At 59.4% G+C, this 114,395-nt stretch carries 106 protein-coding genes, 3 tRNA genes and 1 riboswitch (2 of these 110 cut by a window edge); of the genes, 51 read left to right on the top strand and 58 right to left on the bottom strand.

The annotated features are described in order from the left end of the window. From ahbB (ACR0AZ_RS15055) to ACR0AZ_RS14990, 14 genes are all read left to right on the top strand, one after another. On the top strand, positions 1-34 hold the end of the coding sequence (gene ahbB / locus ACR0AZ_RS15055) for a siroheme decarboxylase subunit beta (RefSeq protein ID WP_480667778.1). It extends 956 nt beyond the left edge of the window; only the last 34 of its 990 coding nucleotides appear in the window; its start codon lies beyond the left edge, outside the window; its stop codon occupies positions 32-34. Continuing rightward, a complete protein-coding gene (locus tag ACR0AZ_RS15050; protein WP_480660762.1) occupies positions 31-480 on the top strand; it encodes an Lrp/AsnC family transcriptional regulator in 450 nt (149 codons plus the stop codon). The genes ahbB (ACR0AZ_RS15055) and ACR0AZ_RS15050 overlap by 4 nt, the downstream gene beginning before the upstream one ends. Further along, positions 477-959 (top strand): siroheme decarboxylase subunit beta, encoded by a 483-nt coding sequence (ahbB, locus tag ACR0AZ_RS15045; protein WP_480471443.1) that lies wholly within the window; start codon positions 477-479, stop codon positions 957-959. Before ACR0AZ_RS15050 ends, ahbB (ACR0AZ_RS15045) begins: the two co-directional genes overlap by 4 nt. Before the next feature lie 3 nt (positions 960-962). Further along, positions 963-2,177: a heme d1 biosynthesis radical SAM protein NirJ gene (gene nirJ / locus ACR0AZ_RS15040; RefSeq protein WP_480667777.1), complete on the top strand. Its 1,215-nt coding sequence runs from the start codon at positions 963-965 to the stop codon at positions 2,175-2,177. Further along, on the top strand, positions 2,152-3,705 hold the full coding sequence (locus tag ACR0AZ_RS15035) for a cytochrome D1 domain-containing protein (protein WP_480667776.1): 1,554 nt from the start codon (positions 2,152-2,154) through the stop codon (positions 3,703-3,705). Before nirJ ends, ACR0AZ_RS15035 begins: the two co-directional genes overlap by 26 nt. Further along, on the top strand, positions 3,662-3,925 hold the full coding sequence (locus ACR0AZ_RS15030; protein WP_480471440.1) for a hypothetical protein: 264 nt from the start codon (positions 3,662-3,664) through the stop codon (positions 3,923-3,925). The genes ACR0AZ_RS15035 and ACR0AZ_RS15030 overlap by 44 nt, the downstream gene beginning before the upstream one ends. Before the next feature lie 104 nt (positions 3,926-4,029). Then, complete coding sequence (locus ACR0AZ_RS15025; RefSeq protein WP_480667775.1) at positions 4,030-4,494, top strand: DUF2946 family protein; 465 nt, start codon at positions 4,030-4,032, stop codon at positions 4,492-4,494. A 44-nt stretch (positions 4,495-4,538) separates the two neighbouring features. Next, positions 4,539-6,662 (top strand): 4Fe-4S binding protein, encoded by a 2,124-nt coding sequence (locus ACR0AZ_RS15020; RefSeq protein ID WP_480667809.1) that lies wholly within the window; start codon positions 4,539-4,541, stop codon positions 6,660-6,662. A gap of 15 nt (positions 6,663-6,677) precedes the next feature. Then, positions 6,678-8,585 (top strand): TAT-dependent nitrous-oxide reductase, encoded by a 1,908-nt coding sequence (nosZ, locus tag ACR0AZ_RS15015; protein WP_480667774.1) that lies wholly within the window; start codon positions 6,678-6,680, stop codon positions 8,583-8,585. A 3-nt stretch (positions 8,586-8,588) separates the two neighbouring features. Beyond that, positions 8,589-9,845, top strand: coding sequence for a nitrous oxide reductase family maturation protein NosD (locus ACR0AZ_RS15010; RefSeq protein ID WP_480667773.1), 1,257 nt, complete (start codon positions 8,589-8,591; stop codon positions 9,843-9,845). Then, positions 9,835-10,728 carry an ABC transporter ATP-binding protein gene (locus ACR0AZ_RS15005; RefSeq protein WP_480667772.1) on the top strand — a complete coding sequence of 298 codons (894 nt, stop codon included), beginning with the start codon at positions 9,835-9,837 and terminating at the stop codon, positions 10,726-10,728. Before ACR0AZ_RS15010 ends, ACR0AZ_RS15005 begins: the two co-directional genes overlap by 11 nt. Further along, a complete protein-coding gene (locus tag ACR0AZ_RS15000) occupies positions 10,725-11,546 on the top strand; it encodes an ABC transporter permease (RefSeq protein ID WP_480667771.1) in 822 nt (273 codons plus the stop codon). The genes ACR0AZ_RS15005 and ACR0AZ_RS15000 overlap by 4 nt, the downstream gene beginning before the upstream one ends. Beyond that, the gene (locus ACR0AZ_RS14995; RefSeq protein ID WP_480471434.1) at positions 11,543-12,058 is read left to right on the top strand and encodes a nitrous oxide reductase accessory protein NosL; all 516 of its coding nucleotides are present in this window, start codon (positions 11,543-11,545) and stop codon (positions 12,056-12,058) included. Before ACR0AZ_RS15000 ends, ACR0AZ_RS14995 begins: the two co-directional genes overlap by 4 nt. Continuing rightward, positions 12,055-12,951 carry an FAD:protein FMN transferase gene (locus ACR0AZ_RS14990; protein ID WP_480667770.1) on the top strand — a complete coding sequence of 299 codons (897 nt, stop codon included), beginning with the start codon at positions 12,055-12,057 and terminating at the stop codon, positions 12,949-12,951. The genes ACR0AZ_RS14995 and ACR0AZ_RS14990 overlap by 4 nt, the downstream gene beginning before the upstream one ends. Before the next feature lie 62 nt (positions 12,952-13,013). Here ACR0AZ_RS14990 and ACR0AZ_RS14985 read toward each other — a convergent pair whose 3' ends face one another. The 8 genes from ACR0AZ_RS14985 to ACR0AZ_RS14950 form a co-directional block, all read right to left on the bottom strand. Further along, entirely contained in the window at positions 13,014-14,234 is a 1,221-nt protein-coding gene (locus ACR0AZ_RS14985) for an aminopeptidase P family protein (RefSeq protein WP_480667769.1), read from the bottom strand. 160 nt (positions 14,235-14,394) lie between these two features. After that, positions 14,395-15,606: an ABC transporter permease gene (locus ACR0AZ_RS14980; protein WP_480471432.1), complete on the bottom strand. Its 1,212-nt coding sequence runs from the start codon at positions 15,604-15,606 to the stop codon at positions 14,395-14,397. A 5-nt stretch (positions 15,607-15,611) separates the two neighbouring features. Continuing rightward, positions 15,612-16,889, bottom strand: a complete 1,278-nt coding sequence (locus ACR0AZ_RS14975) for an ABC transporter permease (protein WP_480471431.1) — start codon at positions 16,887-16,889, stop codon at positions 15,612-15,614. 70 nt (positions 16,890-16,959) lie between these two features. Beyond that, on the bottom strand, positions 16,960-18,051 hold the full coding sequence (locus ACR0AZ_RS14970) for an extracellular solute-binding protein (protein ID WP_480471430.1): 1,092 nt from the start codon (positions 18,049-18,051) through the stop codon (positions 16,960-16,962). A gap of 102 nt (positions 18,052-18,153) precedes the next feature. After that, positions 18,154-19,254, bottom strand: a complete 1,101-nt coding sequence (locus ACR0AZ_RS14965) for an ABC transporter ATP-binding protein (protein ID WP_480667768.1) — start codon at positions 19,252-19,254, stop codon at positions 18,154-18,156. A gap of 132 nt (positions 19,255-19,386) precedes the next feature. Then, positions 19,387-20,100 (bottom strand): maleate cis-trans isomerase family protein, encoded by a 714-nt coding sequence (locus tag ACR0AZ_RS14960; RefSeq protein ID WP_480667767.1) that lies wholly within the window; start codon positions 20,098-20,100, stop codon positions 19,387-19,389. After that, the gene (locus ACR0AZ_RS14955) at positions 20,097-21,242 is read right to left on the bottom strand and encodes a M24 family metallopeptidase (RefSeq protein WP_480667766.1); all 1,146 of its coding nucleotides are present in this window, start codon (positions 21,240-21,242) and stop codon (positions 20,097-20,099) included. The genes ACR0AZ_RS14960 and ACR0AZ_RS14955 overlap by 4 nt, the downstream gene beginning before the upstream one ends. Further along, the gene (locus ACR0AZ_RS14950; RefSeq protein ID WP_480667765.1) at positions 21,239-22,270 is read right to left on the bottom strand and encodes a pyridoxal-phosphate dependent enzyme; all 1,032 of its coding nucleotides are present in this window, start codon (positions 22,268-22,270) and stop codon (positions 21,239-21,241) included. Before ACR0AZ_RS14950 ends, ACR0AZ_RS14955 begins: the two co-directional genes overlap by 4 nt. Positions 22,271-22,448: 178 nt before the next feature. Between ACR0AZ_RS14950 and ACR0AZ_RS14945 the strand changes: the two genes are divergently transcribed. Continuing rightward, a tRNA-Leu gene (locus ACR0AZ_RS14945) sits at positions 22,449-22,534 on the top strand. A gap of 76 nt (positions 22,535-22,610) precedes the next feature. Here the strand turns inward: ACR0AZ_RS14945 and ACR0AZ_RS14940 are convergent. Next, positions 22,611-22,686: transfer RNA gene (locus tag ACR0AZ_RS14940), tRNA-Thr, on the bottom strand. A 158-nt stretch (positions 22,687-22,844) separates the two neighbouring features. Between ACR0AZ_RS14940 and ACR0AZ_RS14935 the strand changes: the two genes are divergently transcribed. The 4 genes from ACR0AZ_RS14935 (at position 22,845) to ACR0AZ_RS14920 (ending at position 27,768) form a co-directional block, all read left to right on the top strand. Further along, complete coding sequence (locus ACR0AZ_RS14935; protein WP_480667764.1) at positions 22,845-24,038, top strand: YcaO-like family protein; 1,194 nt, start codon at positions 22,845-22,847, stop codon at positions 24,036-24,038. Beyond that, on the top strand, positions 24,035-25,372 hold the full coding sequence (locus tag ACR0AZ_RS14930) for a TfuA-like protein (RefSeq protein ID WP_480667763.1): 1,338 nt from the start codon (positions 24,035-24,037) through the stop codon (positions 25,370-25,372). Before ACR0AZ_RS14935 ends, ACR0AZ_RS14930 begins: the two co-directional genes overlap by 4 nt. Positions 25,373-25,402: 30 nt before the next feature. After that, a complete protein-coding gene (locus ACR0AZ_RS14925; RefSeq protein WP_480471423.1) occupies positions 25,403-26,713 on the top strand; it encodes a gluzincin family metallopeptidase in 1,311 nt (436 codons plus the stop codon). 137 nt (positions 26,714-26,850) lie between these two features. Further along, positions 26,851-27,768, top strand: a complete 918-nt coding sequence (locus ACR0AZ_RS14920) for a pentapeptide repeat-containing protein (protein WP_480471422.1) — start codon at positions 26,851-26,853, stop codon at positions 27,766-27,768. A gap of 52 nt (positions 27,769-27,820) precedes the next feature. Here ACR0AZ_RS14920 and ACR0AZ_RS14915 read toward each other — a convergent pair whose 3' ends face one another. From ACR0AZ_RS14915 to ACR0AZ_RS14900, 4 genes are all read right to left on the bottom strand, one after another. Next, entirely contained in the window at positions 27,821-29,542 is a 1,722-nt protein-coding gene (locus ACR0AZ_RS14915; protein WP_480667762.1) for an adenylate/guanylate cyclase domain-containing protein, read from the bottom strand. A 126-nt stretch (positions 29,543-29,668) separates the two neighbouring features. Continuing rightward, positions 29,669-30,331, bottom strand: a complete 663-nt coding sequence (locus tag ACR0AZ_RS14910; RefSeq protein ID WP_480667761.1) for a GNAT family N-acetyltransferase — start codon at positions 30,329-30,331, stop codon at positions 29,669-29,671. 122 nt (positions 30,332-30,453) lie between these two features. Continuing rightward, positions 30,454-30,753 carry a lipid-A-disaccharide synthase N-terminal domain-containing protein gene (locus ACR0AZ_RS14905; protein WP_480471419.1) on the bottom strand — a complete coding sequence of 100 codons (300 nt, stop codon included), beginning with the start codon at positions 30,751-30,753 and terminating at the stop codon, positions 30,454-30,456. Further along, positions 30,750-31,511 carry a glycosyltransferase family 2 protein gene (locus ACR0AZ_RS14900; RefSeq protein WP_480471418.1) on the bottom strand — a complete coding sequence of 254 codons (762 nt, stop codon included), beginning with the start codon at positions 31,509-31,511 and terminating at the stop codon, positions 30,750-30,752. Before ACR0AZ_RS14900 ends, ACR0AZ_RS14905 begins: the two co-directional genes overlap by 4 nt. Positions 31,512-31,628: 117 nt before the next feature. Between ACR0AZ_RS14900 and ACR0AZ_RS14895 the strand changes: the two genes are divergently transcribed. The 7 genes from ACR0AZ_RS14895 to ACR0AZ_RS14865 all read left to right on the top strand — a co-directional run bounded on the left by ACR0AZ_RS14895 (position 31,629) and on the right by ACR0AZ_RS14865 (position 40,589). After that, positions 31,629-33,116 (top strand): ArnT family glycosyltransferase, encoded by a 1,488-nt coding sequence (locus ACR0AZ_RS14895; RefSeq protein ID WP_480667760.1) that lies wholly within the window; start codon positions 31,629-31,631, stop codon positions 33,114-33,116. A gap of 154 nt (positions 33,117-33,270) precedes the next feature. Then, positions 33,271-34,398: a LacI family DNA-binding transcriptional regulator gene (locus tag ACR0AZ_RS14890; protein ID WP_480667759.1), complete on the top strand. Its 1,128-nt coding sequence runs from the start codon at positions 33,271-33,273 to the stop codon at positions 34,396-34,398. A 29-nt stretch (positions 34,399-34,427) separates the two neighbouring features. Further along, positions 34,428-35,783 (top strand): ABC transporter substrate-binding protein, encoded by a 1,356-nt coding sequence (locus tag ACR0AZ_RS14885; protein ID WP_480667758.1) that lies wholly within the window; start codon positions 34,428-34,430, stop codon positions 35,781-35,783. 57 nt (positions 35,784-35,840) lie between these two features. Next, positions 35,841-37,073 (top strand): carbohydrate ABC transporter permease, encoded by a 1,233-nt coding sequence (locus ACR0AZ_RS14880; protein WP_480660189.1) that lies wholly within the window; start codon positions 35,841-35,843, stop codon positions 37,071-37,073. Beyond that, positions 37,073-38,281, top strand: coding sequence for a carbohydrate ABC transporter permease (locus tag ACR0AZ_RS14875; RefSeq protein ID WP_480660188.1), 1,209 nt, complete (start codon positions 37,073-37,075; stop codon positions 38,279-38,281). The genes ACR0AZ_RS14880 and ACR0AZ_RS14875 overlap by 1 nt, the downstream gene beginning before the upstream one ends. A 5-nt stretch (positions 38,282-38,286) precedes the next feature. Next, positions 38,287-39,534, top strand: a complete 1,248-nt coding sequence (locus ACR0AZ_RS14870) for an MGH1-like glycoside hydrolase domain-containing protein (RefSeq protein ID WP_480667757.1) — start codon at positions 38,287-38,289, stop codon at positions 39,532-39,534. Further along, entirely contained in the window at positions 39,534-40,589 is a 1,056-nt protein-coding gene (locus tag ACR0AZ_RS14865) for an ABC transporter ATP-binding protein (protein ID WP_480667756.1), read from the top strand. The genes ACR0AZ_RS14870 and ACR0AZ_RS14865 overlap by 1 nt, the downstream gene beginning before the upstream one ends. 1,051 nt (positions 40,590-41,640) lie before the next feature. Here the strand turns inward: ACR0AZ_RS14865 and ACR0AZ_RS14860 are convergent. Next, positions 41,641-41,717, bottom strand: a tRNA-Arg gene (locus tag ACR0AZ_RS14860). A gap of 38 nt (positions 41,718-41,755) precedes the next feature. On the opposite strand from ACR0AZ_RS14860, the gene ACR0AZ_RS14855 reads away from it, so the two are divergent. Both ACR0AZ_RS14855 and ACR0AZ_RS14850 read left to right on the top strand, forming a co-directional pair. Then, positions 41,756-42,856 (top strand): LacI family DNA-binding transcriptional regulator, encoded by a 1,101-nt coding sequence (locus ACR0AZ_RS14855; protein WP_480471410.1) that lies wholly within the window; start codon positions 41,756-41,758, stop codon positions 42,854-42,856. 6 nt (positions 42,857-42,862) lie between these two features. Further along, entirely contained in the window at positions 42,863-44,074 is a 1,212-nt protein-coding gene (locus tag ACR0AZ_RS14850) for a winged helix-turn-helix domain-containing protein (protein WP_480667755.1), read from the top strand. Positions 44,075-44,081: 7 nt separating this feature from the next. Here ACR0AZ_RS14850 and ACR0AZ_RS14845 read toward each other — a convergent pair whose 3' ends face one another. Continuing rightward, on the bottom strand, positions 44,082-44,972 hold the full coding sequence (locus tag ACR0AZ_RS14845; RefSeq protein ID WP_480471408.1) for a helix-turn-helix transcriptional regulator: 891 nt from the start codon (positions 44,970-44,972) through the stop codon (positions 44,082-44,084). Between the two features lie 163 nt (positions 44,973-45,135). After that, entirely contained in the window at positions 45,136-45,570 is a 435-nt protein-coding gene (gene hpaR, locus ACR0AZ_RS14840; protein ID WP_480471407.1) for a homoprotocatechuate degradation operon regulator HpaR, read from the bottom strand. A gap of 136 nt (positions 45,571-45,706) precedes the next feature. Between hpaR and ACR0AZ_RS14835 the strand changes: the two genes are divergently transcribed. After that, positions 45,707-47,116, top strand: coding sequence for a pyridoxal phosphate-dependent decarboxylase family protein (locus tag ACR0AZ_RS14835; protein ID WP_480667754.1), 1,410 nt, complete (start codon positions 45,707-45,709; stop codon positions 47,114-47,116). Here ACR0AZ_RS14835 and ACR0AZ_RS14830 read toward each other — a convergent pair. After that, a complete protein-coding gene (locus ACR0AZ_RS14830; RefSeq protein ID WP_480660182.1) occupies positions 47,113-48,255 on the bottom strand; it encodes a DUF3095 domain-containing protein in 1,143 nt (380 codons plus the stop codon). The genes ACR0AZ_RS14835 and ACR0AZ_RS14830 overlap by 4 nt on opposite strands. A 145-nt stretch (positions 48,256-48,400) precedes the next feature. On the opposite strand from ACR0AZ_RS14830, the gene ACR0AZ_RS14825 reads away from it, so the two are divergent. The 4 genes from ACR0AZ_RS14825 (at position 48,401) to ACR0AZ_RS14810 (ending at position 53,520) form a co-directional block, all read left to right on the top strand. After that, positions 48,401-49,573 (top strand): MFS transporter, encoded by a 1,173-nt coding sequence (locus ACR0AZ_RS14825; protein ID WP_480667808.1) that lies wholly within the window; start codon positions 48,401-48,403, stop codon positions 49,571-49,573. A 15-nt stretch (positions 49,574-49,588) separates the two neighbouring features. After that, on the top strand, positions 49,589-50,623 hold the full coding sequence (locus ACR0AZ_RS14820; RefSeq protein WP_480471403.1) for a glycosyltransferase family 4 protein: 1,035 nt from the start codon (positions 49,589-49,591) through the stop codon (positions 50,621-50,623). A 113-nt stretch (positions 50,624-50,736) separates the two neighbouring features. Beyond that, on the top strand, positions 50,737-51,759 hold the full coding sequence (locus tag ACR0AZ_RS14815) for an aspartate-semialdehyde dehydrogenase (protein WP_480667753.1): 1,023 nt from the start codon (positions 50,737-50,739) through the stop codon (positions 51,757-51,759). A gap of 132 nt (positions 51,760-51,891) precedes the next feature. Next, a complete protein-coding gene (locus ACR0AZ_RS14810) occupies positions 51,892-53,520 on the top strand; it encodes a DUF4139 domain-containing protein (RefSeq protein WP_480667752.1) in 1,629 nt (542 codons plus the stop codon). A gap of 62 nt (positions 53,521-53,582) precedes the next feature. Here ACR0AZ_RS14810 and ACR0AZ_RS14805 read toward each other — a convergent pair whose 3' ends face one another. The 3 genes from ACR0AZ_RS14805 to ACR0AZ_RS14795 form a co-directional block, all read right to left on the bottom strand. After that, the gene (locus ACR0AZ_RS14805; RefSeq protein ID WP_480667751.1) at positions 53,583-54,701 is read right to left on the bottom strand and encodes a DUF1996 domain-containing protein; all 1,119 of its coding nucleotides are present in this window, start codon (positions 54,699-54,701) and stop codon (positions 53,583-53,585) included. Positions 54,702-54,914: 213 nt separating this feature from the next. Next, positions 54,915-55,451, bottom strand: coding sequence for an SRPBCC family protein (locus ACR0AZ_RS14800; protein WP_480471399.1), 537 nt, complete (start codon positions 55,449-55,451; stop codon positions 54,915-54,917). A gap of 93 nt (positions 55,452-55,544) precedes the next feature. Beyond that, positions 55,545-56,195, bottom strand: a complete 651-nt coding sequence (locus ACR0AZ_RS14795) for a carbonic anhydrase (RefSeq protein ID WP_480471398.1) — start codon at positions 56,193-56,195, stop codon at positions 55,545-55,547. Between the two features lie 142 nt (positions 56,196-56,337). On the opposite strand from ACR0AZ_RS14795, the gene ACR0AZ_RS14790 reads away from it, so the two are divergent. The 3 genes from ACR0AZ_RS14790 (at position 56,338) to ACR0AZ_RS14780 (ending at position 58,907) form a co-directional block, all read left to right on the top strand. Next, the gene (locus ACR0AZ_RS14790) at positions 56,338-56,727 is read left to right on the top strand and encodes a hypothetical protein (protein WP_480667807.1); all 390 of its coding nucleotides are present in this window, start codon (positions 56,338-56,340) and stop codon (positions 56,725-56,727) included. Positions 56,728-56,790: 63 nt separating this feature from the next. Further along, positions 56,791-58,173, top strand: a complete 1,383-nt coding sequence (locus tag ACR0AZ_RS14785) for a leucyl aminopeptidase family protein (RefSeq protein WP_480667750.1) — start codon at positions 56,791-56,793, stop codon at positions 58,171-58,173. Continuing rightward, positions 58,170-58,907: a C40 family peptidase gene (locus ACR0AZ_RS14780; protein WP_480471395.1), complete on the top strand. Its 738-nt coding sequence runs from the start codon at positions 58,170-58,172 to the stop codon at positions 58,905-58,907. The genes ACR0AZ_RS14785 and ACR0AZ_RS14780 overlap by 4 nt, the downstream gene beginning before the upstream one ends. Here ACR0AZ_RS14780 and ACR0AZ_RS14775 read toward each other — a convergent pair. The 10 genes from ACR0AZ_RS14775 to ACR0AZ_RS14730 form a co-directional block, all read right to left on the bottom strand. Beyond that, a complete protein-coding gene (locus ACR0AZ_RS14775; RefSeq protein WP_480471394.1) occupies positions 58,904-59,254 on the bottom strand; it encodes a DUF2794 domain-containing protein in 351 nt (116 codons plus the stop codon). The two genes, ACR0AZ_RS14780 and ACR0AZ_RS14775, sit on opposite strands and share 4 nt — an antisense overlap. Before the next feature lie 80 nt (positions 59,255-59,334). Then, positions 59,335-60,999 (bottom strand): ABC transporter permease, encoded by a 1,665-nt coding sequence (locus ACR0AZ_RS14770; RefSeq protein WP_480667749.1) that lies wholly within the window; start codon positions 60,997-60,999, stop codon positions 59,335-59,337. A 93-nt stretch (positions 61,000-61,092) separates the two neighbouring features. Continuing rightward, the gene (locus ACR0AZ_RS14765; protein ID WP_480471392.1) at positions 61,093-62,310 is read right to left on the bottom strand and encodes a phenylacetate--CoA ligase family protein; all 1,218 of its coding nucleotides are present in this window, start codon (positions 62,308-62,310) and stop codon (positions 61,093-61,095) included. A 19-nt stretch (positions 62,311-62,329) separates the two neighbouring features. Then, positions 62,330-63,163, bottom strand: a complete 834-nt coding sequence (locus ACR0AZ_RS14760; RefSeq protein ID WP_480471391.1) for an ABC transporter ATP-binding protein — start codon at positions 63,161-63,163, stop codon at positions 62,330-62,332. Positions 63,164-63,271: 108 nt separating this feature from the next. Beyond that, positions 63,272-64,555, bottom strand: coding sequence for an ABC transporter substrate-binding protein (locus tag ACR0AZ_RS14755; protein WP_480471390.1), 1,284 nt, complete (start codon positions 64,553-64,555; stop codon positions 63,272-63,274). A gap of 74 nt (positions 64,556-64,629) precedes the next feature. Continuing rightward, positions 64,630-65,706, bottom strand: a complete 1,077-nt coding sequence (locus ACR0AZ_RS14750) for a branched-chain amino acid ABC transporter permease (RefSeq protein ID WP_480471389.1) — start codon at positions 65,704-65,706, stop codon at positions 64,630-64,632. A gap of 3 nt (positions 65,707-65,709) precedes the next feature. Beyond that, complete coding sequence (locus ACR0AZ_RS14745; RefSeq protein ID WP_480667748.1) at positions 65,710-65,967, bottom strand: hypothetical protein; 258 nt, start codon at positions 65,965-65,967, stop codon at positions 65,710-65,712. Between the two features lie 2 nt (positions 65,968-65,969). Beyond that, the gene (locus tag ACR0AZ_RS14740; protein WP_480471387.1) at positions 65,970-66,956 is read right to left on the bottom strand and encodes a branched-chain amino acid ABC transporter permease; all 987 of its coding nucleotides are present in this window, start codon (positions 66,954-66,956) and stop codon (positions 65,970-65,972) included. Positions 66,957-67,034: 78 nt separating this feature from the next. Further along, positions 67,035-67,853 (bottom strand): ABC transporter ATP-binding protein, encoded by an 819-nt coding sequence (locus tag ACR0AZ_RS14735; RefSeq protein ID WP_170694891.1) that lies wholly within the window; start codon positions 67,851-67,853, stop codon positions 67,035-67,037. A gap of 79 nt (positions 67,854-67,932) precedes the next feature. Next, positions 67,933-69,876, bottom strand: a complete 1,944-nt coding sequence (locus ACR0AZ_RS14730; RefSeq protein WP_480667806.1) for an AMP-binding protein — start codon at positions 69,874-69,876, stop codon at positions 67,933-67,935. Positions 69,877-70,319: 443 nt separating this feature from the next. On the opposite strand from ACR0AZ_RS14730, the gene ACR0AZ_RS14725 reads away from it, so the two are divergent. Then, positions 70,320-70,988, top strand: coding sequence for a class I SAM-dependent methyltransferase (locus tag ACR0AZ_RS14725; RefSeq protein WP_480660172.1), 669 nt, complete (start codon positions 70,320-70,322; stop codon positions 70,986-70,988). Positions 70,989-71,224: 236 nt separating this feature from the next. Continuing rightward, a complete protein-coding gene (locus tag ACR0AZ_RS14720; protein WP_480667747.1) occupies positions 71,225-71,905 on the top strand; it encodes a hypothetical protein in 681 nt (226 codons plus the stop codon). A 135-nt stretch (positions 71,906-72,040) separates the two neighbouring features. On the opposite strand, the gene mutT is transcribed toward ACR0AZ_RS14720, so the two are convergent. Genes mutT through ACR0AZ_RS14705 form a run of 3 tightly spaced genes read right to left on the bottom strand, consistent with a single transcriptional unit; the run spans position 72,041 to position 74,518 of the window. Then, positions 72,041-72,439: an 8-oxo-dGTP diphosphatase MutT gene (gene mutT, locus ACR0AZ_RS14715; RefSeq protein ID WP_170334201.1), complete on the bottom strand. Its 399-nt coding sequence runs from the start codon at positions 72,437-72,439 to the stop codon at positions 72,041-72,043. Then, a complete protein-coding gene (argJ, locus tag ACR0AZ_RS14710) occupies positions 72,436-73,662 on the bottom strand; it encodes a bifunctional glutamate N-acetyltransferase/amino-acid acetyltransferase ArgJ (protein ID WP_480471384.1) in 1,227 nt (408 codons plus the stop codon). The genes mutT and argJ overlap by 4 nt, the downstream gene beginning before the upstream one ends. Before the next feature lie 7 nt (positions 73,663-73,669). After that, positions 73,670-74,518, bottom strand: coding sequence for a peptidylprolyl isomerase (locus ACR0AZ_RS14705; RefSeq protein ID WP_480667746.1), 849 nt, complete (start codon positions 74,516-74,518; stop codon positions 73,670-73,672). A 176-nt stretch (positions 74,519-74,694) separates the two neighbouring features. On the opposite strand from ACR0AZ_RS14705, the gene secA reads away from it, so the two are divergent. The 3 genes from secA (at position 74,695) to ACR0AZ_RS14690 (ending at position 80,006) form a co-directional block, all read left to right on the top strand. After that, a complete protein-coding gene (gene secA, locus ACR0AZ_RS14700) occupies positions 74,695-77,412 on the top strand; it encodes a preprotein translocase subunit SecA (RefSeq protein WP_480667745.1) in 2,718 nt (905 codons plus the stop codon). A 100-nt stretch (positions 77,413-77,512) separates the two neighbouring features. Next, complete coding sequence (locus tag ACR0AZ_RS14695) at positions 77,513-78,433, top strand: hypothetical protein (protein ID WP_480667744.1); 921 nt, start codon at positions 77,513-77,515, stop codon at positions 78,431-78,433. 25 nt (positions 78,434-78,458) lie between these two features. Beyond that, positions 78,459-80,006 carry a phosphate ABC transporter substrate-binding/OmpA family protein gene (locus ACR0AZ_RS14690; RefSeq protein WP_480667743.1) on the top strand — a complete coding sequence of 516 codons (1,548 nt, stop codon included), beginning with the start codon at positions 78,459-78,461 and terminating at the stop codon, positions 80,004-80,006. Between the two features lie 3 nt (positions 80,007-80,009). Here the strand turns inward: ACR0AZ_RS14690 and radC are convergent, their stop codons facing one another. From radC to dnaK, 13 genes are all read right to left on the bottom strand, one after another. Further along, on the bottom strand, positions 80,010-80,765 hold the full coding sequence (gene radC, locus ACR0AZ_RS14685) for a RadC family protein (protein WP_480471379.1): 756 nt from the start codon (positions 80,763-80,765) through the stop codon (positions 80,010-80,012). A gap of 35 nt (positions 80,766-80,800) precedes the next feature. Continuing rightward, the gene (locus ACR0AZ_RS14680; protein WP_480471378.1) at positions 80,801-81,535 is read right to left on the bottom strand and encodes an ABC transporter permease; all 735 of its coding nucleotides are present in this window, start codon (positions 81,533-81,535) and stop codon (positions 80,801-80,803) included. Then, the gene (locus ACR0AZ_RS14675; RefSeq protein ID WP_480471377.1) at positions 81,532-82,260 is read right to left on the bottom strand and encodes an ABC transporter ATP-binding protein; all 729 of its coding nucleotides are present in this window, start codon (positions 82,258-82,260) and stop codon (positions 81,532-81,534) included. The genes ACR0AZ_RS14680 and ACR0AZ_RS14675 overlap by 4 nt, the downstream gene beginning before the upstream one ends. Then, positions 82,257-82,931 carry a thiaminase II gene (gene tenA, locus ACR0AZ_RS14670; protein ID WP_480667742.1) on the bottom strand — a complete coding sequence of 225 codons (675 nt, stop codon included), beginning with the start codon at positions 82,929-82,931 and terminating at the stop codon, positions 82,257-82,259. The genes ACR0AZ_RS14675 and tenA overlap by 4 nt, the downstream gene beginning before the upstream one ends. Beyond that, positions 82,928-83,863, bottom strand: a complete 936-nt coding sequence (locus ACR0AZ_RS14665) for an ABC transporter substrate-binding protein (protein WP_480471375.1) — start codon at positions 83,861-83,863, stop codon at positions 82,928-82,930. Before ACR0AZ_RS14665 ends, tenA begins: the two co-directional genes overlap by 4 nt. 20 nt (positions 83,864-83,883) lie before the next feature. Beyond that, complete coding sequence (locus ACR0AZ_RS14660; protein ID WP_480471374.1) at positions 83,884-84,849, bottom strand: ThiF family adenylyltransferase; 966 nt, start codon at positions 84,847-84,849, stop codon at positions 83,884-83,886. Continuing rightward, positions 84,846-85,442 (bottom strand): thiamine phosphate synthase, encoded by a 597-nt coding sequence (locus ACR0AZ_RS14655; RefSeq protein WP_480471373.1) that lies wholly within the window; start codon positions 85,440-85,442, stop codon positions 84,846-84,848. The genes ACR0AZ_RS14660 and ACR0AZ_RS14655 overlap by 4 nt, the downstream gene beginning before the upstream one ends. After that, positions 85,439-86,203, bottom strand: coding sequence for a thiazole synthase (locus tag ACR0AZ_RS14650; protein WP_480471372.1), 765 nt, complete (start codon positions 86,201-86,203; stop codon positions 85,439-85,441). Before ACR0AZ_RS14650 ends, ACR0AZ_RS14655 begins: the two co-directional genes overlap by 4 nt. A 2-nt stretch (positions 86,204-86,205) precedes the next feature. Continuing rightward, a complete protein-coding gene (thiS, locus tag ACR0AZ_RS14645) occupies positions 86,206-86,400 on the bottom strand; it encodes a sulfur carrier protein ThiS (RefSeq protein ID WP_480471371.1) in 195 nt (64 codons plus the stop codon). Next, the gene (locus tag ACR0AZ_RS14640; RefSeq protein ID WP_480471370.1) at positions 86,384-87,361 is read right to left on the bottom strand and encodes an FAD-dependent oxidoreductase; all 978 of its coding nucleotides are present in this window, start codon (positions 87,359-87,361) and stop codon (positions 86,384-86,386) included. The genes thiS and ACR0AZ_RS14640 overlap by 17 nt, the downstream gene beginning before the upstream one ends. Beyond that, positions 87,358-88,161, bottom strand: a complete 804-nt coding sequence (gene thiD, locus ACR0AZ_RS14635) for a bifunctional hydroxymethylpyrimidine kinase/phosphomethylpyrimidine kinase (protein ID WP_480471938.1) — start codon at positions 88,159-88,161, stop codon at positions 87,358-87,360. The genes ACR0AZ_RS14640 and thiD overlap by 4 nt, the downstream gene beginning before the upstream one ends. Positions 88,162-88,208: 47 nt before the next feature. Next, positions 88,209-88,314, bottom strand: a riboswitch (TPP riboswitch). Positions 88,315-88,488: 174 nt separating this feature from the next. After that, positions 88,489-89,637 (bottom strand): molecular chaperone DnaJ, encoded by a 1,149-nt coding sequence (gene dnaJ, locus ACR0AZ_RS14630; RefSeq protein WP_480471369.1) that lies wholly within the window; start codon positions 89,635-89,637, stop codon positions 88,489-88,491. A gap of 74 nt (positions 89,638-89,711) precedes the next feature. After that, the gene (gene dnaK, locus ACR0AZ_RS14625; protein ID WP_480471368.1) at positions 89,712-91,619 is read right to left on the bottom strand and encodes a molecular chaperone DnaK; all 1,908 of its coding nucleotides are present in this window, start codon (positions 91,617-91,619) and stop codon (positions 89,712-89,714) included. Positions 91,620-91,832: 213 nt separating this feature from the next. On the opposite strand from dnaK, the gene ACR0AZ_RS14620 reads away from it, so the two are divergent. Continuing rightward, entirely contained in the window at positions 91,833-92,435 is a 603-nt protein-coding gene (locus tag ACR0AZ_RS14620; RefSeq protein WP_480660157.1) for an alpha-ketoglutarate-dependent dioxygenase AlkB family protein, read from the top strand. A gap of 57 nt (positions 92,436-92,492) precedes the next feature. Here ACR0AZ_RS14620 and ACR0AZ_RS14615 read toward each other — a convergent pair whose 3' ends face one another. Next, positions 92,493-93,314, bottom strand: a complete 822-nt coding sequence (locus tag ACR0AZ_RS14615) for an ABC transporter permease (RefSeq protein ID WP_480471366.1) — start codon at positions 93,312-93,314, stop codon at positions 92,493-92,495. 123 nt (positions 93,315-93,437) lie between these two features. On the opposite strand from ACR0AZ_RS14615, the gene cysQ reads away from it, so the two are divergent. From cysQ to ACR0AZ_RS14580, 7 genes are all read left to right on the top strand, one after another. Continuing rightward, complete coding sequence (gene cysQ, locus ACR0AZ_RS14610; RefSeq protein ID WP_480667741.1) at positions 93,438-94,235, top strand: 3'(2'),5'-bisphosphate nucleotidase CysQ; 798 nt, start codon at positions 93,438-93,440, stop codon at positions 94,233-94,235. Further along, complete coding sequence (locus tag ACR0AZ_RS14605; RefSeq protein ID WP_480667740.1) at positions 94,235-95,035, top strand: 3-deoxy-manno-octulosonate cytidylyltransferase family protein; 801 nt, start codon at positions 94,235-94,237, stop codon at positions 95,033-95,035. Before cysQ ends, ACR0AZ_RS14605 begins: the two co-directional genes overlap by 1 nt. Next, complete coding sequence (gene galE / locus ACR0AZ_RS14600) at positions 95,032-96,015, top strand: UDP-glucose 4-epimerase GalE (protein ID WP_480667739.1); 984 nt, start codon at positions 95,032-95,034, stop codon at positions 96,013-96,015. The genes ACR0AZ_RS14605 and galE overlap by 4 nt, the downstream gene beginning before the upstream one ends. Then, positions 96,012-97,058 carry a glycosyltransferase family 2 protein gene (locus tag ACR0AZ_RS14595; protein ID WP_480667738.1) on the top strand — a complete coding sequence of 349 codons (1,047 nt, stop codon included), beginning with the start codon at positions 96,012-96,014 and terminating at the stop codon, positions 97,056-97,058. Before galE ends, ACR0AZ_RS14595 begins: the two co-directional genes overlap by 4 nt. Positions 97,059-97,205: 147 nt before the next feature. Next, a complete protein-coding gene (locus ACR0AZ_RS14590; protein WP_480667805.1) occupies positions 97,206-98,192 on the top strand; it encodes a glycosyltransferase family 2 protein in 987 nt (328 codons plus the stop codon). Continuing rightward, positions 98,189-99,886 carry a DUF5927 domain-containing protein gene (locus ACR0AZ_RS14585; protein WP_480667737.1) on the top strand — a complete coding sequence of 566 codons (1,698 nt, stop codon included), beginning with the start codon at positions 98,189-98,191 and terminating at the stop codon, positions 99,884-99,886. Before ACR0AZ_RS14590 ends, ACR0AZ_RS14585 begins: the two co-directional genes overlap by 4 nt. Positions 99,887-99,892: 6 nt before the next feature. Next, complete coding sequence (locus ACR0AZ_RS14580) at positions 99,893-101,344, top strand: nodulation protein NodH (RefSeq protein WP_480667736.1); 1,452 nt, start codon at positions 99,893-99,895, stop codon at positions 101,342-101,344. On the opposite strand, the gene ACR0AZ_RS14575 is transcribed toward ACR0AZ_RS14580, so the two are convergent. The 8 genes from ACR0AZ_RS14575 to hslO all read right to left on the bottom strand — a co-directional run bounded on the left by ACR0AZ_RS14575 (position 101,328) and on the right by hslO (position 110,568). Then, complete coding sequence (locus tag ACR0AZ_RS14575) at positions 101,328-101,846, bottom strand: L,D-transpeptidase family protein (RefSeq protein WP_480471358.1); 519 nt, start codon at positions 101,844-101,846, stop codon at positions 101,328-101,330. The genes ACR0AZ_RS14580 and ACR0AZ_RS14575 overlap by 17 nt on opposite strands. Before the next feature lie 62 nt (positions 101,847-101,908). Next, positions 101,909-102,694 (bottom strand): ion transporter, encoded by a 786-nt coding sequence (locus ACR0AZ_RS14570; protein ID WP_480660150.1) that lies wholly within the window; start codon positions 102,692-102,694, stop codon positions 101,909-101,911. Between the two features lie 22 nt (positions 102,695-102,716). After that, positions 102,717-103,940, bottom strand: coding sequence for a class I SAM-dependent RNA methyltransferase (locus ACR0AZ_RS14565; RefSeq protein WP_480667735.1), 1,224 nt, complete (start codon positions 103,938-103,940; stop codon positions 102,717-102,719). A gap of 39 nt (positions 103,941-103,979) precedes the next feature. After that, positions 103,980-105,812, bottom strand: a complete 1,833-nt coding sequence (locus ACR0AZ_RS14560) for an ABC transporter ATP-binding protein (RefSeq protein ID WP_480667734.1) — start codon at positions 105,810-105,812, stop codon at positions 103,980-103,982. Continuing rightward, complete coding sequence (locus ACR0AZ_RS14555; RefSeq protein WP_480667733.1) at positions 105,809-107,647, bottom strand: ABC transporter ATP-binding protein; 1,839 nt, start codon at positions 107,645-107,647, stop codon at positions 105,809-105,811. Before ACR0AZ_RS14555 ends, ACR0AZ_RS14560 begins: the two co-directional genes overlap by 4 nt. 194 nt (positions 107,648-107,841) lie before the next feature. Beyond that, on the bottom strand, positions 107,842-108,996 hold the full coding sequence (locus ACR0AZ_RS14550) for a CCA tRNA nucleotidyltransferase (RefSeq protein ID WP_480667732.1): 1,155 nt from the start codon (positions 108,994-108,996) through the stop codon (positions 107,842-107,844). Continuing rightward, a complete protein-coding gene (locus tag ACR0AZ_RS14545; protein ID WP_480667731.1) occupies positions 108,993-109,592 on the bottom strand; it encodes a CoA pyrophosphatase in 600 nt (199 codons plus the stop codon). The genes ACR0AZ_RS14550 and ACR0AZ_RS14545 overlap by 4 nt, the downstream gene beginning before the upstream one ends. Beyond that, positions 109,582-110,568, bottom strand: coding sequence for an Hsp33 family molecular chaperone HslO (gene hslO / locus ACR0AZ_RS14540; protein ID WP_480471351.1), 987 nt, complete (start codon positions 110,566-110,568; stop codon positions 109,582-109,584). Before hslO ends, ACR0AZ_RS14545 begins: the two co-directional genes overlap by 11 nt. A 77-nt stretch (positions 110,569-110,645) precedes the next feature. Between hslO and ACR0AZ_RS14535 the strand changes: the two genes are divergently transcribed. Further along, complete coding sequence (locus ACR0AZ_RS14535) at positions 110,646-111,092, top strand: NUDIX hydrolase (RefSeq protein WP_480667730.1); 447 nt, start codon at positions 110,646-110,648, stop codon at positions 111,090-111,092. On the opposite strand, the gene ACR0AZ_RS14530 is transcribed toward ACR0AZ_RS14535, so the two are convergent. Next, complete coding sequence (locus ACR0AZ_RS14530) at positions 111,089-112,363, bottom strand: PP2C family protein-serine/threonine phosphatase (RefSeq protein WP_480471349.1); 1,275 nt, start codon at positions 112,361-112,363, stop codon at positions 111,089-111,091. The genes ACR0AZ_RS14535 and ACR0AZ_RS14530 overlap by 4 nt on opposite strands. Positions 112,364-112,506: 143 nt before the next feature. On the opposite strand from ACR0AZ_RS14530, the gene ACR0AZ_RS14525 reads away from it, so the two are divergent. Continuing rightward, a complete protein-coding gene (locus tag ACR0AZ_RS14525) occupies positions 112,507-112,836 on the top strand; it encodes an Hpt domain-containing protein (protein ID WP_480471348.1) in 330 nt (109 codons plus the stop codon). Here the strand turns inward: ACR0AZ_RS14525 and ilvA are convergent. Together ilvA and ACR0AZ_RS14515 are read right to left on the bottom strand one after the other, a co-directional pair. Beyond that, a complete protein-coding gene (gene ilvA, locus ACR0AZ_RS14520) occupies positions 112,833-114,059 on the bottom strand; it encodes a threonine ammonia-lyase IlvA (RefSeq protein WP_480471347.1) in 1,227 nt (408 codons plus the stop codon). The genes ACR0AZ_RS14525 and ilvA overlap by 4 nt on opposite strands. Positions 114,060-114,117: 58 nt before the next feature. Next, a protein-coding gene (locus tag ACR0AZ_RS14515; RefSeq protein ID WP_480667729.1) for a hypothetical protein crosses the window boundary here: on the bottom strand, positions 114,118-114,395 show its final stretch. The gene runs 412 nt beyond the window's last position; 278 of the gene's 690 nt are visible here — the last part of the coding sequence; its start codon lies beyond the right edge, outside the window — the gene reads right to left on this strand; it ends in the stop codon at positions 114,118-114,120.

Genomic DNA, 114,395 nt, shown 5'->3' with positions numbered 1-114,395 from the left:
TGCATTGATCCAACCGAAGGAGGCCGCCGCATGACGCTGGACGACACCGACCGCGCGATCCTGAACCGGATGCAGGATGATCTGCCTTTGAACTCGCACCCCTACGCGGCGATTGCCGAGGACTTGGGGATCACGGAATCCGACCTGTTGAGCCGTCTGGCACGGATGAAGGACGCACGCGTCATCACCCGCTTTGGCCCCTTCTTCGACGCAGCTGCAATGGGGGGTGCCTTCTGCCTGTGTGCCATGGCCGTGCCGCCCGAGGATTTTGAAACCGTCCTGACCAAAGTCAATGCGCATCCAGAGGTCGCGCATAATTATGAACGCACGCATCGACTGAACATGTGGTTCGTTCTGGCAACCGAAACGCCCGAGGGCATCGCAACCACAGCCGAGGCGATCGAACGGGAAACCGGGATCGCGGTCCTGCAGTTTCCCAAACTTCAGGAATTCTTCATCGGCTTCCGGGTAGCGGCATGATCGACGCAAAGGACAGAGAGATTATCGAGGCGTTGCAAGGCGGCCTGCCGCTGGTGCCCGCCCCTTATGCGCAGGTTGCTAACGAACTGGGCCTGGATGAAGAGACCCTGCTGTTCCGTCTGGCCGACATGAAATCGCGTGGTGTCATCCGGCGCATTGCTGCGGCCCCCAACCACTACAAACTGGGGATGACCTCGAACGGCATGACCGTCTGGGATGTCGCCGACAACCGCGTGGCCGAGCTGGGGGCTCGGATAGGTGCTCTGCCCTTCGTCACCCACTGCTACGAGCGTCCGCGCGCCCTGCCCGACTGGCCTTACAACCTGTTCGCCATGGTTCATGGTGCAGATCGCGAGGAGGTCGAGGAGAAACGCGCCGAGATCGCGGCCATTCTGGGTGAGGCCTGCGGGGCCAAAGACATCCTCTATTCAACACGCATCCTGAAAAAGACCGGGCTGCGCCTGAAAAAGAAAGGCTGAGATATGTTCCGCCTGACTGAATACATGCACCAACTGGTCAAACCGACCCCGATGCGCAAGCGTCGACCCGGACCGGTGAAACCTGTGGTGATCTGGAACCTGACGCGACGCTGCAATCTGAAATGCCGCCATTGTTATACCGTATCGGCGGATGTCGCGTTCCCCGGTGAGCTCAGCCACGAGCAAGCCATGGTAACCCTCGAGGATCTGGGCCAATTTCGCGTCCCGGCCCTGATCCTCTCGGGTGGGGAACCATTGGACCGGTTCGATTTCTTCGACATCGCCAAACGTGCGCGCGATCTGGTGCCGATGCTGGCACTGTCGACCAACGGCACGCGGATTTACGACGAAACCGCCGATATGATTGCAGACGTGGGCTTCAACTATGTCGGCATCTCGCTGGACGGAATCGGGGCCACGAATGACTGGTTCCGAGGTGTCGAAGGCGCCTTTGCCGACGCCCTGCGCGGTGTGCGCGAATGCAAGAAACGCGGCATCAAGGTCGGCTTGCGGTTCTGCCTGACCGAAGGCACGCAACATCACCTGCCTGATCTGTTACAGCTATGTGATGATGAGGGGGTCGACAAGTTCTACCTGTCTCACCTTGTTTACGCCGGGCGCGGCGATAAAAACCGGGGCGAGGATGCCGAGCATCTGCGCACCCGTAACGGTCTGGATCTGTTGCTGGAACGCGCTTGGGAGGCTGCGTCTGGCGGTCGCCCTCTGGACATCGTGACCGGCAATAACGACGCTGATGCGGGGTACTTCCTGAACTGGGTCCGGGCACATTTCGACGATGCCAAAGCCGCGCACGTGCGGGAGCATCTGGCTGCCTGGGGTGGCAACTCCAGCGGGTTGGGTGTGGCCAATATCGACAATCTGGGGCGGGTGCATCCCGACACCTATTGGTCCGACTACACGGTCGGCAACGTGAAGACCAAATCGTTCTCGGACCTCTGGACCGGCGACGACCCAATGCTCGCCATGCTGCGCACTCGTCCACGCCCGTTGAAAGGGCGTTGCGGTGCCTGTCAGTTAAAGGATGTCTGCGGTGGCAACACCCGCATTCGTGCTCTGCAGCTTACCGGAGATCCGTGGGCCGAAGACCCGGCCTGCTACCTGTCAAACCAAGAAATCGGCGTGCAGGACGCAGGTGAGCGTCTGCAGGTCACACCGTTCCGAGGGAAAAGCCATGATCCGGCGCATCAGTTCTTTTGACACCCTGAGAATCGGAACCCTCTGTTCGCTGCTACTGGCCAGCGCCGCTTGGGCGGACGCCCCTTCGGATTATGCCGAGCACTGCGCCTCATGTCATGGCGAGAACCGTCTGGGCGGGGTTGGTCCGGCCCTGATCCCCGAGACCCTGAAACGGATGCGTGGGCCACGCGTTGCGGCGGTGATTGCCGAGGGGCGCACGGCCACACAGATGCCCGCTTTTTCGCATGAGCTCGATGCGTTGCAGATCGAGGAACTGGCAGGTTGGCTGAAATCTCCGCTGGAGACCAACCCCAAATGGGGCGAGGCCGATATCATGGCCAGCCGTACTCTGGACGAGGATTACGCGCCTGTGGACGCGCCTGTCTGGGACAGCGACCCGATGAACATCACGCTGGTGGTGGAAACCGGAGATCATCATGTGAGCGTTCTGGATGGCGATACGTTCGAGGTTCTGGACCGGTTCGAGACGCCCTTTGCCGTGCATGGCGGGCCGAAATTCAGCCCCGATGGGCGCTATGTCTTCATCATGTCGCGTGATGGTTGGGTGCAGAAATACGATATCTGGGCGCTGAAACAGGTGGGTCGCGTGCGTGCGGGGCTGAACAGCCGTAACATCGCCATGTCAGGGGATGGCAAATGGGTGGCGGTGGCGAACTACCTGCCGAACTCTTTAACGTTGCTTTCGACCGAGGACCTGTCGGTGGCGAAAGTCATTGAAGTCAAAAGTAAAAAAGGCGTTCCCAGCCGCGTCTCAGCAGTATATCAGGCGCCGCCGCGCGAAAGCTTCGTGCTGGCGCTGAAAGACGTTCCCGAGATTTGGGAGGTCTTCTACGGGGCCAACCCGCCGCAATTCGGGCTGGGGCATGATTTCCGCATTGAGGGCCAGTTCAAGAACCCTGATCCTTTCCCGGTGCGCAAGATCACAACACCCGACTATCTGGACGATTTCTTTTTCGACCAGAGCTATGAATACGTCATGGGAGCCTCGCGCGATGGCAAGGGCGGACAGGTGATCGATCTGGTGATCGGCCATAAGGTCGCCGATCTGGACCTTCCGGGGATGCCTCACTTAGGTTCGGGCATCACGTGGAAACGCGGCGATACAACCGTGATGGCGACGCCGCATCTGACCGATGGTACCGTGTCGGTGATCGACATGGAAAGCTGGGAAACCGTCAAGCGGATCAAGACCGAAGGACCTGGCTTTTTCATGCGCAGCCATGAGAATTCACCTTACGTCTGGGCCGATGTGTTCTTTGGACCGAACAAGGATGCGATGCATGTGATTGACAAGCAAAGCCTTGAAATCGTGAAGACTTTGCGCCCTGCACCGGGCAAGACCGTGGCCCATGTGGAGTTCACCAAGGATGGCAGCCACGCGTTGGTTTCGATCTGGGAGGATGACGGCGCGGTGATCGTCTATGACGCGCAAACGCTGGAAGAGGTCCGCCGCCTGCCGATGCGCAAACCGTCTGGAAAGTACAATGTCTGGAACAAAATCACCTTCTCGGAAGGCACCAGCCACTGAGGGCAAATGGCCGGTCTGGAAACTGGCCATCCTGCTTTATCCGGCCACGGCTTTGACCGTGGCCATCAACCTGTTTCTGGCCGGATTGATCCTGCACAGCGCAGGATTCAGCGCCATTGCACCGGTGCCTGCGATCCTTTGGTCGATCCCTCTGGGCATACCGGCGGCGTGGCTGGCCGGACGTTGGGTGCGCGGTCTGATGGATGAGGCAGACAGTTGATTTTTATAGTGAAAATCAGAAATTCACTACACCTAACCTAAGTCAAGTATCGCCCAAACCGAATCCCCTAGAAATCAGGCTCAGCTTCCCGAGTCGGAGTCTCCATGCCTGCCCTGACCCCATTGCACAATCTCCCTGCCCGCGCGGTTCGCGCGGCGGTTGGGTTGGCGGGCATATTCCTTCTGTTGTTGCAGACCTTTGCGCCGGCGCTGGCGAGTCCCGGTGAAAGTGTCTGGGTGGAGATCTGCTCGGAAGGCGGCGCGGTCTGGGTCGAGGTTGATCTTGAGGAGGACACCGAAGACCCGACCGCGTACTGCCCGAAATGCGCCGATTGCGCGCTGTGCGCCGTCACCGGCTCTGCACCTGTGCCTGAGCTGCCGGAGCTGCGGCAAACCGGTTTTGTTCGTGTTGTACGTTGCGAACAGGGCCCATCTTTCGAGTTGTACAACTCGAATTGGCTCTGGCCCGAAACCCGCGGACCCCCGCGCCCGGCCCAAGAAATAATCGAACGCGCCCCGCGCGCGTCCATGGCGTTTACCCTAAGTATCGGAGGTGCGCCGTGGTCGTAAGTCGCGCATTCCACTTTATGCTGGCCCTTGCTCTGTCCTGCCTGATGGCGATCAGTGCCCATGCCGACAGCCTTGCCAGCTTCCTGCCTGAAATTGAGCCCGCCGATCTGGCCCCCGGTGCCGATGCCTTTGGCCCGGTGCGCGAGGACGTGCCCGTTGCGCCCGTCCTGAAGGGGGGCGAAACCGTCGCCTGGGCTTTTCTGACCTCCGACTTTGTCGGCACGACCGGTTATTCCGGCAAGCCGATCCATGTGGTCGCCGCGATTGATGGTGATGCGGTGCTGACCGGTGTGCAGCTGGTCAAACACTCGGAACCCATCGTGCTGATCGGCATCCCCAATTCGCGCATGGTCGAGTTGACCGAAGGCTACACAGGTCTGGACCTGAAAGTTGAGGCCGAGACCGGGGGTGAGGGGCATGACCTCGACATCATCTCAGGGGCCACTGTCACGATCATGGTGATTGACGACAGCCTTGTGCGCGGCGGCATCAAAGTGGCGCGGGCATTGGGGCTGGGGGGGTTGTCTCCGCTGCAGGCCGATGGACCAAAGCGCGAAGTCGATATGGCGCAGGTTGCGGTCTATGACTGGACCACCTTGTCGGGCGACGGATCGATTCGGCGGCTGACGCTGGACGTCGGACAGGTCAACGCCGCGTTTGAGGCCACCGGCGATCAGCGCGCGATCAAGCGGCCAGAGCCGGGTGAGCCCGATGACACCTTCATTGACATGCACATGGCGCTGGTCTCGGTGCCGTCCATCGGCAAGTCACTGCTGGGTGAGGCCGAATACCAGAATCTGGTCAACTGGCTGGATGAGGGCGAACAGGCCATTCTTGTGCTGGGTCGTGGCGCTTACAGTTTCAAGGGCTCGGGCTATGTCCGTGGTGGCATCTTTGACCGGATACAGCTGATCCAGGGCGACAGTTCGGTGCGGTTCTTTGATAAGCAGCAGCGCCGTCTGGGCACGGTTGCCGCGTCAGATGCGCCAAGCTTCACCGAGCTGGATATCTTCAAAATCCCCGCTGATGCCGAGTTCGACCCGGCCGAACCCTTCCGCCTGCAGCTGCTGGTGCAGCGTGCGGTGGGCGCGGTTGAGAAGACCTTCCTGACCTTCGATCTGGGCTACAAACTGCCCGAGCGCTATTTGCTGCCGATTGCCGCCCCTGTGGTGGTCGATGACGCAACCGGCGAGGCCGCGGCAAAGGCCGCCCTGTGGCAGCGCATCTGGAAAGACCGTGTGGTCGAGATCGCGGTTCTGGGTGCCATGCTGCTGGTGCTGACAGCCACCTTCTTCTTCCAGTTCCACGCCACGATGAACGCGCGCGTCTTCTACTGGTTCCGCATCGGGTTCCTGACCATGACGCTGTTCTTCATTGGCTGGTACGCCAATGCACAGCTGAGCGTGGTGAACCTGATGGCGCTGGCCGGCAGCCTGCGCACAGGTTTTTCATGGGATGCGTTCCTGCTGGATCCGCTGGTGTTCATCCAGTGGTTCGCCGTCGCCGCCGCGCTGCTGTTCTGGGGCCGGGGTGCCTATTGCGGCTGGCTGTGCCCGTTTGGCGCGCTGCAGGAACTGACAAACAAGATCGCACGGGCGTTCAAGGTGCCGCAATGGACCTTGCCCTGGGGTCTGAACGAGCGCCTCTGGCCTGCGAAATACATGATCTTCCTCGTGCTGTTCGGGATCAGCTTTGTCTCGATCCCGCTGGCCGAGAAATATGCCGAGGTCGAGCCGTTCAAGACCGCGATCATCCTGAAATTCATGCGCGACTGGCCCTTCGTGGTCTTTGCGCTGGCCCTGCTGGGGATCGGGCTGTTCGTCGAACGGTTCTACTGCCGCTATCTCTGCCCGCTGGGCGGGGCGCTGGCGATCCCGGCCCGAATTCGCATGTTCGACTGGCTGCGTCGCTACAAGGATTGCGGCACGCCGTGTCAGACCTGCGCCAACGAATGCCCCGTTCAGGCGATCCACCCCACCGGTGAGATCAATCCGAACGAGTGCGTCACCTGCCTGCATTGTCAGGTGCTCTACCAGTCCGAGGACAAATGTCCCGTCGTTATCCGCCAGCTGAAGCGGCGGGCCAAGACAGGGTCGGTCAATCCCAAGACCCCCCTCGGGCAACCACCGGCGAACCATCCGAACGCCAAACCGCAAACCGTTTCCTAAAAAGGAGGAACGATCATGTCGGAACATGACAAGAAACTGAACGTCACACGCCGCGGCATGCTGGGTGCAACCGCAACCGGCGCCGTGCTGGCCGGGACCGGTCTGGGCTCGACCCTGATGACCGCGAAAGAAGCCAGCGCTGCGGCCAATGCCAACCTGCAGCCCGGTGAGCTGGACGAATACTACGGCTTCTGGTCCTCGGGTCAGACCGGCGAGCTGCGCATTCTGGGCTTCCCGTCCATGCGCGAGCTGATGCGGGTGCCGGTGTTCAACCGCTGCTCGGCCACCGGTTGGGGCCAGACCAACGAGTCGCTGAAGATCATGACCGACGGCCTACTGCCGGAGACCAAAGAGTTTCTCGCCAAGCGCGGCATGAAAACCTATGACAACGGCGACCTTCACCACCCGCATATGTCGTTCACTGACGGCACCTATGACGGCCGTTACCTGTTCATGAACGACAAGGCCAACACCCGCGTTGCTCGTGTGCGCTGCGATGTGATGAAATGCGACAAGATCACCGAGATCCCGAATGCCAAGGCGATCCACGGCCTGCGTCCGCAGAAATTCCCGCGCACTGGCTATGTCTTTGCCAACGGCGAAGATGAAACTCCGCTGGTCAATGACGGCTCCGTGCTGGACGATCCGTCGCAATACGTGAACATCTTCACCGCGCTGGACGGCGACACCATGGAAGTGGCATGGCAGGTGATCGTGTCGGGTAACCTCGACAACACCGACTGCGACTATCAGGGCAAATACGCCTATTCGACCTCGTACAACTCGGAAATGGGTATGAACCTGGCCGAGATGACCGAGAACGAGCTGGACCACGTTGTTGTCTTCAACCTCGCGGAAATCGAAAAGGGCATCGAGGCTGGCGACTATCAGGAACTGAAAGGCGTCAAAGTTCTGGACGGACGTAAGGGTCAGAACAAGAAATACACCCGCTACATCCCGATCCCGAACTCGCCGCACGGCATCAACACCGCGCCTGACGGCAAGCACGTCTGCATCAACGGTAAGCTGTCGCCCACCGTATCGATCATGGATGTGACCAAGCTGGACGCGCTGTTCGAAAGCGATGCCGATCCGCGATCCTGCATCGTGGGTGAGCCGCAGCTGGGTCTTGGCCCGCTTCACACCGCGTATGACGGTCAGGGCAACGCGTTCACCACTCTGTTCCTCGACAGTCAGATCGTGAAGTGGAACATGGACAAGGCGATCCGCGCCTATGCGGGTGAGGATGTCGATCCGATCATCTCGAAGGTCGATGTGCATTATCAGCCGGGCCACAACTCGACTTCGATGGGTGAGACCAAGGATGCCGATGGCAAGTGGCTGATTTCGATGAACAAGTTCTCGAAAGACCGGTTCCTGAATGTGGGTCCGCTGAAGCCTGAAAACGAACAGCTGATCGATATCTCGTCGGATGAGATGAAGGTGGTTCACGACGGGCCGACCTTTGCCGAGCCGCATGACTCGATCATCGTTCGCAGTGACATCGTCAACCCGGTCAACGTGTGGGACCGCAACGACGTCACTTGGGAAGACGCCCGCAAACAGGCCGAAGCCGATGGCATCGATCTGGAAGAAGGCGCAGAAGAGCCCATCCGGGATGGCAACAAGGTGCGGGTCTACATGACCTCGCAGGCGCCGACATTCAGCCTTGAGAAGTTCACCGTCAAACAGGGTGACGAGGTGACAATCTTCGTCACCAACCTGGATGACGTGGATGACGTGACCCACGGCTTCTGCCTGGGCAACTACGGCATCGCCTTCGAGATCGGACCGATGGCAACCGCGTCGATCACCTTCACTGCCGACCGTCCGGGCGTCCATTGGTTCTATTGCCAGTGGTTCTGCCACGCGCTGCACATGGAAATGCGCGGCCGGATGCTGGTCGAGCCGCAGGGAGCATAACCCATGCGTTGGCCCCTGCTCATACCGCTCCTGCTCGGCTCGCCCCTTTGGGCGGCGGACTGGGATGTGCCCAACCGGGCGGGGGCCATCAATGAAACATTGGCGCAGGCGGCGGATGGGGACACCCTCCGCCTGAGCCCCGGTGTTTATACCGAAACACTTGTGCTGGACCGGCCCGTCACTATCGACGGGCTGGGACAGGCCACGATTGACGGACAAGGGGCGGGCAGTGTCATCACCGTAACTGGGCCCGGCGTGACCGTGCGCGGGCTGACGGTGATCGGATCAGGTTCCAGCCATGACGGGATCGACAGCGGTATCCAGCTGACCAAAACGGCCAAAGCGCCGGTGGTCGAGGATAATGTGCTGCTGGGCAACCTCTACGGCGTCGACATTCACGGTGCGAAGGACAGCATCGTGCGTGGCAACCGGATCGAAGGGCGGCAGGATCGGCGGATGAACGACCGCGGCAATGGCGTCTATGTCTGGAACGCGCCGGGTGCGGTGGTTGAGGACAATGATATCCGCTTTGGCCGCGACGGGATCTTTGTGAACTCGTCGAAGAAGAACACCTTCACCGGCAACCTGTTCCGTGATCTGCGCTTTGCGGTGCATTACATGTATGCCGACAATTCGGTGGTCAGTAATAACGTCTCGATCGGTAACGATCTGGGCTATGCAGTGATGTTCACGAGTAATGTCAAAGTCACCGACAATGTGTCGATTGATGACCGCGAACATGGCGTGATGCTGAACTATGCCAACAAGAGCGTTATCACCGGCAATGTGGTGAAGGGTGCCAAGGAAAAATGCACCTTCCTCTATAACTCGAACAAGAACGAGTTCACCGACAACTGGTTCCAGGGATGCGGCATCGGCATCCACTTTACGGCCGGGTCCGAGCGTAACCGGATCGTCGGCAACTCTTTCATCGGCAACCGGACGCAGGTGAAATACGTCTCGACCAAATGGGTCGAGTGGTCTGAAGACGGGCGCGGAAACTACTGGTCCGATTTTGCCGCTTATGATGTGGATGGCAACGGCATTGCCGATGCGCCCTATCGCCCCAACGACTCGATGGACCATGTGCTGTGGACCCAACCCGCAGCCAAATTGCTGCTCGGCTCTCCTGCCGTGCAGCTCGTGCGCTGGTCGCAATCGGCCTTCCCGGCACTGCTACCGGGCGGCGTGATGGACAGCAACCCATTGATGCAAGCCCCTGAACCCCCAGCTATGAAAAAGGTGCCTCATGACGGATAAGGCCCTGTCAATCGACCATGTTCTCAAGGACCGAGGGAAAACCCGCGTTCTTGACGATATCACCCTGTCCCTTGCCCCCGGTCAGCGCGTTGCGCTGCTGGGCCATAACGGCGCAGGCAAGTCGACCCTGATCAAATCCATCCTCGGCCTGACGCCGATCCATAGCGGAGCCATTCGGATCGGAGACGCCACCCCCGGCAGCGCGCTGGCGCGGCGCGAGACGGCCTATCTGCCCGAAGCGGTGTCATTTCATCCCGCATTGACCGGGCGCGAGCAGTTGACCCTGTTCGCGCAGCTTTCAGGCGCAAAAGCCGATGTGTCCGGTTTGCTGGATCGTGTCGGCCTGAGCGATGCTCTGGACCGTCGGATCGGCACCTATTCCAAAGGCATGCGGCAACGTCTTGGTCTGGCGCAGGTTCTGCTGGGTCAGCCGAAGGTGGCTCTGCTGGATGAACCGACATCGGGCTTAGACCCAATCTCGCGCCAAGACCTCTATGCCATCATTGATGAGCTGGCAGCACAGGGAACAGCGGTTCTGATCGCATCCCATGCTCTGACCGAGGTTGAGGCGCGCACCGACCGGATCGCTATCATGCGCAAGGGCCGGATGGTGGCTGATGACACCCTGAACAATCTGTCGGCTCTGGCCGGTCTGCCGATCCGCTTGAAGGTACGAGCCAGCGCCAATCCAGATGTGCTGGCCGCTGAACTGGGCGGCAGCCGGATCAATGGGGCATCCGTCGAATTGCTCTGCTCACCCGAAGACAAGATGGAGGCCCTGCGCCGGATCGCTGGACTGGGCGATGCGGTCGCGGATGTGGAAATGACCCCGCCCAAGCTGGAAGATCTGTATCGCCACTACGCACAGGAGGATTTGCAATGACCCGCTTCCTCGCCATCACCCGCACTGAAATGCTGATCCTGCGCCGCAACCGCTGGCTGCTGGTCGCCACGTTGATCATGGTTCTGTTCGCGCTGGCGCTGACCTTTGCAGGCAGCGCGCCTACCGGCACGCTGGGGGTCGACATGCTGACCGTCTCGGTGGCGTCGATGACCACGCTGTCGGTTTACCTCGCGCCGCTGCTGGCGTTGATGATTTCTTTCGACGCCATCGCGGGCGACGTGGACCGGGGCAGCCTGTCGCTGCTGCTGTCCTATCCGGCGGGGCGCGGAGAAATCCTGCTGGGCAAGTTCACCGCCCATCTGGCAGCTTTGGCTTTCGCCATGACCATCGGTTTCGGCACTGCAGGCGCGGTGGCCGCTTTCTTTGGCGGCGCGGGGCCGGAGAGTCTGATGGCGCTGGCGCGTCTCATCCTCACATCCATCCTGCTGGGCGCTGTTTTTCTGGCGCTGGGATACCTGCTGTCCGCCCTGGCAAAGGGGGCCACGGCGGCGGCGGGTCTGTCGGCCGGGCTCTGGCTGGTTTTTGTCGTCCTTTATGATCTGGGCCTGTTGGGGGCCGTTGTCATGGATAAGGGCGGCAGCTTCACCCAATCCGTCTTTCCATGGGTGATGGTGGCCAACCCGGCCGACGCGTTCCGTCTGTGGAACATCGCGGCGACTGAAGGCGTTGCCATGGCATCCGGCATGACCGGAGCCGCGCAGGCGCTGCCGGTCTGGGCCGCGCCTGCCTCGCTGCTGATCTGGCCGGTGCTGAGCTTCGCTCTCGCCCGCCTCGCATTCCGGAGGGTCGAGCCATGAAACGCCTCGCCCTGATCGCACTGGTCGCGTTGGCGGCCTGCAAGGAGGAGGTGGCCGAAGCCCCCGACCCGGTGGACCTGACCCCGGATGCGCTGAGCTTTTTCTGCCAGATGAACATCGCCGAACATGGCGGGCCCAAGGGGCAGATCCATCTGGAAGGCTACCCTGCGCCGCTGTTCTTTGCACAGGTGCGCGACATGGTGGCCTATCTGAAAAGCCCCGAGCGCGATGCCAAGATTACGGCCGTTTATGTCAGCGACATGAGCGTCGCGCCCAGCTGGCAGCAACCGGGGGTTTCCAACTGGATCGACGCAGATGGCGCCAGCTTTGTCGTCGGGGCCAATGTCGCTGGCGGCATGGGCGCGCGCGAAGTCGTGCCCTTTGGCGACCCCACCGCGGCAGAGGCGTTCATCGCCGAATATGGCGGCGCGGCTCTGCCTCTGTCCGACATACCCGATACCGAGGTTCTGGGCCCTGTCGATCTGGACCTCGCGCTGGAGACACCCGCATGACCATTCTAACCCGCCGCCGTTTCCTGACCATCTCGGCCGCCTGCGCCGCCCTGCCCGCAGCCGCCGGGAGCTTTGCCCAATGGCGCGGCATCGCGCTGGGTGCACCGGCCAGCCTGCGGCTTGATGGCCTGACGGATACGCAAGCTGCACCGATCTTTGCCGCGGTTGAGGCTGAACTGAACCGGCTTGAGGATATATTCAGCCTCTATCGAACCCACTCGCAGATCAGCCAGTTGAACCGCACGGGTCATCTGAACGCCCCTGCGCCCGAGCTGCTAGAGGTGCTGAGCTTGTGTTCGGCGCTTCACGACGCCTCGGGCGGTGTGTTTGATCCGACGATTCAGCCTTTGTGGCTGGCGCTTGCCAGCGGTGCGGCACAGCCGAAGCTGGAGCGCGCGCGGCAGGTGATTGGCTGGGACAAGGTTCATGTCGGCGCGGATGAGATCCGGCTACCACATCCCGGACGCTCGGCGATCACCTTGAACGGAATTGCGCAAGGGGCGATTACGGACCGGATTGCAGTGTTGTTGCGGTCATTCGACCTGCGCGATGTGCTGGTGGATATGGGCGAGGTTGCTGCCTTGGGTCGGCACAGGACAGGCGAGCCTTGGCGCGTCGGGCTGGCCGGGCCGAATGGAACGGTCGCCAAACGGATCACCCTGCAAGACCGAGCCGTTGCCACCTCGGCCCCGGACGGCACGCGGCTGAACGCTGAATTGGGCCATATCCTGAACCCATTGGGCGCGGGACCGACGCATCAGACGGTATCCGTCTCGGCCCCGAAGGCGGTCCTTGCGGACGGGCTGTCGACGGCGCTGTGCGTGATGCCTACAAGTGACATCCCGCAAGCTCTGGCCCGTTTCCCGGACGCGCGGGTTGAAATGGTGATCTGAGCCGGGTCTTAGGGATGAGCCCACGGCAGTAGAAGGTGGGGCCATCAGCCCCACCCGTTTTCTTACGCCCCGATGATGTTGTGGCCGGGACCATAGGGGAAGCCGGTGATATTTTCGGCCCCATCTTCGCCCACCACGAGGATATCGTGCTCGCGATAGCCGCCCGCGCCGGGCTGGCCTTCGGGGATCCACAGCATCGGCTCGATCGAGACGACCATGCCGGGTTCCAGCACCGTGTCGATATCTTCGCGCAGTTCCAGACCGGCCTCGCGCCCGTAGTAGTGGCTGAGGATGCCGAAGGAGTGGCCATACCCGAACGAGCGGTATTGCAGCAGGCCCTCATCCGCGAAGAAGCGGTTGATCTCAGCCGTGATGCCCGAGCAGGTCGCGCCGGGTTTGATCAGGCTCAGGCCCAGTTCGTGTGCGGCCACGTTGGCCTTCCAGAGGCGCAGGCTGTCTGCGTCGGGCTCTCCCAGGAACAGGGTGCGTTCCAGCGCGGTGTAATAGCCCGAGATCATCGGGAAGGTGTTCAGCGACAGGATATCGCCCTTTTGCAGCGCGCGTTTGGTGACCGGGTTATGGGCGCCGTCGGTGTTGAGCGCCGACTGGAACCAGACCCATGTGTCGCGATATTCGGCATCCGGGTAGGCGCGGGCGATTTCCTCTTCCATCGCGTCGCGGCCGGCCATGGCGATCTCGATCTCGGTTGCGCCTTCGCGGATGGCGGCGTGGATGGCGGCCCCACCCACGTCAGCGGTGTGCGCGCCGCCTTTGATCAATTCGATCTCTTCTGCGGATTTCACCATGCGAGCGAACATCGTGTCAGGTGCGATATCGATCAGCTCCGGTCCGCCCAGCATGTCCAGCGCCGTGTTGCGCGCCGCCAGGGTCATGTGGTCGCCTTCGATCCCGATCCGCTTGGCCCCGCCGATCAGGCTGGCCACGGCGCGCCAGTAATTGTCGCGCTTCCAGTCGGTGTAGATGACGTTATCCTCGATCGAGCGGCGCCAGGGCTGGCCCGCGTCGATATTGGCCGAGACGGTGGTGCAGGCGTCCTGCGTGACGACGCAGCCATAGGGCCGACCGAAGGAGCAGTACAGAAAGCCGGAATAATAGGCGATGTTCTGCATCGAGGTCAGCAGGACGGCGGGGATGTCATGCTTGGCCATGATAGCGCGCAGGGCGCCAAGGCGGCGGTCGTATTCACCCTTGCTGAACGGCAGGGGCGCTTTGTCGCCATTGTGGCAGGTGAAGAATTCCGGGCGTTTTGTTGTGTCTGTCATGACTAGGTCTCTCATCTTTGCCGGGCGGCAAACCCGGCCACTTGTCCCGGCGTTCAGGACAGGCGGTCTCGGGGTCCGAGAGCCGATCATCCCAGTGCGTCCGCGACGCCATCGCGGCTGGGATGAACGGATAGATCGTTAGATCAGACCTGCGCTTGCGTCAAGCGGGGGAGAGACCCCGCAGACGCTCGGACCGGCGGCGCAGCAACTCGACCGTGGTCAGCAGCGCGATGGAGATCACCACGAGGATCGTGGCCACCGCCAGAATGGTCGGGCTGATCTGTTCGCGCAGGCCGGTGAACATCTGCCATGGCAGGGTCTTCTGGCTGGCCGAGCCGACGAACAGCACCACAACCACCTCGTCAAACGAGGTGATGAAGGCAAACAGGCCACCCGAGATCACGCCCGGCAGGATCAGAGGCATCTGGATCTTGAAGAACGTCCGCACCGGACCCGCGCCCATATTCGCCGCCGCCCGCGTCAGCGAGCGGTCAAAGCCCACCAGCGTCGCGGTCACGGTGATGATGACGAAGGGAATGCCCAGAACCGCGTGCGCCAGGATGACTTTCACATAGCCCACGAAATTCTTGTTCATGCCCAGCGTGCCTTCCATGAAGCGACCAATGTCGCTGTAGAAGAAGAACATGCCGGTGGCCGAGATGATCAGCGGCACGATCATGGGCGAGATCAGGATGCCCATGATGGCGCGGCGGCCGGGAACGTGACTCTGGCTGAGGCCGATGGCCGCCAGCGTGCCCAGCGAGACCGAGATGATCGTCGCAATCGGCGCGATGATCAGCGAGTTCTTGAAGCTGCGCTGCCATTCATTGTTGGTGAAGAAGTCGCGGTAGTGCTTCAGCGAGTACCCTTCCGGATCGAGCCGCAGCATTTCCGGCGTGAAGGTAAAGAAGTCCTGCGCGTTGAACGAGAGCGGCAGAACCACGAGGATCGGGGTGATCAGGAACACGAAGATCGCGCCGCAGATCACCCGGAACAGGTAGTGATAAAACACCTGCTTTGCGGTCAGATAGGGCAGCAGTTTCCGGCGATAGCGGCCTTCATAAAGCCAGTAGATGAACCAGACAAAGAACCACCCGCCCAGCAGGCCCAGCACGCCGCCCATCGGGCCGGCGACCAGAAAGCCCACGACGCCGAAGCCTGCGATGTTGATCCAGCGGGCCAGTTTCTCGTTCTTGACGACCGTGATGTAGACCCAGGCCAGAGCGGCGATCAGGGCAGCCCCGGCAATGATGCCAAGAAAGACCGAGCCGTTGCCCGCGCCGACAAAGATACCGGCGAAGGCACCTGCCAGCGCGACGCTGGGCAGGACCATGGACAGGGGTTTGCGGGATATCGGAGTAAGTGCGGCCATTTCTATTATCCCAGCTTCACGTTATCAATGCCCACGATCTTGTCGTAGACCCAGTAGAGCAACAGAACGACGCCCAGCAGGATCGTCCCCAGTGCCGCGGCCAGTCCCCAGTTCAGCGAGGACGAGATGTGATAGGCGATCCGGTTCGAGATGAAGACACCCTTGGTGCCACCGACGATCTCGGGCGTGATGTAGTAACCGATCGCCAGAATGAACACGAGGATCGAGCCTGCACCGATGCCCGGAATGGATTGCGGGAAGTAGATGCGCCAGAAGGTCGTCCAGTTGGTCGCACCCATGGATTTCGCGGCGCGGGTGTAGGACGGCGGGATCGTCTGCATCACCGAATACATCGGCAGGATCATGAACGGCAGCAGGATATGCGTCATCGCAACGATGGTACCGATCTGGTTGTTGATGATCACCAGCCTTGCGTCATCGGCCACCAGCCCCAGCCAGACCAGCGTTTCGTTGATCACCCCTTGCTGCTGCAGCATCACCTTCCATGCCGAGGTGCGCACCAGAAGCGAGGTCCAGAAGGGTAACAAAACAAGGATCATCAGCAGGTTTGAAACCCGCATCGGCAAGGTCGCCAGCAGATAGCTGACAGGATAAGCCAGCAGAATACAGGCCCCGGTGATGACCAGCGACATGAACAGGGTGCGCCCGAACAGCTTGATCAGGATTTGCTTGTCTTCGGGTTGAGACTGCGCCCCTTCGGGCGTGCGGCGCATGTCGATCGCGTTCAGGAAGTAACCGTTGGTGACGGCGGGCGCGTGGGTTTTGATGACCGCCCATGTCTTGGGGTCGCCCCAGCCATCGTGAATCTCGATGACCTGGTCCTTGAACGGACCGTCTGTTTCGGGATCCAGCTTTTTGATCTGACGGCCGGACCGGCGGAACATCGAAGACATACCGGTTTCTTCGTAGTTCAAACGCGAGCCCAGACGGGTATGGGTCTTGTTGTCGATGGCGACAATCATGTCGCGGACAAAGGCGTCATAGACGGCCTCATCCGGCAATTCACCGCTCGCCTCGTCCCAGCTTTGCAGGGCTTGCACCGTCTGAGGCAGCGTGTCTTGCACGATGCTATTTTCCACCGACCGGAATAGCATCGCGGCAATGGGCACGATGAAAGAGAACATCACGAACAGCAGCAACGGGGCCACCAGCATCAGCGCCCGCAGCTTTTGCCGTCGCAGTGACCGCGCCAGTGATTGCTTGAGCGGCGTTCCGTCAGCGGCCAGCATCGGGCCGGAATTTTGTTGGGTGGCGTCAGTCATCGGTGCCCCTTGGGTACTTTTGGGGCCGGGGGCGAGTGGCCGCCCCCGACGATCTCAGGAAATCAGACGCTTATTGCGCCAGCCACGCCTGGAATTTGGCGTCGATGTCGTCGCGGTAGTCCGCCCAGAACTCGTAGTTATACAGGAACGTGTTCTTGGCGTTTTCCGGATCGGTCGGCATGTGCGGTGCCATGTCGATGCCCAGATCGGCGTGCTGACCCACCAGCGGAGCCGACGAGGCACGGGCCGGACCGTAGGAGATGTACTTGGCCTGATCCGCCAGACGCTGCGTGTCGGTTGCGAACATGATGTAGTCCAGCGCGCGCTGCTTACGCTCTTCGCTCAGACCGGCGGGAATGATCCAACCGTCCAGGTCGAACACCTGCGCGTCCCACAGCATGCCAACGGGCTGGTTCTGCTCTTCGATCAGGCTGAACAGTCGACCGTTATAGGTCGAACCCATGACAACTTCGCCATCAGCCAGTAGCTGCGGCGTGTCGGCACCTGCGGACCACCAGACAACGCTGTCCTTGATGGTGCCCAGCTTGGCCAACGCCTGATCCTGACCTTCTGCGGTGGCCAGAACGTCATAGACGTCATCCTTGGCAACGCCGTCACAGATCAGCGCCCATTCCATGTTGTTGATCGGGCGTTTTTCCAGCGAACGCTTGCCAGGATAGGCTTCCAGATCGAACACGGCGCAGACATCGCTGGGCGGTGTGTCTCCGACCAGATCAGTGCGATAGCCAAAGGTGGTCGAATACACGATCTGCGGGATGAAGCAATCGCTGACCAGCAGATCGCCGAAGTCATCCGCTGCCGATGTGCCATCCGGCGCCGGAGCCAGCATGGTGTCAGGGTCGATTTCCATCGCCAGACCTTCGTCGCACAGACGAATCGCGTCCGAGGCAACAACGTCGACCACATCCCATGTGATGTTGCCCGCTTCGTTCATCGCGCGCAGCTTTGCAACCGCTTCGGCCGAGCTGTCGTCGTTCAGGATGGTGATGCCGGTCTTCTCCGAATAGGGCTCGTGATACGCTTTCAATTGCGATTTGGAATAGGCGCCGCCCCACGAGACGATGGTCATCTCTTGCGCGGACACGCCACCAGCCGCGGTCGCCAGAGCAGCAGCGGTCAGTAGTGTTTTGGTTGGTTTCATGTGTTACTCCCAGTACTTCCCGTTTGTTGTATGGTCAGCTGGCGCACGGGTTTTCACCAGCCGGTCCCTCAATAAAGCCGCACTTGTACCGCGCAGCTTGGTCTATGCGTCGAGCGCACGACAATCTTTTGCCAGCCAGCCAATATCGATCTCTTGGCCGGGTTGCAGACGGATGGCATCGGGGGCGTTACGTGTCTTGACGATGAATTCGTCATTGCCCGCGACCGACATGCGGAAGCGGAACACATCGCCCATATAGATGAACTCCTTGACCGCGGCCTTCAGCGTATGCGCATCGGCATGCAGGCGGTCCTTGTTGAACTCGACCCGCTCGGGCCGGATCGAAACCTTGGTGCGTTCGCCCGGATTGTGCACGTTGATCGGCACCGCGTCGATTTCCGAACCGTCATCCAGCTGCACCAGGCAGGTGTCGCCGTCGATGGATTTCACCACACCTTCGAGCGTGTTGTTCTCGCCGATGAATTGCGCGACGAAGCTGTTCTCGGGCTCTTCATACAGCTGATCCGGCGGTGCAAGCTGCTGGATGCGGCCATCGTCGAACACCGCAACACGGTCGGACATGGTCAATGCCTCGGTCTGGTCGTGGGTCACGTAGACAGTGGTAATGCCCAGCTCATGCGCCAGTCGGGTGATTTCGAACTGCATGTGTTCGCGCAGCTGCTTGTCGAGCGCGCCCAGCGGTTCGTCCATCAGCACCAGCTCGGGCTCGAACACCAGCGCGCGGGCCAGCGCGATCCGCTGCTGCTGACCGCCCGAAAGCTGCGCCGGGCGGCGATTGCCGAAGGCTCCCATCTGAACCATATCCAGCGCGCGTTTGACTTTCTCCTCGCGCTCTGACTTGCCCAGCTTGCGGACTTCCAGCGGGAACGACAGGTTCTCGGCCACAGTCATATGCGGGAACAGGGCGTAGTTCTGGAACACCATCCCGATGCCACGTTTATGCGGAGGGATGTTGTTGATGGGTTTCCCATCCAACAAAATTTCACCGTGGGTGGCTGTTTCGAATCCGGCGAGCATCATCAGACAGGTTGTCTTGCCTGATCCGGACGGCCCGAGCATGGTCAGGAATTCGCCCTTTGGCATCGCCAAGTTGAGATCTTTGACAACGAGATTCTCGCCATCATAAGATTTTTGAACGCGTTCAAATTCGACAAACGCGGCGTCAGTATTTGTGTCGGTCACAAGACCCCCTGTTGCGTCAAATGATTACCCGGTTGGTCCGGATTTCATTGATCTTCTCGTGCAATGAAGCCGAGGCTAACAAATGGTCGCAAGCCCGTAAAGCAAATGAACCCGCTATTACGTCACTTTTGCCTAAATTTGCGACACATTCAGGTGATTCATATGCCAAGCCAGGCTTTGATTGCTTGACAGAACCGGCTTTCCGATCTGCGCCTCGATCCGGGGGATGGCGGCCAGTGTGCGCAGGTTCGTACAGCTGAGAAACACCGCTTCAACAGCCCTGTCAGCGCCCAGGCGAAGGGCCGCATCAACCACGGAATCGGTCGAAATACGTACAACCTTGGCCTCTTCCGCCTCGCCAAAGGTGCCGAACACATCCATCGAAATACCTTGTTCCGCAAAGGCCCGGCGCAGCGGTGTGTTCACCTCTTCGATATAGGGCGAAAGCAGCGCGAATTTCGACACGCCCCGATCTGCGGCGCAGGCTGCGGCGGCGCGCAGCGGGTTGGTCACGGTCTGAACATCGCAGGTCCGTTTCACCATCTGTTCAACCCGATCCGAACCGATCACCGAGCTGGCCGAGGTGCAGCCATAGCCCACCACCTTATAGGGCCGCGCCTTGGGCAGCAGGTCGGCGGCGGCGGGCAGATCGGTTTCCATCTGCGCCAGCGTATCAGTGTTCACTTCGGCCCCGCTGGGGATGCGGCTGATATAGAGAGGGCTGGGATCATCGGCAAAAAGGCGACGGAACTCGGGCTCGATGGTCTCATCGGTTTGCAGGACGATCAGACCCATCGGCACGGCGGCGGGATCATCGGGGTCGAGCGAATAGGGCAGTGTCGTCATAGCGTCGGTATCTCCGGTCCGATACGCGGGCTCAGGAATTCGGCCGCGCCCTCGGTGATCAGGATGTTTTCCTCATGCACAAGGATCTTGCCATCGACGGCGATACCCGGTTCCAGCGTCAGCACCATGCCGGGCTGCAGTTCGGTATGATCACCGGGGATGAGCGAGGGCCATTCGGTCAGCGACATCCCCAGCCCGTGGCCCAGCCGCCCGGCATCCGTGCCTTCACCACCATCCGTCAGCACCGCGTTCATGGTGTGAAACAGCTGCGCTGCGGTGGTGCCGGGCCGGGCCTGCTCAAAGGCGGCATCCGAGGCCTCGATCAGCCGCGCATGGGCGGCGCGGACCGGAGCGCTGGCGGGGCCAACCGACCAGTTGCGGTCATAGTCACAGAAATACCCGTCGCGAACGAGGCCGGTATCCAGCATCAGAACATCGCCCTGCGCAAGAGGGGTCTGCGTTGCCGGTGAGATCACATCCGTGTACCCGCCCTGCTCGGCCGCTCCGGCCAGATAGGGCACCCAATCGGCCCCTTCCTCAAGGCAGAGCATCTGGAACCGTCGGAAGACCTGATCGAGCGGCGTTCCGGCTGCGGCGATTTCCGGCACACGCGCAAAGGCGCGGGCACCGATCTGACAGGCGGTGCGAATCTTGGCGACCTCGGCCTCGGACTTCACCATGCGCAGGGCGCGCAGGATGCCGTGATCACCGGTCAGTCGACGAGCGCCGAGCCCGTCCTGAAGGCGTCTGAAATCGGCCAGAGGCATCCTGATATGTGTCTCATGCCCATCCGGACAACCGATCGCGGACCCGTCCGACGTCAGCTCGGTCAACGTATCGGCCAACAGCGAAACGCCGTCATCTTCCAGATCCGGTGCGCTCCAAGTGCGAATGTCGTCGATCCATGTCTGCGCCATCAGGGCCGCCCCGATCGAGGGGATCACGGCCACCGGCTTGCCCGAGGCGGGCACGATCAGGAACCAGGGGCGCGTCGGGCTTTCCCAGAACCGGGTCAGATAGCCGGTGAAATAACGCAGCTCAGGTTCGGTGGTCAGCAGCAGGGCTGAAAGACCTGTTTCGGCCATTCGCGCTTGTGCGCGGGAAACCCGTGCCTCGAATTCCTGTGGCGCAAAGCCGGTCATGCGGGCTGCTCGCTCAACATGCAGAGGACACGGGATTGCGGCCCGATTCCCATGGCCTGACGTGCCGCCTCATTCATCACCGCCGCAATGCCTGCCCCGCCCGAAGCGCTGGTCTCTAACCCGGCTTCGGCCATCGCGGGCAATTGCGCGGCAACCTCATCATCGCTGATCGTCAGAAACAGATCCGCATCCCGCGCCAATCCATTCAGGGCGATCAGTGAAGGCTCCTTACAATCGAGCCGCCCCATGATGCTGTCCGGGCCATCTGCGAAAACGCAGTGGCCAGCCTCGATACTTGCTTGCAAGGCCGGGGCCGCGTCAGGCTCGACCACGACGATCTGCGGCGCGTCCCCCCAGACCTCGCGCGCATAGGCAGCCACCGCTCCCGCCATACCGCCAACACCAGCCTGCAGCAGGATGTGTGTCGGCGTTTCGGGGCATTGCTCCGCCGCCTCCAACGCCATTTGCAGGTAGCCTTCCATCAGCAAATGGGGCAGGTCGGTATACCCGTCCCACGAACTGTCTGACAGCAAGGTCCAGCCATTTTGCTGCGCCGCCTGCGCGGCGGCCTCCATGCTGGCAGCATAGTCGACCCCTTCTCGCACCACTCGCGCATCTTGCGCCCGCAGACGGTCGGCAAAGCTTTCAGGCACAGTCTCGGCGATATAGACAACCGCATCGGCCCCGAAGACGCGCGCGCCTGCAGCCATGCTCATCCCGTGATTGCCCGCACTGGCGGTGACAAATGTACGTCCCTTGAGGTTCGCATCGGGCGCTTCATCGGCCTGACAGGCAATGACATAGGCCGCGCCCAGCGCCTTGAAGGACCCAAGCCCCATCCGGGGCCGTTCATCCTTGATCCAGAGCTTTGCAACCGGCGCCAGAGTCGTTGCATCCACCAGCGGAGTTTCCTTGAAATCAGGGCAAAACAGACGATGCCGCCCAAGGCCAGATATATCGACCGACGGATATGGCGCCTGATCCGCGAGCTTTGCCCCATTCCGATACGGGTTTCTGACCGTCTTCATCGCACGCTCCCTTTCTTGATGCGCCGACGTGACCGAAACCGGAAAGCACTGTCAAGCGTGTCCTGCTTTCCCTTTCGCTGCAGCTCATCTGAATGAGCGTCTTTTCAATCCAAATGGTTGGCTGTAAGTGTGTGGCGATCCTGTTGGTTTCGGCCTTACCTGCCGCGCAAACAGGTCTGCGGGCGTGATGGAATGGTAGACATATCGGACTTAAAATCCGAAGGCCTTAGTGCCGTGTGGGTTCGAGTCCCACCGCCCGTACCATTTCCTGACAGTTACAATAGAATACCGGGCATCTGTACCCGACGAATCCGGCGATACTTGGTTGGATTGAGAAGAGTGGTGCCTCAAGAGGGACTCGAACCCCCGACCTTGTCCTTACGAAGGACCTGCTCTACCAGCTGAGCTATTGAGGCATGCGACAGATCGTTTAGCCGCAGGTCGCGACCCTTGCAAGAGGCAGTTCACACACCCCTGCGGTTGACCGGTTCGCATTCCTCGCCCATCCTGCGCGCGGGCGGACCGGAGCCTGCGGGTTCGGGTGGATTATCAGATATTTGGCAAGGTCATTTGAATGTCCGGGATTTCACAGAAGACTTATGTGCTGGACACGCATCGCCTGCGGGACCCTGAGCAGACACTTGCCATCGTCAAACCGTTCCTCAAACAGATGGGGATCACGCGCATTGCCAATCTGACCGGGCTCGACCGGGTCGGGCTGCCGACGGTGATGGTGACGCGACCCAATTCGCGTTCGGTCGCGGTGTCACTGGGCAAGGGATTGTCGCTGAGCGCGGCGCAGGCCTCGGGCGTGATGGAAGCGATCGAGTCGTGGCATGCGGAACGGATCGAATTGCCGCTGCGGCTGTGCAGCCATGCCGATCTGGCACAGGATCACGTGGTGGATGTCTATCGTCTGCCGCGCGTGACCGGCGGGCAGTTTGACCCGCATGGCGCGATGCTGTGGGTGCAGGGGCGTAATCTGAACGCCGATGCCGCCTGTTGGGTGCCCTATGAGATGGTGGATACGGATTACACGACCTCTCCGGTCGCCGGGCAAAGGGCGTTTCCGCGCACAACGAATGGTCTGGCATCGGGCAACGACGTGACTGAGGCCAGTTGCCACGCGATTTGCGAGTTGATCGAACGGGACGCCACGACGTTGTGGCATCACCGGGGTGCGACGCCGCGCGTTGATCCGGACACGGTGGACGATCCGCGTTGCCGTCAAGCGATGGACCAGATTGCAGCGGCGGGGCTGGATCTGGGGATTTGGGACACCACTTCGGATATCGGCATTGCCAGCTTTCGCTGTGTGATCTGCGAGGCCGGAGAGGCCACGGGCCATATCGGCATCGGCGATGGCTGTCACCCCGACCGCGCCATTGCGCTGCTGCGGGCGCTGACCGAGGCGGCGCAGACGCGGCTGACCTATATCTCGGGCGCGCGCGATGATCTGGACCCCGAAGAGTTCTCGGACGAGGCCCGCACGTGGCGCAGCCGATATATCCGTGAGTTGATTGATGGCGCAGCGGCGACCGGGCGTTTCACCGATTGCCCGTCGCATGTCACGGGGTCGTTTACGGAAGACCTTGAGCTGCTGCTGAGTTGTCTGTCGGTGGTCGGTATGGGTCAGGTGGTGACGGTCGATCTGTCCCGGCCTGAATTCGATATCGCTGTGGTCCGCGCGGTTATTCCGGGGCTGGAAGCGCCGCATGACGATCCCGATTACATTACAGGTCCACGTGCACGGGCGGTGACGGCATGAGCGTGGTGGTGTTCGTCGGCCCCACCCTGCGGTCCGAGGCGGTGCAGGAGCATCTGGACGCGACCATTCTGCCCCCGGTCCGGCAGGGGGATGTGTATCGCGTTGCGCGGGACGGGCCGCGCGCCATTGGCATCATCGATGGGTATTTCGATGGCGTGCCCTCGGTCTGGCACAAGGAAATCCTGTGGGCGCTGGAACAAGGCATCCCGGTTTTCGGCAGCGCCAGCATGGGCGCGTTGCGGGCAGCGGAACTTTCCGATTTCGGGATGATCGGCGTCGGACGGGTGTTCGAGGATTACCTCAGCGGCGCGATCATGGATGACGACGAGGTGGCGGTGCTGCATGGCCCTGCCGAGCTTGGGTTTCCCGCATTGAGCGAGCCGATGGTGTCGATCCGCGCCACGCTGGACATGGCGCAGACGGCCGGGGTGCTGTCGCCACAGGATGCCCGGACCTTGTTGGACGCTGCCAAGGCTCTGCACTATCGCGACCGGGTTTGGTACAAGGTGATTGCAGCGGCGGGCACAACCTCCGGTCTGGAAAGCTTTCAGAACTGGCTGCCCGAGGGGCAGGTCGATGCCAAGGGCGAAGATGCCCGTGAGATGCTGGAGCATATGGCACGGTATCTGGAGGCGGACACCGACACCCCCGCCGCGCCGCGCGTCGAACGTACCCTGGCCTGGCGCGAGTTGCGGGCGCGGGTCGATGCCGAGACCGCCTCGCAAGACACCGATGCGCGGGCATTGGTGGATGAGCTACGGCTGGACCCTGCCCTCTATGCCGAGCTGCGTGATCGCGCCGCGCTGAACCTGCTGGCGCGGGACGAGGCGCATCGGGTCGATCACCAGCCGGACCGTGAGATATTACGAAAGCACATGACCGCGCACAGGCGCGCGGCGCGCCTGCCCCGTCAGGCCGATCTGATGGAATGGCTGCAGGACAATGACCTGACCCCCGCGCAATACGAGGCGATGCTGGCTGACCGCGCCCGCAAGGATGCGGCCATCGCAGCGCGGGCGGATGATCTGGATGCCGCCGTGCTGGCCGAGCTGCGCCACGATGGCCATTATGCAGCGTTGCGTGACCGGGCGCGGCGCAAGGCTGACCGTATCGAGGCGCTGGATCGGGTGAATGGCCGCACGAACCGAACGCAGTCGCTGATCTGGTATTTTGAAACACGTCTTGACCAAGCGGTACCGGATGATCTTGAATCCTATGCAATCGCGCTGGGCCTTGAAGGGCGCGAGGCGTTTCTTGATCTGATTGAAGCCGAATTCATCTTTTGCCACGCCGGTGGCGACCCCGAGGATCAGCAGCCCGATACGCGGGCCTAAGGTTAGCCGGGACGATAACGGGAGGGGACATTGACGATCTGGCCCGATTACTCGGAAAACGAAACTCCGGGCACGCGGTTCCTGTTGTATCCGCAATCGCCCTATTTAGAGCCGAATTCGAAACCTGAACTGGTCGAGATCTCGGCCCCGCAGGGCTCGATCGGGCCCGGCCCTTCTGGGCCGCGCATGTATGCGATGTACCCGGTCGACAAGACGACCCCTTATGGTGCGATGATTGAAGGCGAGGACGGCCCCGAGATGTATCTGCCCGCCTGGGACGGCTATATCCTGCCACCGCCTGAACCCGATGAGTTCGGCAATTTCATCCATATCGATCCCGACGATCCGGCCTTTGAAGCCGCCCACCTGTTTGGCGCAGCCCATTTCACCATGGATGTCTGGGAGGGTTATTTCGGCCGCCCGATCCCCTGGCATTTCGAGCGTGATTTCGAGCGGCTGGAACTGTCGCTGCTGCCCAGCCTTGATAACGCGCATATCGGTTGGGGGTTTCTGGAGACCGGCGGCACCCGCGAACATGGGGACGAATACCGCCCCTACAGCCTGAACTTCGACGTGGTGGCGCATGAAATCGGCCATGCCATCATCTACAGCGTCATCGGTCTGCCCTCGGAAGACGACGCAACGGGCGAGTATTACGGGTTCCACGAATCGGCGGCGGATATGGTGGCGCTGCTGGCGTCTCTGCATTTCGGCTCGGTCGTGGATGAGGTGCTGAAGAACACGCGCGGTAATCTCTATACCTATAACCGGCTCAGCCGCTTTGCCGAGCTGTCGCAGAACGCGCAGATCCGCATTGCGGCCAATGACCGGACGCTGTCCGAGTTCTCGCATGGGTGGTCCAGTGAACACGCGCTGTCGGAGCCGCTGACCGGTGCGATGTTCGATATTCTGGTCGATATCTATCACGAACGGCTGGTCGCCCATGACGTGATCGATCCGGAAATGGAGGAGCTTTCGGACGAGCTGGAGGGCACCGATGAATACAACGCGATCATGCAGGACCTGTTCGACGAACATTACGCTGCCGATCCCGAAGGCTTCCGCGTCGCTCTGATCGAGGCGCGGGATTTGCTGGGGTCCTACCTTGCCGACGCCTGGGAAATGCTGGATGCCGATATGCTGAGCTATTTCGGGGTCGAGCGCGCGCTGGTCGTTGTCGATCAGGAGATTACCGGCGGCGCTTTCCGCCAGATTATCGAGGGCAATTTCCGCATGCGTGACATCGGGCTGACACGGCCCGGCCCACGTCTGACCAAGCCGGATGGGTCCAGCCACGCCGCGTCCGTTCGCACGTTGTCACCCGAGATTAAAGAACCTTAAAGTCTTTGTTTTTGCCCCGGTTTTATGGCAGGTTGTGCGCACGGGGTGATAATTTGACAATCGACGTGCAGTGAAATGCGCAAACTGGGACAGGCGCGGCCCGAGGCCCCGTCGACCCCCGATAGGGAGAAAGTGATATGTCTGAGTCGTTACTCAGTTTTTCCGAGGTATTACTGTTCGGACGAGAATTAAGTGATCTTAAACTGAGACAGAAGTCAGTCCGGCTCGCAATTGAGGTGGCGACGGGTTACGATTTTACACAGGAGATCACCAAAATTGATGGTGTGGCTGTGCGGGAAGATGACCGGATCCTTGTGCAGGCTGGAGACAGTGCAAACGACGAGTCAGGGATCTACAAGATCTACAAGGACAAGAACGACGGGAACAAACTGAAGCTGGGTAAGCGCAAGAAAGTCCCGTTTGAATCATTTGTCTACATTCGCCGGGGTCGCGTTTTCAAACACACGTTCTGGCAGCAGACGGCTGACAGGCATAGCGAGCAGCTATTCATCGAACAAGATGATCGCAGAAGGGGTCGTGGCGTCAACAACTTCATCGGGGACCAGTTCGGAGGCGATGCCCGGCTGGCCCGGATCTATGGCTTCGCATATGATGGCACCTACTACGAGATGCCCGAACCGACGATCTTCCTGGTCCATGGCGAAGGCGACAGCGCCACCGGCGGCAACTTGCCTTACGGCTTCAAGCTTGAAGACCCCGGGAAAGACACGACGCGGCAGGCCGCACGTGCGCCGCTTGATCCATCCAAATCCGGCGTTGCAGCGGCGGATTACCAGATGGCGAATGATATCCGCGTCTGGAACTATGATCAGGCCGATTACACCATCCGTATGGATATCGCAGCCGGTCAGATCGAAGAGGTCCTGCTGGACGTCTATTTCGAATACGACGCCCCGATGATGGCCGGAGCCAAGGTGAGTGGCGCGAAGGTCAGCGGTGCCAAGGTCTCTGGCGCCAAAGTCAGTGGCGCCAAGGTGAGCGGTGCCAAAGTCAGCGGTGCCAAGGTCAGCGGCGCGAAGGCACGCGGCGAATAACAGCTGATATATCCGAGAATGGGGCGCGTCGATCACGCGCCCTTTTTCTTGCTCAGAACCCGGCCTTCTTGAGGCCTTCGAGGAAGTGCTGCGTGTCGTCTTCCAGCAGGTCCGGCTGAACCTTGGCCCAGCGCGCCAGGGAAAAGTTGGGATGCGCCGCCCGGTGCTTGTCAGCAATCTGGCGCGCCATATCCATATCGCCCTTATGCGCATAACTCGCAGCCAGAACCCGTTGCCCTTCGGTCGGGTTGTTCATCTTGTTGACCGCAGAAATCACATCGTCATAGCGCTTTAGATTGTAATACGCGCCGCCCAGATGCCAGAGGTACTGATCCGGGAAATAGGGGTTCAGGCGCATCGCTTGCTGAAGGTGTTCGATTGCCGTCTCGTTATCCCCTGAATGCGCCAACGCATCGGCATAATCCGAATGCATGTCGGCATCATTGGGGTTCAGCGACAGCGCGCGTTTGTAGGATTCAAGCGCGGTCGCATGTTCCTTGCGATAAAGCTGCACATAGCCCAGTTCGCCAAAGCCTCGCGCATCGGTCGGGTCCAGTTCGACCGCACGCAGAGCCAGAGACAGGGCTTTGTCGAGCGCGCCGCCCGGGTCTTCGGTCCAGGAATAGCGCCAGTCGATATTGAGCGTCCGCGACAGGGCGGCTGCCGCGCGGGCATACCCTCCGTCCCGTTCGAGTGCCGATTCATAACAATGCTGCGCCTTGCGGTTATCGTTGCGCGTGTATTTGAAGATGTGATGCTGGCCCTGCAGAACCGAGCCATAGGCCCGAAGGTCTGACGGAATGGCCTGCACCATGCGCTGCTTTTCATGCGATTCAATCATCACCGCCATGGCCGCGACGATGCATTCCGTGACGTCGTCCAGAATGTCGAAAATATCGTCGAGCTTGCGGTCGAACCGTTCGCCCCAGATGGTCCGTTCGGTATTGGCGTCCAGCAACTCGGCAGTGACGCGGATGCGGCTGGAGGAACGGCGGACGCTGCCGCGTGCCACATAGCGCACGTTCAGTCGGCGCGCGGCCTCATGCGGTGACATCGACTGCGTCTTGAAGAAGAAGGATGAGTTGCGCGCAATGACGAACAGGTTCCGGAACTTCGACAGGTTCATGATGATGTCATCGGTCAGCCCTTCGGCGACCCAGCTGTCATCCTCATCCCCACCCTGGCTGGCAAAGGGCAGTACAGCAACCGAAGGGATATCGGGCCGCTCCAGCACTTCAAGATGCATATCGGGCCGCAGGGTCGCGGCCATAGTGGCGCCCTCGACTTCGCTGCGGACGCAATAGGTCGCCACCGGCGACATGATGTTCTTGAGCTGCTTGGGTCCAAGAAATTCATAGCCATAGCGCAGGCGATTGCGGATCTGCTCATAGACCGCGGCGCTGACATAGACCCGTTCCGGTTCCGCAATTTCCTGCAGGCGGGCGGCGATGTTGACGTTGTCGCCATGGATGCCGCGATCATCCTGCAGCACCTCGCCCATATGGACACCGGCGCGGAACTTGATCTGTTCATGTGCCATCCGCGCCTGATTGTGCTGCGCAGCAATCCGATGCAGTTCGATGCTGAACTCAACCGCGCTGGTGGCGGTTTCAAACAACGCCAGAATGCCATCGCCGCGTACTTCGATCACCCGGCCCTGATACTGCTGGCAAATCGTCTCAAGCTGAGACAGCAAAGATTTCAACGCGTTATACGTATCCATCTCGTTCTCGCTCATCAGACGGGAATAGCCCACAACGTCGGCAAAAAGCACCGCGCCGAGCTTCTGTCTGAGTGAGGGGTCTGAACCGGTTGTATTCACTGGCAATACTCGAATGTCGTGTCGCGTCGAATCCGACGAGTGTACTCTAGCAAAATCTGCCTCGATACAGGCGTTATTTCAGTCATCGCAATCCGCCCGGGGCGGCCAGCTCCAATCGGCCGAGCCGAAACTGACCACAGTATCGGAATGCAATTCCTGCGCCAGAACCTGTCGCCGTGCGGTCCAGTCCTGCTGCAACATGCCAACAACCACCATGTCGTGGAACTGTCCGTCTGCGAACCACGCCTGTCGCATGGTGCCCTCGATCTGGCAGCCGACCTGACTGATCAGATCGCGGCTGCTGTGATTATCGGCCCGGTAATACGACGTGATCCGGTTGAGCCCCAACTGCCGGAACGCAAAATCCAGCAGCAGCGCAATCGCCCGGACAGCGACGCCATGGCGGCGCACGGATTTGTCGATGAAGATCGGGATCACGGCGTCGCGGTTGACCTGTGAAATCGCTTCGAGCCCGATCATACCCACCGCGTCACCGCCTTCGGATTCGATGATGAACCAGCACTTCCTGCAATCGGGCGCGGAGCTGAGCGCCTCTTCCCACATCTGTTCAGTTTGCATCAGATTCAGCGGAACGCGTGACGTCCGGTCAAACAGTGCAAGGTCATGCACATCCTGAAACCAGCGCGCAGCCGTTTCCATGTCCGACTTCTCGAGCGGACGCAGCCGGAACAACCGGGGTGTAGCATTGGGCAAAGGCAAAGCCTCCGAATACAAATACAAAAATCTATCCGCGCGATACTAGCACAGATGATTCAAAAACGAGAAATAACTTGTTCACACAAGGATTCAGATAAGCCGAGACCCGCTGAGTGGGCCGGTTTCTCAACAACGTGCGCGAGGTCCTAGCGGTTTTCAGCCCGGATCAGGAAAATGTTGCGCAGATAGATCGACAGGCCCATCGACTGACCGAGAATGAAGACGGGATCACGGCGATAGATCGCATAGCTGAGCAGGATCAGCCCGCCGCCGATGGACAGATACCAGAACGCCATCGGGATGACCGACTTCTTGGCCCGTTCCGAGGTGATCCACTGAACGATGAACCGGGCGCTGAACATCAGCTGCCCGGCAAGGCCGATAAAGACCCAAAGCGCCTCCGTCGGACTGTCGACACGCAGGATTTCGAGAATGGCTTCTTTCACGACCGTCCCGCCTCTTTTGCCGAGACCGATTTGGCGCGGCGCATCAGCCAGACGACGCCGAACAGATCCCAGATGCCGACCATCGCACGGCCGAAATTGGTATATTTGGATTGCCCCGACAGACGCTGCTGATGTGCGACATCAACCAGCGCGACCTGCCAGCCATAGGCTTTGAACAGCGCGGGCAGATAGCGGTGCATGTGATCGAAATAGGGCAGGTTCAGAAAGGCCTGCCTTCGGAAGGCCTTGAACCCGCATCCGGTATCGCGGGTGCCGTCCTTCAGCATCCATCCCCGCAGCGCATTCGCCGCGCGCGAGGCCAGTTTTTTCGAAACGGTGTCCTTCCGCCCCAGCCGCTGCCCGGCCACAAGACCGATCTGCCCGCTGTCATCCGCCAACAGCGGAGACCAGATCTTTGGCAGCTCCTCGGGCGGGTTCTGGCCGTCACCGTCAAGCGTACAGCAAATCTCGGCCCGCGCGGCCTGGACGCCCGAATGAACAGCGGCGCTTTGCCCTCCGGCAGGTTTGTGCTGCAGGATACGCAGTTGCGGGCAGGATTGTTGGAACGTCTTCAGCGCCTCATAGGTGCCGTCTGTCGAGCCGTCATCGACAGCGATGATCTCGAACGCCGGCAAATCCGCAGCGGCAGCACAGATGCCTTGCAGCAGATCAGCCGCGGCGCCTTGCTCATTATGCATGGGGATGACAACAGACACGGTGGGTCGGCTATCGGACTGAGGCTGAGTATCGCTGGGCATGACGAATTTGTGTTCTTGATTCAGACACCATGGCTTGTGATTGATCAGGAGCGTAAATTCAAGTAGCCAGCCAGCCGAAAAGCGGGTTTCAGCACAACTGATCGAAAGGTGGGCGTGGTGAACGTCAAATCGACCGAACGCCTTCTGGCGCATGACTGGGCGCCTTACATCGTGACGGGCATCGTCATCGCGATTCTGTGGTGCTGGTACACGATCGGGCTGGGACAGGACGGGCTGTCGAAGATCGATGAGTTCTTCACCTATGACCGCAGCCTCGGCTTTGCCCGCAACGGCGATTGGTTCACGGTCTTTTCACAGAACGAACCCAGCCTGAAGAAACCTCCGCTGCAATATTGGATGACGGCGGCGATGATCGAGATGGGCCTGTCACATATGACAGCCCTGCACCTGCCTTCGATGCTGTTTGCGCTGGGCACGTTGATCGCGACCGCTTGGCTCGCACGGGTCATGGTGCCGGATCATCCCTGGCTGATGCTGCCTGCGGTACTGCTGGTCTCAAGCTCTCAGAATTTCTGGGGTCACGCCACTTCGGCAATGCTGGACAATGGCGCGATGTTCTTCTCGACCCTTGGCGTCGCCATCATGCTGGCCGCTTTTGAGCGTCCGCGCCTGTGGCCCTGGTTCGCCGTTACGGTGTTTCTGTCCGGGATGCAGAAAAGCCCGACACCGCTGGCCTTTCTGGCGATCGCTTTGCTGACCTTGATCCTGACGCAGCGTTGGCAGGACCGTCCCACAAGTGAGATCTGGAAAAACCGGACATTCCTGTGGAGCATGGCGGCCTGTCTGCTGCTAGCTTTCTTCTGGCCACTGTTTCAATATCTGCGCTTTGGCTTTGGGGCCGAGTTTCAAGGCAGTGTGCGTACCGAGATGCTGGATCGTTTTGCACCCAGCGTTTCCGACCGAAGTCTGAAGAAACTCTCGGAGATCATTCTGGGCAACGCGCCGGGATTGCGGCTGGTGGGGTTGATCGGGCTGTTCTTCCTGCCCTTCAAGTTTGGACGCCCCCGCCTGCTGGCCGTAACCGGGATAGCCGTGGTTTTCTTCCTGGGCATGTGGATGGCATCGGGAAAGGTCTATGACCGCTATACGCTGCTGATCCTGCCAATGCTGATGGTTGGCGCTGCGGGCGGTATCATGTTGATCTCGAAACGGCTTTGGGTGCGCGTGCTGCTGATCGCAGTGCTCTGCCTGTCCGAAAAAGGTCCGCTGAAACGATCCGTCGACTATAGCCACCCCACCACGGCCGAACAGTTCGGCATTGACCTGCAGGACCTGCTTGAGCCGCTGCAATCCATGGTTCAGCCCGGCGAAACACTGGTGGTATGCGGCTTTGACAACCGGCACCGTCTGCCGCTGGGGGCAGCCTCGGTCTATGCGTCACCCGATCAGCGTTTCGTTTATATCAGGCGCCCTGATCTGCGCGGTTATCTGGATCGGTTTGGCTATGTTTCCGGCCCGTTGCGCGGTGTTTGCCGCGCGAAAGAGCTTGATCAAATTGCCGATGACCTAGACGGTCTCGCCCGGCAGCCTGTTGACGGGACAAAATTTGTCTATTGGACAGCGGACAGCTTGATCAACCAATAGGACCTTGACCGTAATGGCTGTATCGCCTCGGGGCTTTGCAACCCTAGACTGGGCCTTCGATTCTTCCAGGCATTCCTGAACATCGCCTCTGGCAGCGTTGAGCATGTTTTATTTTTTCGTTGCCGAAACCGGTTTCGGTACGAATTAATAGGGAATGATAACGAATCCAACACTGCAAAGGCGTCAGTCTTCACCGCATCGCCTCTCGTCCCCCAAAAGGGTAAAGCTGGACGAGTTGGCAAAGCATCTCGGGCTTTCCAAAAGCACCGTGTCGCGCGCCTTGAACGGGTATCCGGATATTTCTGAGGGCACGCGAAAGCGCGTTGAAGTCACAGCGCGTAAGATGGGGTATCGTCCGCTCAGCCATGCGCAGGCCATCCGAACCGGGCGGGTGCGCGCCATTGCAATGGTGATCAACAGCGAAGAACCAGACCGGCATAATCCTTTTCTTCAAGACTTTCTGGCAGGCGCGTGCGAAGCGGCGAGCGCGTCAGATTGGACAATGACAATCTCCACGGCGAAGTCCGAGAAAGACATGCTTGAAGTACTGGGGCGGCTTGTCGAAGAACGCAAGGCCGATGGGTTCATCCTGCCCCGGACCGAGGTCGACGACCCGCGCGTGAAATACCTCAGAGAGCTGGGAGTTCCGTTTATCCTTTATGGACGTACCGGATACGGGCAAGCGGGCGCGCAGCATGACACATCCTGGTTCGATATCTCCGGCGAAACGGCGATACGGGATGCGGTTGATCGACTCGTCCGTTTTGGCCATACGCGCATTGGCTATGTCGGCAGCGATCCGAAATTCAACTACAGCCATCTGCGCCGCGACGGGTATCTCGAAGGTCTCAAGGCCGCAGGTCTGCCCGCCGATCCTGAGCTGATCCGGGAAGGCGCGCGCACGCGCGAAGAAGGTGCTGTTGAGGCGCGCGCGCTTTTGACATTAGGTCGCCCGCCAACAGCGATCGTGTTTGCAACGGATCTGGCCGCGCTGGGGTGTTATCCGGTCTGCACAGAACTGGGCCTTGAGATCGGGCGCGACGTTTCAATCCTGGGATATGACGGCATACCCGAATGCCAATATGTCAGTCCCGGGCTGACTACCTTCAGCGTGGACTCTCAGCGTGCCGGTGAACGCCTTGCAACCATGTTGATCCGCCAGACTCGCGGTGAAGCACCCGCTGATCTGCGCGAGCTGAGCGAGGCTGTGCTGATCGAGCGCGAATCCGACGGGCCACCGCGGCTGACCCCCGAGGAGCTGGCCCGGAAAATCCAACTTTAGAACGTTCATAACCGGGGAGGAGACCGACTATGAAAATTGCACCTACAGCATCGCGAATGATGCTTGGAACATCGCTTGCGCTGATACTGACGGCGGTGTCGGCGCAGGCGGATACGATCCGCTTTTGGACCACCGAAGAACAGCCCGAGCGGTTGGCCAAGCAACAGGAAATGGCGGATCAGTTCAAGGCTGAAACGGGCACGACTGTCGAGGTTATCCCGGTCACAGAAACCGATCTGGGCACCCGCGCGACAGCCGCCTTTGCCGCAGGTGATCTGCCCGATGTGGTTTATCACCCGCTGCAATACGCGCTGCCCTGGGCCGAGGCCGGCATTCTGGACACCGAAGCCGCGACCGAGGTGATCGAAGAACTGGGCGTCGACACGTTTGCCCCCGGTGCGCTTGGCATGGCGGCGTTCAATGACGAAACCGCATCAGTCCCGGTTGATGGCTGGACCCAGATGGTCGTCTATCGCAAGGACCTGTTCGATGAGGCCGGTCTTGAGGCCCCTAATTCCTTTGATAACGTTGTCGCCGCTTTGGAGCAGCTGCACAACCCGCCCGAGATGTATGGTTTTGTCGCCGCCACCAAGGTGGACGAGAACTTCATGAGTCAGGTTCTTGAGCATGTGTTCCTTGCCAATGGCGTGACCCCGGTCGGTCCCGATGGGTTCCAGCCGCTGGATGAGGCAAAAACCACCGAGGTGCTGGATTTCTACAAAGCGATCTCGAAAGCCTCGCCCCCGGGTGAGCTGTTCTGGAAGCAATCGCGCGAGCTGTATTTTGATGGCAAAGCCGCGATGATCATCTGGTCTCCGTTCATTCTGGATGAACTGGCCGGTCTGCGTGACAGCGCCCCGCCCACCATCAACGATGATCCGACCTCGCGCGATCTTGCGTCGAAAACCGGTATCGTGACCAACTTCGCTGGCCCGTCCAATCCGGATGGCGCGGCTTGGGGTGACGTTCGTTACTTTGGCATCACCAACGACGCGGATACCGACGCGGCGATGGAGTTTGTGAAATACGCCATGGATCAGGGCTATACCCAGACGCTGGCCATCGCGCCCGAGGGTAAGTTCCCGGTCCGTCGCGGCAATGCTGACAACCCAACCGCCTTCTCCGAAGCCTGGGCCGAATTGCCCGTCGGTGTCGATCGCAAGGCGCCGTTGGGCGAGCTGTACGATCAGGCGATGATCGACGAGATCGTTGGTGGTCTGGACGTGGCGCAGCGCTGGGGCGTCGCCGAGGGTCAGCTGGCGTTGGCGTCCAAAATGATCAATAGCCAGGCCATCAACCGGGTCGTGCGTCAGTATATCGATGACGAAATTGATGCAGCCGCTGCGGTGGCCGCGATGAACGACGAACTCGCCAAGGTTCAGTAACCTTGTGACATCTGCAGCGGCGAATGCGCCGCTGCACCCAACCCTTCGAGGTATCCCATGACTTCGGCCACCCCACCGACAGGAACCGGGGCGTTAGCCAAACGCGAGGCGCGTCTGGCCTGGACGCTGCTGGCTCCGACCGTGATCAGTGTATCGCTTGTGGTGATCCTGCCCTTGCTGGCGATCATCTGGATCAGCTTCAAACCGTTCACCCTGTCCGACCTGCGCCCGCCTGCACCGGTCGTTCGTGAAAGTCTGCGCGGATCCGGCGACGATCTGCGGATCGAATACCGTCTGCGCAACTCAAGCCAGGAGATCGCCGTTGGCGGCGTCACCCTGACCGATGTTCTGCCAGACGGCGTAACGGCGCGCGAGGTGACAAGCCCCTGCGTTCTGGACGGGCAAAACCTGTTCTGTGATTTTGGAACTCTGGAAGGCGGGCAGCGCGAACGTATCCGCATCCCCGTTACAGTGGACGGTGATCCAGACGCGTTTGAGGACCTGATCGAAGGCTCCGAACCCGACCTGACCGGCAGCGGGCCCAGCGTGCTTACCAACTTTGAATTCAGCCTGGAAAACTTCGCCCGTGTCTTTGACGGTGACGAGTTCTGGGGCGTTCTATGGGTCACGTTGTTCTACACCGTTGTCGGCACCATCGGGGCTTTGGTGATGGGCCTGTTTGCAGCCTTGTTGCTGAACAAAAGCTTCAAAGGACAAGGGTTCATACGCGGCCTCTATCTGTTCCCCTATGTGGCGCCAGTCATCGCTGTGGCCTTCACATGGGTCACCTTGTTCGACCCGTTCTCAGGTTCTGCCAACGCATTGTTGGTGCAGATGGGACTAAGCAGTGAACCGATCAACTTCTTCGGGGAACGCCCTTTGGCGCTGATCATGGTGACAGTGTTCGAGATCTGGCGCTATTTCCCGCTGTCCTTCCTGTTCATTCTGGCGCGGATGCAATCCATCGACTCTAGCATGTATGAAGCAGCGGATATGGATGGAGCCTCACCATTCCAGAAGTTCTGGCTGCTGAGCATCCCGCAACTGCTGGGCATCCTGTCGGTACTATTCCTGCTGCGCTTCATCTGGACGTTCAACAAGTTCGACGACATCTTCCTGCTGACCGGCGGCAACGCGGGTACCCGCACGCTGACGGTGAATGTCTATGAACAGGCCTTTGCGATTTCAAACATCGGCGCAGGCGCGGCGGTGGCTGTAGTAATCCTGCTCTGCCTGATCGCATTCAGCTTCGTCTTCTTCCGCTTCATCAGCCGTGAGGAGGGTTTGTGATGCGCAAAGGGTATATAACCGCGCCGTTGTTGGGCGCGCTCTGGCTGGTGGTGATCGCCACAACTGTCGCCATCACCATGTCATTTTCAACCGGGGCAGCGTTCCGACCTCAGGTCCTGCTCTGCCTGATCTGGGGGGCTCTGGCCGGTCTGATCTATGTCCGCTTCCCGGCGCAGCGCGCACCGGCTCGTCTGGGTATATCCGCACTGTTGGGCCTGTCTTGCCTGACCGGGTTCGGGCCGGTTCTGATCGGCTCGGACACCTCGTTGCAGGCGGTTTTGGTCACTGTGGTGGCGATGGCGGTTGTGATGCACCTGTCCATGGCAGCAATCCTGCAAGAGACGCCGTTCGGAGAACTCACGCGTCATGAATACGAAGCGGCGGTGATCCGGTTCTGCACGGGTTTCGGCTATATCTTCTTCACCGCGATTGTGATCATCCCGTTCTATGTGATGGTAATGACCAGCCTGAAATCGCAGCAGGCCCTGTTGCAGAACCCGCTGGATTTCTCGGTCGATCTATCGCAAGGCACCGCGCTGTTTCGCAGCTATACCGAGCTGTTTCGGGATTTCAACTTCGGCACCTATCTGTGGACCTCGCTTTATGTCTCAGTCTTGACGGTGTTCATCACCTTGCTGTTCAGCGTCCCCGGTGCCTATGCGGTGGCACGGTTCCGGTTCAAAGGGCAAAAGGCGTTCTCACGCTCGATCCTGCTGATCTACATGGTGCCAATGATTGTTCTGGCACTGCCGATCTATATCGCATTCTCACTGACCGGGCTGCGCAACTCAATCCTTGGCATCGTCATGATCTACCCGGTCACCACGATCCCGGTCGCGCTGTATATGCTGCAAGGTTATTTCCGTGGCCTGCCGACGGAGGTGGAAGAGGCCGGTCTGATGGATGGGCTGTCGCGGCTGGCGGTGATCTGGAAAATTACCCTGCCACTTAGCCTACCTGCGCTGGCGTCGGTCTCGCTCTACGTCTTCATGATCGCATGGAATGAGTTCCTGCTGGCCTTCATGCTGCTGGACGACCCGTCGAAATTCACCCTGACCCGAGGCGTCACGATGCTGAATTCCTCGGAAATTCCCCGACAGCATCTGATGGCCGGTGCGGTGATCGCCACCGTTCCGATCATGGCGCTGTTCCTGGGACTTGAACGTTTCATGACCAAGGGCCTGACTGCGGGGTCCGTCAAAGGATGACTGAGATGAACCAACATACAAACCCCGACCGCGAGGCGCGCAACATACTGGTTGCCAATGATCGCGGCGGCTACACCATCCCGACCGAGGGGCTGTACCCCTATCAATGGAACTGGGACAGCGCGATTGCGGCGCTTGGCTTTGCCGAGTTCGACATAGACCGGGCATGGGTCGAACTGGAAACGCTGTTCTCAGGCCAGTGGGACGATGGAATGGTGCCCCACATCCTGTTCCACAAACAGGATGATGGATATTACCCCGGTCCGGATGTCTGGGGTGGCCATGGGCCGATCCCGTCCTCTGGCATCATTCAGCCCCCGGTGGCTGCAACTGTGGCGCGGAAAATCTGGGAAAAAGACGGCGATGCGGGCGCGGACCGCGTTCGCGCGCTCTTCCCATCTCTGCTGGCGTGGCATCGCTGGATCATGAGATGGCGACTCGACGAACACGGCGCGGTTTGCACCACACATCCGTGGGAAGCTGGCCGGGATAACGCGCCCGACTGGGACAAGGCGATGAAAGGCGTCGACCCCACAGGCGTTGGAGACTATCAGCGGCGTGACACAAGCCACGTCAACAGCGCCGATCGACCAACAAAGTACGACTATGATCGGTATATCAAACTGGTTCAGATCGGGTGCCAGGTCGGCTGGGATCAGCAGAAACTGCTGGGCCTGAACCCATTCCGGGTCGCCGATCCCACTATGACGTTCATCACCCTGCGCGCCGCGCGCGATCTGCTCGTGATCAGCGAAAGGCTTGGTATTGCGGCAGATGGGCTAAGCGATGACATTCAGAAGCTCAACGCCGGCGCTCGGTCATTGTGGAACGAAACGCTGAACTCGTTCGACTCGCGCGATGCGCTGACTGGTGAATGGGCAGGAAGCGTCTCTAACGCGTCGTATCTTTGCTGGTATGCGGGCCTTGATTCACTGCAAATGCTGGAACGGTTGCAGGCGGTGCTTGCGAATGTGCCATATCCAGTTCCCAGCTATGACCCGGCGATGCCCAACTTCGACCAGCGCAGGTATTGGAGAGGCCCCACATGGGGTTTCATGAACATGCTGATTGGGTTCGGACTGGCTGACATGGGGCACCTGTCAGAAGCCGAAGCACTACGTCTGAAAACCGCGCAGCTGATCGCAACGAACGGCTTTGCGGAATATTACGATCCACTCACCGGCAGCCCCGCCGGAGGAAATTCATTCACCTGGACTGCGGCTGTCTGGCTGCACTGGGCAGGGAGGAACTAATGGGCAGCATCGAACTAAAATCAGTCGAAAAATGGTTCGGCACGGCTCAGGTCATCAAAGGTGTCGACCTTAAGATCGAAGAGGGTGAGTTCATTGTCTTCGTGGGCCCATCCGGCTGCGGAAAATCCACGCTGCTGCGCATGATTGGCGGGCTTGAAGACATCTCGCGTGGCTCGCTTTTGATCAATGACCGCGACGTCACGGACCATCCGCCGTCCAAGCGGGGGCTGACAATGGTCTTTCAATCCTACGCGCTTTATCCGCACCTTACGGTCGCTGAAAACATGGGCTTCTCGCTCAAGGTGGCCGGGGTCTCGAAGGCTGAGATCGCCGAGCAGGTCAACAAAGCCGCCGAAGTACTGAAGCTGGGGCCCTTCCTGGAACGTCGGCCCAAGGACTTGTCCGGCGGTCAGCGTCAACGCGTCGCCATTGGCCGGTCCATCGTACGTGATCCGACGGCGTTTCTGTTCGACGAGCCTCTCTCAAACCTCGACGCAGCCCTTCGGGTCGAAATGCGGTATGAGATTGCAAAGCTTCACCAAAACCTGAAGCGAACGATGATCTATGTGACGCATGATCAGGTCGAGGCGATGACCTTGGCTGATCGCATCGTGGTGCTGGAATACGGTAAAATCGCGCAAGTCGGCACCCCGCGAGAGCTTTATGAACGCCCGGCCAATCTATTTGTGGCGCAGTTCATCGGCAGTCCGAAAATGAATATATTACCCTGCACTGCTCAAGATGGCAGCTACACTCTGGAACGTGGCAGAGGTGGCAGTTTTTCTGGGTCTGGAATTGCCAACAGGCTTGGCATCCGACCCGAACACATCGAAGTGGTCGCGGCAGGAGACGGCCAAAGCGATGGCGTCATAGAAGTGATCGAATACCTCGGGGCAGACACGTTCCTGATCGTGGATTGCGGTACGGAAGAGAAAGTGACCGTTCGCCTGAACGGGGACACAGACCTCAAACCGGGGGCAAATATTGGCCTGCAATTCCCGACTGATATGTTGCACTTCTTCGACGAAAACGGCGACGCGCTGAGTCTGGAATAAATTCGGCTGACCTTCTGCTTGAAGCTGTTCAGTCAGTTCAAATGAATGGGTCACACCTCGACCGTAATGAAAAGCCGAGATGCCCCTGAACCACAACAATTGCTGGCCCACACCCTGTGCGGCCAGCACCCTCGCAACATTTTCCTAATGATATCAGTCAGGCTGGCGACCCCGGCAGGATTGGTTACCGCATTGCGAAGCTAAGTTTTTATTTTTATCAATAACTTATGTCAACGGTGAAAGCTCATGTGTCACCCTTTGTGTCACCTTGCGGAAAATCGGTAACTTTGGGTTCCATAGTTAACAGCTTCTAAAAATACAGGTACTTCCTAGACTCCTCACCGCTTCAATACACAACATCAACGTAGGTTGTGTATGTTACACTCAGATCAAACCGATACTGGCATAGGTGGACGAACCAACGTTCTTATTTTTGGTTCGCTGAAGAAGGGGTGGGGGATTTGAAAACCGACTTCAAAAAACGGGGGGTTTATTGTTGTTGTTATTATTGTTCTTTTTTCTGGCCGGTCATGACTTGAAGCTGTATCGGGCCACCAAGCCGACTTTCGCGGCAAATGCAGCGCATAGAACTAGCAACGGCAGCAATGCGGGCGTTTGCTCGTGCAGAAGGTTCTGAACCGCACATTTCGGAAGTTCAATATCAGGTGTCAGATGGCTGGAAAGCGGACAGAGCACCTTTTGGCTGCGGTTGCGCCAATGACTGCTTTTGAAAACACCGACAATAATTTGAGGTTTTCGTCATTGGCTGAAATGCAATAGTTCTGAGAAGACGATGCTAACGCAGTGAAGACCCGGTTAGGATATCCTCGAGTTAAGCCGAGGTTACTCTTAAAGAACCGCTAAGAATTCCTTATGATGGCCGTAGGAGTTTTCTTGCTAGGATGATCGATAATGCATGACGCACGAGAAGATGAAGCACCTTTTGACTTGAAGTCTTCCCCACCACCCAACGGTCAGTTTGAACGAACCAATCATTCGAAGCGAAAGAACAATCTAAGGTATGGAAAATAAATACTTTTTTAGAGAAGTCTGGCGACCCCGGCAGGATTCGAACCTGCAACCTGCCCCTTAGGAGGGGGCTGCTCTATCCAGTTGAGCCACGGGGCCGCGCGACGTTTTCTGTAGCGGGGTTTTTTTGGATTGTCATGGGCTTTGCACAAGTGTTGAACAGATTGCCCTGTTCACGCTACCATCGGCGAAACAACAATGCAGGTATCCCGGTGACAACAGAAACTAAACGCCCGCTTACCCTTCGTGATGTGTCAGAAGCGTCCGGAGTGTCTGAAATGACGGTCAGCCGGGTGCTGCGCAATCGAGGGGATGTCTCGGACGCCACCAGAACCCGTGTTCTGGCCGCCGCGAAAGAGCTTGGGTATGTGCCCAACAAGATCGCAGGCGCGCTGGCGTCCAGCCGGGTGAATCTGGTGGCGGTGATCATCCCGTCTCTGTCCAACATGGTCTTCCCAGAGGTGCTGACTGGTATAAATCAAGTGCTGGAGGATACCGAGCTGCAGCCAGTGGTCGGCGTCACCGACTATCTGCCCGAGAAGGAAGAGAAAGTACTGTACGAGATGCTCTCGTGGCGGCCTTCGGGCGTGATCATTGCCGGGCTGGAGCACACCGAAGCCGCGCGCGCCATGCTGGATTCGGCCGGCATTCCGGTGGTCGAGATCATGGACACCGATGGCAAGCCCGTAGACGCGATGGTGGGGATTTCGCATCGACGCGCCGGGCGCGAAATGGCGCAGGCGATCCTGAAGGCCGGATATGAGCATATCGGCTTTATGGGCACCAAGATGCCTCTGGACCACCGCGCCCGGAAACGGTTCGAGGGTTTCACCGAGGTTCTGGGCAAGCACGGGGTCGAGATCGAAGATCGCGAGTTCTACTCGGGTGGCTCGGCGTTGGCCAAGGGGCGCGAGATGACGCAAGCCATGCTGGAACGCTCACCCGAATTGGATTTTCTGTATTATTCCAACGACATGATCGGCGCAGGCGGGCTGCTGTATCTGCTGGATCAGGGGATAGATGTTCCTGGTCAGATCGGCCTTGCCGGTTTCAACAATGTGGAGCTGTTGCAGGGTCTGCCGCGCAAGCTGGCCACTATGGATGCCTGCCGGACCGAGATCGGGCGTACCGCTGCCCAGATCATCGCGGCAAAGCTGGCTGATCCGGAGGCAGAGGTCGAAACCCGCGTCACCCTGACCCCCAAGATCAGCTATGGTGATACGCTGAAACGGCGCTAAGACGTCATGGCGCTGCAACGACTGGACAATCGGGCGGCGCGTGCCCTGTTCATGGACCGCCATGCGCTGCTGGAGCAACCCGCAGGCGGCTCCAAGGGCGAGGATTTGTTGCAACTGATCCATCGGTTAGGGTTCGTTCAGTTGGATAGCATCAACACCGTCGCCCGCGCCCATGACATGATCCTATATGCGCGCAGACCCAGCTATCGCGCGCGTCACCTCAAGCGGCTTTATGAACGCGACCGGGCGTTGTTCGAGCATTGGACACATGACGCCGCGGTGATTCCGATGGAGTTTTATCGTCATTGGCATCTGAGATTTCTGCGCGATGCCGACATGCTGAAAGCGCGTTGGAAGAACTGGCGGCGCGACGGGTTTGAGCAGAAGTTCGAAACGGTCCTGCAACATATCCGCGATCATGGCCCGGTTGGGTCCTCTGATGTTGGAAAGGACGAGAAAAAGGGCTCGGGCGGTTGGTGGGACTGGCATCCGTCCAAGACCGCGCTGGAATATCTTTGGCGGTCGGGCGCACTGACGGTTGTGGGCCGGGACGGGTTTCAGAAACGCTATGACCTGACCGAGCGCGTGATCGACACTCATCTCTGCCCCGGAGGCTCATGCGATGCCGAAGCCACGGTGGATTGGTTGTGCAACGCAGCACTCGACCGATTGGGATTCGCGACATCCGGTGAGCTGGCAGCCTTTTGGGATACGGTCAGCGCCGCCGAGGCCAAAACATGGTGTGAACAGGCTCTAACACAGGGTCATATCGAGGAAATAGCTATCACTTGCGCAGACGGGAATGCGCGGAAGGTTTTTGCACGCCCCGGCCTTTGCGATGAAGCCGCTGCTTTGGAGCCTGCCCCTGGTCGGATCCGGGTGCTCAGCCCGTTTGATCCAATGTTGCGCGACCGGAACCGCGCCGAGCGGCTATTCGGTTTTCATTACCGGATCGAGGTTTTCGTACCCGAGCCCAAACGCGTCTACGGTTATTACGTATTTCCGTTGCTGGAGGGCGACCGGCTGATTGGGCGGGTCGACATGAAGGCGCAGCGGGATCGGGACCTGCTGCATGTCCGGGCAGTGTGGCCCGAGCGCAAGCTGCGCTGGTCAGATGCGCGCACCCGACGGCTGCAGGCCGAGCTGGACCGGGTACGCCGATTTGCAGCGCTCGGGGATGTGGAATTTGCGGAGAACTGGCTGAAAGACCCTAAATAGGGTCTATTTAGTCCAGAAAACCCTGCTGCTTGATCAATTGTTGAAGTTCCGACAGCGAAACCTCAACCGATCGGCCCGAGGTATCCATCTGAGCATCCGCACGACCATAAAGCGCCTCACGGCTGGCCAGGATACACTTCAACTGTTCCATCGCTTCCGGGTTTCCTGCCATGGGGCGTTCATCGCCCTGCGCACGTACCCGATCCATATGCTCGGACGGTGAGGTGCGCAGCCAGACCGTATGAAACCGATTGAGCAGGTTCGTATAGGTCGCGGGTTCGGACACGATCCCTCCGGCCACTGCCAGAACCAGCCTGTCATATGAGTTGATCACCCTGTCCAGCGCCTGCGCTTCGAGGTTGCGATACCCATCCTGACCGAAAAAGGCCATGACCTCGGGCAAAGGCATGCCTGCCATCTCTTCGATCCTGGTCGTCAACTCGACAAAGGGCAGGTCGAGTTCAGCCCCCAACAACGCACCCAAAGTCGACTTTCCAGCCCCTCGCAACCCGATCAGGCAGATCCGTTGCGCCTGTGCGTTCCAGTCTGGTTGCGGGCGCAAGGCCTTCATTACGACTTCTTTGACGTCGTCGCTGGCTTCGCGATACAGCTCGGTCATCTGCAACGCGTCCGAATCCCAAGGATCATCCTCTCCGACCAGCCATTCGACCTTGTAGTCCAGGGCCTTGGCAACGCGCTGCAACAATCCGATTGAGATATTGCCCTCGCCCGCTTCAAGCTGCGCAAGATAGCGGGGCGAAACTTCGGAGCTTTCGGACAGAACCCGGCGCGGAATGCCACGCATCTGCCGCGCGCGCCTGACACGAGCGCCGACGCGGGCGCTCAGATCCTGGGGGTCGGTCTCATTTTCCGCATTTGGCGGCGTGGAGGCATCCATTCCGGTCAAACCGTTTGTGTAATATAATGCACAGGCTACGACGCGATATCCAAACGGGCAACGATTTTGGTAAATTCACCGGCCCTTGAGCAAATTTTATCAGAGAACTGTATCCGAGGTTTATTCCGAAAACCCTTGAATAGAGCCTATTTACATGCCTTGGCTACGGGTCCAGATCATACAACTCGCCCAGCAGGTCCAGCAGCATCTCGTGCCGGTCTTCACCCAAAAGCTTGCGCATATGTGCCGCCTGTTCGAGGATTGCGGTCAGATTGGCCTGGATAATCGCCAGCCCTTCATCGCTGATTTCAACAATCTGGCGGCGGCGATCCTTAAGATCCTGGCGCCTGACGATCAGCTTCTTATCTTCCAGCTTCTTCAGAATCCGGGTCAGGCTGGGCAACAACAGACAAGCCCGCTCCGCGATCAGAGTAGGCTCTTGCGGGCCTTCTTCCTGCAAGACGCGCAGCACGCGCCATTGCTGTTCCGTCACGCCTGCATGGGCCAGAACGCCACGTATGGGCCCCATCACCTTTTCCCGCGCACGAAGCAGCGCAATCGGCAAAGAACGGGAAGTCAGGGGTAAGTCGTCAGCCATAGGGAATTTTGGCGCAATTTCAGATATTTCGCAAGAGATCGCCGACTATGGCCGATCATGTGGTCTAGACTTTACTTAACTTGTTTAATATATGGGCCTTGAAACGCTGACAGAAGAACATCTGAAGGGGATCATGATGAAGTGGAATGAATTCTCCGACTGGGGCAAGAAGGTCGCTGAATGGACACAGGATTATCACCTGACGGTCGGAGACAAGCCCGTGCGTGCCCGGACCGAGCCCGGCGATATCCTGAACGCTCTGCCTGCTCATCCGCCCGAGAACGGTGAGCCGGTCGAGGGTATCTTTCGCGATTTCGAAGATATCGTGATGCCCGGCATCACCCATTGGCAACATCCCCGGTTCTTCGCCTACTTCAACTCGAACGCCTCGGCCCCGTCAGTTCTGGCCGAGTTCTTGGCCAGCGCCATCGCGCCGCAATGCATGCTGTGGCAGACCTCGCCCGCCGCGACCGAGATGGAAACGCGGATGATGGAGTGGCTGCGCGAGGCGCTGGACCTGCCGGAAGGGTTTGCTGGGGTCATTCAGGATTCGGCATCATCCGCGACGCTGGCCGCTGTGCTGACCATGCGCGAGAAGGCGATGAATTGGCAGGGCAACAGCCAGGGTCTGTTTAGTCAAAAACCACTGCGCATTTATTGTTCGTCCGAGGTCCATACCTCAATCGACCGCGCCATCTGGGTTGCCGGGATCGGACAGGATAATCTGGTGCGCATCCCGGTTCAGGGCGACTGGCGCGGGATGGATCCTGTGGCGCTGGAGGCGGCAATTCAGTCCGATTTAGACTCTGGTTTTCAGCCAACAGGCGTGATCCTGTGTGTCGGCGGAACCGGAACAGGCGCAACTGACCCGGTGGATCGTTGCCTTGAGGTTGCACGGAATTATGACCTCTACACCCATGTGGATGCTGCTTGGGCCGGGTCAGCCATGATCTGTCCGGAATATCGTCATTACTGGCCCGGGATCGATCAGGCCGACAGCATCGTGTTCAATCCACACAAGTGGTTGGGCGTCCAGTTTGATTGCTGCGCGCATTTCCTCAAAAACCCTGATGATCTGGTGCGCACGTTGGCGATCAGCCCGGAATACCTGAAGACACATGGCAAGGACGGGATCATCAACTATTCGGAATGGTCCGTGCCACTGGGCCGACGGTTTCGGGCGCTGAAGCTGTGGTTCGTCATCCGAACCTATGGGCTGGAAGGGCTGCGCGCACGGCTGCGCAATCACGTCAACTGGTCTGTGGCGCTGCATGACCGGCTGGCAGCAGAACCGGATTTTCGGATCGTGACGCCGCCGATGTGGTCACTGTGGACCTTCCAATATGCACCACAAGGGGCAACCGATCTGGACGATCTGAACCTGCGACTGGTGAATGCAATCAATGATGACGGGCGGATCTACCTGACCCAGACCCGTGTGGACGGCGATCTGGTCATCCGCTTTCAGGCCGGCCAGTTCGAAACCACCGAGCAGGACGTGATGATGGCCTATGACGTCATCACCGAGGTCGCGCGCGGGCTTTAAGCCCGCATGTCGGCTGCGGCCTGGGCATAGCCGCCCGAGGCTCCGTCAACGAAATGAACATGATCGTCGCGCATGGCCGAGGGCACAAAGCAGGTCATCATCGCCTCTTGCTGGGCATGCAGACCGTATCGGATTTTGCCCTGCGCTTGCGCGTCTTCCAGCATCCGGGTGATCTGCTCCAACGTGGCCGGGTCACAATCCAGCGTCATCTTCAGCCCGTCATCGAACTTGCGGAAATCGGCGTTGCGGCTCACCATCTCTTTGTAGTGGTTGGGTTCGAACTGCCCCAATCGCATGCCAGTTTTGAACAGCAGCCCGATCATCATATTCCCAATCGTCAGCCGTATCTTCTGCAACAACAAATTGCGCCCGGCGCGTGAGACATGGGCATCGATATCGACACCGGGCGGAGGGAAACTCATTGGTGGTCCCTTGGGGGGAACCGGGTGTCCGGCGCGCTCCAACCCTTCGGCGAGGGATAAAACGGATTGGGTGAGGGCGGCGAAATCTGCCTCATTAGACTCTAATGTGGGTTGAATAACGACTGAAACGATCTGCCCATGCCGCGCCGGGCTATTGGACCATCGGCAGGACAGGCCGGTCAGGTCAGGCGAGGCATCTGGCCCCGCTGGTTGAATGGCGAAGTGCCCGGATTTCATCTGTGCCTCGGCCCAGGCCAGACCACCGCCCGAGAACATCGCATAATCGACACCGGTCGAGGGTGCATAGCGGGCCACGCGCAGATCGCGCCCAGCGGTGCGAAGATCGGCAACAGCGACCAGCGCCGTACGCAGTGTGATGGCGAATTCAGCCTCAGCCCAGCTTTGCAATGCTGCCAGTGTTTCCCGCGCAGTTTCGGCATCCTCGCCCGGCACGGCAAACCCGGCCCCATCGCCCCCGAAGACGTATGGAAAGACACGACCGTCCAGTGCATTGATCATGCCTGAAATCACCGCGGCCCCAACCATGTTGACGGTCTTGTACCGGCCCCGCGCGATCTCGCCGGTCGAATCCACGATGTCGGCAACGCCCAGAAACCAGGTGTCGGGCACCGGTGTGAACCGCGCGGGATCGCTGAGGCTCAGGAAACTTTCTGAAATGGGAACTGAATCATAAAATACAGGGTCTGAGGGGGCCATGGCGCTCTCTGAAAATCTTAAAGCTGATCTGAACATAGCCCAAAAGTGAAGAATGTCCGCCCCTGATGGGACGTCGCGCGTGCTTGTGCAGGCCAGCATGACGTGCCAAGCATCGCTGCAAAGCATTCAGGCGAAGGGGCAGCAGATGCAGGCAGGATTGATCGTTTTGTGTCTGGCTTATGTCCTGAGCCAGTTTTTTCGCGCATTCCTCGCCGTCCTGACCACCGATCTGGGCCATGATATCGGGGCCACGCCCGAGGACCTCGCCTTTGCCTCAGGCCTTTGGTTTCTGATTTTCGCCGCGATGCAGATACCCGTCGGCTGGGCGCTGGATCGTGTCGGCCCAAGGCGCAGTTCCGCGGCGTTGCTGCTGATCGGCGGCGCAGGCGGGGCTGGCTTGTTCGCGGTTGCGACCACCCCGTTCCACGTGGCACTTGCCATGGCGCTGATCGGGGTTGGATGTTCGCCTGTCCTGATGGCGTCCTACTACATCTTCGCCCGAGAGTTTCCGCCCGCCAAATTCGCCACGCTTGCCGCAGTGATGCTGGGGGTGGGGTCTGTCGGCAATCTTGTGGCCTCTTACCCGACCGCATTGGCGGTCGAGCTGATGGGCTGGCGCGCCACGCTGGCAGGGCTCGCGATCATCTCAGGTGTGGTGGCCGCGGGGATCTGGCTGACGGTGCATGATCCCAAAAAGGTCGAAACCGAGCAAAAAGGATCGGTTCTGGACCTGCTGAAAGAACCTGCGCTGTGGGCCATTCTGCCGCTCATGCTTGTGGCCTATGCGCCCTCGGGGGCGACCCGAGGGCTCTGGGCCGGTCCGTATCTGAATGACGTGTTCGGGCTGAGTACTTCTCAGATCGGGACGGCAACCCTGATCATGGGGGCCGCGATGATTGCGGGCACTTTCGCCTATGGGCCGCTGGACCGTATCCTGGGCACCCGGAAATGGGTGATCCTGGGCGGAAACCTGATGGGAGCCACGGCGCTGGGTCTGCTGTGCCTGTGGATCGACCGCGGCGTATGGACCTCAGTTCTGTTGCTCGCCGTGATCGGCTTCATGGGCGCCAGCTTTCCGGTGATCATGGCCCATGGCCGGGCTTTTGTACCCCCGCATCTGGTCGGGCGGGGCGTCACGCTGCTGAACCTCTTTGGCGTCGGCGGCGTTGGGCTGGCGCAGTTTGCCACCGGACGCATCCATGCGGCCAGCGCCGGGATCAGCCCAGCCGCGCCCTATACCGCGATCTTCGGCTTTTTCGCCGCCGCCCTTGCCATTGGCTGCATGATCTATCTATTCAGTCGGGACAGCGTGGACTGAAACCGGAGACCGCCCGTGCAGGACATTGAGGTGATTGCGCCCAATCTGAAGCATTCCCTGTCGGGCGTGACAACCACGGTGATCCGGCTGCTGCCAATCCAGCAGAAGATGATCAGCATCCGCGCCACCGGGCCCGGCCTGCCTGATGATTTGCCCCATATCAGACTCTGGAAACTGCTGTTTCTGCGTAATCGCAAACGGGTCTGGCATGCGCGCCGCAACACCGAGATGCTGATGGGTCTGGCCCTGCGCACTGTGCTTCGGCGCAATTACAAGCTGCTGTTCACATCGGCCGCGCAACGGGATCATTCCGGGTTCACCAAGCGGCTGATCTCGAAGATGGATGCGCTGATTGCGACGACCCCTCAGGCGGCCTCGTTTCTGGAACATCCCGCAACCGTCATCATGCATGGTGTGAATACCGAACTGTTCCATCCCGCCGAGGATAAGCACGCCCTGCGTCAGAAGCTTGGCCTGCCAGACGGGCTGTTGATCGGCTGCTTTGGCCGTATTCGCCCTCAGAAAGGGGTCGATCTGCTGGTTGAGGCCGCCCTGCAGGTCCTGCCCAATCACGCGGACGCCCATGTGATCTTCACCGGGCGCGCCACCAAGGAATTCGAAGCGTTTCAGGCTGAACAGGAACAAAAGCTGCAGGATGCCGGGCTTGGCGACCGCGTGCATTTTCTGGGTGAACGCCCCTGGGATGAGATTGTCGAGACCTACCGTGCGCTCGACCTGTTCGTCGCCCCTGCGCGACACGAAGGTTTCGGCCTTACGCCGCTGGAGGCGATGGCCTCGGGTGTTCCTGCCGTTGCCTGCCATGGGGTTGGCGCGTTCAGCGCGCAGATCAAGGATGGTGAGACCGGACGGCTGGTCGAAAAGGACAATGCCCGAGCGCTGGCTGAGGCGCTGGAGGATATGCTGCAGGATCGCACTGCGCTCGCTGCTGCAGGGAAGGCCGCGCGAACCCATGTCGAACAGAATTTTCGAATCGAAGGCGAGGCTCAGGCCATCGTCGAGGTTTACCGAACGTTGCTGAAACAGGACTGAATCGCTCTGAACTGCGTCAAATCGCTGTGGCAGAGTGAAATAAGCCGAAACCCCTCTTTTTTCTTTGCCGCAACGCGGCTATGAACGCGCGTCCTTAACTTTGGAGACATGAAATGGGCTATCGCGTCGTAGTCGTCGGCGCCACGGGCAACGTGGGCCGCGAAATGCTGAACATCCTGGCGGAACGCCAGTTCCCCGTCGATGAACTTGCCGCCCTGGCAAGCCGTCGTTCGCTGGGCACTGAGGTGACTTTTGGCGACAAGACGCTCACTACCAAAGATCTGGACACATTCGATTTCACTGGCTGGGACATGGCGCTGTTTGCTGTGGGTTCCGAGGCTACCAAGGTCTACGCCCCTAAGGCGGCGGCAGCTGGCTGCGTGGTGATCGATAACTCGTCGCTGTATCGCTATGACCCGGAGATTCCGCTGATCGTGCCGGAATGTAACCCCGAGGCGATCCACGACTACAAGAACAAGAATATCATCGCCAACCCCAACTGCTCGACCGCGCAGATGGTTGTCGCGCTGAAGCCGCTGCATGACCGTGCGAAGATCAAGCGCGTTGTGGTGTCGACTTATCAGTCGGTTTCCGGTGCCGGTAAGGAAGGCATGGATGAGCTTTGGGATCAGACCAAGGCCATCTACAACCCGACCACTGAGGTTGAGCCGAAGAAATTCCAGAAGCAGATTGCCTTCAACGTCATTCCGCAGATCGACGTCTTCATGGAAGACGGCTCAACCAAGGAAGAGTGGAAGATGGTTGTCGAGACCAAAAAGATCGTCGATCCGTCGATCAAGGTCACCGCGACCTGCGTGCGCGTTCCCGTGTTTGTCGGCCATTCCGAGGCCGTGAATATCGAGTTCGAGGAATTCCTGGACGAAGACGAAGCCCGCGACATCCTGCGTGAAGCACCGGGCATCATGGTCATCGACAAGCGCGAAGCCGGTGGCTACGTCTCGCCCATCGAATGCGCGGGCGATTTCGCCACCTTCATCAGCCGCATCCGTCAGGATTCGACCATCGAGAACGGCCTGAACCTGTGGTGTGTATCCGACAACCTGCGCAAAGGTGCGGCTTTGAATGCGGTACAGATCGCCGAACTGCTGGGCCGTGAGGTTCTGAAAAAGGGCTGAGCCGTTTCAACAACTTGAATGCGAAGAGGTCGTATCGAAAGATGCGGCCTCTTTTCTTTATTGAGGCTTGTCAGAGGCTGAATTGCCTGCAACCCTTGCGGGAAGATGACACCGTTTCTTTTGCGAGATTTCATGCGACAGCTTCTATATCTTCTGGCCCTCGCCCCAACTCTTGCTCAGGCCGACACCTTTGCAATCGACACCAAGGTCAGTGAGGTCACTGTTTACCCTGAAGGGGCCGAGGTGATCCGAACCGGGTTGCTGGATATTCCGGCCGGGCGTCACCGATTGGTCTTGTTGGGGGTCCCGGCCAACGATACCGACACTCAGCTTGCGACGATGCAGGTCCATGCTGAGGGTCTGACACAGACCGCGCTGGTGGTGCGCGGAGATGATGTACCGTGGCACGATTACGCAAGCGACGATATCAAACAGGCCGAGCAGCGCATCGAGGATATCAAAGACAAGATTATTGAAGTGCAGGATCGTGCTGATGCGGCGTTGCTAAAGGCTGATGCCGCGCGGCACAAAATTGCGTTCCTGGCCAATCTGGGCAGCAACGAAGGGTTGGCCGGATCAGATGCCAACAGCCTGCGCGAGATCGCCCGCATGGTCGGTGACGAAGGACTGTCTGCTGAAGAAACCGTTCAGTCCGCCGAAATCGAAGCACGGACAATCCGCAAAGAGCTGGGTGATCTGAAGCTCGAACTTGAAGCCGCCCAAGATGATCTGGCCGCTTTGGTTCCCGAAACCGAGGAGCGTCTGTTTCTGGCCGTCGATGTGGTCGCAGACAGCGCCATCAACAGCACCGTATCGGTGTCTTATCTGGACTTTTATTCGGCCAACTGGGTACCGGGTTATGAGTTCGACCTGACCACCGGCGACGCGCCCGAAGTCACAATCAGCCGGCAGATTCGGGTCAATCAGAGCACCGGAGAGAACTGGAAGGACATCACCTTGCATGTCTCGACGCTGCAGCCGGTGGGCCAAAACAGCGCCTCACCGCTTTATCCGCAGCGCAGATCGATCCGGGAAGAACCAAAGGCCCAGGACAGATTTGCGAGCCTGGCAGAAGGCGTGGTTGAAGCGCCCGTGGTCGTCGAAGAGACCTCTCAATGGGCCCCCAGCGCTGCGTCGGTGCAGGGCACCGGGATTACCTATACGCTGCCGCAACCGGTCTCGATCGCCAGTGATCATGAACTGGCCGAATTCGAACTGGACAGCATGACGCAATCCGCCGAGGTCTATGCCCTCGCGATACCGTTGCGGGATAAAACAGCCTTTCGTACGGCCCGCTTCACCAACCCTTACAAGCAGAACCTGCTGACGGCACCCTTGGCGCGGTGGCGTGTGAATGGCGTATTGGTGGCCACTGAATATTCTCCTGAAATTGGGCCATCCGAGCAAGTGGAGATGGGTTTTGGCCCGCTCTATGGCGTGACCGTTGACCGCCGAATTCTGGATCGCAGCAGCGGTGACACCGGCCTGATTTCCCGCTCGAACCAGCGTGTGGAACGGGCACAGATCACTGTGGAAAACCTGACAGATCGCGCCTGGCCTTTGCGGCTTGTTGATCGCGTGCCTTATTCCGAACAGGAAGATCTTGAGATCAGCTGGACCGCAAATCCCCGACCGACCGAAGAAAACGTCGACGACAAGCGCGGTATTCTTGCGTGGGATATGGATCTGGCGCCGGGTCAGCCCGAAATCATTCTGCTGGATCAGGAAATCAACTGGCCTGAAGGGATGGTGCTGGACTGATTATCCCTGCCCCGTCAGACCGGGCTGCTGCGGCATTGGAACCGACTATAATGATGATTGATCTAGTGCTGCATTAGCATCGGAGGCAATTCCCCAAGTGCCACAGGTGTCGCAGAGACCCCGTCTGCAACCTTGAAAAAATCATAGACCCGGCTGCCGTCCGGGGCGAAGAACTGATCTTGCCATTGCGCCTGCAGTCCAGGGCCACATTCCCTGAATCCATCGCGGACACAATCCGCCATGATCTGCGCGGATTCTTCTGTCCATCCGGCAACATAATCAGCATGCGCGGACATGCCCTTGGGCACATTGTGCATTTGGTCAGATGAGAAAGACCAGCCCGAGTCGAATGGCACGCCAGCCCAGTTCACATTCTGAGTCAGCTGCGGGATCGTATAAGGATGCGAGAGCGGGCAATCGCCGTGTGAATAGGCCATGTGGTCAGTTCCGCCCGGACTGGACAGAACCGGGTCCCCATTTTCATCAACGGCGATACAGTCGGGGAAGATCACCTCGAGCGTGAGCCCATCAGTCGGGGAAATTCGGATGGATGCTGTCCATCGTTCCTCGTCAATCTTGCTGATAGCGATCCCGCCCGAGCCCTCTACGTCTGCATTGGTCAAAATCTCAAGGCCCGCCGGAATTGGTTTGATTTTACTCCGATCATTCACCCAGCTTTTATAGTAGTTGTTGATCAGGGTCGGCAGCACAACTTCTCCGTCTTCGTTATAGAGCGCCGGTATCCAATAGGCCGATCGGTTGGTGATCCCCCCGTCGCAGGTCGTTCGCCCTGAATTGGCGATTTGATCACCGGTCGAATGAGCGTCGACCTCTGTGTTTCCAAAGAACATATGCAGATGCGCTGCCCCTTCCTGACCCGGAAAGACAACCGGATCGTGATAGGAATAATGCGACGGGACGCAGAAGAAGCGAAAACCGTGGTGGTCCAGAACATCATTGCCACCTTGCGGTGCCGGCATAGAGCTTTTCTCGGTTCCGCGCGTCACCACATAGTTGAATTCTGGCGCGACGTGCTGTGCGTGCGCCGATTGTGCTGTGCCATCAATTACAACACCGAATGTCGAGACCAGACACCACGTCAGCACCGATCGCCCTCCGCGCGATTGAGCCGGGGTGCCCGGGTACCGGAAGCAAGCCGTCTGAGAAATCCGTTGTGTCATCTGCGCTTCTTCTTTCACCTATCCGAGTGCTAGGTCGAAGTGGTGCGGCGTCGAATTGATTTAACCAACACCTGATCCAGCTGTCAAAAGCCTGAGCGCAGATGTGATCAAGCAGATGCTTCCAACCGTCGGATACTTGGCAAGCGGTCCGAAGACCGGATGCGACAGGTTCATACCTTCGTCTTACGTAGTGGGCGCGTTATCCTCAATCAATCAGCTCTGCCCTTCGACCAGCGCCTTCAGGTTATCCAAGCCGCGCTCATAGTCGCTACCGACCCAGTGATCCATCATCAACCCCATCCAGCGAGTCATCGGGTTCATACCCAAATCGGAGGTGAACCCCCAGGTAACCTCGGTTCCCGCCCCTTCGGGCTGCAGCACAAATGACGCCGAGGCCGTGCCCATCGGCCCGAAATCGAGCGAAGTTCTGACCTTCTGGTTTTCGACACTTTCGACGATTTCCTGCGACCCGGAGCCAACCTGCGGATGCTCCGAGCTCCAGTTCAGGGTGTTACCAACCCCGGTTTCGGGCCCGCTGTAGGTCAGCTTTGTTTCAGGGTCGCGTGACAGCCACGGAGACCATTTCTCGGTCTCCTGCATCGAATTCACATAAGGAAAGATCGCTTCGGGTGGGGCATCTATCGTGATGCTGCGCGACACTTCGGCCTTGCCGGGCAACAGATAAGATACCCCGGCGAGGGCCACAACAATCACGATCAGAGTGACGATAATACGTTTCAGCAATCGCATGAGAATGATCCAATTCGTAAAGCTACGTTAGGATCATATCAAAAAATGGCGGTAGATCAGAGGCTGATCTACGCTGCCCTGCGTTTTGCCCGGTCAAACGGTAACGAACTGCTTCTCATGCGGATCGTAACATTCCAGCCCACCTTCACCGATATCGGTCCACAACCCATGTAAGCTGAGCGCGCCTTCTTCAACGGCCGAGGACACGAAAGGGAAGGTCATCAGGTTCTCGAGCGAGGCCACTACCGCATAGCGTTCAAACTGACGTGCCTGATCGGCGCTGTCTTCGATATCGGCAACCAGATCGAATTTCGGCTTCAGGATTTCCATCCAACGCCCCACAAAGCTTTCCTTGGCTTCCAGTTGTGGTGCCTGCCCCTTGCACATGTCGATGCAGCCCTGCACCCCACCGCACTGCGAATGCCCCAGCACAATGAGATGCGCCACTTTCAACGCGGTGACCGCATATTCGATGGCCGCGCTGGTGCCGTGGTGATCGCCATCCGGCAGGTAGGGCGGCACAAGGTTTGCGATATTGCGGTGGATGAAGAAATCGCCCTGATCCGCCCCGAACATCGAAGTGACATGCACCCGGCTGTCACAACATGAAATCACCATCGCCCGTGGACGCTGACCTTCGGTCGCGAGCCGTCGGTACCAAACCTGATTTTCCGAGTAGGTTGTCGCTTTCCAACCATGATACCGTTTGACCAGATAGCTCGGCAAAGGTTTGGCAAGTTTCATTCTGATATTCCTGTGGTCTGACTGTTCTGCTCTCTAACCCAAATTCGCACAAAATTCGAGACATTATCCCGATACAGCGCAACGATTTGCAAAGGTATGTGATGACAGGGTGACCCTATGCCGTGGGGGCATGAAATTAGGGGTGAATGTGGTGGAAAAGATAATCACGCTTGAACAGAAGGAATCCGTGCGTCTGGACCCGGACCGGCTGAGCAGCCTGTATCATCAGTTGGGCGACGCCAACGCGCTGGACGTGCTGTGCCGCACAGTCGAGGAACTGGCGGTGCGTCTGTCGAATTGCCAACGCTTCTGGCGGCAGCGGGACTGGGCGGCATTGCGCAAATGCGCAAGGTCACTGGTGGCAATCGCGGGTCAGATCGGGATGACGGCGCTGGCCCGCGTCGCGGGCGATGTTGCGCATGCGGTCGATACCGGCGATGTGGTGGCCACAGGGGCGACGCTGGGACGTCTGATCCGAGTCGGCGAACGCTCGCTGACTGCGGTCTGGGATCAGCAGGACCTTTCCGTCTGAGGGGGGTTGCGGGCGGATCGCAGGCGGCTAGTCTGGGCGCAACAAGATCCAGTCGAGACACCTATGACCCTTTGCTTTGCCCCGCCTTCCGATCCTGCGCTTCCGCTCTACGTACTCGACCAGTCCGAGCTTGATGGATGGCTATCGGATCAACCCAGCCCGGTGCAGAATTGGGTGGCGGCGAATGGCTTTTCCGCTGCTTTGGGGCAGACCTTGTTGATCCCGGGACCAGAGGGCGCACCAGAGGTTGCACTGGCGGGCTACGGCAACGCAGCCAAGCGGGCGCGCAAGCGCTTTCCGCTGGCAGCAACGGCCGAGGCTTTGCCCGAAGGCACCTATCGCATCGCGTCCGGTGTACCGGCCGACGTGCTGGAGGCCGAATGCTTCGGCTGGCTAATGACCGGCTATGTTTTCGATCGATACGCCCCGAGCAGCCCGGCCAAGGCCAAACTGGTCGCCCCTGAAGGCATCGATACAGCGCGGATCGAAACTCTGGCCAATGCCGAGCTTCTGATCCGACATCTGGTGAATACGCCAGCCTCGGATATGGGGCCTGAGCAGTTGCAGATTGCGGCAGAAGTTCTTGCCGAGGAATGTGGCGCGCGCTGTTCGGTCATCACGGGCGATGCTCTGCTGGAACAGGATTTCCCGATGATCCACACGGTCGGTCGTGCCGCCGCACAAGCGCCGCGCCTGATCGAGCTGAACTGGGGCAGAAGTGGGCCAAAGCTGACGCTGGTCGGCAAAGGGGTTTGTTTCGACACTGGAGGACTGAATCTGAAGCCCGGCGCCTCCATGGGCCTGATGAAAAAGGATATGGGCGGTGCCGCCAATGTGTTGGGGCTGGCGCAGATGATCATGAAGCTGGGGTTGGATGTGCAGCTGCGCGTGCTGATCCCGGCGGTTGAGAACGCGGTTGCGGGCAACGCCTTCCGGCCAGGAGATATCCTGACCGCGCGCAACGGGTTGACCGTCGAGATCAACAACACCGATGCCGAAGGGCGACTGGTGCTGGCCGATGCTCTGGCACTGGCCGAGGAGGGAGAGCCTGATCTGGTGATTTCGATGGCAACACTGACAGGCGCGGCGCGGGTGGCCATGGGGGCCGATCTGGCCCCGTTTTATACCGATGATGATGGGGCCGCAGAGGCTCTGGCGCGCGCAGGCCGTGCCGCTGCTGATCCGGTCTGGCGAATGCCGTTTCACGAACCTTACGAGGTGTTGATCGAACCGGGAATTGCCGATCTGGACAATGCGCCATCTGGCGGATTTGCAGGCTCGATTACCGCCGCGCTGTTCCTGCGTCGTTTTGTGGGTAACAGCCGGTACATGCATTTCGACATCTATGCATGGCAACGCGGCAAGGAACCGGGGCGCAACAAAGGCGGATTGGGTCAAGGTCCCCGCGCCCTGCTGACCGCTCTGCCTGAGATTCTCGATCTATGAGTGAAGCCCGCATTATCCGACCGGTCGTCGATCTGCTGCGTCAGCCCGAGGGGCCACGCGACCGGCAATTGTTGTTTGGAGACACCGTATCCGTCGTCGAAGAGCAGGACGGTTGGAGCAGGATCATATCGGCAAAGGACGGCTACCCCGGCTGGGTCGTGACAGACAATCTAGGCCCGATTGAACCACAGACGCATTGGATCGTTGCCGCCGCGACCCATGCCTATGCCGCGCCGGATATGAAAAGCCTCGATCAGATATCGCTGAGTTTTGGAAGCAAAATCAGGGTTCTGTCAGAACAGGATGGATTTTTGGAAACGGCGCTGGGGTTCATCCCCAAGGCTCACGCGGTGCCCGCCTATTCCCGCCTTACCGATCCGGTCGCTGCCGCGCAGCTGTTTCTGGGCACGCCATATCTATGGGGTGGCAACAGCCGGTTCGGGCTGGATTGTTCAGGTCTGGTGCAAGCCGCCCTTCTGGCCTGCGGCATTCCCTGTCCCGGAGACAGCGGCGATCAGGTACATGCCGTTGGTGAACCCGTGCCCGAAGGCACCCCCCCAAAACGCGGAGATCTGTTGTTCTGGAAAGGCCATGTCGCATGGGTCGCCGCCGAGAACCTTCTGCTGCATGCCAACGCCTATCACATGGCGGTTGCGCTGGAACCGATGGATCAGGCTATTGCCCGCATTGCACAACAGGGCGATGGGCCAGTCACGGCGCATAAAAGGCTCTAATCCGGGTCAACAGCCCGGATCAGTTTGCGCTCCAGCACCCGCAGAACGGCACGCAGATCATGTCCGCGCTTCAGGATGCGCCCGTCCATACCAACCACCGAATACATCCCCTGCCGCAGCCGCAGACGGGGGTGTTTCTCGACCCGATAGATCGGATGCTCGGCCGTCCGGCGAAAGATTGAAAACACCGCCGTATCGCGCAGGTTCGAAATCCCGTAATCGCGCCATTCTCCGGCGGCGACCATTCGGCCATAGACTGACAGGATTTGAGACATCTCGCGCCGGTCAAACGCGACCGGCATCTGGGCAGAGCCGGACCCGAACCGGCTGGGAGGCTGCATGTTCATGCCACAAGCCTTGCCGGAAATTGCATTTGAATCAAGCCCAGCGCAAAACGGGTGTTGTATTTTTGAAGCGTCGTGTGCGGTTACCGACGCCCGACCTGACGGCAAATCAGGATCACCGGCAGCAGCCCGACGGCCAGAATGACTAGCGACGGCACCGCCGCGCCCTCAAGCCGTTCGTCCGAGGCCAAACGATACGCCTGAACCGCCAGCGTGTCGAAATTGAAGGGCCGCATGATCAGGGTTGCGGGCAGCTCTTTCATCACGTCGACGAAAACGATCAGCAGCGCGGTTAGCAGCGACGGCGTCAGGATCGGCAGATGCACCCGGCGCAGGGTACCCAGAGGACTCTGTCCCAGCGACCGCGCGGCAGCGTCCATATTGGCGTGCACCGTGCTCTGGCCGCCTTCATAAGCGCTGAGCGCGGCGGCCAGAAAGCGCACCATATAAGCGGCAATAAGTAACCATATGGACCCGGTGACCAGCAGCCCTGTCGAAATATCAAAGGTTTGGCGCATCCACGCATCCAGCGCGTTGTCAAATCCAGCAAAGGGCACGATCAGTCCAACGGCGATCACCCCGCCCGGCACCGCATAACCCAACCGTGCTATGTAAGCTGCCGAAGCCGCCCCGCGCCCCGGGCGCAGACGTTGGAAGAACCCCACCGAAATTGCCGCGCAAACCGTGATCACCGCTGCAGTACCGGCCAGCGTCAGTGAGTTTTGTATGAAACCGATATAGCGGCGTGAAAGCAGGTTCTGTTCGGATTCCAGACCCATCTGCACAAGGATCACTACGGGCAGGAGGAACCCGAACAAGACCGGAATCGCGCAGAGCAAAAACGCCGCGAGCGATTGCCAACCCTTCAACTTTGCCGCTGGCAACACTGCATGACGTTTGCCCGCCTGATAATATTTGGCCTTACCCCGTTGCGTACGCTCAGCCACGGCCATGACCAGAGCAAAACCCAAAAGACACAGGGCAAGCTGCGCCGCAGCGGCGCGGTCGGCCATGGAAAACCAGCTGGTATAGATGCCGGTGGCAAAGGTCTGCACACCGAAATAGGCGACGGTGCCGAAATCGGCGATGGTCTCCATCACCGCCAGCAACACACCTCCGGCAATCGCCGGGCGTGCCATCGGCAGCGAGACACGCCAGAAGGCATGCCACGGGCCATTGCCCAGCGCTCGAGCCGCCAGAAAGGCCGTGGCGCTTTGCTGCAGGAAGGCCGCGCGCGCCAGCAGATAGACATAAGGGTAGAGCACGAGGATCAGCATCACTGCTGCACCCTCGGTCGAGCGGACTTCGGGGAACCAATAGTCGCGCGGGCCCCAACCGGTGACCTCGCGTAGTGTGGTTTGCACAATTCCGGGATGGTCCAGAATGAAGGTGTAGGCATAGGCCAGCACATAGGCCGGAAAAGCCAGCGGCAGGACCAGGGCGATCTCCAACACGCGCACGCCGGGGAAGCGTGTCATCGTAACCAGCCAGGCAGCGCCGACGCCAATCGAGAACGTGCCCGCCGCGACCAGCACCACGAGGATCGCTGTGGTCAGGGCGTAGCCAGGCAAAACAGTCTCTAACAAATGAGAAATCGTGTCAGTGCCACCGGTCACCGCCGCCAGAACAACGGCCACCATCGGCAACAGGCAGGCTGCGGCCACTGCGTATGCAATACCGCCTACCAATCGCGTGCCCAAGGCTCCGCGATTGTGCGTTCCGTGTTCTGAATATTCGACTTCGGCCATGGCGTCTGACTGAGAATCCCGCAGGGTCTGCCTTTAATCGACCAAAACGCTAAGAAACACCAGTGGGCGGGCCAACAAATCTGCGGCAGATCGCTATTCGTAGACGCGCTGATCCTCGATCACCAACCCGTCCTTGGGCAAAGAGCCGGGGGCCACGACCTCGATCGCGCCTTTCAGTTTCAGCACCTCGACCACCGATTTGGCATAGGCCCCATCATTCTCGCAGGGGCTTTCGATCTGGACGGTCATGGTATCCATCTCGCCTTGGCGGGCGGCGATAACGCGGGCCTTGACGATCTCATCATGCTTGTCGACCAGCGCCGCAACCTGCTCGGGGCGGACAAACATGCCCTTGATCTTGGTGGTCTGATCGGCCCGACCCATCCAGCCCTTGATCCGCAAGTTTGTGCGTCCGCAAGGGGATTCTCCGGGCATGATCGCCGATAGATCGCCCGTGGCAAAGCGGATCAACGGGTAGTCGGGGTTGAGCGTCGTCACCACCACCTCACCAACCTCTCCGGGTGCGACCGGCGTACCGGTGCCGGGGGTGACGATCTCAACAATCACATGTTCGTCGATGATCATGCCTTCCATGGCGGGGCTTTCATAGGCGATGTTGCCCAGATCAGCTGTCGCATAGCATTGCAGACAGGCAATGCCCCGATCCGCATATTCCTGACGCAGAGATGGGAACAGCGCACCGCCACCCACAGCGGCCTTCGAGAATTGCAGAGCAACCCCCATCTCATCAGCTTTGTCGAGGATGATCTTCAGATAATCCGGCGTGCCCGCGTAAGCGGTGCAACCTATGTCCCGCGCTGCGGTCACCTGCAGCTCTGTTTGCCCGGTTCCTGCGGGCAGCACGGCAGCTCCAACGGCTTGTGCGCCGCTTTCAAAGATCATCCCGGCAGGTGTCAGGTGATAACCGAAGCAGTTCTGAACGATATCGCCCGGGCCAACCCCGGCGGCATTCAGGAACCGGCCCATCCGCCACCAGTCATGGTCGGTGCTGCCCGGTTCATAAATCGGGCCCGGCGACTGAAACACATGCTGGAAATGACGCGCGGGTTTGACAGTAAAGCCACCAAACGGGGGGCGGGAGCCCTGCGCCTGTATTAGATCCGACTTGCGCAGCACCGGCAAACTGGCCAGTGCCTCGGCGCTGGTCACGGCGTTCGCGTCGATCCCGGCAAGGATATCCGCATAGCCGGGGGCCGATTTTGCGCGCGCGATCTGTTCAGGCAAAGCGCGCGCGTGATCGGCGTTGCGTTCATCGGCGGATCGGGTTTCAAGCTTGTCGAAATAGGTCATCGAAATATCCTCCACCCGCTTACAGCCATCTCTTGCGGCGGCGGTATGAGCGCACATCGCGAAAGCTTTTGCGGCCTTCATCCGACATGCCGAGGTAGAATTCCTTCACATCCGGGTTTTCGCGCAGTTCCGCTGCGGGGCCGTCCATCACCACGCGACCGGATTCCAGAATATAGCCGTAATGCGCAAATCTTAGAGCCACATTTGTGTTCTGCTCGGCCAGCAGGAAGGACACGCCTTCTTTCTCGTTCAGGTCCTTCACGATGCCGAAAATTTCTTCAACCAGCTGTGGGGCCAGACCCATCGAAGGTTCATCAAGCAGGATGGTCTCGGGGCGCGACATCAGCGCCCGGCCCATCGCCACCATCTGCTGCTCTCCACCCGAAGTATAACCGGCCTGGCTGCGGCGGCGTTCCTTGAGGCGCGGGAAGTAATTGTAAACCAATTCCAGATCCTGCTGGATCGCAGCCGAGCCATCCTTGCGGGTATAAGCGCCGGTCAGCAGATTTTCCTCGACCGTGAGGTGTTCAAAACAATGGCGGCCCTCCATCACCTGAATGACGCCCTTTTCCACCAGATCGGCGGGATCACTTTCGTGAACGCTCTCGCCGCGGTACTTGATCGAGCCTTTGGTGACCTCTCCGCGTTCTGAATGCAGCAGGTTCGATACCGCCTTCAACGTCGTAGTCTTGCCCGCGCCATTGCCGCCCAGCAAGGCCGTGATGCCGCCTTTGGGCACAGTCAGGCTGACGCCTTTCAGCACGAGGATCACATGGTTGTAGATCACCTCGATATTGTTGACCTCAAGCAGGGTTTCCGCCTGCACGTCAGTGGTTTGTGCCGCATCCAGCATCAGCGCGTGTCCTCATGCCTGCCCCTCAGGGGCGGTTCGTGAGGAGCGGCAGGCAACCCGCCGCTCCGATTGTCTATGCGCCCCAGATCGTTCGGGGCGCAGCGTTGTTTATTCGCAGCGTGCCGAAATGTTGTTTTCAGTCGCGTAAGCGCCCGAGTCTTCTTCGATCAGCGCGTTGATGACCTCGACATCGGTTGGCTTGAAGTCCTGAACTGGGTTCCAGGTGCCAGCTGCCGCATCCCACTGAACGACGCCGACCAGTCCGGGGCCACCGTGGTTTTCACAGGAAACCGAGAACTCGGGCCCGAAACCGGCCATGCCCAGACCTTCCATCTTGGCATTGGTGATCTCCAGCGCTTCCATGCCATCGCGCATCATCGATGCGTCGATGTCAGCAGTGCCGTGCATGTCCTGTGCGGTCTTTACGGCTTCGGCCGCCAGCATCGCGGCATAGAGACCGCGGTTGTACTGAACCGTGCCCAGCTGATCACCTGAGCCTGCAGCTTTGCCCGCGTCCACAACATATTTCTGCAGATCGTCATAGACCGGATAGTCTTTGCCGAGACCAGTGAAGGTCAGCGCCTTATAGCCGGTGGCTTTGTCGCCTGCGGGCTCAACGTCGAATTCCGCGCCGGACCACCAGACGCCGATGAAGTTCTCCATCGGGAAGCGGATGTTGGCAGCTTCCTGAACCGCAACCTGGTTCATGACGCCCCAGCCCCACATGATCACATAGTCGGGCTTTTCACGGCGGATCTGCAGCCACTGCGACTTCTGCTCCTGACCGGGGTGGTCAACGGGCAGCAGGGTCAGCTCATAGCCATGCTTTTCAGCCAGTGTTTCCAGCGTGCGGATCGGCTCTTTGCCGTAGGCCGAGTTGTGATAGACCAGCGCGATTTTCTTGCCGCTCAGGTCGCCGCCGTTTTCATCAAGCAGATAGTTGATCGAACCCGATGCACCGTTCCAATAGTTGGCCGGATAGTTGAACACATGGCTGAACACTTTGCCGTTCGCGGCAGAGGTCCGACCATAGCCCATCGTGTGTAGTGGGATACCGTCTGCTGTCACTTTGGGGATCAGCTGATAGGTGATGCCAGTCGACAGCGGCTGATAGACCAGAGCACCTTCGCCTTTGGTCGATTCATAGCATTCCACGCCTTTTTCAGTGTTATAGCCGGTTTCACATTCGATCACCTTGGCCGGAACACCTCCGATGCCGCCATCGCGTTCATTCAGCAGGGTGAAATAGTCGGCGTAACCGTCTGCAAACGGGATACCGCCTGCCGCGTAAGGGCCAGTCCGGTAGCTGAGCGACGGGAACACAAGGTCGGCCATGACCGGGCCTGCGGCCATCACGGCGCCCAGCGCCAGGGTTGCCAGTTTCTTGTTCATCGGGTGTCTCCTCCCTTGATTGATCCGATGTTGGGTTTCGGGTTTCACACCCGTCTTTTCGTTGGGCAGACCCCTTAGTGCGGGAACGGCCAGAGTCTGAGTTTTTCTTTCGCCACACGCCACAGCTGCGCCAGCCCGTGCGGTTCGAGGATCAGGAACATGATAATCAGCGCGCCCACGATCACGAGGTTGAGATGCGCGACGATATCCGTGGGCCAGCCCAGCAGATCGACGCCAAGCAACTTCAGTACCACCGGCAGCAGAACCAGAAAGGCTGCCCCGGCGAAGGACCCGAAAATCGAACCTAGCCCGCCAATAATGACCATGAACAGCACCAGGAATGACTTCTGGATACCGAACACCTCGCCCACTTCGACAGCGCCGAGATAGACGGCAAAGAACAGCGCACCCGAGATACCGACAAAGAACGAACTGACGGCAAAGGCGGTCAGCTTGGCCTTGAGCGGGTTCACCCCGATGATCTCGGCCGCGATGTCCATGTCGCGGATCGCCATCCAGGTCCGGCCCGTGGTACCGCGCGTCAGATTGCGGGCGATGATAGCGCAGACCGTCAGGAAGATCAGGCAGAACAGATAGGTCGCCCACGCCGGCGCGTTCGGGCCAGTGATGATAATGCCGAACACATCCCGTTCCGGCGCGTTGATCTGACCCGAGGCCGAGTAGTTGTAGAACCACGGCACCCGGTTGAAGAGCCACACAAGGAAGAACTGCGCTGCCAGTGTGGCCACCGCCAGATAGAACCCTTTGATCCGCAGTGACGGCAGGCCGAACAACACGCCCACCAGCGCCGTGACACCTCCGGCAAGGATCACATGGATGAACATGCTGACATCAGGAAAGGCCGTCATCAGCTTGTAGCAGGCATAGGCCCCCACAGCCATGAACCCACCGGTCCCCAGCGAGACCTGCCCGCAATAACCAACCAGAATGTTCAGCCCGATCGCTGCAATGGCGTAGATCAGGAAGGGCAGAAGCAGCGCATTCGCCCAATAGTCGTTGATGATGAACGGAATGATCCCGAACGCCACCGCCAGCACGACATAATACCGATACCGGTCAAACTTGATCGGGAAAGTCTGGCTGTCGGCGATGTAAGAGGTTTTGAAATCCCCGGCCTCACGATAAAACATATCTTACTTTCCCCATTCTTCCTGCGCCCGGTTCCGGGCTGCGGCGTCCAATTGGTTGGTGCCTTTGGCATATCCGGTTGCCTCAGAGGCGCGCACCAGTTTCATGTAAGCCAGAACACCCATGACCAGCCCGGCAAAGGCCAGAATCGCGGCAATCACCAGTTGACCTTCGCTCAGGTCATCGGAGGTCAGAGCGATATATCCGAAGGCCCAGAACCCTGCCCATGCGATCACGTTGATGATGGCGATCAGCTTGGTCATCGCTACACCCTCTCGATGATCTTTTCGCCGAACAGACCCTGCGGCCGGAACACCAGAAAGATCAGCGCCAGAACATAGGCAAACCAGTTCTCGGTCGCGCCACCCAGCGCGGGGCCGAGTGCGAACTCGAACAGCTTCTCGCCCACGCCGATGATCAGCCCACCGACGATGGCGCCGGGGATCGAAGTGAACCCGCCCAGCATCAGTACCGGCAGCGCCTTGAGCGCGATCAGAGACAGCGAGAACTGCACACCTGATTTGGTGCCCCACATGATGCCTGCGACCAGCGCCACAAACCCGGCCACCGACCAGACCATGACCCAGATGAAGTTCAGCGAGATTCCCACCGACAGCGCCGCCTGATGGTCATCCGCCACCGCGCGCATCGCCCGGCCCTGCTTGGTGTACTGGCTGAATGCGACCAGAGCCGCCACTAGAAGTGCAGCGATGATCGTCGCCACGATGTCCAGATTGTCGATAAAGAAGCCGTAATCAAAGATGTTGAAGGTCGTCTCATCGATCCACAGGTTGATGCCTTGCGGCAAGCCTACATCCAGCGTCTTGATCTCGGATCCCCACATCAGGTCAGCCACACCCTCTAGGAAATAGGCCAGACCGATGGTTGCCATGAACAGGATGATCGGTTCCTGCCCGACCAGATGGCGCATCACGAACCGCTGCACCGCCCAGGCCAGCAACACCATTACGGCCATGGTCAAAAGGATCGCCAGCAGCGCAGGCACGTTCCAACCGAAATTATAGACATGCGTGCCGAAGGTCGCATTGATCAGATGCGCAAAGGGCACCTGACCATTCATGATCCCAACCAGCGTCATCGCTGCGAACAGGGCCATAACCCCTTGGGCGTAATTGAAAATGCCGGATGCCTTGTAGATAAGCACAAACCCCAGCGCGACCAGAGCGTAGAGGACCCCGGCCATCAGACCGTTGAGGATGACCTCCATCGCAAATACGAGTTGTTCAGGCATCAGAGGGTCCTCCGATCAAATGTTGTCGGGTACAGGGCAGGAGAAAATTCGGCGAATTTTCTTGGCGCGGCTCGAAGGTCAGTCATGGCTGACCCCCAGATAGGCGTCGATGACCTCTTGGTTGTTGCGCACCTCGTCCGGCGTGCCATCACCAATTTTCTTGCCATAATCCATCACGACCACTCGGTCGCTCAGGTCCATTACAACGCCCATGTCATGTTCGATCAGGGCAATCGTTGTGCCAAACTCATCATTCACGTCGAGGATAAAGCGGCTCATGTCCTCTTTCTCTTCAACGTTCATCCCGGCCATCGGTTCGTCCAGCAACAGTAGCTTGGGCTCTGCCGCCAGCGCACGTGCCAGTTCAACGCGTTTCTTCAAGCCGTAGGGCAAGCGCGACACGGGTGTCTTGCGGATGTGTTGAATTTCAAGGAAGTCGATGATCTTCTCGACGGCCTCGCGGTTTTCAGTCTCTTCCGCTTCGGCCTTACCCTTCCACCAAGCTTGCTGAAAAATGTTGGTCTTCATGTAACCCAAGCGCCCGGTCATGACGTTGTCCAGAACGCTCATTCCTTCGAACAGAGCGATGTTTTGAAACGTCCGCGCAATCCCTTGCTGCGCCACCTCAAAGGGCCGCATCGGCGGGCGCTTAGACCCGTGGAACCAGACCTCACCTTCCTGCGGGACATAAAACCCCGAGATCACGTTCAGCATCGAGGACTTGCCCGCCCCGTTCGGCCCAATGATCGCGCGGATTTCGCCTTCGCGAATATCGAACGAGATATCCTTGATCGCCACCACACCGCCAAAACGCAGGGTGATGTTCTTCATCTCCATCACCACGCCGCCGATCTTGCGGCCGTCTTCGGTGACATATCCTTCGGAATTATCCAGCATCAGCCTCTCCCAGACTTACGCAAAAACGGGACGGCGGGCGGGGCGATGACCGCAGGTCGAGCGGCGCGCGCCAGGCCCATCATTCCGCCGCCACCTTATGCTGTGCGACCGGCACCACCGGTGCGTCGACAATCTCCAGCGTCGCAGAAATCGAACCCTTGCGACCATCCTCATAGGTCACTTCGGTGGTAGTCGACACACTCTCGGACCCGTCATAAAGCGCTGCGATGATGTCGTGGAACTTCTCCTCGACAAAGCCACGGCGCACCTTGCGGGTCCGGGTCATCTCACCATCATCCGCATCCAGTTCCTTGTGCAGAACCACAAAGCGATGCACCTGACAGCCCGACAGCATCTCATCCGCCGCGACCGACTTGTTCACTTCTTCGACGTGGCTTCGAATCGTCTCTAACACACGGGGATGTCCCGCCAGTTCCTGATAAGAGGCATAGGCCACGTTGTTACGCTCCGCCCAGTTTCCTACCGCCGTCAGGTCAATATTGATGAAAGCCACGCAACGGTCCTTGCCATTGCCGAACAGCACGACCTCAAGAATATCGGGATAGAACTTCAGTTTGTTCTCGACATATTTCGGCGCGAACATCGACCCGTCGGCCATTTTGCCCACGTCCTTTGCGCGGTCGATGATCCGCAAATGGCCCGAGGTTTCCTCGATGAATCCGGCATCCCCGGTGGCCACCCAGCCTTCGGCATCTTTGGTCGAAGCCGTGGAATCCGGGTTGTTGTAATACTCCACAAACACACCCGGCGAGCGATAGTGAATCTCGCCGCTGTCATCGATCTTCAGCTCAACCGCAGGGGCCGGTACGCCAACCGTATCCGCGCGCACCTCGCCATCGGGTTGCTGTGTGATGAACACGGTCGCTTCGGTCTGGCCATAAAGCTGCTTCAGGTTGATCCCCAAAGAACGATAGAAATCAAAGATTTCCGGCCCAATCGCCTCGCCCGCCGTATAACCCACACGGAAACGGCCATAGCCCAACGTATCCTTGAGCGGCCCATAAACCAGCATATTGCCCAGCGCGTATTTCATCTTGTCGCCAAACCCGACGGGCTTCCCGTCCAGCAACTGGCCACCAACCTTCTTGGCGTGCGCCATGAAGTGGTGGAACATGCGCTGCTTCAGCTTGCCTGCATCCTCCATCCGGATCATCACATTGGTCAGCTGGGTTTCGAACACGCGCGGCGGAGCGAAGAAATAGGTCGGCCCGATCTCGCGCAGGTCAGTCATCATCGTGTCGGCGCTTTCGGGGCAGTTCACGCAGAAGCCGCACCAATAGGCCTGACCGATGGAGAAGATGAAGTCGCCCACCCAAGCCATCGGCAGATAGGACAGGATGTCCTCATTCCGGGTCAGGTGGTCGAATTCAGCAGAATTCTTGGCGCTTTCAATGACATTCCGGTTCGACAGCACAACACCCTTGGGCTTGCCCGTTGTTCCGCTGGTATAGAGCATCACGCAGGTATCGTCATAGGTGATCGCTGCGATGCGCTTGTCCAGCTCGGCATCAAACCGCGCGTGACCGGCGTTGCCCTCGGCCATGATGTCCTCGAGCGCGTTCATCTGGGAGTGGTCATACTTCCGCATCCCGCGCTTGTCGGTATAGAGTATGTGTTTGACCTGATGGAGGTTTTCCTGAATCTCGATGACCTTGTCGACCTGCTCCTGATCACCGCAGACGACATATTTCGCGCCACAATGTTCCAGCACATAGGCCATCTCTTCGGCGACCGAGTCCTGATACAGAGGCACCGGAACCGCACCCACCATCTGCGCCGCGACCATCGACCAGTAATGTGCAGGACGGTTGCGGCCTATGACGGCGATATGGTCGCCAGGTTCAACACCGATTTCCAGAAACCCCAACGCAATAGCGCGGATTTCTTTCGCGGCCTCTGCCCAGCTCCAGCATTGCCAGATGCCGAATTCTTTTTCACGGTAGGCCGGGGCATTCCCGAACTGCATGACATTGCGGTGTAACAGCGCCGGAAGAGATTGCATCCCTTCAGCGCCCGACTGCGTCTGAGCCAATCTTTTTCTCCTCCCCACCCGACCCCTCCTCCGGGCCGGAAATGGCGGCTCCGGGATAGTGCCCGAATGCCAATGCCCCGATTAGGGACAGGCGGAGGATCAGCGTCAAGTTTTGCCTGATGTTTTCTCAATTCTTACGAATTGTAACAGCGTCAGAGGGGTGATCTTCCGAGTTGTACAAGATGTACAAAATGAAAAACCGGGACAAGTCACGCTGCAACCGACAACAATAGATACAGTTGGACGAAACAGACGGCATACCCAAAGAAAGACTCCAATGCGAGTTGAGTTGGTTTGCAAGCCACAGTGTTTCGCCCCTGGCAATTGCGAATGAAGAAGCAATTGCAGTCGTGCCGGAGCTCTGACAAAACTCTCGCAGTGTCGTTCAACTGCCGCATGAAAGAATACCCTTAATGACCGAAAACTCACTTGGGCTGGTCCCGCCTGAAGATCGACACGCATTCTGGAACAGCTTTTATACCCGCTCAGCAGAGTCGTGGGAGCTGTCGCTGCCGTCACAGTTTGCCGCGTTTGTGGCCAATGAAATTGATCGGAAAGCACACGTCATTGATATCGGGTGCGGAAATGCACGTGATAGTTTTTTCTTTTCACGTCATGGATTTAAAGTAACCGGATTGGATGCATCAGAGGCCGCCGTCGAGTCAGCGCAGAAACACGCAGGATTGCAGGGCGGAGATGGCCTCGAGTTTGTCAGAACCAATCTTAAGGATGGACGGGTTCGACAGGTGCTGTCTGAGCGGCGCGCCGAAACCGTGTGCGTTTACGCGCGTTTCTTTTTGCACGCGATTACAGACGACGAGGAAGATGCGCTGATTGATGCGCTCCATAACGGATGTGAACCCGGAGATATTGTTGCATTCGAATACCGGACATTGGCAGATCGAAACACCGAAAAAGTCGCCGCTCCGCATTTCCGGCGCTACCTGAGCGCGGCTGAACTGGATGAAAAAATGGAACGGTGCCAGTTCATGAAATGCTACGGAATCGAAGGTATCGGTTTTGCCAAATACAAGTCAGAAGACGCAATCGTGGCCCGAGCAATCTATGAAAAACAGCCATGAATGAAGCAAAGGTCCTGAGGCGCGTCGCAGCACTGCGCACCAAAGTGTTTGAGCATGCTTCAACCCGAACCGCACTGCCGCGACCACGCAGAACGCGTCTGGCGTTGGAATCGCTGGCAGATCATGTTCGGAGGTTGGGAAATCCGACACTGCATGACGATTGGGAGGAAACCTATATTCTGTTTTCCTGCCATACGCGGATCAGGCCTGCACGAATACATGGTCGGCTAAAGCAGATGGAAATACGTTATGCAAAAAAGGGTCAGGAGGCCCGATTCACGGCCTTTTTTGCACTTATCAAACAAACTCTGCATCCAGATTTCATCACACCGCATGGCTACAACAGAACATTCGGTGAAATGGCGGATAATGACATATTCTCGAAACTCGACGCTGAGCTGGCACCCGTAGTTCAGCTGGGAAAACCGATAATACTCTATGCCGGAGCATTGTTGGGGCATATCCGGGAAGGCCGGCTGATCGCGCATGACGATGATGTCGATTTTGCCGTGCACCTGGGCGAGTGCACGCTTGAAGGCGTTTCTGAAAAATGGTCGCAATACCAAAAGGTCTTGTTGGATAGCGGCTGTCTGGACATCTCTTCTTCAGCTGGGAACTCGATCATATTCAAGGTGAAGAACAGCTTGGGTATCGATATCGACCTGTTTCCGGCATGGACAGAAAACGGACGCTTCAGCGTCTATCCCTACGCGCTCAACGACCTGCCGGAGAGTGCGATATTCCCGCTAAAGCCATTGAATGAAGGGGTTATCATGCTGCCCCAAGACGCACCCGCCTTACTGGCACAAAGCTATGGTGAAAACTGGCGCGTGCCCGATCCTCTTTTTCATTTCGACTGGCCTGCCGCACGCCGTAGATTTGCGCCCCTGTTGCAGCGGGATGTCGACCCCGGGTGACGAGACCACTTGTCAGCGTCGTCCTACGATTGCCTTTCGCATGGAACCATAACGGCCAAGACGCAAGCGGCGCTGGCTTCGCAATTTGATACGCAGACGCCGTGCTTAATCCTGATCTGGCAGGAAGGTGAGGCCTTACAACCAATCCCGCAAAATCGGAATCAGCGGCACGTCCGCCGCTGGCATTGGATAGTTCCGCAGATCATTTGCACGCACCCATTTCAGCGCCTGACCTTCTTTAGACTGCGGGATGCCCTCCCATTTGCGACAGGCGAACAGCGGCATCAGCAGATGGAAATCGTCATAGCTGTGGCTGGCGAAGGTCAGGGGGGCGAGGCAGGAGGCCCAGGTGTCGATACCCAGTTCCTCGTGCAATTCGCGGATCAGGGCGGCCTCGGGGGTTTCGCCGGGTTCGATCTTACCGCCGGGGAACTCCCAGAGACCGGCCATGGATTTACCCTCGGGGCGTTGGGCCAGCAGAACGCGGCCCTCGATGTCGATCAGAGCCACCGCAGACACTAATACTGTCTTCATGAACGGTAGTCCGCGTTGATCTCGATGTAGCCGTGGGTCAGGTCGCAGGTCCAGACTGTGGATTTGCCCTCGCCAAGTCCCAGATCGACGGCGATCACAAGGTCCTGGCCCTTCATATAAGCGGCGGCGGCGTCTTCGCTGTAGTCGGGGCTAACCCAACCTTTTTCGGCGACGAGGATATCTCCGAAGGAAATGCTCAGATGGTCGCGATCGGCGGCGGCGCCGGATTTGCCGATGGCCATGACGATGCGGCCCCAGTTGGGGTCTTCGCCCGCGACGGCGGTTTTGACGAGCGGCGAGTTGGCGATGGCCAGTCCGTGGGTTTTGGCGTCAGCATCCGTTTCCGCTCCGGTCACACGAATTTCTACGAATTTCGTGGCCCCTTCACCGTCGCGCACCACCTGCTGCGCTAGGTCCAGCATCACCGTTTCCAGAGCGTCCGCAAAGGCGGTATTACCGGTTGTATCGACGCCCGACGCTCCGGTCGCGCATAGAAGCAGGCTGTCTGAGGTCGAGGTATCGCTGTCGACAGTGATGCAGTTGAAGGTGCGGTCGGTCTGCGCACCCAGCATCACTTGCAGGGCGGATTGGTCGACCTGAGCATCTGTGAAGATATAGACCAGCATCGTCGCCATATCGGGCGCGATCATGCCGGAGCCCTTCGCAATCCCCGCAATAGAGACTGTTTTGCCGTCAATCTCGACCTGAGCGGAGGCCCCTTTGGGGAAGGTATCGGTGGTCATGATCGCCTGTGCCGCGTCCTTGATCGCGTGGCGGCTGAGGCCTGCTTTCAGCGTCTCAAGCTGTGCGACGATGCGGTCATGGGGCAACGGTTCGCCGATCACTCCGGTGGAGGAGGTAAAGACCCGCTCTACCGCGACACCCGTGGCTTTGGCGACCGCTTCGGTCACCTCGGCTACCGAGGTCTGGCCGTAGTGGCCGGTAAAGGCGTTGGCATTGCCTGAGTTCACCAGGATCGCCGCTGGCCCGTCAGATGGCCCGCCGATCTTGTCCTGACAATCCAGAACCGGTGCTGCGCGGGTAGCGGAGCGGGTGAAAACCCCGGCCACCGAGGTGCCCGGATCGAGCACCGCCAGCATCACATCAGTACGGCCCTGATAGCGCACGCCTGCCTCGACCGTGGCAAAACGCACGCCGTCGATGGCGGGCAGTTCGGGAAAGCCCGCCGGAGCCAGCGGAGAGACCTTGGTAATCGTCGCCACGGGAAGCTTACTCCTGAACCAGTTCAAGCTGACGCACGATCTCGGGGCCGGCACCGTCGAGCGCGGGGCGTTCGATCTGAGCGCTCTGGGTCAGCTCGTCGATCTTGGCCTGAATGGCCTCTTGCCGGATGGTCTTGGCCAGATCACCGCGCACTGCGTCAAGCGCGGGGGCCTCCGATTTGCGCTTGTCGTTCAATGCCACCACGTGCCAGCCGAACTGCGTCTGTACCGGGTCCGAGACCTGACCTTTTTCCAACGCAACAACCGCGTTTTCGAATTCAGGCACCATCTGGCCTTTGCCGAACCATCCCAGCGAACCGCCATTGGGGCCCGAGGGACCCGTGGATTTCTCTTTCGCCAGTTCGGCGAAATCGGCTCCGTCATCGAGTTGCGTCTTGATCTCGTTCGCCTCTTCCTCAGTCTCGACAAGAATGTGGCTGGCGTTGAACTCATCTTCGCCTACAAACTCGGCGAATTGCGCGTCATAGGCAGACTGGATCGCTTCGTCCGTCACTTCGGCGGCGGTGATCGCCTCGACCGTCTGCACCGCGCGCAGCGAACGGGTTTCATTTTCCAGCCGCAAGGCGTTCAGGGTGTTTAGCTCGCCCTGCTCTTGGCTCAGCAGGTGCTGCTGGATCAGTTGTTCAAGGATGAAGTCATACAGAACGTCGTCTTCCAGCTGCTGATACTGCGCGGGCAGAGCCGATGCGGTAGCGATGACGTGACCCAATGTGATTTCGTCGTCATTGACGCGTGCTACAACAGTTGACGCATCCGGTGCGGTTTGGGCGGCCAGCGGCAGAGCCATCACGGCAGCAAGCGCCAGCGATGGCAGAAAAGTGAGGCCTTTGGGCATGGAATCATCCTATTTCTTTGCCGCGACAGGGCGCAGCGTTGACACTTCAGAACCTGCCGCTTACATCGCTTTGAAGCCTTGGACAGGGCCGCCTTTCACCCCCCGTATCTATGGGTTGCGCGCAAGGTGGGCAAGCCTGTCGCAACCACGATAAGAACAGATCCGCTGGAGTGAACATGCTGGGACTCGGAACGCTCGCCAAAAAGGTGTTCGGAACACCGAACGACCGCAAGATCAAGGCGACCCGCCCCCTGATCGAAAAGATCAACGCGCTGGAACCCGAGTTTGAGAAACTGTCCGATGAAGGCCTGATCGAAAAGACCGCCGAGCTGCGCCAACGCGCGCTGGATGGAGAGAATCTGGACGCCCTTTTGCCCGAGGCTTTTGCCAACGTGCGCGAAGGGGCCAAGCGGGCATTGGGTCTGCGGGCGTTTGACGTGCAGCTGATGGGCGGTGCCTTCCTGCATCAGGGCAATATCTCGGAGATGAAAACAGGTGAGGGCAAGACACTGGTCGCCACCTTCCCCGCTTATCTGAATGCGCTGACCGGCAAGGGCGTGCATGTGGTCACGGTGAACGAATACCTGGCCAAGCGTGACTCGGAATGGATGGGCAAGGTGTTCGCCGCCGTGGGCATGACCACCGGCGTGATCTGGTCGGGCCAGCCCGATGCCGAGAAGATGGCCGCGTATAAATGCGACATCACCTATGCCACCAATAACGAGCTGGGCTTCGACTATCTGCGCGACAACATGAAGGCGGATCTGGAGCAGGTCTATCAGAAGCACCACAATTTCGCGATTGTCGACGAGGTGGATTCGATCCTGATTGATGAGGCACGTACGCCACTGATCATCTCGGGCCCGTCGCAGGACCGCTCGGATCTGTACACCGCCATAGATGCGCTGATCCCGTCGCTGAGCGACGATCATTTCACGCTGGACGAGAAGTCCCGCAACGTGACTTTCACCGATGAGGGCAACGAGTTTCTTGAGCAGCAGCTGATCGCTGCGAGTCTGATCCCCGAGGGGCATTCGCTGTACGATCCGGAAAGCACGACCGTGGTGCACCACGTCAATCAGGGCCTGCGCGCCCATAAGCTGTTCCAGCGCGACAAGGATTACATTGTTCGTGATGGCAACGTGGTGCTGATCGATGAATTCACCGGCCGCATGATGCCGGGCCGCCGCCTGTCCGAAGGTCTGCACCAGGCCATCGAGGCCAAGGAAGGCGTGCAAATCCAGCCCGAGAACGTGACGCTGGCCAGCGTGACCTTCCAGAACTATTTCCGCCTGTATGACAAGCTGGGCGGCATGACCGGTACGGCCCTGACCGAAGCCGAGGAATTTGCCGAAATCTATGGTCTGGGTGTGGTCGAAGTGCCGACCAACAAACCCATTGCGCGTCTTGACGAAGACGATCAGGTCTATCGCACCGCCGGTGAGAAATACGGCGCGATGATTGAGGAAACCAAGAAGGCTCAGGAAACGGGCCAGCCGGTCTTGCTGGGTACAACGTCTATCGAAAAATCCGAAGTGCTGAGCCAGATGCTGCAGAAGGAAGGCATCGCGCACAACGTTCTGAACGCCCGCCAGCACGAGCAGGAAGCGCAGATCGTGGCCGATGCGGGCAGATTGGGCGCAGTGACCATCGCCACCAACATGGCCGGTCGCGGCACTGACATTCAGCTCGGCGGCAATGTCGAGATGAAGGTGCTGCAGGCGCTGGCCGAGAACCCCGAGGCCGACCCGGCCCAGCTGCGCGCAGCCGAAGAGGCCCGCCACGCGGAAGAAAAGGAAAAGGTTCTGACAGCCGGTGGTCTCTATGTGATGGCGTCCGAGCGTCACGAAAGCCGCCGCATCGACAACCAGTTGCGGGGTCGTTCGGGCCGTCAGGGTGACCCGGGCCGCACCGTGTTCTACCTGAGCCTCGAAGATGACCTGATGCGCATCTTCGGCTCGGAACGGTTGGATAAGGTTCTGACCACGCTGGGCATGAAAGAAGGCGAGGCGATCATTCACCCCTGGGTGAACAAATCGCTGGAACGGGCGCAGTCCAAGGTCGAAGGCCGTAACTTCGACATGCGCAAAAACGTTTTGAAATTTGATGATGTGATGAACGACCAGCGGAAGGTGGTGTTCAGCCAGCGCCGCGAGATCATGTCCTCGGATGACCTGTCGGAAATCGTCTCGGACATGCGCGAACAGGTGATCGACGATCTGATCGACGAATACATGCCACCGAAATCCTACGCCGATCAATGGGACACGGACGGGCTGCATGAGGCGATCAAGGACAAGCTGACCATTGACGCGCCGGTTCAGGACTGGGCCGCCGAGGAAGGCGTGGATGATGAACAGGTGCGCGAGCGTCTGATCAACGCCGCCGATGAGATGATGGCGCAGAAGGCGGCTGCTTTTGGCCCCGAGAACATGCGCAACATCGAGAAGCAGGTTCTGCTGCAGACCATCGACGGAAAATGGCGCGAGCACCTGCTGACGCTGGAACATCTGCGCTCGGTCGTTGGCTTCCGGGGTTACGCCCAGCGCGATCCGCTGAACGAATACAAGAACGAAAGCTTCCAGCTGTTCGAAGGTATGCTCGACAGCCTGCGTGAGACGGTGACACAGCAATTGTCGCGCGTCCGCCCACTGACCGAAGAAGAGCAGAAAGAGATGCTGGCGCAGATGCAGGCACAGCAAGCGCAGGCACAACAGGCAGTGGATCAGGCGGCAGATCAGGCCGAAGCGGTTGCCGAAGCCGAAGCTTCGGGCGATGCACGACCGGGGTTTGTCGAAGATGATCCTTCAACCTGGGGTAACCCCTCGCGCAATGACAGATGCCCCTGTGGATCGGGCAAGAAATTCAAGCATTGTCATGGTAGGCTGACCTAAGGTCACCTTCTATCCGACACAATGAGTCCGCCTCGCGGCCACATATTGGCCGTGATTGAGGGTCAAATTGCGACTCGCTCCTTCAACTGGGGAGGGTGTCTTGTTTGTAATAAAGAACTACGTGACCACGGGCGGAACCGTTGCCTGCGCCCTGGCTATCGGATACTTGATGCAGAGCGAATCCGCTCAGCACCCCGCGCCTGATGCGGGCTCGGAACGTGTTGCTTCGATCGCGCAGCAATCGGTGGGCCTGTCAGGGCTCGAAGCTGTTGTGCTGACCTCATCGACCCCGACCGCCGCACGTAAAGATGTATTACCCGACGCCCCTCTGACATCGCGTGTTCAGCCACGCTTCCCCTCGAACTGTGACCTGAGCGCGCGTGCAATGGCCGTACCCGGCGCGAATGTCCGGCTTCGGGTCAAAGCGCCTTGTCATATGGATCAACCGATCGAGATTCATCACAGCGGGTTGGTGTTTTCGACCCGCACGGATGCGCTTGGCCGGCTGGACCTGACGGTACCGGCGATGGCGGAATACGCCATTTTCCTGATTTCCTTCTCTGATCAGAAAGGCACCGTGGCCACGACCCACGTGCCCGAGATCAAGACTTATAACCGCGTTGCGCTGCAATGGGAGGGCGAGACCGACCTTCAACTGCATGCGCTCGAATTCGGTGCCAGCTATGGCGAAAACGGCCATGTCTGGTCCGGTTCCGAGGCCGGTGGCGCGGGTTCCGTGATCCATCTGGGCCAGGGCGATTCGGAGAAGGCGCACAGTATCGAGGTCTATTCATTCCCGACCAATACCGGGATCGAGGCCGGATCGATCGCGCTGTCGGTCGAAGCCGAAGTGACGGAAGCCAATTGCGGTGCAGATCTGCATGTGCAATCGTTGGAATGGCGCGCCGATCAACGTCTGCGCTCGCGCGATCTGACGCTGGAAATACCCGGCTGTGACGCGACTGGTGATTTTCTGGTGTTGAATAATCTGTTCTCAGACCTGACAATCGCTGCAAAATAAACAGCTGGCAGGTCGACACTTCCTCATGACATTTTTTCGTGCGGCGATAGCTGCGCTATTTGTCTTGCCCGGCGCAACGGGTGCAATCGCGCAGGACATCACCCTGACCTCACATGACGGCAAGGTTGAGGTGGTGGGCACTTTGCTGGGCTATGATGGCGAATTCTACCGGGTCGACACCCAGTTCGGAGAGCTGACGGTCGACGGCTCGGGTGTAACATGTGACGGCCCCGCCTGCCCCAACCTGACCGATTTCGTGGCCGAGATTCGCATGTCCGGCGCATCTGTCATGGCCGAAACGCTGCTGCCTGCGCTGATTCGGGGCTTTGCCGCGCAAGAAGCGCTTGAGGTTGCGCATTCACAGGATGGAACCACCTATGCGCTGCACCAGCCGGATCGGCAGGCCCCGCTGGCCCGCTTGATCCTGCGCGCAACCGATACCGGGCAAGGCTTTGTCGATCTGGTCGAAAACACCACGGATATCGTTCTGGCCCAACGCGAGATACGGGATACCGAGCAGGACCTGACACGTGAGGCAGGGCTGGGTGACCTGACCCATCCGCGCAGATCCCGCGTTCTGGCGCTGGACGCAATGGTGCCGGTTGTGTCTGCGGATAATCCGGTACAGCAGATCTCGGCCGCTGATCTGGCGCGGGTATTTGCGGGTGAGATCATCAACTGGGCTGATCTGGGCGGGCCGGACGCGCCGATTGCGCTGAACCTTACGGTGCCCGGATCGGGGCTGGCACAAGCGGTGGACGATCTGCTTATGAAGCCAGTGGATGCCACGCTGGCCGAGGCAATCACGCGTCATCCCCGCAACAGCGATCTGGTGCGCGTGGTCTCGGACGACCCATTTGCCATTGGTATTGCCAGCCTTGCCGAGACCGGTATTGCGCGCGTGTTGCCGCTGGCCGGCGGATGTGGTCATGCCATCATGGCGACGCGCCAATCGGTAAAGACCGAAGATTACCCGCTGACCGCGCCGATGTTCCTGTATCTGCCACAACACCGCCTGCCCAAACTCGCGCGGCAGTTTTTGTCCTATACGCAAAGCCCCGAGGCGCAGTTGGTGATCCGGCAGGCCGGATTTGTCGATCAGTCGCCCGAAGCCATCCGCCTTGGCCTGCAGGGCGACCGGCTGGCCAACGCCATCGCAACCGGCGGCACCGAGGTCGGTCTGGACGCGCTGCAACGCATGATCGAGGTCTTGCGCCCGATGACCCGACTGTCGCTGTCCTTCCGGTTCGAGCCGGGGTCATCCCGCCCTGATGCCCAGTCACGCTCGAACATTCTGCAATTGGCCCAGGCATTGGAAAGCGGCGCTCTGGACGTGCGCAAGCTGAGCTTTGTCGGGTTCAGTGACGGGGTGGGCGGTGCCGACGCAAATACGAGGATCGCCCTGCGGCGTGCCCAGACCGTTCGCAATTTGGTACTGGCTGCGGTTGAAACCAACATGCCCGATAGTGTCGAGATCACGACCGAGGGCTTTGGCGAAGCCATGCCAATGGCCTGCGATGACACCGAATGGGGCCGCAAGGTAAACCGCCGAGTCGAGGTCTGGGTGCAGTAACCGTCACAGATACCCTTGCGAGCGGAAGCTCAGCTCGGTCGATTTTCCGATGATCAGATGATCATGCAGGGTTAGTCCCAGCGCCGAGCAGGCATCCTGTATCCGGTTGGTCATATCAATATCCGATTGCGAGGGCGTCGGATCGCCTGACGGATGATTGTGAACCAGGATCAAGGCCGAAGCGTTGAGCTCCAGCGCGCGTTTGGCCACCTCGCGCGGGTAGACCGGAACGTGATCGACGGTGCCTTTGGCCTGTTCCTCATCCCCGATCAGCGCATTCTTGCGATCCAGATAAAACACGCGAAACTGCTCAATCTCGCGATGCGCCATCGTCGTGTGGCAATAGTCCAACAGGGCGTCCCAACCCGAGATCACGTGCTTCTGCATCACCCTTGCGCGGGCCATGCGATGCGCGCAGGCCTCAAGGATTTTCAGATCGGTGATCACGGTGTCCCCGACGCCCTTGATCTGGCGCAGCCGTTCTTCGGGCGCAGTCAGCACCCGGTTGAAATCGCCGAATGCATCCATCAGCAGCCGGGCCAGCGGTTTCACATCCTGCCGGGGGATGGACCGGAACAGGACCAGCTCCAACAGTTCATAATCCGGCATCGCGGACGAGCCGCCCGACATGAACCGTTCGCGCAGCCGCTTGCGGTGGTCTTTGATGTAGGAGGGTAACCGACCACCGGGCAGCGGCTGCGCCGGCGCTTCGTCTGTGTCGAACAGCATGGGGGCTTCGGCAAAGGCGTCCTGTGTCATGGGCCTACCCTGACGCAGAATCAGTTTCCGAATGGTTAACGCATCTCGCCCGCCATGCGCGCCGTGGCGCGGCGGACAACCATGTGCAGCACAATCGAAAACACGCCCAATGTCAGCATCGCGGCAAACATCAGGTCGGTCTTTGCACGACCATTGGCCAGCAGCATCAGATAACCCAGCCCCTGCGAGGAGCCGACCCACTCGCCGATCACCGCCCCGATGGGCGCATAAACCGCCGCCAACCGCATCCCCGAGGCCAGCGACGGCAGGGCGGCAGGGATACGAATGTGCCAAAGAACCGACCGCTTGCTGGCCTGCATCGTTCGGGCCAGATCCAGATAGCCCGGCGGCGTCCGCATCAGCCCGTCAAAGAAAGATGAGGTGATCGGGAAATAAATGATCAGCACCGCCATCGCCACCTTCGACCAGAGGCCGTAGCCCAGCCACAGCGTCAGTAGCGGGGCCAATGCAAAGACCGGCAGCGCCTGCGTGAACACCAGCATCGGCTGCACCAACACGCGCGCCGCCCGCGAATTGGCCAGCTGCAGCGCTGTGACCACACCCAGAAGCGTGCCACAGGCCAGACCGATCAGCACTTCGATGGCCGTGATCCAGGTGTGTTCGGCAATCAGCCAGCGGTTCTGCCACCAGGTCTCGGCAACGACGGCAGGTCCGGGCAGGATGAATTTGGGCAACCCGGTGATCGAGACGATGCCTTGCCAGATGGCAAGGGCAAACAGGGTCGCGGCGAGGGCAGAGAGGTACTTCATACCGCCCCCTCACGCAGCAGCCGTAGCAAAGCGCCTTGGGTTTCAAGCGTTTCAAGATCGTCCACGTGGCGCGGGGCCGGAGCTTTCGGGGGGTCGCAGGGCGTCAGACCCTGCTGCGTCATCACGGTGATCGATTGGCCCAGACGCGCGGCTTCTGCCGGGTCATGGGTGACAAGCAGAACGGTCCGGCCCTGCAGCACCTCGGCGGCCAGATCCTGCATATCAGCGCGGGTGCGGGCATCGAGTGCCGAGAATGGTTCGTCCAGCAACACGATGGGGCGGTCTTCCATCAGCGTGCGGGCAAGGGCCACGCGCTGACGCTGGCCGCCTGACAGCTCGGCGGGCTTCTTGGTCATATGATCTTGCAGGCGCATCCGCGCGATCAGGCGCTCACGACGGTCCAGATCGATCGCCTCACCCCGCAGGCGCGCGCCCAGCGAGACATTCTGCGCCACCGTCGCCCAAGGCAGCAGCAGATCGTCCTGCGCCATATAGGCCACCCGATCCGGGACCGATTGCCCATCGCTGGCAGTGATCTGGCCTGAGAATTCGGCCCCGGTCTCCAGCCCCGCAATCAGCCGCAAGACGGTTGTTTTGCCCACGCCCGATCCGCCCAGCAGGCAGGTCCACGCCCCGGCCCCAAGGGTCAGGGTCAACGGAGCGAATAGCGTCGCCCCGTCGATGGTGGCCGTGCCGCTGATGGACAGATCGGGCGCCGGGGTCATGGGGTCAGGCCCATCTGCCAGAAATTCACCTCCAACTCGGTCGCGGTGCGGAAGGTCTGGCAAAGGCGTTCCCAGCGCGGTGAGGCCTTAAAATCTGCCCCAATACGCCTTGTTAGAGCATCATCCAGAAGCGCGCCGACCGCTTTGCACGCGCCCTGGTAGTCTTCACCGGCATAGGTGCTGATCCAGTCGCGATAGGTCTCAGACGTCGCCTCGACCGCCAGCCGCTTGCCGATCTCGCCATAGCCCATGACGCAGGGCGCAAGCGCCGCCAGAAGGTCGAGCAGATCGCCACTGTACCCGGCCTCTAGCACAAAGCGGGTATAGGCGAGATTTTCGGCGCGTTCGGGGGTGGCGAACAACTCCTCCTGCGAAATGCCCGCTGCTTCGCAAATGCCGATATGCAGCTGCATTTCTTCGGCAACCAGCGCATTTACGGTGCCCACGGCAGTCAGCATCTCGGAATGCGTTTCCGATTTCACCACCGCCAGCGCCCAGGCGCGGGAGAAGTGGATCAGAAACACGTAGTCCTGCCGCAGGTAATGCAGGAACGCCTCACGCGGCAGCATCCCGTCTTTCATACCTTCGACAAAAGCGTGGCGGGTGTAGTCCCGCCACGGCCCTTGCGCCGCATCACGCATCAGCTTGAAGGCTTTGCCAAAATCGCTCATTGCGCGGTCACGTCGATGGCGATGTCGCTGACAGGGTTGATGCTGTCTATCATGCCGCTATCCTTCAGGAAGGCTTCGAACCGCGCATAGCGACCAGCCTCAAGGCCCGCAGGACGCAGCGCAAAGCGCGGCAGCGTGTCGACCCAGGCGCGGGCGTTCAGCTCGTCCTGCAATTCGGGCGAGGTGCCCGAGAAGATCTCCCAGCTTTTTTCGGGGTTGTTGACGATATATTGCGTCGCCTTCTCGGTTGCGGCGAGGAAGCGGGTCACCTTGTCGATATCCATGGTCTCGGGGTTGGCCACATAGATCAGCTCGTCATAGGGCGGCACGCCTTCTTCCTCGATATAGAAGCAGGTGCCGGGAACACCTTCGATATCCATCTGGTTCAGTTCGAAATTGCGATAGGCACCGATCACGGCATCAACCTGACCGGTCATCAGCGAGGGCGAAAGCGAGAAATTCACGTTGATCAGCTCAACCTCATCCAGCGCTACGCCGTATTTGCCGAGAACCGTGCTCAGAACAGCCTCTTCCACACCCGCGACCGAAAAGCCGATTTTCTTGCCTTTGAGGTCGGCGGGCGATTTGATCGGGCCGTCTTCCAGCACCAGCAGGCAGTTGAGCGGGGTTGCAACCAGCGTGCCGACGCGTTTCAGGGGCAGGCCCTCATGGATCTGCAGATGCAGTTGCGGCTGGTAAGACACGGCCAAATCGGCCTGTCCGGCGGCCACCAGACGCGGCGGCGCGGACGGGTCGGCGGGCGGGACGATTTCGACCTCAAGACCCTGTTCGGCGAAATAGCCGTTTTCCTGCGCTACGATGATGGGGCCATGGTCGGGGTTGATGAACCAGTCCAGCAGGACGGTCATCTTGTCCTCGGCCCAGGCGGGCGCGGCGGCCAGCAGGGCGATTGCAGCGATCAGTTTCTTCATATCTCGCGTTTCCTTTTCATTCACGAGGTTGAGGCCGCGACGAGGACAATCTCGCCCGGCCAATCCGGTTGAATCTTTTCAGCCGCGCGCCATGCACGCAGACCGGTGGCACAGCACAGTGCAAGCCGTTTGCCATTATTAGGGTCTATTTCATGCAGTTTATCCGGCGAAACGCGCGCCGCGCCGGGATGCACGGGGATGGGCGCTTCGTCGTGACTGCGCAGGTCAACAATCTGGTCATCTGTCGTCAGTTGGTCGGCCGAAAGGAAGCGAAAACAGCTGTTCGGCTCGGGCGCATCGTCGAACCGGAAACTGCTGCTGCGCAGGGTACGGCCATCATATTGCACCATCTGACCCTGCGGCGATGGCTGGATGCCAAGGATCAGGTTCAGCGTCATCTGCGCCTGCGTCGCACCGATGATGCCCACGACCGGACCCAGAACCCCAGCGGTCGCGCAGCTGGCCCCACTGTCCGGTGCGTCCGGGAACAAGGCACGCAACGACGGGGCACCGCCGCAAAACCCGCCAACATAGCCAGACAGGCCCAGCACCGAGGCGCTGATCAGCGGTTTACCCTGGGCCAGACAGGTGTCCGACAGGATATAGCTGGCCGCATAGCTATCTGCGCAGTCGAGGATCACATCCGCCTGCGCCACCATGGAAGCGGCATTCACGCTTGTTAGAGCCTGTTTTTGACCGGCAAGCTCGATCTCGCCATTCAGCGCCCGGCAACGATCAGCCGCGACATCCGCTTTGAAGCGCCCGCAGTCCGCCTCAGTAAACAAGGTTTGACGATGCAGGTTCGACAGATCAACGGTATCGCCATCGACGATCGTAATCTGCCCGATCCCGGCCCCGGTAAGCAAAGGAAGCGCCGGAGCAGCCAGACCACCCGCGCCGATGACCAGCACATGAGCCGACGCGAGGCGGGCCTGCCCCTCGGCCCCTGCTTCGGGCAGCAAGGTCTGGCGGGCGTAGCGGCTCATCTGGTGACCTCGATCCACTGACGCACGCGCGCCTCGGGGTCGGTGTTCAGGGTGATATCCGTGACAACCGAGACGATGTCTGCCCCAGCATCCAGCACACCCGGCGCACGTTCAACGCTCATCCCGCCGATACCGACCAAGGGAATGTCCCCGACGCGTGCCTTCCATTCGGTCACGCGCGGCAAGCCTTGCTGATGCCACTTCATCTTTTTCAGGATGGTCGGATAGACCGGCCCCAGCGCGACATAGTCCGGGTCCATGGCCAGAACACGCTCAAGCTCATCATCGTCATGGGTTGAAACGCCCAGTTTCAGGCCGGCTTTTCGGATAGCGGTAAGGTCGGCATCGTCCAGATCCTCCTGCCCCAGATGAATCCAGTCACAGCCCAGATCGATGGCCATTTGCCAATAGTCATTCACCACCAGAACAGCACCCTGAGCACGGCAAAGGTCTCGTGCGAGTGCGATCTGCTCGCGCACCACCGCATCGGGCTGGTCCTTCACTCGCAGCTGCACCAGCTTCACGCCCAAAGGCAGCATCCGCTGCAGCCAGTCCACGTGATCAAAGATCGGATAGAAACGGTCCAGTGTCATGACAGGAAGGCCTTTCCAATCACGGGGGTCGAGGGTTCCGCCATATCGCGCGCCTCAATCGGGTCGGCCTGATGGGCCATTTGCCCGGCCTCAATCGCGCGCATCATGGCGCGGGCCATCATCCCCGGATCACCGGCGCGAGCCACGGCGGTGTTCAGCAGAACGGCGTCATAACCCAGCTCCATCGCGTGCGCAGCGTGGCTGGGCAGTCCAATACCCGCGTCGATCACCAGCGGCACATCGGGGAATTCCGCCCGCATCGCACGCAGAGCGTATTCATTGTTCAGCCCGCGACCCGAGCCGATGGGTGCACCCCAGGGCATCAGCACCTCGCACCCGGCCTCAAGCAGGCGTTCGCCCACAATCAGATCATCGGTGGTGTAGGGGAAAACCTGAAACCCGTCCTCGGTCAGGATGCGCGCAGCCTCGACCAGTTGGAACACATCCGGTTGCAGGCTGTCAGTGTGACCGATCAGTTCCAGCTTGATCCAGTTGGTGTCGAAGACTTCGCGCGCCATCTGGGCGGTAGTCACCGCCTCTTTCACTGTATGGCACCCAGCCGTATTGGGCAGGATCAGCACGCCAAGGTCCTGAATCATCTGCCAAAACGTCTGCCCGGCCCCGGATTCCCGGCGCAGGGAAACCGTCGCCACCCCTGCCCCGCTGTCGCGGAAGGCTTGCTCCAGAATCGCGGGGCTGGGATATTGCGCGGTGCCCAGCATCAGCGGGTTGGGCAGTTCGGTTCCATAGAATGTCTTCATCCTCAGCCCCCCTGCATCGGCGCGACCACTTCAACCCGGTCGCCATCCGTCAGTTTGTGGGCGATGCGCAGGCTGGAGGGCACGAAATCTTCGTTCACAGCGGTGGCGACGCGGCCCGAAAAACCGCATTCCTCCAACAGCTCGGTCAGAGTTTCGGCCCGCACTTCGCGCGCCTCGCCGTTAAGCACGATCTTCATCGACCATCTCCGAATGTTTGTTCTCAAGCGCCAAATCAGCCACGCCTTTTGCCAATGCCGGGGCGAGCAGATAGCCGTGGCGGTACAGCCCGTTGGCATAGATTGTCCGACCCAAGCGCCGGATACGTGGCAGGTTATCCGGAAAAGCGGGGCGCAGATCGACGCCGATCTCCAGCACCTCCGCCTCACCAAAGGCCGGGTTCAACGCATAGGCCGCGCTGAGCAATTCGAGCATCGACCGCGCCGTGATCCGGCTGCTGTCCTCGGATTCGATCATCGTCGCGCCCAGCATATAGACACCATCACCACGCGGCACGATATAGAGCGGCATGCGCGGGTGCAGCAGACGCACAGGTCGCGTCAGCACCACATCCGAGCAGCGGATTACCAGCATCTCACCCTTCACGCCGCGCAGATCATGCAGAACCTCACGCGCGTGCAGCCCCCGGCAATCAATCGCGTTCTCAAGCCGCGCAGGGGCGAGTTTCTGATGAAAGGTGACGCCCTGATCTTTCAGGTCACGATATAAGTCCTGCAACGCCTGGCGCGGATCGACATGAGCCTCATCCGTGAAATAGAGGCCTTTACCAAATCCATGCAAATCAGGCTCTAACGTGGAGATATCGTCGTGCGCCACCTCCTCAAAGCCATGCGTTCGACGCGCAAAGCGGCGCAGATCCGGCAGGTCCCGGGCATTGGCCACAACCAGCGTCCCCCGGCGATCCATCCTAGTCCGCGTCGCCCACCAATCGATGGCTTGCTGACCCAGGCGCAAAACCGGCTCTTCGGCGTTTTCAAACTCACACCAAGGGGCCAGCATCCCCCCGGCCCACCAGGAACATCCATGCGGACCCGGAGAACCACCAGGATCAAACACCTGCACCCGCGCCCCGCGCGAAGACATCTCACTGGCCACCGCAAGACCGGCGACGCCTGCCCCTATGACGGACCAGACAGTCACGCGGACCAGACCCGATGAAAGTGATGCACCGGCCCGTGACCCCGACCGATCCTCAGATCATCCGCCGCCAAGATTGCGCCCTGCAAATACTCATGCGCCTGAGAAACCGCCCCCTCAAGCGAAAGGCCTTGTGCCAGTCCAGCCGCAATCGAAGAGGATAGGGTACATCCAGTACCATGCGTGTTCCTGGTGTGTTGCCGCGGCGCCTTAAATTCGTGCAACGGGCCCAATGCGTCAATCAGCAGATCATGACAGACATCCCCGGCGCCATGTCCACCCTTCATCAGAACAGATTTTGCACCCAGCGCACACAACGCCCGTCCCTGTGCAACCATGTCATCGGGCGATTCTGCCACAGATTGCTCAAGCAGGCGCGCGGCCTCAGGCAGATTGGGGGTCAATACGGTGGCGCGCGGGAGAAGAACCTCACGCAGCGTCTGCACCGCCTCATCTGCCAGCAGAGCATCCCCCGACTTGGCGATCATGACCGGATCGAGCACGACCGGACCATCAAACTCGGAAATTGCACTCGCCACCGTGTGGATAATGTCGGGCGTGGCCAGCATGCCGATCTTGATGGCCCGAACGTTCAAGTCACTGAGAACCGCATCGATCTGCGCTGCGATAACGTCGAGCGGTATACCGTGCACAGCCGTCACGGCCCGCGTATTCTGCGCGGTCACGGCGGTTATGACGCTGGCACCGTAAACGCCCAAGGCCGACATGGCCTTAAGGTCGGCCTGAATCCCAGCCCCGCCGCCACTGTCCGACCCCGCGATTGTCAACGCAATAGGCGCCATCCGCATGCTCCATCTGTTTAGGGGCAACGGAGGCGTGGAAAACGTCTGCTCAGTGTAAGACCGTTCCCTCCGCCGGTATTGCCCGGATCAGGTTCGATGGGTTGATGCAACAGCAGCTCTCAGCCCCTTGAAAGGGCACCCCAACGGTTGGCGCGGACCATCTCAGGTGGGGCGCAAAGAATCAAGGGGATTTTGCGAGGCTCTGCCTCGCGCTCCGGGATATTTGGGGCCAGATGAAGAACGGATCCCCCGCTTCATCTGGCTATGAATATCCCAAGGGAGACGCCCGAAGGGCGGCGGGGGCAGAGCCCCCTTTTTTGAAGCGGTTCAGCCCTTCATGCCATCCCAAAAGGATTTGACCGAAGAGAAGAAGCTTTTTGATTCCGGGTGGTTATCTTCGCCCAGATCGTCAAACTCGCGCAGCAGATCTTTTTGGCGGCTGGTCAGGTTTACCGGCGTTTCCACAGCCAGCTCGATGAACATGTCGCCGACACCGCCGCCGCGCAGGGCAGGCATGCCTTTGCCGCGCAGGCGCATCTGGCGGCCAGACTGGCTGCCTGCAGGGATCTGAACGCGGCCGCGACCGCCGTCGATGGTCGGCACCTCGATAGATCCGCCCAGCGCGGCCTTGGCCATTCTGACCGGCACGCGGCAATAGAGGTTTACGCTGTCGCGTTCGAACAGTTTGTGCTCGGACACTTCGACGAAGATATAAAGATCGCCCGGAGGACCACCGCGCATTCCAGCCTCGCCCTCGCCCGCCAGACGGATGCGGGTGCCGGTCTCGACGCCAGCAGGGATGTTCACCGACAAGGCGCGTTCTTTTTCGACACGACCAGCGCCACCGCAGGATTTACAGGGGTTTTTGATGATCTGCCCAAGACCGGAACAGGTCGGGCAGGTGCGTTCGACTGTAAAGAAACCTTGCTGTGCGCGAACCTTGCCCATGCCGGAACAGGTCGGACAAGCCGTTGGTTCGACACCACCTTCGGCCCCCGTGCCCTCGCAAGAAGAACAGGCAACAGCCGTGGGCACGTTGATGGTTTTTTGCAGGCCTGCATAGGCCTCTTCCAGCGTCACGCGCAGGTTATAACGCAAGTCCGACCCGCGTGCGGCGCGGCGTCCGCCGCCTCCGCGCTGACCACCCATGAAGTCGCCGAACAGGTCGTCGAATACATCCGAGAATGCGCTGGAGAAATCGCCTTGCCCGCCAAAGCCGCCACCGGGGCGGCCTCCGCCCCCCATGCCGTTTTCAAACGCGGCGTGGCCAAAGCGGTCATAGGCGGCCTTTTTATCGGCATCGCGCAGTACATCATAGGCCTCATTGGCCTCTTTGAACTGCGACTCGGCATCAGGATTGTCCTTGTTGCGATCGGGATGCAATTCCTTAGCTTTCTTGCGAAAGCCTTTCTTGATCTCATCCGCAGAAGCGCCCTTGGACACGCCGAGCACTTCGTAATAGTCGCGTTTGGACATCAGTATTTCCTTCTGCCTCAACGTAATCGGGCCGGCCCGGCAACCGGACCGGCCCAAATTGGCCCGGTTACCCGTTAGTTACGCTTGTCGTCGTCCAGATCTTCGAACTCGGCGTCGACGATGTCATCTTCACCCGGCGCTTCATCGGCGGCAGCAGGCTCTTCTTCGCCCTCTTCCGCTTGCGCCTTGTAGATGGCTTCGCCCAGCTTCATGGCCGCCTCGGTGACGTTCTGGATGCCCGACTTGATCTTGTCAGCATTGTCCGTTTCCAGCTCATCCTTGAGCGCGGCAACGGCCAGCTCGATCGCTTCGACGGTCGACGGGTCGACCTTGTCGCCATGTTCCTCGATCGATTTCTCGGTCGCGTGGACAAGGCTTTCGGCCTGGTTCTTGGCTTCGACCAGCTCTTTGCGGGCCTTGTCCGCCTCGGCGTTTTCCTCGGCGTCCTTGACCATCTTGTCGATATCTTCATCCGACAGACCGCCCGAAGCCTGGATAGTGATCTTCTGCTCTTTGCCCGTGCCTTTGTCCTTGGCCGAAACCGAGACAATGCCGTTGGCATCGATGTCAAAAGTCACCTCGATCTGAGGCATTCCGCGCGGTGCGGGCGGGATCTCTTCCAGATTGAACTGACCCAGGATCTTGTTGTCCGCAGCCATTTCGCGCTCACCCTGGAAACAGCGGATGGTCACGGCGTTCTGGTTATCCTCGGCGGTCGAGAAGACCTGAGACTTTTTGGTCGGGATCGTGGTGTTGCGGTCGATCAGACGGGTGAACACGCCACCCAGCGTCTCGATACCCAGCGACAGCGGAGTCACGTCCAGCAGAACCACGTCTTTGACGTCACCCTGCAGAACACCAGCCTGAATGGCGGCGCCCATGGCAACCACTTCGTCCGGGTTCACACCCTTGTGCGGCTCTTTACCGAAGAACTTGGTGACCTCTTCGATCACTTTCGGCATGCGAGTCATACCACCGACCAGAACAACTTCGTCCACGTCGCCAGCCGACAGGCCCGCGTCTTTCAAGGCAGCCTGGCAAGGCTTCATCGACTTTTTGATCAGATCGCCAACCAGCGATTCCAGCTTGGCACGGGTCAGTTTCATGACCATGTGCAGCGGCTGACCGTTCGAACCCATCGAGATGAACGGCTGGTTGATTTCAGTCTGCGAAGTCGAAGACAGTTCGATCTTGGCTTTTTCAGCGGCTTCTTTCAGACGCTGCAGGGCCATCTTGTCAGCAGAAAGATCGACACCGTGTTCCTTTTTGAACTCATCTGCCAGGTAGTTGACGATGCGCATGTCAAAGTCTTCACCACCCAGGAAGGTGTCACCGTTGGTCGACTTAACCTCGAACAGGCCGTCGTCGATTTCCAGAATGGTCACGTCGAAGGTACCACCACCAAGGTCATAAACCGCGATGGTTTGGGTTTCTTCTTTGTCCAGACCATAGGCCAGAGCAGCCGCTGTCGGTTCGTTGATGATCCGCAGCACTTCCAGACCGGCGATTTTGCCGGCGTCTTTGGTGGCCTGACGCTGCGCGTCGTTGAAGTATGCCGGAACGGTGATGACCGCCTGCGTGACGTCCTCACCCAGATAGCTTTCGGCGGTTTCCTTCATCTTGCCCAGAGTGAAGGCCGAGATCTGGCTTGGGGAGTACTTTTCACCGCGGGCTTCAACCCACGCGTCGCCATTGCCGCCATCAACGATGGCATACGGCACCATTTTCTTGTCTTTTTCGACTTCGGCATCATCCACACGACGACCGATCAGACGCTTGACGCCAAAGATCGTGTTGTCGGGGTTGGTGACCGCCTGACGTTTTGCAGGCTGACCGACCAGTCGCTCATCTTCGGTGAAGGCGACGATCGAGGGCGTGGTCCGCGCCCCTTCGGCGTTTTCGATGACCTTCGGCTGCGAGCCGTCCATGATGGCCACACACGAGTTGGTGGTACCGAGGTCAATCCCGATTACTTTTCCCATATTTTCAATCCCTTTCTCTTCAAGGCGATGTCCCGAGGGTTGGACCCGTTGCGGCATCCTGCCCCCGATTGTTGTGCGCGACAGCACTACACCATCGCGCGTCGAGGCGTATATAAGGACGAGATCAGGGGCCTGCAAGCGTTCAGAAACGCTGGTTTTAGGGATTCTGCGGCCTTTTTTGGCAAGGTTTTGGCAAGGTTTGGGGAATCTTGAATGGCGCGGCTGCTTTTGCGCGGATTTGATATCCGCAAGGGCTATCTGGATGCGGTGGCGCAAGCTGGTTTGATTGACCTGCTACGACCGATTCTGAAAGCTGCGCCGCTCTATCGGCCCGTCACGCCTTCGGGCAAGGAGATGTCGGTGCGCATGACCTCGGCCGGGGCGTTGGGCTGGGTCACAGATCGGACGGGGTATCGGTATCAGGACAGCCATCCAAAGGGCATGACATGGCCCGCGATTCCGGATGAGATTTTGGCGATCTGGCAGGACTTAACTGGCGCGGACCGGAAACCCGATTGCTGTTTGATCAATTACTACGGCGAAGGCACCCGGATGGGCCTGCACCAGGACAAGGATGAGGCCGATTTCTCGTGGCCGGTTCTGTCAATATCATTGGGCGACGACGCCCTGTTCCGCATCGGCAACACCACGCGCGGCGGCAAGACCGAGTCGATCTGGCTGAGCTCGGGCGATGTGGTGATCATGGGCGGCCCGGCACGGCTGGCCTATCACGGGGTGGATCGCATCCGGTTCGGCTCATCCCGGTTGCTGCCGAAGGGCGGGCGGATCAACCTGACGCTACGGGTTGCGACCTGAAGCGCAATCCGACAAGTGGGAGCCGGTTTTCGGAACAAATTTCGCGGCTCGCAAAGATCAGCGCCGCGCATCCCAGCTTTTCGAGACCTGCTTGCGGGTATAGAACTCGGCCAGAAGCCCGATCATGGTCAAAACGATGCCGACCCAAAGCGCGTATTCCCAGCTGCTGTTGCGGGGAAAATAATTGCGGAACACAAAGCCCCGGCACTGGTCGATGATATGAAACAGAGGGTTCCAGGCGAACATGGTCAACATGAAACCACCCAGCGCATTGCCCACGAACATCTTACCGGAAAAGACCATGTTCATGCGGCGATAGACGTTGTTCAGGATCGTCGCCGTGTTTGGAAACCACGGCTTGATCGACAGAAAGACCAGCCCGACTGCGCATCCTGTAAACCACGCCAACACCAGCATCGCAAAGGCTCCGCCAGGTTCCTGAATCTCGAGCGGTGAGACTGTCACGCTGTAGACAAACAGGATTATCAGGATCGACATCAGCTGCGTATATAGCGCCCCGAAAGCCGCAGCTGAAAGCATCACCATCATGGTCATCGGTGAATGCAGTGTCATCGGATTGTTGCCAGTCCCAACACCAGAAACGGCCCCAACCGTTTTGATATGCGTGATGAACAGAAACACGCCAGACAGCAGAAACAGAATGAACTCACCCCGGATTTTTGCAATCCGTGTGCCCATGAAGGACAGGATGAAATAAAATGCGGTTGCAACCACAACCACCTGAAGAATGTTGATAATGATCGCCATCACGGCATTGGCATGCTGTGAGCGGATATTGCGCACCACCGCGTGAAAAATCAGTTCGGCCGTGGTGAAGGCCCCGCCCAGCAGTGACCGATTTCTTTGATACTTGAACACTCGACTGCTCTTTTCTGCTGCGTTGCCCGCGACTGTGGCACGAAATTCTTGCCGTTCCGTATCCGCCGCATCATAAGTCCGTCAGCAACACGGATCAACAAACCTCAGGAACGGAGCTTTTTTGTGACCTATGACGCCCTAATTCCCGTCATCCGGCGGCTGGCCCTTCAGGCCGGGGACAAGATCATGCAGATCTATGAGGCGGATGATTTCGACGTCAAAGTCAAATCCGATTCCAGCCCGGTGACCGAGGCGGATGAGGCGGCGGATGCGCTGATCTCAGAGGGCTTGCGCGAGGCCTTTCCCGATATCCTGCTGGTGACCGAGGAACAGGCGGCCTCGCATTCGGAAAAGGGTGAGACTTTCCTGATCGTTGACCCTCTGGACGGCACCAAGGAATTCATCAACCGGCGGGGTGATTTCACGGTGAATATCGCGCTGGTCGAGAGTGGCGTGCCGACGCGAGGTGTGGTGTATGCGCCTGCGCGGGGTCGGATGTTCTATACGCAGGCCGATGGGCAATCGGTCGAGGAAACCGGTGTCCTGGACAAAGATCAGCCGGGCGCTCTGTCACCGATATCAGTTTCTAAACCGGACAATTCGGCGTTGATGATCGTTGCGTCCAAGTCGCACCGGGATCAGGCAACCGAGGATTACATCAACAAATATCAGGTGCGCGACAGCAAGAGCGCCGGGTCGTCGCTGAAGTTTTGTCTGGTTGCGACCGGAGAGGCCGACCTCTATCCGCGCGTAGGCCGCACGATGGAGTGGGACACTGCCGCAGGCCATGCCGTTCTGGCCGGTGCCGGTGGCGATGTGGTGCGTTTTGATGACCATTCGCCGCTGACCTATGGCAAGGACGGCTATGCCAACCCGTTTTTCATCGCCTATGCTCCGGGCGTAGATCTGAAGGAAGCCTGATGTCTGTATTGATCGCCATTCCCGCCCGCTATGCCTCGACCCGCTATCCGGGCAAACCTCTGGTGCCGCTGACCGGCGCCAATGGGGCCAGCATGACTTTAATCGAACGGTCCTGGCGCGCGGCGATATCCGTTTCGGGCGTGGACCGTGTGGTTGTGGCCACCGATGACGACCGCATCCGCGAAGTCGCCGAGGGATTCGGGGCCGAGGTGGTGATGACCTCGGACACCTGCCGCAATGGCACCGAACGCTGCGCTGAGGCGCATGCGGTGCTGGGCGGTGGATATGATATCGTGGTTAACCTGCAGGGTGACGCGCCGCTGACCCCGCATTGGTTCGTCGAAGACCTGATCAACGGGTTGCGCGCCGCGCCTGAGGCTGGCGTGGCCACCCCGGTTCTGCGCTGTGATGGCGATGCGCTGAACGGGTTGCTGAATGACCGCAAACATGGCCGTGTGGGTGGCACGACGGCGGTGTTCGGGAACGATCACAGCGCACTTTATTTCTCGAAAGAGGTAATTCCCTATACCGCCGAGACCTATTCCAGCACCGACCCGACCCCGGTGTTCCACCATGTCGGTGTCTATGCCTATCGTCCCGACGCGCTGGCGGCCTATCCCGGCTGGACAAGCGGTCCGCTGGAAACTCTGGAAGGGCTAGAGCAGCTGCGGTTTATGGAAAACGGCCGCAAGGTTCTGTGCGTCGAGGTCGAGGCAAAAGGCCGTCAGTTCTGGGAACTGAACAACCCACAAGACGTCGCCAAGATCGAGGAGATGATGGCCGCGATGGGACTGGAATGATCCATATTCTGGTCACCGGCGGCGCTGGTTATATCGGGTCGCACGCCTGCAAAGCATTGGCGCAGGCGGGTTATGTTCCGGTGACCTATGACAATCTGATCACGGGTTGGCGGGACGCGGTGAAATTTGGACCCTTCGAACAAGGCGATCTGATGGACCGCACCCGGCTGGATGAAGTGTTTAGCAAATACCAACCCGCCGCCGTGATGCATTTCGCCGCCCTCAGCCAAGTGGGCGAAGCAATGAACGAGCCGGGAAAATACTGGTCGAACAACGTGACCGGGTCCTTGAACCTGATCCAGGCAGCAGTGGATGCGGGATGTTTGAACTTCGTCTTTTCCTCGACCTGCGCCACTTATGGCGACCATGACAATGTGGTTCTGGATGAGGCGACGCCTCAGCACCCCCTGAACGCTTATGGCGCGTCAAAGCGGGCCATCGAGGATATCCTGCGCGACTTTCAGGCGGCTCATGGGCTGAACCACGTAATCTTCCGCTATTTCAACGTCGCTGGCGCTGACCCCGAGGCGGAGGTTGGCGAATTCCATCAGCCTGAAACACATCTGGTACCGCTGATGCTGGATGCCATCGCGGGTAAACGCGACGGGCTGACCGTGTTTGGCACGGACTATGACACGCCCGATGGCACCTGCATTCGCGACTACGTGCATGTTTGCGATCTGGTTGATGCGCATGTTCTTGGGCTGCACTGGCTGGAGCAGGGCAAAGACAGCTGCGTATTCAACCTGGGTACAGGGTCCGGCTTTTCGGTGATGGAGGTGATCGAGCATTGCAAAGCCATCACCAACCGCGAAGTGCCCTATACGATTGGGCCGCGACGTGCAGGGGATTGCACACGGCTCGTCTCGGGCTCGGTCCGGGCCGAAGAAGAGCTGGGCTGGGCGCCCAAAAGATCCACGTTAGAGACGATGATCACCGATGCGTGGCGCTGGCATCAGACCGGCAGCTATTCGACGTGAGTACACAAGATCAGCCGCTGAATTGGGTGCAGCGCTATAAGCTGCGCCTGAAACGCCGGCGGTTGTTGTGGCGATCGTTTCGCAGCCGTCATCAACTGACGGTGCTTTCAGATCGGACAAACCAGATCAAACCGGGTGACATTCTGGCCTTCACCACCCTGCGCAACGAAATCACCCGTCTGCCCTGGTTCTTCCATCACTACCGCAGGCTGGGCGTTAATCACTTTCTGATGGTGGACAATGGCAGCGACGATGGTTCCGTCGCTTACCTGTCGGAACAGCCCGACGTATCACTGTGGCGGACCGAAGCCAGCTACCGCGCGGCGCGGTTTGGGCTGGACTGGCTGACATGGTTGCAGATGCGCTATGGCCACGGCCATTGGACGCTGATGGTCGATGCCGATGAACTGCTGATCTATGCCCATCATGAAACACGCCCGTTGCAAGACCTGACCGCATGGCTGGATGCGCAGGATCAAGCCGCGTTTGGCGCGTTGATGCTGGACCTGTACCCCAAAGGGTCTTTGGGGACACAAACCCATGACCCTGAAGCCGACCCGACCCAGATTCTGAGTTGGTTTGACCCCGCGCCCTATCGCGCCCAGCGCCAGCAGCCTTTGGGCAACCTGTGGGTTCAGGGCGGGGTGCGTGAGCGGGCGTTTTTTGCTGATCAGCCGAAGAAATCCCCAACGCTGAACAAAATCCCGCTGGTGCGCTGGTCGCGGCGCATGGCTTATGTGAACTCCTGCCATTCCGCTCTGCCGCGCGGGTTGAACTTTACCTATGACGGGCCAGAAGGGCAGGCCCCGTCGGGCGTGCTGCTGCACACCAAATTCCTGCCCGAAGTCATCGAAAAGTCCCGGTCAGAGAAGACGCGGCATCAGCATTTTCACGACCCGGACCGGTTCGGTGCCTATTACGACGGGATCATCAGCGGACCTGATCTTTGGACCCCACAATCCGAGCGGCTGCGCGATTGGCAACAATTGCAGGCCCTCGGTCTGATGAACGCAGGGGGATTTCCGGCCACAGCGGGGAAGTAAACCGTATTTAAACCCGTTGCCTCACAAGGTGCGAAAGTGTCATAAAACGTTAATTGTCCGGCACCACTCAGGCCCCAGGCGGCCCCGGGCAGGCACACGTATCAAAACGGGTTGGGCAGCCGCGTGAGCCTTTTGGATTCCTATCGCATGAGATTGCGGCGCAAGCGCCGTCTTCTGCGTTGCCTGCGCAAGCGGCGCGAATTGAAGGCGGTCCGCAACCAGACCGCGCAGATCCGGCCCGAAGACGTTCTGTTGATGAGCGTCGTACGCAACGAAAAGATCCGCCTGCCCTATTTCCTTGACTATTACCGCAAACTGGGCGTCAGCCATTTCCTGTTTGTCGACAACAACAGCGACGATGGCACGCGCGAATACCTCTCGGATCAATCCGACGTGTCCGTGTGGTGGGCCGATGCCAGTTACAAGCGGTCGACCTATGGCGTGGACTGGTCGAACTATCTGCTGCGCACATACGCCCATGGCCATTGGGTGCTGACGGTCGATCCTGATGAGTTCCTGGTCTACCCGTTCTGTGACACCCGCCCGATCGACGCGCTGACCGATTGGCTGGACGATACCGGCGTACGCAGTTTCGGCACTATGCTGATCGACATGTACCCCGAGGGCACGATTGAAGATGCGCCCTATGACGAGGGGCAAAATCCGTTCGAGCTGGCACCCTGGTTTGACGCTGGAAACTACATGATCACCCGCAACCCGGCCTATGGAAACCTGTGGATACAAGGCGGTGCACGGGCGCGGGTGTTCTTTCAGGACGCACCCAAAAAGGCCCCCGCACTGAACAAGATCCCGCTGGTGAAATGGCATCGCCGCTATGCCTATGTCAGCTCGACCCACGCGCTACTGCCGCGCGGCCTCAATCAGGTCTATGAGGAAAAGGGCGGCGAGAAAACCAGTGGCGCGCTGCTGCATGCCAAGCTGATCGACACGTTGGGCGACAAGGCGCGGGAAGAGATGCAGCGCGGTGAACATTATCGCGCCTCAGGTGAATACAAGGCCTATGCCACGCAGTTGGACTATAATCCGGTGTTCTGGAACAAATGGTCCGAGAAATATATCAACTGGCGCCAGCTTGAGATCCTTGGCCTGATGTCGAAAGGAAACTGGGCATGAGCCTCGGCATCGTCATGCTGGTCCACACCGCGCTCGACCGGGTCGAGCAGGTGGCACGGCATTGGACGGCCTCGGGCTGCCCGGTGGTGATCCATGTGGATCGCAAAGTGCCCGGGAAAACCTACTCCGACTTTGCGGCAGCCTGTGCTGACGATCCGCTGATCCAGTTCTCGGACCGGCATGTCTGTGAGTGGGGCGGTTGGGGAATTGTCGCAGCCTCGCAATCCGCTGCTGCGCTGATGCTGGAACGGTTTCCGGATGTCCGGCACGTCTATCTGTCCTCGGGCGCCTGTCTGCCCCTGCGCCCGGTGCGCGAATTGATCGACTATCTGGCCGACCGTCCCCGCGTCGACTTCATCGAAAGCGCCACGACACGGGATGTGAGCTGGACCATGGGCGGTCTGGATCTGGAGCGTTTCACCCTGCGCTTCCCGTTCTCATGGCGCAAACAGCGTCGATTGTTTGACGCTTACGTGCGCCTGCAGCGCGCATTGGGGATGCGCCGCACCATACCCGAAGGGCTGGTGCCCCATATGGGCAGTCAGTGGTGGTGCCTGACTCGACAAACCCTGTCCGCGATCCTGCAGGACCCGAAGCGCGAGGAATATGATCAGTATTTCCAGCGCGTCTGGATCCCGGACGAAAGTTATTTCCAGACGCTCGCGCGGCTCTATTCCACCCATATCGAAAGCCGATCGCTGACTCTGTCGAAATTCGATTATCAGGGTCGACCGCATATGTTCTATGACGACCACCTGCAGCTGCTGCGCCGGTCCGACTGCTTTGTGGCACGCAAAGTCTGGTACAAGGCGGACCGGTTGTATCAGACCTTTCTGACCGACCAGAGCAGCGCCATGACCCCGGCGGAACCCAATCCCGGCAAGATCGACCGGCTGTTCTCAAAAGCGGTCGAACGCAAAGTGCGCGGGCGCGATGGGCTGTACATGCAAAGCCGCTTCCCACGTCACAAAGCTGAGCTGAATTTAACAGCTTATCCCTATTCGGTTTTTCAGGGCTTTACCGAGCTGTTCGAAGATTTCGAACCCTGGCTGGCCAACACCACCGGTGCGCGGGTGCATGGTCGCCTGTTCCACCCCGGCCACGCGCAGTTTGCAGGCGGTGAGCCCCTGATCAACGGCAGCCTCTGCGATTGTGCCGCCTTGCGCGACTATAACCCTGATGCGTTCCTGTCGAACCTGATCTGGAATACCCGCGGTGAGAGGCAGTGCTTTCAACTCTGCCCGGCGGATACGCAGAAGATAAATGAGTTCCTTGTGCGCGATAAAAACGCCCAGATCGCAATCGTCACCGGTGCCTGGGCCGTGTCGCTGTTCCGGTCCAACATGAACTTTGCCGATATCCGGTGCGAGGCGGCGCGCTTGCAACAGCTGGAGAGCAAACAGTTGGAGCTTCTGGATACGGCCAGGGCCAGGGCGCGTATCCGAACCTGGACGATGGCGGAATTCGTGGAATCTCCGATGGATCCGCTGCAGACCATTCTTGAGGATATGGGCGTACCGCAGCCCAACCACCTGACAGAAGCACCGACGATGGTGGATCTGACCGGGTTTGGAAAGTTCCTGCAAAACCTCAAGAACCAGGGGATGCACCCCTATCTGATGGGGGATTTTCCGGTCGACGATGTGTTCGGCACGCAAGCCAAGACCTTCAAGAAACCCTATCTGGTGCAGTAATCCTGAATGACCCGCGCCTTTGACACTTTCATCGTGCTGGCCGATATGCGCACAGGATCGAACCTGTTGGAACAGCATCTGAACACGTTCGAGGGCATCACCTGCCATGGGGAGGCGTTCAACCCGTATTTCATCGGTTTGCCGAAACTGGATCAGCTTCTGGGTTTCACCCTGAAAGAGCGCGATGAAAACCCGAATGCCCTGATCAAGGCAATCCGGAACGCGCCCGGCGCAATCAACGGGTTTCGCTTTTTCAGCGATCATGACACGCGCGGCCTTTCGCCAATGCTGGACGATCCACGCTGTGCCAAGATCATCCTTACCCGTAATCCACTGGACAGCTATCTGTCGTGGAAGATCGCGATGGAGACCAAGCAGTGGAAACTGGTCAACATCAAACAACGGCGCGAGGCACAGGTTGCGTTCGATACCAATGAGTTCGCCGAACAACTGCAGCAGCGGCAGAGTTTTCAACAGACGGTACTAAGCCACCTGCAACGAACGGGGCAGGTGCCTTTCCGTATCGACTATGAAGATCTGAACGATCTTGAGGTCCTGAACGGCCTTGCTGCTTGGTTGGGGGTCGATGAGCAGCTCGAAGCGCTGGATCAGCATCTGAAACGACAAAACCCAGCGCCCGCGCTTTCGAAAGTGACCAATCCCCAAGAGATGGCAGAGGCGTTGTCGCATCAGGATCGGTTTGGCCTGCACCACCTCCCCAATCACGAACCGCGTCGCGGCCCGGCTGTATCGCGTTATGTGGCCACTCCACGAACACCGCTGTTGTATCTGCCCGTGCGTGGCGGCCCCGAGGCCGAGGTAGCGCAATGGATGGCTGATCTGGACGGTGTCGAACCGGACGGTTTGCTGACCGGGCACAATCAGAAACAGATGCGCAGCTGGATGCAGGGGCATCCCGGGCATCGCAAATTCACCGTTCTGCGCCATCCGCTGGCGCGCGCGCATTCGGTGTTCTGTTCCCGCATCCTTAGTACCGGGCCGGGTGCCTACAAAAAGATCCGCAATATGTTGCGCAGACGGTACGAGCTGCCGATTCCCGAGGCCCTTGATCAAGACGACTACACGCTTGATCAACATCGGGAGGCGTTTGCGGCATTCCTCGAAATGCTTCAACGCATTCTGGCCGGTCAGACACCGATCCGGGTCGACGGGGAATGGTGCGGTCAGGCGCAAACGCTTGAGGGGATGGCCAGTTTCGCCATGCCCGACCTGATCCTGCGCGAGGATGAGATGGCGACCGCCATGCCCGCGCTCGCCGCCAAGCTAGGCCATCAAGATCCCATAACCCCAATCGCTGCGCAGACAGACATGCCATTCTCGCTGGAACAGATTTACGATGCGCCGTTGGAAACGCTGGCAGTGCAAGCCTACCAGCGCGATTATCTGCTGTTTGGGTTCGAAAGCTGGAAACCGCTTAACATCAGGCGCGCAGAGTGATGACCGTGCCCTCGTTCACCATCGCGTAAATCTCTTCGATCTCTTCGTTAGTTACGGCGATGCAGCCAGCCGTCCAATCCGGGGTTTTCTTCGCGCGCTTGAACTCGGATCGCAGGTTGGGCTGGCCATGGATAAAGATATCACCACCCGGATCAACACCCGCGGCCTTGGCTTGCGCGATATCGGCCGAGTTCGGATAGGAAATGCCCAGCGACAGGTGATAGCGACTGCGCGGATTGCGGCGGTCGATCAGATAGGTGCCCTCGGGCGTGCGCCCGTCGCCCTTCTTAGTTTTGGTGCCGGTCGGCGCAAACCCAAGATCGACCTTATATTCCTTCAGGATCTGCTCATTATGCAGAAGATAGAGCTTTCGCGCGCCCTTGTTGATAACCAGAGAGGTCACCTCGGGCCCGTTATATGACAAAAATTTAGGGCTGGCTGATGCACAAGCCGAAAGGCTTAGCGTTGCCATCGCCCCCAATCCAAATGCTCGACGATCCATGAGATTCACTGCCTGCTGCTCTTTTTTGCCAATTATTATGCCAGATTTGTGCGAAACTGAAATCACTTTTTGATGTTCGACTGCTCTGCCAGGCGGCGTTCGATCGATTCTAAACGTTCGAGAACCTCGTCACGGTAAGCATCGGTTTTCACCTCATCCTCGGCATGGTGGGCATCCTGCATCGAGTTCACGATCAGACCGACGAGCAGGTTTACCACCGCGAATGTGGTCACCATGATGAAGGGCACAAAGAACAACCAGGCATAAGGGTAGATATCCATCACCGGGCGGACGATGCCCATGGACCAGCTTTCCAGCGTCATAATCTGGAACAGGGTATAGGCCGACAGACCCAAATCGCCGAACCAGTCCGGAAAGCTGTTCGAGAACAGCTTGGTCGAGATCACAGCCCCGATGTAGAACAGGATCGCCATCAGCAGGAACACGCTGGCCATACCCGGCAAGGCCGAGATGAACCCTTCGACCACCCGGCGCAGCCGAGGCGCGACCGAGATGACGCGCAAAACCCGTAGAATCCGTAGCGCCCGCAGAACCGAAAGCGCCCCGGCGCTGGGTACAAGGGCAACACCGACGATCACGAAGTCAAAGACATTCCAGCCGCTGGTGAAGAACCGGCGCCCCGTGGCGATCAGTTTCATCACGATTTCGATAACGAAGATGGTGAGGCATAGCTTGTCGAGCGTCACGATTAGCGGACCCGCCACCTCCATCAGCGTGGGTGAGGTTTCCATCCCCAGCAGAATCGCGTTGAACAGAATCACACCGGTGATGAATTTCCCGAAAGCCGGGGCTTCGATGACAGGCAGCAGACGTTGGGCGATCCCCATGCGGGTGGTCCTTATCTCAGGGCTATTTGTTTAAGACGAACCGAGCGGCAAGTTCGGTGTGTGACGACCATCGAAATTGGTCAACCACCTGTACCCATTCAAGGGTATATCCGGCGTTAACCAACATTTTTGCATCGCGGGCAAAGGTCACCGGATTGCATGAGACATACGCGATCACCGGGCGTTTGGCTTCGGCCAGCTCAACCACCTGCGCCTCGGCCCCCGCACGCGGCGGGTCGAGGACAACGGCATCGAACTTCCGCAGTTCATCGGGCATGAGAGGGCGGCGAAACAGGTCGCGCGCCTCGGTTGTGACCTGTTTCAGGCCTTGAGCCTTGCGCCAGCCCTGATCCAGGGCTGTGGTCATCTCGGCTTCGCCTTCAACCGCGTGCACCTCGGCCGATTGGGCCAGCGGTAAAGAGAAGGTGCCGCAGCCCGCGAACAGATCAACAATCCGCTTAGCGCCCTGAGTTGCCTCGGTAACGGCCTGTAACAGAGCCTGTTCTCCGTCTTTTGTGGCCTGCAGGAAAGCCCCGGGCGGCGGGACCACACCGGCGGCGCCAAAGCGCTGCAGGGGCGGTTCCCGCATGGCAATCACCTCATCGTCCCAGCTGAGCCGGGCAAGGCCGTGATGTTCGGTCGCTTGCGCCAGCGCCAGTTCCAGCGGGCCGTCCAGCGGCTTGCCACCTTTCACCGCCACATCCAGACCGTTTTCGGACAGGGTCAGCGTCACGGCCAGCACACCCTTGCGACTGCCGCCCAGAAGGGCCAGCGCCTCGGCCACCGGGATGGCGGCGATCAGGGCGGGGTGCAGCAGATGGCAGTCGGGGATTTCGGTGATCGTGTCCGACGCGCGGCCATGGAATCCGGCCAGAGTGCCCTTTTTGGTGCGCCGCACCGCGATAGTGGCCCGGCGGCGCGAATGTTCGGGCGAGGTGTGAATGGGCCGCATCGGGGCATCGAGCCCCTGCGCGGCCAGCGCGTTGCGCACCACCGCAACCTTCCAGTCGGCGACAAAATCATCGGCCGCGTGCTGCAACTGGCAACCACCACAGGCGTTGTAATGGCGACAGGGCGCTTTGACCCGCTGATCCGACGGGGTTTCAACACGGATGTCGGACAAGACCTGTCCGTCGAGCGTTCCGCTGACCACCTCGCCCGGCAGCGTGCGGGGCGCGTAGACAGGCCCATCGGCGATGCCGTCACCCTGATGGCCAAGGCGGCTTATGGTGTAGTGCTGCGTCATGAGGGCCTGATAGCGGGGGTTTGGTCGCAACAAAACCCCTTATTCCGCGGCCTCCGCCTGAATGAACCCGCCGGATTGGCGATGCCAGAACCGGGCGTACAGCCCGCCGCGCTCTAATAATGCCTCATGCGTGCCGCTTTCGACGATGTGACCGTGATCCAGAACAATAATCCGGTCCATTTCGCTGAGTGTAGAGAGGCGGTGCGCGATTGCCAGAACGGTCTTGCCCTGCATCACGCGATGCAGCGCAGCCTGAATCGAGGCTTCAACCTCGGAATCCAGCGCCGAAGTGGCTTCGTCCAGCACCAAAATCGGTGCGTCTTTCAAGATGGCGCGGGCCAGAGCGATCCGCTGCCGTTGCCCACCGCTGAGCTTCACGCCCCGTTCCCCCAGATGCGCATCATAGCCCTTACGGCCCTGCGCATCCTCAAGCCCGAGGATAAATTCATGCGCCTCGGCCTTGGTTGCGGCTTCGATCAACTCGACCTCGGATGCGTCGGGGCGGCCATAGAGGATATTCTCACGCGCCGAGCGATTGAACATTGCGGTTTCCTGCGTGACCATGCCGATCTGGCGGCGCAAGCTGTCCTGAGTGACCTGGTTGACATCCTGCCCATCGATGCGAATAACGCCTTTTTCGCCGTCGTAGAGCCTGAGCAGCAGCGAAACCAAGGTCGATTTTCCTGCACCTGACGCCCCCACAATGCCCAGCTTTTCGCCTGGTGCGGCGGTGAAATGCAGATCGGAGACACCGCCAATATCGCGGCCATAAGCAAAACTGACATGATCAAACGCAATCTCACCTTCTGAGACAATCAGCTCAGAGGCGGTCATCGCATCCTCGACCCGGTCGCGCTTGGTCAAGGTATGCATCCCGTTCTCGATCTCGCCGACGTTGGCATAAAGGCCCATCAGCGTGAAACTGACCCAGCCGGTCATTTGTGAGATCCGCACGGATACCGCCCCTGCGGCGACGATATCACCCGTGGTCGCATTACCTGCCTGCCACAGCCACAGCGTTGCCCCTATCAGCATCACCGGCAAAACACCCGCCAATGTCATCAGGATCAGCCGGAAGCTGGCCGAGAGCAGCCCGAACTCCAGCGACCGTTCGCGCAGATCGACCATCGAGCTGCGCGCCGCTTCATCCTCGTGCCTTGCATGGGCGAACAGCTTGACGGTTTTGATATTGGTGATCGTATCCACGATCTGCCCCGACACCATCGCCCGTGCCCCCGCCCGCGCGCCCGAGCGTTTGCGGATGCGCGGCAGATACCAGCGCACCAGCAGGAAATAGACCACAAGCCATGCCACAAAGGGCAGCATGACAAACGGATGAATAGATCCTAACAAAAGCAAAGAACCCACCAACGAGGCCAAGGCAAACACGATTGCACTGATCGTTTCCGACACGACAGAGGTCAGCGCCGTTGCCGTCTGAACCTGCTTTTGCGCGATCCGGCCCGCGAAATCATCGTCGAAATAGGTGACCGATTGGCCTAGCGTCCAATGGTTCAGCTTGGCCAGAACCAGCGGCGGGATATTGGGCATGACGATATAGTTGTTCGAAAAGGCCGACAGGCCGAAAAACACGGGACGCAGCAGCATGAAAAAAGCCACGGCGCCCAGGATCATCCACAGATTGCCGCCGGTCAGAAAGGCATCGGGTCCGCCTGACGTGGCTACGTCGATCACGCGCCCCAATATCCACGCGGTTCCGGCCTCCATCGCGCCCGCTGTGGCCGAGAAGGCGGCTGCGACAAACAGCATCGGCCACGCCCCGGACAAGGCCCAGCGAATGAACGCCCCCAGCGATTGCGGCGGGGGCGTTTGGGTGGCGTTGAACGGTTGGATGAGGTCTGCAATCCTCATTCAGCGGCCTCCGGGTTCAGGAAGCCACCAGATTGCCGCGCCCAGAACTGGGCGTAAAGCCCTCCTTGCGCCAGCAGATCGGAATGACCGCCCTGTTCGACGATCCGACCACCATCCATGACCAGAATGCGGTCCATCTGCGCGATCGTACTGAGCCTGTGCGCAATGGCGATCACAGTTTTACCTTGCATCATGCCGTAGAGCGTTTCCTGAATCGAAGCTTCGACCTCGGAATCTAGGGCGGATGTGGCCTCGTCCAACAGCAAAATCGGCGCGTCTTTCAGGATCACCCGCGCAAGGGTCACGCGCTGCCGCTGACCGCCGGACAGTTTCACGCCCCGCTCGCCCACATGCGCATCATAACCGGTGCGGCCCTGCGGATCCTGCAGATCGAGGATAAACTCATGCGCTTCGGCCTGTTTGGCTGCGTCGATCATCTGTGCCTCGGTGGCGCCGGGGCGGCCATAGAGGATATTGGCCCGCACCGAACGATGCAGCAGAGCGCTGTCCTGCTGAACCATCCCGATATGGCTGCGCAAACTGTCCTGCGTCACGGTCGAGATGTCCTGACCATCGATCAGAATCGCCCCCTGCTCCACGTCGTAAAACCGCAAAAGCAGCTTGACCAAGGTCGATTTCCCGGCACCCGAACGTCCGATCAGACCGATCTTTTCGCCCGGTTTGATGGTTAGGTTGACGTGATCCAGCCCACCGGCCTTGCGGCCATAATGATGCGACAGGTCACGGATTTCGATCTGTCCCTGCTCCAGCCGCAGGGGCTCGGCCTCGATCTCATCCAGCAGTTCGATGGGCTGCGCGATGGTCTCCATCCCTTCGGCGACGACACCGAGTTGACGGAAGAAACTGGTCAGGGCCCACATGATCCAGCCGGTCATGGAATTGAGCCGCAGCGTCAACGCTGTCGCCGCTGCGACCACCCCAACCGAAGCGCTGCCCTGCATCCACAGAACAAGCGCCCAGCCGACAACCCCAACGATCAGCATGCCATTCAGTGTGACCAGCACCGCATCCATGATGGTGAAGATCCGCATCTCGACCTGAAAGGTGTGCCGGGTTTCCTCGATGGCTTCGCGGGCATAGTCCAGTTCCTGCGAGTCATGGGCGAACATCTTGACCGAATGGATGTTGGTATAGCTGTCCACCACACGCCCCGTCACAGCCGAACGCGCATCGGATGCGGCCTTGGAGGCCGGCCCGACCCGCAGAACCGCCCAGCGCACCAGCAACGCATAAAGAGCAAACCAGATGACCAGCGGCAGCAGCAGACGGGGATCGGCTGCCATCAACAGAATCCCCGCGCCGACCAGATAGGCCAGTGAAAACGAAATCGCGTCGAAGACCTGAAAAACGGCCTCACCCGCCGCCGGAGGGGTCTGCATGATCCGATTGGCAATGCGGCCGGCAAAATCATTCTCGAACCAGCCAACCGACTGACGCAAAACATGCTTATGCGCACGCCACCGGAAGATGGTGCCGATATTCGGCAGGATTGCGTTGTTCAACAACAGCACGTCGACGACATGGAGCAAGGGCCGCAGCAGCAGGACAAACGCCGCCATCAGCATCAGCTCGGTACCGTGTGCTTGCCAGACTTCTGATGGCGCGCCGGACAGCAGATCGACGACACGGCCCATGTAGTAGATCAATCCGACCTCGACCGCGGCCACGACAACCGAGATCAGGCCTGCCCACAGGAACACGCGATAAAACGGACGGGTATAGTCCAGCATGAAGGGCCAAAGCCGCGTGTGCGGCGTATCGACTTCTTCATAGGCGACAAAAGGGTCAACAAGGTTTTCAAAATAGCGAAACATGGAGGGTGCTCCGATTGAGCAGAAAATAGGTCATGCGAAGAAAGATGGCGCCAGAACACCACCCCTACGGGTCACGTGTTCCGGGCTTTAGCCGAACCAGATCCCGTAATACATTCGCATTCCTCCCTCCATTATGAGATAGGCGCACCCTGCCAAATCAAATCGAGTTTGTCATCCCCTTTTGAGACTTCCCGCTAGTCCGCCAGCAAATCTTCGCGGCTGAGCGCGAAATCCGACGCGATCCAGCGCGCCTCAAGCTCGGCCAGTTTTGCGCCCAGAGCCGGGCCCGAAAAGGCGGGGATCAAATCCGCCGCTTTGATCGGAAAACTGGCCGCGGCCCCTTGCTCCAAGGCGCGGCGCAGGCCGTCGGACCAGGGCTGTTCCAGAAATGCGCAGCGCAATAGCGTCTCGTGCAATCCACCTTCCGCGCCATAACGATAGCCAAGTTCCGCGACGCTGGTCGTTGCTGCCGCCTCATCCCGCATCCGGGTCAGGCGCTGCAGCTGTGCCTTGCTGAGACGTAGGGTTTTGGCCACCTCAGGCGGAGCAATCGCGGCCAAACGACGAATCGCTTCGGGCGTGGCGTGGGCGTCTTGCTCCAGCTGGATCAGGATCGCCAAAGCCCGGTCATCCGCGCCGGGCAAAAGCCGTGCCAAAACACCCGTGCTGCGCATGGCGGCGACCGACGGCGCGGGGTCGGGCGCAGCCAGAAGCTTCAGCATCTCGGCCCCGACGCGTTCGCGAGAAAGAGTCTCTAACCCGTCCAAATTCGCGGCAATCGCATCAAGCGCATCGGGGTCAAACCCCTCGTCTGCATCACCATACCAGGCATGAAACCGGAAGTATCTGAGCGACCGCAGGTAATCCTCGCGGATGCGATCACTGGCCTCACCAATGAAGCGCACATGCCGCGCCTGCAAGTCCGGCAAACCGTTCAGAGGATCAAGGATCGTGCCGTCAGGCCGGGCATAAAGCGCGTTCATGGTGAAATCACGGCGCGCGGCGTCTTCTTCGACCTTGTCGGAAAAGGCGACGACGGCGCGACGGCCATCGGTTTCGACGTCGCGGCGGAATGTGGTGATCTCATGCGGGATTCCACTGCTGACCACCGTGATGGTGCCATGCTCGATCCCTGTCGGGACCGGCTTCAGGCCCGCCTGTTGTGCCAGTTCAACCACATGTTCGGGCCGCGCATCGGTCGCGATGTCGATATCCGAGACCGGCGCACCAAGCAGCGCATTGCGCACACAGCCACCTACGAACAGCGCCTGAACCCCACCTGCGGTCAGTGCGGCGCATACCTTCTGCGTTGCTGCTTCGGTAATCCAGTCTTCGGTGATCCGCATCATTCGCTCATCCGCGCCGCCAACCCTCGCAGCATCCGCGCCGTCGCGCCCCAGATGTAATAGGGGCCATAGGGCGCAGCATAGTAATATCGCCTTTGTCCGCGCCAGCGGCGCGACTCGACGACATAATTCTCCGGGTTCAACACATGCGCAAGCGGGACCGAGAAAACCTCATCCACCTCACCGGGTTCGACTATCGTGTCGAAAGTCGTTTCGAGCACTGCAACGACCGGCGTTACCGCAAAAGACGTCACCGTTTCATGTGTCGGCAGATGACCCAGAATACGCGGCAAGTCGATCGGCAAACCGATCTCCTCCTGCGCCTCGCGCAAGGCCGTGGCGGTGACATCCGCATCACCCTCATCCTGTTTGCCACCCGGAAAAGCGATCTGCCCCGGATGGTGTTTCAGGGCTGACGAACGCTTGGTCAGGATCACCCGAGGTGCGTCATAAGCCAGAGAAACAGGCACTAACACACCGGCAGGGCGCAGTTTGCGCCCCGCTGGCAGCACCGTCTCGGGGTTCAGGTCAAAGTCACTGGACCCGGAGCCGTCGCGGCCCAGCGCCGCTGTCAGCTCTGAGATCAGATCACGCGCCATCCGGGCCTTCGGCCTCGAACCCGACGGTCGCAGGGTCCAGCACATAATGCGCGCCGCAGAATTGACAGTCTGCTGTGACGGTGCCTTCGTCCGTGGTCATTGTCGCAATATCCTGCGCCGAATAGATCGACAGGCTTTGACGCACGCGATCTTCGGAACAAGTGCAACCGAATTTTACCTGCTGCGCATCATAGACGCGAGGCTGTTCCTCGTGGAACAAACGTACCAGCAGGTCAGTCGGCGCAACCGACGGCCCAATCATCTCCAGATCATCCACGGTGTCGAGCAGGATGTTGACGCGGCCCCAGTTCTCGCCCTCTTCACCGTCTACCAGATCTGAGGCGGTCAGTATCTCTCCGGTCCCCTCGCCCGATGCGGCAAAGGGTGAGGCCTTGGGCATGTGCTGCAGCATGATCCCACCCGCGCGCCAGTGTTCACCAACACCGGGTTCGGTCGATTTGCCGAAGCTGAGCGAGAACCGGGTCGGCAGCTGTTCGGACTGCGCAAAATAGGCCTCGGCACAGGCGCTCAGCGATCCTCCGGCCAGCGGGGTGATGCCCTGATAGGGATGCGTGCCCTCGCCTTGGTCGATCATGATCGCGAAGTACCCGTCACCCACCTGATCAAACGGGGCAGCGTCGGTCAGACGATCCCTGTCAAAGCTGGCATAGGCGCGGATCTGCGCGGGTTCACCTTCCTGCTGAGGTGCATAATAATCGGTCGCGATCATACGCACCGCGCCTTTGGATTGCACCTGCAGAGACAGCTTCCAGCGCAGCGACACCGTTTGCCCGATCAACGCGGTCAGCAGGGCCATCTCAGCCACCAGTGCCTCGACCACTTCGGGGTAGTCATGCTGCTTCAGGATGCCGCCCAGCACCCCATCCAGCCGGGCCACGCGACCACGCATGTCCGGTACATCGAGTTGAAATGGCAGGACGGTATCGTCCCACGCGATTTTGGTTCCAAGAGACATGAGGGTTTCCTTACACGCCACAGGTTGGCATACCGCCACCATATAGGTCGAACAGATTGGGTTGAAAGGGGCCATACATGATCAGACGGTTCGGTGAAAGCCCCGAAGCCGGGCGGACATATACGCGACGCGTCGGTGTCTATTCCTTGTTGCCGCAAGGCAACCGCCTGTTGCTGACCTGTCAACTGGAACCCGGCCCCGATCTGCAACTGCCCGGCGGCGGCATCGATCCGGGCGAATCCCCGATCACTGCCTTGCACCGAGAAGTGTTCGAAGAAACCGGTTGGCAGATCGCCGCCCCGCGCCGCGTGGGCGCGTTCCGCCGGTTTACCTATATGCCCGAATACGATCTGTGGGCCGAGAAGATCTGCCTGATCTATCGCGCCCGCCCCGTCCGCCGTATCGGTCCCCCGACCGAGCCGTTTCATGAAGCCTTGTGGATGGAGACCACGGACGCCGTGCATCTGCTGGGCAATGAGGGGGATGCCTATTTCGCCCAGCGGCATCTGCAGGGGCTGCTTTAGGTCCCGTTATATTCGAAGAACACGGCCGAGACGTCATCCTCCAGCCCGTGATCCGGCGACATGACCTGAGTCAGGTGCCAGAACATATCGTCCAGGAATTCTGAGCCAACATTCTCGGTCAGGCACTCGGTGGCCATCTGCTGCAGACCGCCCTCGTCCAGCAAGCTGCCATCCCTGAGGCGGCATTCAGTGAACCCATCAGAATGAAGCAGCAGCTTGTCGCCAGGCTGCATATAAGTTTCGGTCTGCTGAAAGCAGACATCCGGTAACAGGCCGATGGGCAAGCCGCCCTCGCCCAGAAACTCAGCCCCGCCATCGGCGCGCAACAGCAAAGGATGTGGGTGCCCGGCCTGCACCATCTTCACGTGCCCGTTGCGCAGATCGACGATGGCGTAGACCATTGTAAAATATTCCTCGACCCCGGCATCGGCGATCAGGCGCGAGTTCAGCTGCTCCGCGACCTCCTCAGGCGGCAGCAAGGCGTAGAACTTGTTGAAGCGCCGCTCCATCGCGACGTTCTGGTCGAAATACGTGCTGGACAGATACCCACCCAGCCGCGCCGTCATCATCGCCGATGTGATCCCGTGGCCAGAGACATCGATGCTGTAGAAGCCCAGCCGATTGACGCCGGGCGAGAACATGCCCACCAGATCGCCGCCGATATGACCACAAGGTTTCAGCAACAGGCTGACGCGGGACTTACCAAATTGCCCGGTCAGTTCAGGCACCAGAGATTCCTGAATTTTGCGAGCCTGCATCAGGTCCTTGTCAATGGCATCATGCGCCAGTTTCAGTTCATCCAATGCAGTCTCGATCAGGCGGTTTTTCTTGGACAGTTCACGCTGCATGTCCAGAATCCGGGCACCGGCCGAAATGCGGGCGCGCAGCTCATCAGCCTCCAGCGGTTTGATCAGGAAATCATCCGCCCCTGCATCCAGTCCCTTCGCGACCTCCTGCTTTTCGCTTTTTGAGGTCAGCAGGATGAAATAGCTATATTGCTCGGTTTCGAGCCCACGAAAGGCGCGGCAGAATTCCAGCCCGCTCATCCCCGGCATGACCCAATCGCTGAGCACCAGGTCAGGTCTGTTGTCTTTACACAGGTCAATCGCGGCCTCACCCGTATCGGCCTCAAGCACCTCAAACCCCCACTTTTTAAGTGAGGCAACCAGAATCCGCCGTTGCAGCCTGCTGTCATCCACCACCAGAACCCGACGGATCGCGCCGAAGTCCAGCTCAACCCGGCTGTCTGATTGACCGACTTCCGGCACCATTAAATCCCTGTGCTCATCCAATATCTCAGTTGGGCCAACGCTAAGACCGCTGGTTTAACATCTGGTGAAAAACCGCACGCCTAGAGCTTAACCACTTCTTTACCGCTGCGGCGGTATGCACAGACCAACCGCAAGAGGGTGGCATGATACAGTGGTCCAGAGTCAGGCAATTGCGCGACGAGGTCGGCGCGGATGAGTTCGACGAGGTGGTCGAGATTTTCCTGGACGAAGTGCAAGAGGTGATTGCCAAACTGCGCCAGGATGCAGGGCGTTCCGAGATGGAGCAGAACCTGCATTTCCTGAAAGGCAGCGCGTTGAGCCTTGGTTTTGATAGCTTCTCGAAGCTTTGCCAGGACGGAGAGCGCCGTGCCGCCGCGGGTGAAAGTGCCGCCGTTGATCTACCTGAGATTTTCGCGGCCTATGACGAGTCGAAAACACTGTTTCAGACCGGTCTGGCCGACAACCTGCGCTAGATCACAAACTGCGCCAATGTCTCGTCTTCGGTGATGTCCGTATAGGTGAACCCGGCCTCATCCAGATGCGCGAACAGACGCATGAAATTCTCGGGCTTACGGGTTTCGATCCCGATCAGGACCGATCCAAAATTGCGCGCCGATTTCTTCATGTATTCGAAACGTGCGATGTCATCTTCGGGGCCGAGGATGTTCAGAAACTCCTTCAACGCTCCGGGGCGCTGCGGCAGGCGCAGGATGAAGTATTTCTTCACTCCGGAATATCGCTGGGCGCGCTCTTTGACTTCGGGCAGGCGTTCGAAATCGAAATTACCGCCTGAGGTCACACACACCACGGTCTTGCCCCGGATAAAGCTTTGAATATCGCCCAGCGCCTCGATCGCCAGCGCGCCGGCGGGCTCCAGCACGATGCCCTCGACATTCAGCATCTCAATCATGGTGGTGCAGATGCGGTCTTCGGACAATGTCAGCACATCCGACAGGTGACGCGATTTCAGCAGCTCAAAGGGTTTTTCACCGATCCGGCCCACCGCCGCGCCATCGACAAAATTGTCCACATGGTCCAGCGACACCGGATGCCCCGCTGCCAGCGCGGCGCGCAAACAGGCCCCACCCGCTGGCTCGACAAACAAACAATGCGTGCGGTCGCCAAACCAGGTTGCTACTCCTGCGGACATGCCGCCACCGCCCACAGGCAACAGCACATGATCGGGAATGCTGCCCAGTTGTTCCTCAATCTCAGCCGCAAGCGAGGCCTGACCCTCGATCACATCCTCATCGTCGAAAGGAGACAGAAAATGGCCACCCTGTTCCGCGCACCATTTCTGCGCGGCAGCCAGTGTGTCATCGAAATAGTCGCCGATCAGGTGAACCTCGATATTGTCGCCGCCAAAGATGCGGGTCTTCTGGATCTTCTGCTGCGGCGTGGTCACCGGCATGAAGATCACACCCCGCACGCCCAGATGCTTGCACATATAGGCCACACCCTGCGCGTGATTGCCCGCGCTGGCGCAGACAAACAGATCCTGCCCCTGCTGCTTGCGCATAGCGTTGAACGCACCACGAATCTTGTAGGACCGCACCGGGCTGAGGTCTTCACGCTTGAGCCAGATCTCGGCCCCGTAACGGTCAGACAAATGGGCATTCCGCTGCAGCGGCGTTGCGGGAAACACAGAGCGCATTGCCTGTTCGGCGGCGCGGGCGCGGGTCATGAAATCGGTCATGTCGATTTCCCTGCCCGATCACCGCTGAAAGGGCAAGGAATACATATGTGTACGCGGGTCAGGAGAGTTCGCGCTTTTCGATGAACACGCCATACATCGTGGTCAGAATGCTGACATTGATCAACGGAACCACCAGCATCATGGCAAAGACCACAACCAACGGCCCAATGATCGGAACAAACAGCAATATAGATGCCAGAAACTGAAGCAGCATCTGAAACAGCGCCGACAGGATCACCAACAGGACAATCGCACCCTCAGCACCAGCTGTTGCCTGCCAAGCTTCTGACAGCTTCAGGTTTCGTCCGATTGCCGCACCGGGCAGGATCGGAGAAA

This window comes from Ruegeria sp. BE3 (genome assembly GCF_056538865.1).
This window is presented reverse-complemented; position numbering and strand designations above follow the sequence as displayed.

Bases quoted from the DNA above. Each gene is read 5' to 3' on its own strand.
- ACR0AZ_RS14950 (WP_480667765.1), bottom strand. From the start codon at position 22,270: ATGAAGACGGTCAGAAACCCGTATCGGAATGGGGCAAAGCTCGCGGAT.
- ACR0AZ_RS14850 (WP_480667755.1), top strand. From the start codon at position 42,863: ATGGCGCTGCAACGACTGGACAATCGGGCGGCGCGTGCCCTGTTCATG.
- ACR0AZ_RS15020 (WP_480667809.1), top strand. From the start codon at position 4,539: ATGGCGATCAGTGCCCATGCCGACAGCCTTGCCAGCTTCCTGCCTGAA.
- ACR0AZ_RS14765 (WP_480471392.1), bottom strand. From the start codon at position 62,310: ATGACCTATTTCGACAAGCTTGAAACCCGATCCGCCGATGAACGCAAC.
- secA (WP_480667745.1), top strand. From the start codon at position 74,695: ATGCTGGGACTCGGAACGCTCGCCAAAAAGGTGTTCGGAACACCGAAC.
- nirJ (WP_480667777.1), top strand. From the start codon at position 963: ATGTTCCGCCTGACTGAATACATGCACCAACTGGTCAAACCGACCCCG.
- ACR0AZ_RS14885 (WP_480667758.1), top strand. From the start codon at position 34,428: ATGAAAATTGCACCTACAGCATCGCGAATGATGCTTGGAACATCGCTT.
- ACR0AZ_RS14755 (WP_480471390.1), bottom strand. From the start codon at position 64,555: ATGAACAAGAAACTGGCAACCCTGGCGCTGGGCGCCGTGATGGCCGCA.
- ACR0AZ_RS14650 (WP_480471372.1), bottom strand. From the start codon at position 86,203: ATGAAGACATTCTATGGAACCGAACTGCCCAACCCGCTGATGCTGGGC.
- hpaR (WP_480471407.1), bottom strand. From the start codon at position 45,570: ATGGCTGACGACTTACCCCTGACTTCCCGTTCTTTGCCGATTGCGCTG.
- ACR0AZ_RS15010 (WP_480667773.1), top strand. From the start codon at position 8,589: ATGCGTTGGCCCCTGCTCATACCGCTCCTGCTCGGCTCGCCCCTTTGG.
- tenA (WP_480667742.1), bottom strand. From the start codon at position 82,931: ATGAGCGATTTTGGCAAAGCCTTCAAGCTGATGCGTGATGCGGCGCAA.
- radC (WP_480471379.1), bottom strand. From the start codon at position 80,765: ATGACACAGGACGCCTTTGCCGAAGCCCCCATGCTGTTCGACACAGAC.
- ACR0AZ_RS14855 (WP_480471410.1), top strand. From the start codon at position 41,756: ATGGGCTTTGCACAAGTGTTGAACAGATTGCCCTGTTCACGCTACCAT.
- ACR0AZ_RS14660 (WP_480471374.1), bottom strand. From the start codon at position 84,849: ATGAGCCGCTACGCCCGCCAGACCTTGCTGCCCGAAGCAGGGGCCGAG.
- ACR0AZ_RS14530 (WP_480471349.1), bottom strand. From the start codon at position 112,363: ATGGTGCCGGAAGTCGGTCAATCAGACAGCCGGGTTGAGCTGGACTTC.
- ACR0AZ_RS14665 (WP_480471375.1), bottom strand. From the start codon at position 83,863: ATGAAGAAACTGATCGCTGCAATCGCCCTGCTGGCCGCCGCGCCCGCC.
- ACR0AZ_RS14720 (WP_480667747.1), top strand. From the start codon at position 71,225: ATGGAAATACGTTATGCAAAAAAGGGTCAGGAGGCCCGATTCACGGCC.
- ACR0AZ_RS14975 (WP_480471431.1), bottom strand. From the start codon at position 16,889: ATGACTGACGCCACCCAACAAAATTCCGGCCCGATGCTGGCCGCTGAC.
- mutT (WP_170334201.1), bottom strand. From the start codon at position 72,439: ATGAAGACAGTATTAGTGTCTGCGGTGGCTCTGATCGACATCGAGGGC.
- ACR0AZ_RS15000 (WP_480667771.1), top strand. From the start codon at position 10,725: ATGACCCGCTTCCTCGCCATCACCCGCACTGAAATGCTGATCCTGCGC.
- ACR0AZ_RS14960 (WP_480667767.1), bottom strand. From the start codon at position 20,100: ATGACGACACTGCCCTATTCGCTCGACCCCGATGATCCCGCCGCCGTG.
- galE (WP_480667739.1), top strand. From the start codon at position 95,032: ATGATCCATATTCTGGTCACCGGCGGCGCTGGTTATATCGGGTCGCAC.
- ACR0AZ_RS14705 (WP_480667746.1), bottom strand. From the start codon at position 74,518: ATGCCCAAAGGCCTCACTTTTCTGCCATCGCTGGCGCTTGCTGCCGTG.
- ilvA (WP_480471347.1), bottom strand. From the start codon at position 114,059: ATGACCGATTTCATGACCCGCGCCCGCGCCGCCGAACAGGCAATGCGC.
- hslO (WP_480471351.1), bottom strand. From the start codon at position 110,568: ATGTCTCTTGGAACCAAAATCGCGTGGGACGATACCGTCCTGCCATTT.
- ahbB (WP_480471443.1), top strand. From the start codon at position 477: ATGATCGACGCAAAGGACAGAGAGATTATCGAGGCGTTGCAAGGCGGC.
- ACR0AZ_RS14740 (WP_480471387.1), bottom strand. From the start codon at position 66,956: ATGCCTGAACAACTCGTATTTGCGATGGAGGTCATCCTCAACGGTCTG.
- ACR0AZ_RS14825 (WP_480667808.1), top strand. From the start codon at position 48,401: ATGCAGGCAGGATTGATCGTTTTGTGTCTGGCTTATGTCCTGAGCCAG.
- ACR0AZ_RS14805 (WP_480667751.1), bottom strand. From the start codon at position 54,701: ATGACACAACGGATTTCTCAGACGGCTTGCTTCCGGTACCCGGGCACC.
- ACR0AZ_RS14815 (WP_480667753.1), top strand. From the start codon at position 50,737: ATGGGCTATCGCGTCGTAGTCGTCGGCGCCACGGGCAACGTGGGCCGC.
- ACR0AZ_RS14900 (WP_480471418.1), bottom strand. From the start codon at position 31,511: ATGCCCAGCGATACTCAGCCTCAGTCCGATAGCCGACCCACCGTGTCT.
- ACR0AZ_RS14750 (WP_480471389.1), bottom strand. From the start codon at position 65,706: ATGTTTTATCGTGAGGCCGGGGATTTCAAAACCTCTTACATCGCCGAC.
- ACR0AZ_RS14770 (WP_480667749.1), bottom strand. From the start codon at position 60,999: ATGGCCGAAGTCGAATATTCAGAACACGGAACGCACAATCGCGGAGCC.
- ACR0AZ_RS15050 (WP_480660762.1), top strand. From the start codon at position 31: ATGACGCTGGACGACACCGACCGCGCGATCCTGAACCGGATGCAGGAT.
- ACR0AZ_RS14870 (WP_480667757.1), top strand. From the start codon at position 38,287: ATGAACCAACATACAAACCCCGACCGCGAGGCGCGCAACATACTGGTT.
- ACR0AZ_RS14920 (WP_480471422.1), top strand. From the start codon at position 26,851: ATGTCTGAGTCGTTACTCAGTTTTTCCGAGGTATTACTGTTCGGACGA.
- ACR0AZ_RS14990 (WP_480667770.1), top strand. From the start codon at position 12,055: ATGACCATTCTAACCCGCCGCCGTTTCCTGACCATCTCGGCCGCCTGC.
- ACR0AZ_RS14545 (WP_480667731.1), bottom strand. From the start codon at position 109,592: ATGGCGCGTGATCTGATCTCAGAGCTGACAGCGGCGCTGGGCCGCGAC.
- ACR0AZ_RS15035 (WP_480667776.1), top strand. From the start codon at position 2,152: ATGATCCGGCGCATCAGTTCTTTTGACACCCTGAGAATCGGAACCCTC.
- ACR0AZ_RS14760 (WP_480471391.1), bottom strand. From the start codon at position 63,163: ATGCTGGATGCGGCACAAACCACTGACGTGCAGGCGGAAACCCTGCTT.
- nosZ (WP_480667774.1), top strand. From the start codon at position 6,678: ATGTCGGAACATGACAAGAAACTGAACGTCACACGCCGCGGCATGCTG.
- ACR0AZ_RS14810 (WP_480667752.1), top strand. From the start codon at position 51,892: ATGCGACAGCTTCTATATCTTCTGGCCCTCGCCCCAACTCTTGCTCAG.
- thiS (WP_480471371.1), bottom strand. From the start codon at position 86,400: ATGAAGATCGTGCTTAACGGCGAGGCGCGCGAAGTGCGGGCCGAAACT.
- ACR0AZ_RS14535 (WP_480667730.1), top strand. From the start codon at position 110,646: ATGATCAGACGGTTCGGTGAAAGCCCCGAAGCCGGGCGGACATATACG.
- ACR0AZ_RS14735 (WP_170694891.1), bottom strand. From the start codon at position 67,853: ATGCTGGATAATTCCGAAGGATATGTCACCGAAGACGGCCGCAAGATC.
- ACR0AZ_RS14890 (WP_480667759.1), top strand. From the start codon at position 33,271: ATGATAACGAATCCAACACTGCAAAGGCGTCAGTCTTCACCGCATCGC.
- ACR0AZ_RS14550 (WP_480667732.1), bottom strand. From the start codon at position 108,996: ATGATGCGGATCACCGAAGACTGGATTACCGAAGCAGCAACGCAGAAG.
- ACR0AZ_RS14680 (WP_480471378.1), bottom strand. From the start codon at position 81,535: ATGAAGTACCTCTCTGCCCTCGCCGCGACCCTGTTTGCCCTTGCCATC.
- ACR0AZ_RS14985 (WP_480667769.1), bottom strand. From the start codon at position 14,234: ATGACAGACACAACAAAACGCCCGGAATTCTTCACCTGCCACAATGGC.
- ACR0AZ_RS14845 (WP_480471408.1), bottom strand. From the start codon at position 44,972: ATGGATGCCTCCACGCCGCCAAATGCGGAAAATGAGACCGACCCCCAG.
- ACR0AZ_RS14655 (WP_480471373.1), bottom strand. From the start codon at position 85,442: ATGACACTGGACCGTTTCTATCCGATCTTTGATCACGTGGACTGGCTG.
- ACR0AZ_RS15005 (WP_480667772.1), top strand. From the start codon at position 9,835: ATGACGGATAAGGCCCTGTCAATCGACCATGTTCTCAAGGACCGAGGG.
- ACR0AZ_RS14930 (WP_480667763.1), top strand. From the start codon at position 24,035: ATGAGCGTGGTGGTGTTCGTCGGCCCCACCCTGCGGTCCGAGGCGGTG.
- ACR0AZ_RS14590 (WP_480667805.1), top strand. From the start codon at position 97,206: ATGAGATTGCGGCGCAAGCGCCGTCTTCTGCGTTGCCTGCGCAAGCGG.
- ACR0AZ_RS14570 (WP_480660150.1), bottom strand. From the start codon at position 102,694: ATGGGGATCGCCCAACGTCTGCTGCCTGTCATCGAAGCCCCGGCTTTC.
- ACR0AZ_RS14605 (WP_480667740.1), top strand. From the start codon at position 94,235: ATGTCTGTATTGATCGCCATTCCCGCCCGCTATGCCTCGACCCGCTAT.
- ACR0AZ_RS14785 (WP_480667750.1), top strand. From the start codon at position 56,791: ATGACCCTTTGCTTTGCCCCGCCTTCCGATCCTGCGCTTCCGCTCTAC.
- ACR0AZ_RS14835 (WP_480667754.1), top strand. From the start codon at position 45,707: ATGAAGTGGAATGAATTCTCCGACTGGGGCAAGAAGGTCGCTGAATGG.
- ACR0AZ_RS14955 (WP_480667766.1), bottom strand. From the start codon at position 21,242: ATGACCGGCTTTGCGCCACAGGAATTCGAGGCACGGGTTTCCCGCGCA.
- ACR0AZ_RS15030 (WP_480471440.1), top strand. From the start codon at position 3,662: ATGTCTGGAACAAAATCACCTTCTCGGAAGGCACCAGCCACTGAGGGC.
- ACR0AZ_RS14800 (WP_480471399.1), bottom strand. From the start codon at position 55,451: ATGCGATTGCTGAAACGTATTATCGTCACTCTGATCGTGATTGTTGTG.
- thiD (WP_480471938.1), bottom strand. From the start codon at position 88,161: ATGGCGCCTATTGCGTTGACAATCGCGGGGTCGGACAGTGGCGGCGGG.
- ACR0AZ_RS14575 (WP_480471358.1), bottom strand. From the start codon at position 101,846: ATGGATCGTCGAGCATTTGGATTGGGGGCGATGGCAACGCTAAGCCTT.
- ACR0AZ_RS14775 (WP_480471394.1), bottom strand. From the start codon at position 59,254: ATGAACATGCAGCCTCCCAGCCGGTTCGGGTCCGGCTCTGCCCAGATG.
- ACR0AZ_RS14560 (WP_480667734.1), bottom strand. From the start codon at position 105,812: ATGAGGATTGCAGACCTCATCCAACCGTTCAACGCCACCCAAACGCCC.
- dnaJ (WP_480471369.1), bottom strand. From the start codon at position 89,637: ATGTCCAAACGCGACTATTACGAAGTGCTCGGCGTGTCCAAGGGCGCT.
- ACR0AZ_RS14795 (WP_480471398.1), bottom strand. From the start codon at position 56,195: ATGAAACTTGCCAAACCTTTGCCGAGCTATCTGGTCAAACGGTATCAT.
- ACR0AZ_RS14745 (WP_480667748.1), bottom strand. From the start codon at position 65,967: ATGACCAAGCTGATCGCCATCATCAACGTGATCGCATGGGCAGGGTTC.
- dnaK (WP_480471368.1), bottom strand. From the start codon at position 91,619: ATGGGAAAAGTAATCGGGATTGACCTCGGTACCACCAACTCGTGTGTG.
- ACR0AZ_RS15025 (WP_480667775.1), top strand. From the start codon at position 4,030: ATGCCTGCCCTGACCCCATTGCACAATCTCCCTGCCCGCGCGGTTCGC.
- ACR0AZ_RS14970 (WP_480471430.1), bottom strand. From the start codon at position 18,051: ATGAAACCAACCAAAACACTACTGACCGCTGCTGCTCTGGCGACCGCG.
- ACR0AZ_RS14675 (WP_480471377.1), bottom strand. From the start codon at position 82,260: ATGACCCCGGCGCCCGATCTGTCCATCAGCGGCACGGCCACCATCGAC.
- ACR0AZ_RS14730 (WP_480667806.1), bottom strand. From the start codon at position 69,876: ATGCAATCTCTTCCGGCGCTGTTACACCGCAATGTCATGCAGTTCGGG.
- ACR0AZ_RS14525 (WP_480471348.1), top strand. From the start codon at position 112,507: ATGATACAGTGGTCCAGAGTCAGGCAATTGCGCGACGAGGTCGGCGCG.
- ACR0AZ_RS14565 (WP_480667735.1), bottom strand. From the start codon at position 103,940: ATGACGCAGCACTACACCATAAGCCGCCTTGGCCATCAGGGTGACGGC.
- ACR0AZ_RS14980 (WP_480471432.1), bottom strand. From the start codon at position 15,606: ATGGCCGCACTTACTCCGATATCCCGCAAACCCCTGTCCATGGTCCTG.
- ACR0AZ_RS14995 (WP_480471434.1), top strand. From the start codon at position 11,543: ATGAAACGCCTCGCCCTGATCGCACTGGTCGCGTTGGCGGCCTGCAAG.
- ACR0AZ_RS14620 (WP_480660157.1), top strand. From the start codon at position 91,833: ATGGCGCGGCTGCTTTTGCGCGGATTTGATATCCGCAAGGGCTATCTG.
- ACR0AZ_RS14875 (WP_480660188.1), top strand. From the start codon at position 37,073: ATGCGCAAAGGGTATATAACCGCGCCGTTGTTGGGCGCGCTCTGGCTG.
- ACR0AZ_RS14865 (WP_480667756.1), top strand. From the start codon at position 39,534: ATGGGCAGCATCGAACTAAAATCAGTCGAAAAATGGTTCGGCACGGCT.
- ACR0AZ_RS14780 (WP_480471395.1), top strand. From the start codon at position 58,170: ATGAGTGAAGCCCGCATTATCCGACCGGTCGTCGATCTGCTGCGTCAG.
- ACR0AZ_RS14935 (WP_480667764.1), top strand. From the start codon at position 22,845: ATGTCCGGGATTTCACAGAAGACTTATGTGCTGGACACGCATCGCCTG.
- ACR0AZ_RS14880 (WP_480660189.1), top strand. From the start codon at position 35,841: ATGACTTCGGCCACCCCACCGACAGGAACCGGGGCGTTAGCCAAACGC.
- ACR0AZ_RS14690 (WP_480667743.1), top strand. From the start codon at position 78,459: ATGACATTTTTTCGTGCGGCGATAGCTGCGCTATTTGTCTTGCCCGGC.
- ACR0AZ_RS14555 (WP_480667733.1), bottom strand. From the start codon at position 107,647: ATGTTTCGCTATTTTGAAAACCTTGTTGACCCTTTTGTCGCCTATGAA.
- ACR0AZ_RS14725 (WP_480660172.1), top strand. From the start codon at position 70,320: ATGACCGAAAACTCACTTGGGCTGGTCCCGCCTGAAGATCGACACGCA.
- ACR0AZ_RS14580 (WP_480667736.1), top strand. From the start codon at position 99,893: ATGACCCGCGCCTTTGACACTTTCATCGTGCTGGCCGATATGCGCACA.
- ACR0AZ_RS14585 (WP_480667737.1), top strand. From the start codon at position 98,189: ATGAGCCTCGGCATCGTCATGCTGGTCCACACCGCGCTCGACCGGGTC.
- ACR0AZ_RS14830 (WP_480660182.1), bottom strand. From the start codon at position 48,255: ATGGCCCCCTCAGACCCTGTATTTTATGATTCAGTTCCCATTTCAGAA.